Annotated in this window: 109 protein-coding genes (1 of these 109 running past the window's edge); 69 read left to right on the top strand and 40 right to left on the bottom strand. The window is 28.8% G+C overall.

The genetic code is table 11. The features are described from left to right. The 3 genes from CRV02_RS09840 to CRV02_RS09830 all read left to right on the top strand — a co-directional run. On the top strand, positions 1-475 hold the final stretch of the coding sequence (locus tag CRV02_RS09840; protein WP_129090187.1) for a TonB-dependent siderophore receptor. The gene continues 1871 nt to the left of window position 1, outside the view; only the last 475 of its 2346 coding nucleotides appear in the window; the start codon falls outside the window, past its left edge; it ends in the stop codon at positions 473-475. A gap of 81 nt (positions 476-556) precedes the next feature. After that, a complete protein-coding gene (locus CRV02_RS09835; RefSeq protein ID WP_129090186.1) occupies positions 557-1042 on the top strand; it encodes an RNA polymerase sigma factor in 486 nt (161 codons plus the stop codon). Then, positions 1035-2000, top strand: a complete 966-nt coding sequence (locus tag CRV02_RS09830) for a FecR family protein (protein WP_164968989.1) — start codon at positions 1035-1037, stop codon at positions 1998-2000. The genes CRV02_RS09835 and CRV02_RS09830 overlap by 8 nt, the downstream gene beginning before the upstream one ends. A 5-nt stretch (positions 2001-2005) precedes the next feature. Here the strand turns inward: CRV02_RS09830 and CRV02_RS09825 are convergent, their stop codons facing one another. The 3 genes from CRV02_RS09825 to CRV02_RS09815 form a co-directional block, all read right to left on the bottom strand. Then, on the bottom strand, positions 2006-3709 hold the full coding sequence (locus CRV02_RS09825; protein ID WP_129090184.1) for a sensor histidine kinase: 1704 nt from the start codon (positions 3707-3709) through the stop codon (positions 2006-2008). Then, on the bottom strand, positions 3706-4392 hold the full coding sequence (locus CRV02_RS09820; RefSeq protein ID WP_129085325.1) for a response regulator transcription factor: 687 nt from the start codon (positions 4390-4392) through the stop codon (positions 3706-3708). Before CRV02_RS09820 ends, CRV02_RS09825 begins: the two co-directional genes overlap by 4 nt. Before the next feature lie 95 nt (positions 4393-4487). After that, positions 4488-6593: a TonB-dependent siderophore receptor gene (locus CRV02_RS09815; RefSeq protein WP_258239282.1), complete on the bottom strand. Its 2106-nt coding sequence runs from the start codon at positions 6591-6593 to the stop codon at positions 4488-4490. 169 nt (positions 6594-6762) lie between these two features. Here CRV02_RS09815 and CRV02_RS09810 point away from each other — a divergent pair, with 169 nt between their 5' ends. From CRV02_RS09810 to CRV02_RS09780, 7 genes are all read left to right on the top strand, one after another. Further along, positions 6763-7341: a hypothetical protein gene (locus CRV02_RS09810; RefSeq protein ID WP_129090183.1), complete on the top strand. Its 579-nt coding sequence runs from the start codon at positions 6763-6765 to the stop codon at positions 7339-7341. 93 nt (positions 7342-7434) lie between these two features. Further along, complete coding sequence (locus tag CRV02_RS09805; RefSeq protein WP_164968988.1) at positions 7435-8181, top strand: DUF3450 domain-containing protein; 747 nt, start codon at positions 7435-7437, stop codon at positions 8179-8181. Beyond that, complete coding sequence (locus CRV02_RS09800) at positions 8181-9497, top strand: MotA/TolQ/ExbB proton channel family protein (protein WP_129090181.1); 1317 nt, start codon at positions 8181-8183, stop codon at positions 9495-9497. Before CRV02_RS09805 ends, CRV02_RS09800 begins: the two co-directional genes overlap by 1 nt. 1 nt (position 9498) lies before the next feature. Continuing rightward, positions 9499-10017: a MotA/TolQ/ExbB proton channel family protein gene (locus CRV02_RS09795; protein WP_129085321.1), complete on the top strand. Its 519-nt coding sequence runs from the start codon at positions 9499-9501 to the stop codon at positions 10015-10017. A gap of 1 nt (position 10018) precedes the next feature. Next, entirely contained in the window at positions 10019-10423 is a 405-nt protein-coding gene (locus CRV02_RS09790; protein ID WP_129085320.1) for a biopolymer transporter ExbD, read from the top strand. Position 10424: 1 nt separating this feature from the next. Further along, positions 10425-11051, top strand: coding sequence for an energy transducer TonB (locus CRV02_RS09785; RefSeq protein WP_129090180.1), 627 nt, complete (start codon positions 10425-10427; stop codon positions 11049-11051). Between the two features lie 3 nt (positions 11052-11054). Beyond that, the gene (locus CRV02_RS09780; RefSeq protein WP_129090179.1) at positions 11055-12233 is read left to right on the top strand and encodes a hypothetical protein; all 1179 of its coding nucleotides are present in this window, start codon (positions 11055-11057) and stop codon (positions 12231-12233) included. Positions 12234-12256: 23 nt separating this feature from the next. On the opposite strand, the gene CRV02_RS09775 is transcribed toward CRV02_RS09780, so the two are convergent. Continuing rightward, a complete protein-coding gene (locus CRV02_RS09775; RefSeq protein WP_129090178.1) occupies positions 12257-12961 on the bottom strand; it encodes a Crp/Fnr family transcriptional regulator in 705 nt (234 codons plus the stop codon). Positions 12962-12990: 29 nt separating this feature from the next. Between CRV02_RS09775 and CRV02_RS09770 the strand changes: the two genes are divergently transcribed. The 6 genes from CRV02_RS09770 to CRV02_RS09745 are packed head-to-tail and all read left to right on the top strand — an operon-like array spanning position 12991 to position 19214. Then, positions 12991-13773: an ABC transporter permease gene (locus CRV02_RS09770; RefSeq protein ID WP_129090177.1), complete on the top strand. Its 783-nt coding sequence runs from the start codon at positions 12991-12993 to the stop codon at positions 13771-13773. Next, entirely contained in the window at positions 13761-14510 is a 750-nt protein-coding gene (locus CRV02_RS09765; RefSeq protein WP_129090176.1) for an ABC transporter ATP-binding protein, read from the top strand. Before CRV02_RS09770 ends, CRV02_RS09765 begins: the two co-directional genes overlap by 13 nt. After that, positions 14510-15745: an NnrS family protein gene (locus CRV02_RS09760; RefSeq protein ID WP_258239281.1), complete on the top strand. Its 1236-nt coding sequence runs from the start codon at positions 14510-14512 to the stop codon at positions 15743-15745. Before CRV02_RS09765 ends, CRV02_RS09760 begins: the two co-directional genes overlap by 1 nt. 12 nt (positions 15746-15757) lie before the next feature. After that, a complete protein-coding gene (locus CRV02_RS09755; RefSeq protein WP_129090174.1) occupies positions 15758-16744 on the top strand; it encodes an ABC transporter substrate-binding protein in 987 nt (328 codons plus the stop codon). Between the two features lie 5 nt (positions 16745-16749). Next, the gene (locus CRV02_RS09750; protein ID WP_129090173.1) at positions 16750-18804 is read left to right on the top strand and encodes a TonB-dependent siderophore receptor; all 2055 of its coding nucleotides are present in this window, start codon (positions 16750-16752) and stop codon (positions 18802-18804) included. 2 nt (positions 18805-18806) lie between these two features. Further along, positions 18807-19214: a hypothetical protein gene (locus tag CRV02_RS09745; protein ID WP_129090172.1), complete on the top strand. Its 408-nt coding sequence runs from the start codon at positions 18807-18809 to the stop codon at positions 19212-19214. A 15-nt stretch (positions 19215-19229) separates the two neighbouring features. Here the strand turns inward: CRV02_RS09745 and CRV02_RS09740 are convergent, their stop codons facing one another. Then, positions 19230-21077 (bottom strand): histidine kinase dimerization/phosphoacceptor domain -containing protein, encoded by a 1848-nt coding sequence (locus CRV02_RS09740; protein ID WP_129090171.1) that lies wholly within the window; start codon positions 21075-21077, stop codon positions 19230-19232. Next, positions 21070-21792, bottom strand: coding sequence for a response regulator (locus tag CRV02_RS09735; protein ID WP_129090170.1), 723 nt, complete (start codon positions 21790-21792; stop codon positions 21070-21072). The genes CRV02_RS09740 and CRV02_RS09735 overlap by 8 nt, the downstream gene beginning before the upstream one ends. Positions 21793-21928: 136 nt before the next feature. On the opposite strand from CRV02_RS09735, the gene CRV02_RS09730 reads away from it, so the two are divergent. The 5 genes from CRV02_RS09730 to CRV02_RS09710 all read left to right on the top strand — a co-directional run bounded on the left by CRV02_RS09730 (position 21929) and on the right by CRV02_RS09710 (position 28136). Further along, positions 21929-23896 carry a TonB-dependent receptor domain-containing protein gene (locus tag CRV02_RS09730; RefSeq protein WP_129090169.1) on the top strand — a complete coding sequence of 656 codons (1968 nt, stop codon included), beginning with the start codon at positions 21929-21931 and terminating at the stop codon, positions 23894-23896. 8 nt (positions 23897-23904) lie between these two features. After that, on the top strand, positions 23905-24207 hold the full coding sequence (locus CRV02_RS09725) for a hypothetical protein (RefSeq protein WP_129090168.1): 303 nt from the start codon (positions 23905-23907) through the stop codon (positions 24205-24207). Further along, positions 24208-25755: a PepSY domain-containing protein gene (locus CRV02_RS09720; protein WP_129090167.1), complete on the top strand. Its 1548-nt coding sequence runs from the start codon at positions 24208-24210 to the stop codon at positions 25753-25755. It begins immediately after the preceding gene. Further along, entirely contained in the window at positions 25748-26185 is a 438-nt protein-coding gene (locus CRV02_RS09715) for a hypothetical protein (RefSeq protein WP_129090166.1), read from the top strand. Before CRV02_RS09720 ends, CRV02_RS09715 begins: the two co-directional genes overlap by 8 nt. A gap of 151 nt (positions 26186-26336) precedes the next feature. Beyond that, the gene (locus CRV02_RS09710; RefSeq protein ID WP_258239280.1) at positions 26337-28136 is read left to right on the top strand and encodes a PAS domain S-box protein; all 1800 of its coding nucleotides are present in this window, start codon (positions 26337-26339) and stop codon (positions 28134-28136) included. Here CRV02_RS09710 and CRV02_RS09705 read toward each other — a convergent pair. Continuing rightward, positions 28133-29083, bottom strand: coding sequence for a helix-turn-helix transcriptional regulator (locus tag CRV02_RS09705; protein ID WP_129090164.1), 951 nt, complete (start codon positions 29081-29083; stop codon positions 28133-28135). The two genes, CRV02_RS09710 and CRV02_RS09705, sit on opposite strands and share 4 nt — an antisense overlap. Before the next feature lie 121 nt (positions 29084-29204). Between CRV02_RS09705 and CRV02_RS09700 the strand changes: the two genes are divergently transcribed. Further along, on the top strand, positions 29205-31328 hold the full coding sequence (locus CRV02_RS09700; RefSeq protein WP_129090163.1) for a TonB-dependent receptor: 2124 nt from the start codon (positions 29205-29207) through the stop codon (positions 31326-31328). Between the two features lie 19 nt (positions 31329-31347). On the opposite strand, the gene CRV02_RS09695 is transcribed toward CRV02_RS09700, so the two are convergent. Next, entirely contained in the window at positions 31348-32337 is a 990-nt protein-coding gene (locus CRV02_RS09695) for an AraC family transcriptional regulator (RefSeq protein ID WP_129090162.1), read from the bottom strand. Positions 32338-32459: 122 nt separating this feature from the next. Between CRV02_RS09695 and CRV02_RS09690 the strand changes: the two genes are divergently transcribed. The 9 genes from CRV02_RS09690 (at position 32460) to CRV02_RS09650 (ending at position 44876) form a co-directional block, all read left to right on the top strand. Continuing rightward, positions 32460-34559, top strand: a complete 2100-nt coding sequence (locus tag CRV02_RS09690; RefSeq protein WP_129090161.1) for a TonB-dependent receptor — start codon at positions 32460-32462, stop codon at positions 34557-34559. A 94-nt stretch (positions 34560-34653) separates the two neighbouring features. Next, entirely contained in the window at positions 34654-36444 is a 1791-nt protein-coding gene (locus CRV02_RS09685) for an ABC transporter ATP-binding protein (protein ID WP_129090160.1), read from the top strand. Continuing rightward, a complete protein-coding gene (locus CRV02_RS09680; protein WP_129090159.1) occupies positions 36437-38215 on the top strand; it encodes an ABC transporter ATP-binding protein in 1779 nt (592 codons plus the stop codon). Before CRV02_RS09685 ends, CRV02_RS09680 begins: the two co-directional genes overlap by 8 nt. Next, entirely contained in the window at positions 38212-39450 is a 1239-nt protein-coding gene (locus CRV02_RS09675; RefSeq protein WP_129090158.1) for an MFS transporter, read from the top strand. The genes CRV02_RS09680 and CRV02_RS09675 overlap by 4 nt, the downstream gene beginning before the upstream one ends. Further along, positions 39419-40597, top strand: coding sequence for an MFS transporter (locus CRV02_RS09670; RefSeq protein ID WP_129090157.1), 1179 nt, complete (start codon positions 39419-39421; stop codon positions 40595-40597). Before CRV02_RS09675 ends, CRV02_RS09670 begins: the two co-directional genes overlap by 32 nt. After that, positions 40591-41142 (top strand): manganese efflux pump MntP family protein, encoded by a 552-nt coding sequence (locus tag CRV02_RS09665; RefSeq protein ID WP_129090156.1) that lies wholly within the window; start codon positions 40591-40593, stop codon positions 41140-41142. Before CRV02_RS09670 ends, CRV02_RS09665 begins: the two co-directional genes overlap by 7 nt. 75 nt (positions 41143-41217) lie before the next feature. Further along, positions 41218-42492: a TAXI family TRAP transporter solute-binding subunit gene (locus tag CRV02_RS09660; RefSeq protein ID WP_129090155.1), complete on the top strand. Its 1275-nt coding sequence runs from the start codon at positions 41218-41220 to the stop codon at positions 42490-42492. A gap of 68 nt (positions 42493-42560) precedes the next feature. After that, a complete protein-coding gene (gene trpS, locus CRV02_RS09655; RefSeq protein WP_129090154.1) occupies positions 42561-43523 on the top strand; it encodes a tryptophan--tRNA ligase in 963 nt (320 codons plus the stop codon). Positions 43524-43532: 9 nt separating this feature from the next. After that, positions 43533-44876 (top strand): diguanylate cyclase, encoded by a 1344-nt coding sequence (locus tag CRV02_RS09650; protein WP_129090153.1) that lies wholly within the window; start codon positions 43533-43535, stop codon positions 44874-44876. A gap of 3 nt (positions 44877-44879) precedes the next feature. Here the strand turns inward: CRV02_RS09650 and CRV02_RS09645 are convergent, their stop codons facing one another. The 4 genes from CRV02_RS09645 to CRV02_RS09630 are packed head-to-tail and all read right to left on the bottom strand — an operon-like array spanning position 44880 to position 47106. Beyond that, complete coding sequence (locus CRV02_RS09645) at positions 44880-45575, bottom strand: class I SAM-dependent methyltransferase (RefSeq protein WP_129090152.1); 696 nt, start codon at positions 45573-45575, stop codon at positions 44880-44882. Continuing rightward, the gene (gene hisG / locus CRV02_RS09640) at positions 45566-46183 is read right to left on the bottom strand and encodes an ATP phosphoribosyltransferase (protein ID WP_129090151.1); all 618 of its coding nucleotides are present in this window, start codon (positions 46181-46183) and stop codon (positions 45566-45568) included. Before hisG ends, CRV02_RS09645 begins: the two co-directional genes overlap by 10 nt. Beyond that, a complete protein-coding gene (locus CRV02_RS09635) occupies positions 46161-46787 on the bottom strand; it encodes a type III pantothenate kinase (protein WP_129090150.1) in 627 nt (208 codons plus the stop codon). Before CRV02_RS09635 ends, hisG begins: the two co-directional genes overlap by 23 nt. Beyond that, positions 46774-47106, bottom strand: a complete 333-nt coding sequence (locus tag CRV02_RS09630; protein ID WP_129090149.1) for a hypothetical protein — start codon at positions 47104-47106, stop codon at positions 46774-46776. Before CRV02_RS09630 ends, CRV02_RS09635 begins: the two co-directional genes overlap by 14 nt. Before the next feature lie 155 nt (positions 47107-47261). On the opposite strand from CRV02_RS09630, the gene CRV02_RS09625 reads away from it, so the two are divergent. Together CRV02_RS09625 and gshB are read left to right on the top strand one after the other, a co-directional pair. Then, entirely contained in the window at positions 47262-50033 is a 2772-nt protein-coding gene (locus CRV02_RS09625) for a transporter substrate-binding domain-containing protein (protein ID WP_129090148.1), read from the top strand. A gap of 64 nt (positions 50034-50097) precedes the next feature. Further along, positions 50098-51129, top strand: coding sequence for a glutathione synthase (gene gshB, locus CRV02_RS09620; RefSeq protein ID WP_129090147.1), 1032 nt, complete (start codon positions 50098-50100; stop codon positions 51127-51129). Positions 51130-51139: 10 nt separating this feature from the next. Here the strand turns inward: gshB and CRV02_RS14830 are convergent, their stop codons facing one another. Together CRV02_RS14830 and CRV02_RS09615 are read right to left on the bottom strand one after the other, a co-directional pair. Then, on the bottom strand, positions 51140-51316 hold the full coding sequence (locus tag CRV02_RS14830) for a hypothetical protein (RefSeq protein ID WP_164968987.1): 177 nt from the start codon (positions 51314-51316) through the stop codon (positions 51140-51142). A 3-nt stretch (positions 51317-51319) separates the two neighbouring features. Beyond that, the gene (locus CRV02_RS09615) at positions 51320-51553 is read right to left on the bottom strand and encodes a hypothetical protein (protein ID WP_129090146.1); all 234 of its coding nucleotides are present in this window, start codon (positions 51551-51553) and stop codon (positions 51320-51322) included. A 211-nt stretch (positions 51554-51764) separates the two neighbouring features. Here CRV02_RS09615 and CRV02_RS09610 point away from each other — a divergent pair, with 211 nt between their 5' ends. Genes CRV02_RS09610 through CRV02_RS09600 form a run of 3 tightly spaced genes read left to right on the top strand, consistent with a single transcriptional unit; the run spans position 51765 to position 53750 of the window. Continuing rightward, positions 51765-52508 carry an SdiA-regulated domain-containing protein gene (locus CRV02_RS09610; protein WP_164968986.1) on the top strand — a complete coding sequence of 248 codons (744 nt, stop codon included), beginning with the start codon at positions 51765-51767 and terminating at the stop codon, positions 52506-52508. After that, positions 52501-53280: a threonine/serine exporter ThrE family protein gene (locus tag CRV02_RS09605; protein ID WP_129090144.1), complete on the top strand. Its 780-nt coding sequence runs from the start codon at positions 52501-52503 to the stop codon at positions 53278-53280. Before CRV02_RS09610 ends, CRV02_RS09605 begins: the two co-directional genes overlap by 8 nt. Further along, positions 53280-53750 (top strand): threonine/serine exporter family protein, encoded by a 471-nt coding sequence (locus CRV02_RS09600; RefSeq protein WP_129085296.1) that lies wholly within the window; start codon positions 53280-53282, stop codon positions 53748-53750. The genes CRV02_RS09605 and CRV02_RS09600 overlap by 1 nt, the downstream gene beginning before the upstream one ends. A gap of 4 nt (positions 53751-53754) precedes the next feature. On the opposite strand, the gene CRV02_RS09595 is transcribed toward CRV02_RS09600, so the two are convergent. From CRV02_RS09595 to trmD, 6 genes are all read right to left on the bottom strand, one after another. Continuing rightward, entirely contained in the window at positions 53755-54585 is an 831-nt protein-coding gene (locus tag CRV02_RS09595; RefSeq protein ID WP_129090143.1) for a hypothetical protein, read from the bottom strand. A 47-nt stretch (positions 54586-54632) separates the two neighbouring features. Beyond that, positions 54633-55226: a DedA family protein gene (locus tag CRV02_RS09590; RefSeq protein ID WP_129090142.1), complete on the bottom strand. Its 594-nt coding sequence runs from the start codon at positions 55224-55226 to the stop codon at positions 54633-54635. A gap of 54 nt (positions 55227-55280) precedes the next feature. Beyond that, the gene (locus tag CRV02_RS09585; RefSeq protein ID WP_129090141.1) at positions 55281-57887 is read right to left on the bottom strand and encodes a methyl-accepting chemotaxis protein; all 2607 of its coding nucleotides are present in this window, start codon (positions 57885-57887) and stop codon (positions 55281-55283) included. A gap of 172 nt (positions 57888-58059) precedes the next feature. Further along, the gene (locus CRV02_RS09580; protein WP_129090140.1) at positions 58060-58596 is read right to left on the bottom strand and encodes a hypothetical protein; all 537 of its coding nucleotides are present in this window, start codon (positions 58594-58596) and stop codon (positions 58060-58062) included. Positions 58597-58637: 41 nt separating this feature from the next. Beyond that, on the bottom strand, positions 58638-58994 hold the full coding sequence (gene rplS / locus CRV02_RS09575) for a 50S ribosomal protein L19 (RefSeq protein ID WP_129085291.1): 357 nt from the start codon (positions 58992-58994) through the stop codon (positions 58638-58640). A gap of 53 nt (positions 58995-59047) precedes the next feature. Next, complete coding sequence (trmD, locus tag CRV02_RS09570) at positions 59048-59737, bottom strand: tRNA (guanosine(37)-N1)-methyltransferase TrmD (RefSeq protein WP_129085290.1); 690 nt, start codon at positions 59735-59737, stop codon at positions 59048-59050. A gap of 129 nt (positions 59738-59866) precedes the next feature. Between trmD and CRV02_RS09565 the strand changes: the two genes are divergently transcribed. The 5 genes from CRV02_RS09565 to CRV02_RS09545 all read left to right on the top strand — a co-directional run bounded on the left by CRV02_RS09565 (position 59867) and on the right by CRV02_RS09545 (position 65372). Continuing rightward, positions 59867-60220: a hypothetical protein gene (locus CRV02_RS09565; protein WP_129090139.1), complete on the top strand. Its 354-nt coding sequence runs from the start codon at positions 59867-59869 to the stop codon at positions 60218-60220. 138 nt (positions 60221-60358) lie between these two features. Next, complete coding sequence (gene metE / locus CRV02_RS09560) at positions 60359-62635, top strand: 5-methyltetrahydropteroyltriglutamate--homocysteine S-methyltransferase (RefSeq protein WP_129090138.1); 2277 nt, start codon at positions 60359-60361, stop codon at positions 62633-62635. 104 nt (positions 62636-62739) lie between these two features. After that, positions 62740-63948: a threonine ammonia-lyase gene (gene ilvA, locus CRV02_RS09555; protein WP_129090208.1), complete on the top strand. Its 1209-nt coding sequence runs from the start codon at positions 62740-62742 to the stop codon at positions 63946-63948. Positions 63949-64036: 88 nt separating this feature from the next. Continuing rightward, the gene (locus tag CRV02_RS09550) at positions 64037-64723 is read left to right on the top strand and encodes a F0F1 ATP synthase subunit A (RefSeq protein WP_129090137.1); all 687 of its coding nucleotides are present in this window, start codon (positions 64037-64039) and stop codon (positions 64721-64723) included. Between the two features lie 82 nt (positions 64724-64805). Continuing rightward, complete coding sequence (locus CRV02_RS09545; RefSeq protein ID WP_258239279.1) at positions 64806-65372, top strand: thiamine phosphate synthase; 567 nt, start codon at positions 64806-64808, stop codon at positions 65370-65372. Here the strand turns inward: CRV02_RS09545 and CRV02_RS09540 are convergent. Continuing rightward, positions 65369-68110 carry a RecB-like helicase gene (locus CRV02_RS09540; protein ID WP_258239278.1) on the bottom strand — a complete coding sequence of 914 codons (2742 nt, stop codon included), beginning with the start codon at positions 68108-68110 and terminating at the stop codon, positions 65369-65371. The genes CRV02_RS09545 and CRV02_RS09540 overlap by 4 nt on opposite strands. A gap of 95 nt (positions 68111-68205) precedes the next feature. On the opposite strand from CRV02_RS09540, the gene CRV02_RS09535 reads away from it, so the two are divergent. From CRV02_RS09535 to CRV02_RS09505, 7 genes are all read left to right on the top strand, one after another. Next, on the top strand, positions 68206-70029 hold the full coding sequence (locus tag CRV02_RS09535) for a GGDEF domain-containing protein (protein WP_129090135.1): 1824 nt from the start codon (positions 68206-68208) through the stop codon (positions 70027-70029). Positions 70030-70097: 68 nt separating this feature from the next. Further along, the gene (gene argB, locus CRV02_RS09530) at positions 70098-71003 is read left to right on the top strand and encodes an acetylglutamate kinase (protein ID WP_129090134.1); all 906 of its coding nucleotides are present in this window, start codon (positions 70098-70100) and stop codon (positions 71001-71003) included. A 9-nt stretch (positions 71004-71012) separates the two neighbouring features. Beyond that, positions 71013-72491 carry a threonine synthase gene (gene thrC / locus CRV02_RS09525; RefSeq protein ID WP_129090133.1) on the top strand — a complete coding sequence of 493 codons (1479 nt, stop codon included), beginning with the start codon at positions 71013-71015 and terminating at the stop codon, positions 72489-72491. A gap of 148 nt (positions 72492-72639) precedes the next feature. Beyond that, positions 72640-73143 (top strand): Rieske 2Fe-2S domain-containing protein, encoded by a 504-nt coding sequence (locus CRV02_RS09520; RefSeq protein WP_129085282.1) that lies wholly within the window; start codon positions 72640-72642, stop codon positions 73141-73143. A 10-nt stretch (positions 73144-73153) separates the two neighbouring features. Then, positions 73154-74401 carry a cytochrome bc complex cytochrome b subunit gene (locus CRV02_RS09515; RefSeq protein ID WP_129090132.1) on the top strand — a complete coding sequence of 416 codons (1248 nt, stop codon included), beginning with the start codon at positions 73154-73156 and terminating at the stop codon, positions 74399-74401. Continuing rightward, complete coding sequence (locus CRV02_RS09510) at positions 74401-75285, top strand: c-type cytochrome (RefSeq protein ID WP_129085280.1); 885 nt, start codon at positions 74401-74403, stop codon at positions 75283-75285. Before CRV02_RS09515 ends, CRV02_RS09510 begins: the two co-directional genes overlap by 1 nt. A gap of 40 nt (positions 75286-75325) precedes the next feature. Beyond that, the gene (locus CRV02_RS09505) at positions 75326-75721 is read left to right on the top strand and encodes a hypothetical protein (protein WP_129090131.1); all 396 of its coding nucleotides are present in this window, start codon (positions 75326-75328) and stop codon (positions 75719-75721) included. A 45-nt stretch (positions 75722-75766) separates the two neighbouring features. Here the strand turns inward: CRV02_RS09505 and CRV02_RS09500 are convergent, their stop codons facing one another. Both CRV02_RS09500 and CRV02_RS09495 read right to left on the bottom strand, forming a co-directional pair. Next, on the bottom strand, positions 75767-76438 hold the full coding sequence (locus CRV02_RS09500) for a 16S rRNA (uracil(1498)-N(3))-methyltransferase (RefSeq protein ID WP_129090130.1): 672 nt from the start codon (positions 76436-76438) through the stop codon (positions 75767-75769). Then, on the bottom strand, positions 76439-76843 hold the full coding sequence (locus CRV02_RS09495) for a hypothetical protein (RefSeq protein ID WP_129085277.1): 405 nt from the start codon (positions 76841-76843) through the stop codon (positions 76439-76441). 72 nt (positions 76844-76915) lie between these two features. Here CRV02_RS09495 and CRV02_RS09490 point away from each other — a divergent pair, with 72 nt between their 5' ends. The 8 genes from CRV02_RS09490 to accA all read left to right on the top strand — a co-directional run bounded on the left by CRV02_RS09490 (position 76916) and on the right by accA (position 83610). Next, complete coding sequence (locus CRV02_RS09490) at positions 76916-78142, top strand: molybdopterin molybdotransferase MoeA (RefSeq protein WP_129090129.1); 1227 nt, start codon at positions 76916-76918, stop codon at positions 78140-78142. Continuing rightward, on the top strand, positions 78135-78812 hold the full coding sequence (gene queC, locus CRV02_RS09485) for a 7-cyano-7-deazaguanine synthase QueC (protein WP_129090128.1): 678 nt from the start codon (positions 78135-78137) through the stop codon (positions 78810-78812). The genes CRV02_RS09490 and queC overlap by 8 nt, the downstream gene beginning before the upstream one ends. 3 nt (positions 78813-78815) lie before the next feature. Continuing rightward, on the top strand, positions 78816-79349 hold the full coding sequence (locus CRV02_RS09480; RefSeq protein ID WP_129090127.1) for a 6-carboxytetrahydropterin synthase: 534 nt from the start codon (positions 78816-78818) through the stop codon (positions 79347-79349). Beyond that, positions 79336-80091, top strand: coding sequence for a 7-carboxy-7-deazaguanine synthase QueE (locus CRV02_RS09475; RefSeq protein ID WP_258239277.1), 756 nt, complete (start codon positions 79336-79338; stop codon positions 80089-80091). The genes CRV02_RS09480 and CRV02_RS09475 overlap by 14 nt, the downstream gene beginning before the upstream one ends. 111 nt (positions 80092-80202) lie before the next feature. Then, complete coding sequence (gene fabG, locus CRV02_RS09470; RefSeq protein WP_129090126.1) at positions 80203-80946, top strand: 3-oxoacyl-ACP reductase FabG; 744 nt, start codon at positions 80203-80205, stop codon at positions 80944-80946. Positions 80947-81008: 62 nt separating this feature from the next. Next, positions 81009-81239, top strand: coding sequence for an acyl carrier protein (gene acpP, locus CRV02_RS09465; RefSeq protein WP_114839973.1), 231 nt, complete (start codon positions 81009-81011; stop codon positions 81237-81239). A 136-nt stretch (positions 81240-81375) separates the two neighbouring features. Continuing rightward, a complete protein-coding gene (locus tag CRV02_RS09460) occupies positions 81376-82635 on the top strand; it encodes a beta-ketoacyl-ACP synthase II (protein WP_129090125.1) in 1260 nt (419 codons plus the stop codon). Positions 82636-82671: 36 nt separating this feature from the next. Next, complete coding sequence (gene accA / locus CRV02_RS09455; protein ID WP_129085271.1) at positions 82672-83610, top strand: acetyl-CoA carboxylase carboxyl transferase subunit alpha; 939 nt, start codon at positions 82672-82674, stop codon at positions 83608-83610. A gap of 34 nt (positions 83611-83644) precedes the next feature. Here the strand turns inward: accA and CRV02_RS09450 are convergent, their stop codons facing one another. After that, positions 83645-83977 (bottom strand): histidine triad nucleotide-binding protein, encoded by a 333-nt coding sequence (locus CRV02_RS09450; RefSeq protein ID WP_129085270.1) that lies wholly within the window; start codon positions 83975-83977, stop codon positions 83645-83647. 98 nt (positions 83978-84075) lie between these two features. Between CRV02_RS09450 and pheS the strand changes: the two genes are divergently transcribed. From pheS to efp, 7 genes are all read left to right on the top strand, one after another. After that, positions 84076-85068: a phenylalanine--tRNA ligase subunit alpha gene (gene pheS / locus CRV02_RS09445; protein ID WP_129085269.1), complete on the top strand. Its 993-nt coding sequence runs from the start codon at positions 84076-84078 to the stop codon at positions 85066-85068. Beyond that, positions 85065-87380: a phenylalanine--tRNA ligase subunit beta gene (pheT, locus tag CRV02_RS09440; protein ID WP_129090124.1), complete on the top strand. Its 2316-nt coding sequence runs from the start codon at positions 85065-85067 to the stop codon at positions 87378-87380. Before pheS ends, pheT begins: the two co-directional genes overlap by 4 nt. 10 nt (positions 87381-87390) lie before the next feature. Continuing rightward, positions 87391-88668, top strand: a complete 1278-nt coding sequence (gene aroA / locus CRV02_RS09435; protein ID WP_129090123.1) for a 3-phosphoshikimate 1-carboxyvinyltransferase — start codon at positions 87391-87393, stop codon at positions 88666-88668. A 48-nt stretch (positions 88669-88716) separates the two neighbouring features. Continuing rightward, entirely contained in the window at positions 88717-89550 is an 834-nt protein-coding gene (locus tag CRV02_RS09430) for a 4-hydroxy-3-methylbut-2-enyl diphosphate reductase (RefSeq protein ID WP_129090122.1), read from the top strand. Positions 89551-89622: 72 nt separating this feature from the next. Next, positions 89623-91275, top strand: a complete 1653-nt coding sequence (locus tag CRV02_RS09425) for a 30S ribosomal protein S1 (protein ID WP_129090121.1) — start codon at positions 89623-89625, stop codon at positions 91273-91275. A gap of 12 nt (positions 91276-91287) precedes the next feature. Beyond that, positions 91288-92874, top strand: a complete 1587-nt coding sequence (gene serA, locus CRV02_RS09420) for a phosphoglycerate dehydrogenase (RefSeq protein WP_129085264.1) — start codon at positions 91288-91290, stop codon at positions 92872-92874. Positions 92875-92885: 11 nt separating this feature from the next. Continuing rightward, on the top strand, positions 92886-93449 hold the full coding sequence (gene efp / locus CRV02_RS09415; protein ID WP_129085263.1) for an elongation factor P: 564 nt from the start codon (positions 92886-92888) through the stop codon (positions 93447-93449). Between the two features lie 134 nt (positions 93450-93583). Here the strand turns inward: efp and CRV02_RS09410 are convergent, their stop codons facing one another. The 13 genes from CRV02_RS09410 to nadA all read right to left on the bottom strand — a co-directional run bounded on the left by CRV02_RS09410 (position 93584) and on the right by nadA (position 105709). Continuing rightward, entirely contained in the window at positions 93584-94288 is a 705-nt protein-coding gene (locus CRV02_RS09410) for a hypothetical protein (protein WP_129090120.1), read from the bottom strand. Positions 94289-94453: 165 nt separating this feature from the next. After that, positions 94454-95461 carry a bifunctional diaminohydroxyphosphoribosylaminopyrimidine deaminase/5-amino-6-(5-phosphoribosylamino)uracil reductase RibD gene (ribD, locus tag CRV02_RS09405; protein ID WP_129090119.1) on the bottom strand — a complete coding sequence of 336 codons (1008 nt, stop codon included), beginning with the start codon at positions 95459-95461 and terminating at the stop codon, positions 94454-94456. A 74-nt stretch (positions 95462-95535) separates the two neighbouring features. Next, complete coding sequence (gene rimP / locus CRV02_RS09400) at positions 95536-95964, bottom strand: ribosome maturation factor RimP (RefSeq protein ID WP_129090118.1); 429 nt, start codon at positions 95962-95964, stop codon at positions 95536-95538. Next, a complete protein-coding gene (gene rbfA / locus CRV02_RS09395; RefSeq protein WP_129090117.1) occupies positions 95961-96320 on the bottom strand; it encodes a 30S ribosome-binding factor RbfA in 360 nt (119 codons plus the stop codon). Before rbfA ends, rimP begins: the two co-directional genes overlap by 4 nt. Before the next feature lie 12 nt (positions 96321-96332). Further along, positions 96333-98972 carry a translation initiation factor IF-2 gene (gene infB / locus CRV02_RS09390; protein ID WP_129090116.1) on the bottom strand — a complete coding sequence of 880 codons (2640 nt, stop codon included), beginning with the start codon at positions 98970-98972 and terminating at the stop codon, positions 96333-96335. Then, positions 98962-99234, bottom strand: a complete 273-nt coding sequence (locus CRV02_RS09385; protein WP_375137085.1) for a DUF448 domain-containing protein — start codon at positions 99232-99234, stop codon at positions 98962-98964. Before CRV02_RS09385 ends, infB begins: the two co-directional genes overlap by 11 nt. 40 nt (positions 99235-99274) lie before the next feature. Continuing rightward, positions 99275-100156, bottom strand: coding sequence for a homoserine kinase (gene thrB / locus CRV02_RS09380; protein ID WP_129085256.1), 882 nt, complete (start codon positions 100154-100156; stop codon positions 99275-99277). 11 nt (positions 100157-100167) lie between these two features. Further along, positions 100168-100620, bottom strand: a complete 453-nt coding sequence (locus CRV02_RS09375; protein WP_129090114.1) for a hypothetical protein — start codon at positions 100618-100620, stop codon at positions 100168-100170. Next, the gene (gene lpxC, locus CRV02_RS09370; RefSeq protein WP_129090113.1) at positions 100617-101522 is read right to left on the bottom strand and encodes a UDP-3-O-acyl-N-acetylglucosamine deacetylase; all 906 of its coding nucleotides are present in this window, start codon (positions 101520-101522) and stop codon (positions 100617-100619) included. Before lpxC ends, CRV02_RS09375 begins: the two co-directional genes overlap by 4 nt. Beyond that, entirely contained in the window at positions 101519-102892 is a 1374-nt protein-coding gene (locus tag CRV02_RS09365) for a M23 family metallopeptidase (RefSeq protein ID WP_129090112.1), read from the bottom strand. The genes lpxC and CRV02_RS09365 overlap by 4 nt, the downstream gene beginning before the upstream one ends. Further along, positions 102873-103862 carry a bifunctional oligoribonuclease/PAP phosphatase NrnA gene (locus CRV02_RS09360; RefSeq protein ID WP_129085252.1) on the bottom strand — a complete coding sequence of 330 codons (990 nt, stop codon included), beginning with the start codon at positions 103860-103862 and terminating at the stop codon, positions 102873-102875. The genes CRV02_RS09365 and CRV02_RS09360 overlap by 20 nt, the downstream gene beginning before the upstream one ends. A 39-nt stretch (positions 103863-103901) precedes the next feature. Next, complete coding sequence (nadC, locus tag CRV02_RS09355) at positions 103902-104723, bottom strand: carboxylating nicotinate-nucleotide diphosphorylase (RefSeq protein ID WP_129085251.1); 822 nt, start codon at positions 104721-104723, stop codon at positions 103902-103904. Beyond that, a complete protein-coding gene (nadA, locus tag CRV02_RS09350; protein WP_129090205.1) occupies positions 104720-105709 on the bottom strand; it encodes a quinolinate synthase NadA in 990 nt (329 codons plus the stop codon). Before nadA ends, nadC begins: the two co-directional genes overlap by 4 nt. 155 nt (positions 105710-105864) lie before the next feature. Here nadA and plsY point away from each other — a divergent pair, with 155 nt between their 5' ends. From plsY to CRV02_RS09320, 6 genes are all read left to right on the top strand, one after another. After that, positions 105865-106488: a glycerol-3-phosphate 1-O-acyltransferase PlsY gene (gene plsY / locus CRV02_RS09345; RefSeq protein ID WP_129090111.1), complete on the top strand. Its 624-nt coding sequence runs from the start codon at positions 105865-105867 to the stop codon at positions 106486-106488. Between the two features lie 57 nt (positions 106489-106545). After that, entirely contained in the window at positions 106546-106860 is a 315-nt protein-coding gene (locus CRV02_RS09340) for a dihydroneopterin aldolase (protein ID WP_129090110.1), read from the top strand. A 228-nt stretch (positions 106861-107088) separates the two neighbouring features. Next, the gene (locus CRV02_RS09335) at positions 107089-108429 is read left to right on the top strand and encodes a major outer membrane protein (protein ID WP_129090109.1); all 1341 of its coding nucleotides are present in this window, start codon (positions 107089-107091) and stop codon (positions 108427-108429) included. 123 nt (positions 108430-108552) lie between these two features. Continuing rightward, positions 108553-109200, top strand: a complete 648-nt coding sequence (locus CRV02_RS09330) for a cytochrome c (protein WP_129090108.1) — start codon at positions 108553-108555, stop codon at positions 109198-109200. Positions 109201-109204: 4 nt separating this feature from the next. Beyond that, entirely contained in the window at positions 109205-110299 is a 1095-nt protein-coding gene (gene prfB / locus CRV02_RS09325; protein WP_129090107.1) for a peptide chain release factor 2, read from the top strand. Positions 110300-110395: 96 nt separating this feature from the next. Further along, positions 110396-111595, top strand: a complete 1200-nt coding sequence (locus CRV02_RS09320; RefSeq protein WP_129090106.1) for a porin — start codon at positions 110396-110398, stop codon at positions 111593-111595. Between the two features lie 138 nt (positions 111596-111733). Here the strand turns inward: CRV02_RS09320 and CRV02_RS09315 are convergent, their stop codons facing one another. Genes CRV02_RS09315 through CRV02_RS09305 form a run of 3 tightly spaced genes read right to left on the bottom strand, consistent with a single transcriptional unit; the run spans position 111734 to position 115277 of the window. Further along, positions 111734-114085, bottom strand: a complete 2352-nt coding sequence (locus CRV02_RS09315; RefSeq protein ID WP_129090105.1) for a PD-(D/E)XK nuclease family protein — start codon at positions 114083-114085, stop codon at positions 111734-111736. Beyond that, positions 114069-114638 carry a FixH family protein gene (locus CRV02_RS09310; protein WP_129090104.1) on the bottom strand — a complete coding sequence of 190 codons (570 nt, stop codon included), beginning with the start codon at positions 114636-114638 and terminating at the stop codon, positions 114069-114071. Before CRV02_RS09310 ends, CRV02_RS09315 begins: the two co-directional genes overlap by 17 nt. 12 nt (positions 114639-114650) lie before the next feature. After that, a complete protein-coding gene (locus tag CRV02_RS09305) occupies positions 114651-115277 on the bottom strand; it encodes a hypothetical protein (protein WP_129090103.1) in 627 nt (208 codons plus the stop codon). Between the last annotated feature and the right edge of the window lie 66 nt (positions 115278-115343).

Genomic DNA, 115343 nt, shown 5'->3' with positions numbered 1-115343 from the left:
ACAAGATAATATTGGTCAAGTTGATGGAGTAATTCAAGGTACAGGAGAAAGAGCATACAAAGCAGTTGAAGGTTCAACAAGTAAAGGAGTTGAATTTGAAGTTGCAGGAGATTTAACAGATTCAATACAACTACTTTTAGGTTACTCTTATTTTAAACTTGAAGATGCTCAAAATAATAAAATGAATACAAGTAATCCAAATAAACAATTTAAATTAAATGCTAAATATTACAAAGATAAATTTAGTATAGGTGGTGGAGTAAATTGGAAATCTGCTGCTTTTGAAGGTGATGCAAGACAAGAAGCATATTTGCTTGCAAACTTATTCGGAGAGTATAACTTTACAAAAAATTTATCAGGACAATTAAATATAAACAACTTATTTGACAAGAAATATTATTCATCAGTTCATAGTTTTGGAGTAAATTATGGAGAGCCAAGAAGCTTCAATTTTAAATTAAAGTATACATTCTAAGAAAAATAGGGTTTAAATAACACTAAACCCTATTTCATATTGATTATGATAATATATATTAAAATATAAAGGTGGCTATTCTTGCTTGACTACTATAAAGAAGTTTTAAATTATGTTCAAAGACTTACTGGCGATAAAGAAAAAGCAAAAGATATAACACAAGAATCATATACGCGAATTATTGAGATAGAAGAGAAAAATCAGATAAAAAATCCCCGAGCATATCTTTATAAAATGGCAAAAAACCTTTTAATAGATGAATCAAGAAGAAACAAAAATATTTTTAAAGTTGATTATGAAGAAGCAAATTTTACAATTCCAAAAGAACAACAGCCTGAAGAACTTTTTTACAAACAAACTCAATATATTGAACTTTTAGATTTAGTTCAAAATTTACCTAAAAGAAGCAAACAGGCTTTTACACTTCATGTGATTCAAGGTTTTACGAGAAAAGAAGTTGCACATAAAATGAATATAAATATCAGTACTGTAGAAAAACATATAACAAATGCAACACTTAAAATTAAAAATAGACTTGAAAAAGCCAAGGAGAAAGAGTTTGAGTAGTAATAAAAAGATAACGGAAGAAGCTATAAATTGGTTGAGCATTGAGCAAGATGGATTAGATAAAAGTGAACAACAAAAATTTAATTTATGGATAAAAGATTTTGAAAATAAAAAAGAATATGAAAATATTAAATTCATAAGAAACAGTTTTAAACAGATACCCTCTTCTTATACAAAAAATTTAACAAAGGAAGTAAATAAAGAAATAAAAAGAGAAAAACTTTTTAGAAACTTTAAGCCTCTACTTGCTGCAGCTTCTCTTTTAATTATACTTTACTTCAGTGTATATACAAAGTTTATGCCTGTATATACAAAAGATTATAGTACAGAAAATAAGATACTAAAAAATATCATTTTACCAGATAACTCTATTGTAAATTTAGATGTAAATACTAAGTTAAAAGTAGTCTATTTCAAAGACTATAGAAAAATTAAATTATCAAAAGGAAGAGCACTTTTTAGTGTTAAAAAAGATGAAGATAGAGCGTTCTTTGTAGAAAATTTAAATACTCAAATAAAAGTTATAGGAACAATGTTTGAAGTGTCAAATATTAAAAGTGATCTTACTCAAATAAAAGTAAAAGAAGGTATTGTCAAAGTTTCAAATATAGATGATAACAACAAAGAAAAAATTATTGCTGTTTTAGAAAAGGGAGATACTTTAAAAGTAAATCAAAGAGGTAAAATATTTGTTAATAAAAAAATTGAACCTAAATATATATCTTCATGGAAAGAAGGATATTTATACTTCGCAAAAACTCCTCTTATAGAAGCATTTAAAGAGTTTTCAAAGTATAATAACTATAAGACTACTTTTGATAAATATGAAAATACTTTACATGAAATTGATGGTAAATTTTCAATTAAAGAGTTTGATAAATTCTTATATGCACTTGACAAAATTTATCCAATAAATATAAAAAAAGAGAAAAAAAATATAATTATTTCTTCTAAATAGGTTAATTAAACTTCAATAGTAAAGCACGCACCTTCTTTTTTATTTTCGACTCTTAGTTTCCCTTTAAAGTGAGAGTTGATTATTGTTTTAGACATATAAAGCCCTATTCCACTTCCACTGTCTTTTGTAGTAAAATACGGCTCAAAAATCTTATTTAAATCAGCTTTTTTTATTCCACCTGCATTATCACAAACTGTAGTAAAAGATTTATCAAAATAGCTATCTATGGTGATTTTTATTTTCCCATCCTCTATTTGCCTTTGAACTAAAACGTCTTTTGCATTTGTAATTAAGTTTAAAACTACTTGAGAATACTCATTTTCATAGGCATAAATTTTTTTATCTTTTCTAATATCAAGCTCTAATTCTATATTCTCTTTTTCTAATAAAACAGCCATAATATCAACTGCTTGTTTTATAGCCTTTGATAAATAAAAGTTTTCTTTCTCTTTTTGTGGCTTATAAAAATCTCGAAAACTATCTATCGTACTTGACATAAACTCCAACTGTTTATTTGACTCTTCAATTTTCTCATCTAAATACTCTTTTGAAAGTTTCTCATCATATGAAGCCATTTGTAAATTCATATTTATAAAACTAAGATGAGTAAGAGGCTGTCTCCATTGATGAGCGATATTATTTATCATTTCTCCCATTGAGGCTAGTTTTTCTTTATGTATTAGAAGTTTCTCTTTTTCATTTTTCTCTTTTACTATTCTTCTAAGAGCAAAAGCTAAAGCTAAAGTAAAAATTAATGACTCCATTGGAGCTGCAAAGTGAATAGTATAAATACCACTAAAAGGTATTAAATCCTTCTCTGCCATATATACAAAGCTAGCCATAAAACTCCAACCAATAGTATAAATAATGGCATTTTTATTTCCATTTATAATTGAAAGTAAACCTAATAAAGAAGGAATTAAAAAACTTATATAAAAAGGCATATACTCATATAGTAAGGAGTAATTTATTAAAAGAATAATTCCTATATCAATTGTATTTATCCATAAAAAAAAGTTTATTAAACTACTTGAAAAAGATAACTTATTTTTTGCATTTAAAATCTCTTTTGCAAAAAGTAAAGTAAATATAAAACTCATGTTTTCAAGTATATCTATTAGTGTTTGTGCAAATGTTGTTGGATATGGTTTAAAACTTACTATCATAAAACCTATCAAAGATAACAAAACAAAAAGTTGCATAATTGAGTAGTAAAGAAAGTATTTTTCTCTTATGGAAAAGTAGATTATAAAGTAGTATAAAAAAGCACAAAAGATTATCCCATAGGCTACTCCATAGATTATACCTTCATAGGGTAACAAGTTTTCATATTCACTTTGAGAGATAACTTTTACTCTAAAACCTGGTCTTTTAGGAGTATCATATTCATACTCAAAATATAAAACATCAGGAGCAGTTTTATCAAGTTTGATAAGCATCATATGATTATAGTTTTTATAAATTGTGTTTGTATAAGTCATGTTATCATAATCAGAAATAACGGTTAGATAATAGTTTTTGTCAAGATAGTTTTTCTTTTTTAACTTTACTTTTATAGCAAACTGTTTAACTTTTTTATCTTTATATTCAAGATAACTTGCATTTTTAAAACTATTTAAGTCTTCAGAAATCTTTACAGACTCAATAACATCAAACTTATCAGCATACAAAAAAGAGAAGAAAAAGAGAAAAGAAAGAATTATTTTCATCTATAAAGTTCTATCTTATATCCAAGCTTAGATATATTTTTAATACAGTTTGTAGGTAGTTTTTTTCTTAAGTCTCTTATTAAAAGCCTAAGTGCATTTTCACTCATATATTCATCTTGCCAAATATCACTTTGTAACTGTTCATAAGTAGCAGGTTTAGGATGCTGTTTACATAGCAATTCTAAAAGAGATATTTCACTTTTTGTTAATTTTATCTCTTTTTCTTCAATTCTTAAAATACTTTCGAAACTATCATAATAAGCAGTTTCAGTTAAATACTTTTTATTACTTTCATCTTCAAAACTCTCTTTTGCACACTGTAGAAGTAAAGGAAAAATAGTGTCATGCTTGATTGGTTTTGTAAGATATTTTACTAAACCTAAATCAATGGCATCAAGTAAATAGTTTTTATCTGTAAAAGCAGAAAGGACTATAAATTGTGTTTTTTTATCACTTTGTCTAACTTTTCTAACCATATCTAAGCCGCTTAATTTTGGCATTTTTATATCTGTTATTACTAAATGAGGCTTCTGTTTTTCTATAATATCAAGTGCAGTAAAAGCATCATTTGCTTCATAAACATTTTCAAAAAATCTTTTTAAATATGAGACTGCATTTTCTCTAATAAAATCTTCATCTTCTACATATAGAACTTTTAGTTTTTTGTACTCTTCTTTTAACATGGAAAGAATTATACAATATTCTTATTAAATATTAATAGTTATTATCATAATTGGAAGTATAACTAAAAAGGAAAACTCCTTTTTAGCTAATTATTTTAGAAAGTGTATTTATAAGTTAATGTTGCATTTCTTGGCGTACCATAAATCATAAGGTTATTTCCAATTCCTTCATAGTACTCTTTATCAAAGATATTATTTACATTTAACTGAAGACTAGAGTTTTTGTCAATTTTATATGATGCCATAGCATTTGCAAGTGTAAATGCATCTTGCGTAATTTTTTGAGCATCTGAACCAGTATAGTATTTACTTTTATAGTTTAACCCTGCTCCAAGTTGTAACTTATCCATTGTATATTTTGCAAAAAGATTTGCAGTTGTTCTTGAAGCTTTAGTATTAAACTTGTTACCTTCTGCATCTTCAGCTTTGAAGTTTGCAACTCCCATACTTAAACTAAAGTTATCAGTTAGTTGACCATGAATATCAAACTCAAAACCTTTACTTGTAACTCCCTCAACAAATGTATAAGGTTGATAACCATTTATTTGAGCTCCATCAGCTTCAGTACCATCTTGCTCAATTCTAAATATAGATAAAGAAGCATTTAATTTACCATCAAAATACTCACCTTTAATACCCGCTTCATAGTTTTTACCTTCTAATGGGTCTAAATAGTTTCCACTTCTATCTTTTTTATCATCTGGTTTAAAGATACTTGTGTAACTAGTATAAATAGAATGATTTTCATTTAAATCATAAACTAATCCCACATAAGGAGTTAATTCATTATCAAACTCTCTATCATTTACTCCACCATCTTCTGTATATTTCCAGTTTGTAAGTCTTGCTCCAGCTATTAATTTTAAATCTTCCATTAAAGAAAATTTACCAACTAAATAAGCAGCTGTTTGTTTAATCTTATTTGGTGTACCTGAATAAGAAGTAAAATTATCAAAGCTATCTAAGTTAATATTATTAAAATTAATTAAAGGATTTGCTAATGAAGATGCTCCTCCACCAGAACCCTTTTGATTATCATACTTTTTACTATCTGTATTATATGTATATCCTAAGATTACTTCATGGTCTAAGTTTGCAAGATTAAAAGGAACAGATACATAAGCATCAATATTATTCTCTTTTTTATAATCCTCATTTTCATAAGCAGAAATACTTCCAATTCCTACTCCTGTAGCTTTATCAACAGTTCCACCAAAATATAATAAACTTGATTCACTTTTATATCTGTTATGAGATAAAGATAAATTAAACAGTATATTGTTTGCAAAATATTGTTTAAAGTCTACAAAAACACCTTTTGTTTCAGCATTCCAATATGTATCTTTATTTGAAACAATATCAGAAGTATCAAAATTAGTTCTAGAACCATCAGAATAAAAAGCAGGTAACCCACCCCATCTAATACCATTTCTATCTAAATCTTGATAATTTGCACCAAATGATAAAAATGAACTATCTGATAAATCAACGTCAACTACACCATAAAGAATTTTATTCTCTTTTTCATAATAGTCCATATATGAATCATTATCATCATATTTCGCAATCAATCTTCCTCTTACAGAACCACTTTCATTTAGTTTGGAAGATACATCTACCATCCCACTATAAGAATCAAAAGAACCAGCTTTTAAAGTAATATCAGCTGCAAACTCTTTACTCTTAGCTCTTTTTCTAATAAGATTTATACTCATTCCAGGATTTCCAGCTCCTGTTAGTAAACCATTTGCACCCCTTACAATCTCTACTCTGTCAAAGATAGAAAGGTCTAAATCTCTTTCATCATAACTAGTATAAGTTGGCATTCCATCAACTTTATAATAATCAATTGTAAAACCTCTTGCACTTGAGTTTAGTCTCTCATCCCATCTACTCATTGAAACTCCAGTAACAGAAGCTAAGATTTCTTGATAAGAAGTAATTCCTAAATCCTCAAGTTTTTGGTGGGTAAATACACTTACAGACTGAGGTGTATCTTTTAGTGATAAACTTAGTTTTGTAGCAGATTTTGTTGAGTCTAGTGTATAAGAGTTCGTTGATTCTGTATCACTAGAACTTACAACATCTACTGTACCAAGAGATGTTTTAGTTGTGTCATTTTCAGCTGCGAATACTGAACCATGGATTAAGAAAGCCGCACAAAGTGACAGTCCTAATATTTTTTTATTTCCTATTTTCACAATATTTCCTTTATTGATAGTAATTATTAAAATTAAGATAAGCGAATTATTTCTTATTTTTTCTTATAGAAATATTACAAGAGAGATAAACATGATAAGCAAAAAATAACATTAGTTAAAATCAATTTTATACACACACTTTTCACATCTTTTTTTTATAGAATTAGAAATGGAAAATTTTGATATAGATAATAATTATTATATGAGAAACAAAAAAATAGATAACTCAACTATTATAAATATTTGCAAATGCTTTGGAGAAGACCTTACTGCAAGTGAAGCCTCTATGAGAGTAAATATCAGTAGAGTTACTATAAACAAGTACTATAAACAACTTCGTAGGTATATTACAAATACTCAAGAAATTTCAAATAAGCAAAAGCCAAAACATTGTTATATTAAATATTTTACACTCAATAAAAACTTTGTATTTTATATAGAGTATGACAATAAAACTATTTTGCTTAAGGATTGTAACTTCCCAATTGAAGAGGAAGTTAAAAATAGTTTAATCAGAAACAAAAAAATCAACTGCGCAAAACTACTACTAAATAAAAACAATAATAAATATATTGTTCTAGGTTATATGAATACAAAAAATACTCTAAATGAGTTTATTAATACTAGACTAAAAAAGTTTAGAGGGATAAATAAAACAAATATTGAAACTCATATTAAAGAATCAATTTTTAGATTTAATAACTCTAACTCTTCTGTATTCACAAATTTAACAACAGTTTTCTTATAGCATAATTTTATAAATTATTTATGTAATTTTGTATAAGTTTAATTTTATAATAAAATGATTATAATTCTCAAAATTAATACTAAAAGGGTAGAAATGAATAAGTTATTTAATACTATTTTATTTTCATTAGTCTTATCAACTTCTCTATTCTCTAACGAGATAGACAAATCGCTAGATATAATAGAAAAGACAAATAACAAACTAAAAAATTATCAAAATAAAATAGATAATGTAGAGTACCAAAGAGAAGAGCTTCTTAGCAAATATAAATATACAAATGCTGAACTAAAAAGTACTAGAGTATACAATGAGCAACTAAGAAAAATCCTTCAATCACAAAAAGAAGAACTTAGCAATATCAATCAACAAATTGTAGATATTGAAAATACTCAAAAAAATATTTTCCCTCTTATGTTAAACATGGTTGATAGCTTAAAAAAACTAGTTCAAATGGACACTCCTTTCTTACTTGATGAAAGAACAACTAGAATCGAAAACATAGAAAAAAGCCTTGATAAAGCAGATATTAAAACAGCTGAAAAATATAGAATTATTTTAGAAGCCTTTAAAATTGAGTATGACTATGCAAATAGCATTGAAACTTATCAAGACAAAATTGATGCTACTACATACGATTTTCTTAAACTTGGAAGAACAGCTTTATACTACCAAAGTTTAGACCTTAAAACTTATGGATACTGGAATAATGAAACTAGATCTTGGGTTGAAGTAGAAAGTTCAAATGCAAAAGCGAATATCAGAAAAGGTATCAAAATTGCTAAAAAACATCAAAATGTTGATTTCCTAAATCTTCCATTCTTAAAGCAAAAGGATAACTAATGATTAAATATATATTAGCAACACTATTAATTATAAACTCAAGTTTTGCCCTTGATTTAGAAAATTTACTACACAGTGTAAAGCAAACATCAAATAAAGAAATCATTGATGAGAAAAAAAGACTAAAAGAGTTTGTTGAAAATAAAAATCAACAAAAAGCACTTTTACTTCAAGCAAAAAAAGATTTAAAACTAGAAAATATTGAAACAAAAAGACTTAAAAAACTTATTGAAGCAAATGAAGAAGTTCTAACTTCAAAAGAAGCCGAACTAAATGTAAAGATTGGTGATTTAGGTGAGATGTTTGGAAGTGTAAGACAAACTTCAGCAGACTTTTTAACAAATTACCAAAGAAGTTTTACAGCATCAGAGTTTCCACAAAAAGAAGAGATTTTCACAAAATTCTCAAACTCTAAAAAACTTCCTACAATTGAAGAGTTAACTTCTTTTTGGCACACAATGCTAGATGAAATTATTCAAAGTGGACAAGTATCAACTTATCAAGCAAGTGTTATTTTACAAAATGGTGAAAGAAATATTCAAGATGTAACTAGAGTTGGTGTATTTTCAGCATTCTCAAATGGTAACTTCTTAAAGTATTCAAATGATATAAACTCATTAATTGAATTATCAACACAACCATCATCAGCATATACATCAAATGCACAAGATTTTGAGGAAAGCTCAAATGAAATAAAACCTGCACTAGTTGACCCAACAAGAGGAACTCTTTTTGAAATGCTTGGTAACAATCCAACAATCATGGATAGAATCAACCAAGGTGGAATTGTAGGATATATTATTATTACGCTTGGTGTTTTAGGTTTATTATTTGCAGCATATAAAATTGTGTTTTTAAATCTTATTCATACAAAAATCAAAAAACAACAAAAGAATTTAGAAAACTACGATGATTCAAACTCTTTAGGAAAAATTGCAGGAGTATTTTATAAAAATGTAAATGACTCTATCAATGACTTAGAAATCAAAATTGGTGAAGCAATTTTAAAAGAGACAAATCACATCAAAAAAGGTCAAAGCTTTGTAAAACTTCTTGCAGCGGTAACTCCATTACTTGGATTACTAGGAACTGTTACAGGGATGATTGCAACTTTCCAAGCTATTACTTTATTTGGTACAGGTGACCCAAAACTTATGGCAGGTGGAATTTCAACTGCTCTTATTACAACTGTTTTAGGTCTTGTAACAGCTATTCCATTACTTTTTGCATATACATATATCTCTTCAAAAGCTGAAGCTATTGTATCTGTATTAGAAGAGCAAAGTATAGGAATGTTAGCAAAAACACTTAAATAACATGATTGATTTATATATAGATAACTTCTTTAACTTTTTTGACAAAGGTGGTTTTGTTTTATATATCGTATTTGCAATTGCCCTATTTCTTTGGGCATTGCTTATTGAAAGATATATTTACATTAGCTTTGAATATAAAAAATATGCAAAAGCTTTAAAGCAAGATTTATCACAAAAACAATTCAATCAGAAGTTTAAAGAAGAGATAAAAAAGTATTTAATTGAAGATTCAAATATCAAACTAAAATCAGGTCTTAGTTTTATCAAGACTTTGATTATTGTTTGTCCATTAGTTGGTTTATTAGGAACTGTTACAGGAATGATTGAAGTATTTGATGTAATGGCACTAAATGGTACTAGCAATGTAAAATCAATGGCAAATGGAGTATCAATGGCAACAATTCCAACAATGGCAGGAATGGTAGTTGCACTTAGTGGAATACTATTTGAGAAAAAATTAGAGCTATCAATAAAATACCATACAGATAAATTGTATTTAGAAATATCAAAGGTTTTATAAGATGAGAAGATTTTCACAAAAAAACAATAAAGAAGAGACAGAAATAAACTTAACACCAATGCTTGATGTTGTTTTTATTATGTTAATTTTCTTTATTGTTACAACCTCTTTTGTAAAAGAAGCAGGTATAGAAGTAAATAGACCAAGCGCAAAAACAAGTCAACAAAAAGCAGAAGCAAATATTTTAATAGCTATTAAAAATAATGATGAAATTTGGATTGATAAAAGAATGGTTGACATAAGAGCTGTTAGGTCAAATATAGAGAGACTAAAGGCTTCAAATACTCAAAGTAGTGTTGTAGTTCAATCAGACAAAGATGCTAGAACTGGTGTACTTGTAAAAGTTATGGACCAAGTAAGACTAGCTGGTATTACAAATATTTCTATTTCTACACTAAAGAACTAAGATGAGAATATTAATAGCTGTATCCGTATCTCTTGTTATCTCAATTGCGATGTTTGTGTTAATGCAAAAAATGACATCAACTCAAAGTGAGCATATAAAAAAAGAAACAAATCCCGTTCAGTTAACTTATTTAAGAGATAAAAAAGATACGGTTATTGAAAAGAAAAAAAGAGTTAAACCAAAAGAACCTATTAAAAAGGTTGAGCCTAAAAAGCTAGAATTAAAAACAAAATTAAATCAAGAACTAAATAAAAACGTAAAAATCAAGCCTTTAGATATTAGCCAAAATATTGATATCTCATCAATAAACTCTTTATCAGGAGCTAAAATAAATATTGGTTCAAATCTTTTAGATGCAAATATGTTAAATGCCCTAAAAAGAGTAAATCCAAGATATCCAAGACGAGCAAAAATAAGAAGACAAGAAGGTTTTGTACAACTAACATTTAAAATCGATTCTGGTGGTTTTGTATCAGGAGTTCAAGTTGTTGATTCAAACCCAAAAGGTGTATTTGAAGAAGAAGCAGTAAAAGCAATAAAAAGATGGAGGTTTAAACCTTCAAAAGATGATGTTGCAGGAAACTTCAAAAATGCAACAATTACATTTAACTTTAGATTAGCAAGGTAGGAAATGATGTTAAAAAAAATATTGTTAATAATGTTCCTTTGTTTTTATACTAGTGCATTTGCCAAAATGCATATGTCAAAAAGTACATACAATAGCTTAATGAAAGCACAGAAACTAATAGAAAAAGATGATTATAAAACATCTAAGAAGATACTAGAAGAGTTGATAAAAAGTGATTCTAAAAATGATTATGAGAAGTCATATATTTTACAAACACTAAGTAATATTTATATTCATGAAGACAACTATAAAAAAGTTGCAAAAGCTTATAATCAAATCATTAAATATAATGCCTTTGAAAAAGATAGTATTGATAAAATCAAGTTCTCTTTATCAAAGATTTACTTATCACTAGAGAAATACAAACCTAGTATCAAGCTTTCAAATGAGCTTTTAAATAGTAAAGTTTTAAAGAAAAATGATGTTTATGAAACGCTGATTTTGGCTTATTATTATGAAAAGAAATATAAAAAAAGTATTAACTACTCAAAGAAATATTTCTCTTCTAAAAAAGAGATAAAAGAGTCATGGTACAAAATTCTTTACTCTTCTTATGTTGAGATCAAAGACTATAATGGTGCAATAAAAACTATGGAAATCATGGTTAAACTTTTTAGTAAAAATGAAAGTTATTGGGTTCAACTTGCCTCTTTATATCAAGAAAAAAATAGACTAAAAGACTCTTTAGCAACATTAGAGTTAGCCTACAAAAATGGTGTATTAAAAAACAAAAACAATATTTTATATTTTATAAATATCTCTTTACAAAATGGTGTTTATAAAAAAGCAAATGATTTACTTACAAAAGCTGTAGAAACTGGTTTAGTAAAAGAAGATAAAAAGATATTTGAATTACTTGTTTCAACACATGTAAATGCAAAAGATATTGACCTAGCAATCAAGAAAATCAAATCTTCTGAATATGGAGATGAGAATAAATACAAACTTATTCTTGCAAATTTATATTATCAAAAACAAGAATTCAAAGATAGTATTGCTATTTTAGATACTATGAAAACGAAAAGAAATACTAAAACTGCTGGAGAAAAAGAGCTTTTAAAAGCCTTATGTTTTTATGAGTTAGATGACAAAAAAACTTCTATCAAAATCTTAAAACAAGTAGTTAAAAATCCTCATCAAAAGAAAAGAGCAAGAAGTATTTTAAAAAGCCTTGAGAGTTAGTCCTCTCTAGCTTTTTATTACCCTTACTCTAATATTTCATAAAAAGAGTTATCAACTACTATATTCTCTTTATTTATATAACCTTTTTCTTTTATCTTTTTAATTGATCGAGATAGTGTTGCAGGTGCCATATTTAATTTATTTGCAATCTCAGAATGTTTTCGTTCAATTAGAATATTTGGATTATCCCTTAAAAAAGCACATACTTTTTGAGTAGCATCATATACTAAATTTCTATGAATTGTTTGTTCTAGATTTCTCATCTTTTTTATTAAAGAGCCTATAATATGAAAAGATAAGTTAGCATTACTTTGTAAAAGAGAAAGAAAAACCTCTTTTTCTAAAATTGCCACTTTGGTTATACTACTTGTACTAATTGCAGTTGCAGGAAAAGGAGATGCTTGAAAAGTAGCCATTTCTGCCAATATTGTAGGCTTACTAAAATTATGAATTACTATTTCATTTCCCATAGTTCCTGTTTTATATAGCTTTAGTTTACCTTGTAACATAATATAAAAAGAGTTTGCAAAATCTCCTTCATAAAATAAAATATTATCTTTATTTAAAGTAATAATTTTACAAGAGTTATTTACAAGCTCAATTTCTTCTTCACTTAATAGTTTAAAAAACTCTACTTTTTTTAATACATTTTTATACATAAAAAATATTAACTTAAACAGCCTTAAGTTTTGTTGATTTAAGTCATTGATAATCACTATTATTTTCATTAAAATTACAAAAAATTATTAAGGTCATCATGAATTTTGTATTAAAAATATTAAAAGATTTCCCTAAATATATTTGGAGTGGATGGGGTTCTATTGCCTCAATTTTCTTATTTTTTTCTCTGTGGGATTTAGGTAATCAAATATATGGAAACCTTGTATTACCAAGTCCCAAGGAAACAATCTTAACTCTAGTTTCAATAGTTACCAATAATGAAACTATTACAAACATTGTAATTACTATAAAAAGAGCTTTCTTTGGTTTTTTTATCTCACTTATCTTTGGCTCTTTATTAGGCTTACTTGCAGGTCTTTTTGTAACTGCCTCAATGATGAGTCGACCAATAGTTACTATTCTTGTAGGGATGCCTCCAATAGCTTGGATAGTTTTAGCAATGATTTGGTTTGGAATGAGTGATATGACAGTTGTATTTACTGTAGTTGTTGCTTCTTTTCCTATTATTTTTGTAGGAGCATTACAAGGAACTAGAACATTAGAAGGTAATCTAAAAGAGATGGCTGATAGTTTCAATTTATCTTTTAAAATGAAAATGTTTGATTTATATTTCCCACATATTTTCTCTTATGTATTTCCTGCTTGGATTAGTGCATTAGGAATGTCTTGGAAAATTGTAGTTATGGCAGAACTACTTTCATCAAATGAAGGAATTGGAGCAAGCTTAGCAATTGCTAGAAGTCAATTAGATACACCAACTGCCCTAGCTCTTGTCTTAATAATGATTGGAAGTTTACTTCTAATTGAATACTTGATTTTGGAACCAATAAAAAGAGAGGTTGAAGCATGGAGAGATTAGAACAATTATTAGTAAAAGATATTTCTTTTTCTTTTGGTTTTAAAGAGATTCTAAAAAATATAAGCTTTGAATTAAAAAAAGGACAAGTAGTATCAATAGTTGGTCCAAGTGGTGGTGGAAAAACAACACTACTTCATTTATGTGCAAAACTTCTTACCCTTGAGGAAGGAAAAATTAAAAATAGTTTTAAAAGTTCATCCTTTGCCTTTCAAGAAGCGAGACTTCTTCCTTGGAAAAATGTTCTTGATAATATTTGCTTAGGACTTCTTGCTAAGGGTGTAAAAAAAGAAAAAGCTCAAAGTTTAGCAAAACAAATTGCTTTAAAATTTGGACTTGAGCAAGAGGATTTAGAAAAATTTCCAAAAGATTTAAGTGGAGGAATGAAACAAAGAGTATCTTTTGCTAGAGCATTAGTTGTAAGGCCTTCACTTTTATTTTTAGATGAACCATTTTCAGCACTTGATATTGGCTTAAAAAAAGAGCTACAAAGTTTACTTATTGAAACTATAGAAAAAGAAGAACTTAGTATTTTATTTATTACCCATGATTTAATGGAAGCAATTAAATTAAGTGATGAGATTTTAGTTTTAAAGTCCGAACCTGTAGGCCATATAGTAAAAAGGTTTAAGTTTGATAAGCCAAGAAGTTTAAGGGATGATAGTTTTGTTTATGAACAAACAGCAAAACTTTTAAGTGATGAATACATCATAAATACTTTTGAATTGGAGCTAAAATAATGGAAAATAAAAAACAGTATGCAGCAAAACATTATGAGCATTACCCTGAGGGTGATTTTCCTATTTATTTAGCCTATGGTTTTAGACCTATATTTTTACTTCTTCCTCCTTATATTGTAATTTCTATCATTCTTTGGAGTTTTACTTTTAGTGGATTTATCTCTTTAGGCTTTATTAATAATTTATTAACTTGGCATATATATGAGATGTTGTTTGGAGTAGGAACTGCTGGTATTATTGCTTTTTTTCTAACAGGCGTTCCTGAGATGTTTCCAGGTGCAATCCCCATTGTAGGGAAAAAACTTTTTTTTATAGTTTCTCTTTGGTTAGCCTCAAGAATTAGCTTTTGGTTTATGGCATTTTTAGGTGTTCATTTTGTTGCTTTTATCAACTTATTCTTAAGCATATATATTATTTTACTTATTATAAAACCTGTATTTGAAGATGTGAATAAAAAACATATTTCACTAGCCTTTACCCTTGTTGCATTATTTATAATTCAGGGGATGTTTTTTGCAAGTATTTCAGAGTATTTAAATGTTGACTCATCTGCTATTTTAATTTTAGCTTTAGGTTTTTTTATTGTTTTGATTTTATTAGCTCTTAGACGTGTGAATATGGAAGCTATAAATGAACTTTTAGAAAATGAGAATATTGATGAAACTTTTTACTCAAGAGCACCAAGATATAATTTAGCTATTTTTTGTGTACTTTTATATACTCTTGTGGAATTTTTATTTCCTCAAAACTCTACTTTAGGATATTTAGCCCTTGCTTGTTTTGCAGCTATTTTAAATATATCAAATGACTTTATTTTAAAAGATAATAATATCTTAACTAAACCCTTTGTTATTTATATGTTAAGCACTATTTTGTTAACTGCTCTTGCCTATGGCTTCTTAGCTTATGATTATTTAAATGAAGAACTTTACGCACTAAATCATTTTAGACACTTTCTTACAACAGGAAGTTTTGGTCTTGTCTTTTATGTTGTAATGATAATTGTATCAACTATTCACACAGGAAGAAGGCTTTTTACAAATATCTGGCTAACCCTTGGGCTTATTTTTATAATTATTTCTACTTTTATAAGAGCACTCATTCCCTTTTATGAAGAATATTCAATCGAAGCTTATATTTTATCATCTATTTTATGGGCCATTCCATTTATTATTTATATGAAAATCTTTTTCCCATTTCTGCTTTCAAAAAGAGCAGATGGAATAAAAGGTTAAAAAAGGAAAATCATGAAAAAAATCTTACTACTTAGTTTTATGTTTTTATTATCTCTTTTTGCAAAAGATGAAAATAAAATTGTTGTTGCAGGTCCTTTTGCTACAGTATCTCATCCAATCATGCATATGATACAAAATGACGTATTAAAAGACATGAATAAAAAAATAGAGTTTAGATTATGGAAAAATCCCGATGAGCTTAGAGCTCTTGTTTTAAACTCAAATGTTGACTTTATAGCATTACCTACAAATGTAGCTTCAAATCTTCATAATAAAGGAGTTGATTTAAAACTTCTAAATGTTTCTATTTGGGGGATACTTGCAATGATAAGTAGAGATCCAAATTTAAAAACTCTAGAAGATTTTAAAGGTAAAAAGATTGCTCTTCCTTTTAGAGCAGATATGCCTGATATTATATTTCAAGAATTAGCAAAGAAATATGGCTTGAATCCTAAAAAAGATTTTAAAATTCAATATGTAACAAACCCTATAGACGCCATGCAAATGCTTATTTTAAGGCGTGTTGATCACGCACTTTTAGCGGAACCTGCTATCTCAATAGCTCTAAGAAAAACTGGCTCTTTTCCTATAAGTATTGTAGCTCCTGATTTATATAGAAGTGTTGATTTACAAAAAGAGTGGGGAAAACTTTTTAAAACAGAAACTAAAATTCCCCAAGCAGGACTGGCTTTCTTAGGGAATACAAAAGGAAAAGAAAAGCTTATAAATAGATTTTTACAAGAGTATGAAAAATCTCTTCAGTGGTACAAAAAAAACCCAAAAAAAGCTGCTTCTTTAGTTGTAAAAACTTTACCGATGCTTGAAGAAAAAGGTTTAGCTGACTCTATAAAGCATGTGCAACTTCAAAGTATAAATGCCTATGAAGCAAAAGAGGACTTAGAGTTTTTCTTCAAAGTTTTAGAAAATAGTAATGAAAAACTAATAGGTGGCAAACTGCCAAATGAAAACATATATTATAAATCAAATACAAAGGAATAAATAAAATGAAAAAAAGTCTTATCTTATCAAGTGTAGCTACTGCTGTACTTCTAAGCAATTCTTATGCAAATTCTAACTTAGGTGAAGTTTTAGTTACAACAGCTACTAAAACTAAAAAAAACATAGATGGAGTTAGTGCTTCTGTTATTGTTGTAACAAAAGAAGATATTGAAAAAATCTCTGCTTCAACATTAAAAGATGTATTTGAAAAAATTCCATCAATCAATGCTCAATATGCAAGGTTTCCCCACCCTAGTTCTAAATCAAAAGCTGCAATTTCTATAAGAGGAGTTGGAGCAAATGGTACATTGATGCTTTTAGATGGGAAGAGATTATCTGCTGAAACAGAAAACCCTTATGAAATGAATAGAATTCCCGCTTCTATGATAGAAAGAATAGAAATAGTAAAAGGTTCAATGTCAACACTTTATGGTTCTGATGCAATAGGTGGGGTTATAAATATTATTACAAAAAAAATTACTGAAGCTCAAACTGCTATTGATTTAAAATATGGACTAAACAAAAAAGGTGATGCCAAACAAAAAAACTTCAACTTTACAACTATTGGGAAAAATGACTATTTTAACTATAAAGTTTTTGGTTCTATTATTGATGAAGAAACTTTTACAAAGAGAAAAAATTATACCCAAACAGCAGTTAATCCTCAAACAGGTGCTATTATAGGAGCAAACCCACAAAATGGTGTGTCAGGAAAAGAAGATGTAACTTTCATTGATGATGCAACTGTTTTAAGCTTTGGAACAAGGTTAGAAAAAAACTTAACTGATAATCTTCTTGCAGGCATTGATTTTAATTACTTTAAAGAGGAAAGAGAAGGTATTTATTTAGGAAATGCTAAATTTTCAGGTGGTGGTCTTATAAAAAACACTCCTATTTTGTCAAAAGATAATAATAAAAGAATTGATGTTTCTACTGATTTTGAGTATCAAGCAAATAAAGACTTAGCTACTAATTTAAAATTTTATAGGTCATATTACAAGAAAAGAAATGAAACTACTCCTGTAAACTTTACGGGTCCAGTAAATAAAAAATTTAGTGCAAATGTAACAATTGATAATGTAGAATCAACAACTACTTATCTTCTAAATGATAGTAATATTCTTACTTTTGGAGCTGAATACAGAAAAGAAACTAGAGATTCAAGTGCAATTAATCCTAATCCTAGTTCAGATGATTTTATTACAAAAGAGGTTACATATAAATCACTATTCTTACAAGATGAAATTGAAATCACAGACTCTTTAAATGCTACACTAGGAGCAAGATATGACCATATTTCAAATGCAGATAGTAAAGTAACATTCCAAGCAGGTGCTGTTCAAAAACTTAATGATAACACCTCTTTAAGAGTTAATTATTCTCAAGGCTTCAGAGCTCCTGATACAGCTGAACTTTTTGTTGTTGCTCCAGTTTTTAAAGATGGAAAAAGATTTGGTTCAGATGTAATTTTTGGACCCAAAACTACTACTTATGACTTAAAGCCTGAAAAATCACAAAGTTTCGAAATAGCTTTATCAAATAATTTCAATAAGCTTTCTTCTGAAATTGTTGCTTTTCATACAAACATCAAAGATAAGATTGAGTTAGTTTCATATGGTGCAGGAGCAGGGAAATACTATACATCAGAAAATCTAGACAAAGTTGAAATCAATGGGCTTGAATTAAGACTTGATTATGATTTTACTAACTATTTAAATAGCAACTTCAATTTAACATATTTAGATACTGAAGATAAAACATTAAATAAGGAGCTTACATTCACTCCTGATATTTCTGCATCTTTAGGCATAGATTATAAAGTAACAAATAGTTTAAATACAAATCTATCTTTAAGATATATAGGTGAACAATATACAAATAGCCAAAATAGTGAAAAAACTGAAGATTATACACTTGTAGATTTAGGACTTAATTACAAAATAAATAAAACGGCAAGTGTTTATGGAGGAATAGATAATATTTTTGATAAAGAAGTTGATGAAGAGTTAGGGGTAAATGCTGGTACCTATACGTATATTGGGTTTAGGTTTAACTTCTAATCATGTACGAATTAATTAAATTTATTCATATATCAACAATAATACTATTTGTTGGAACTGTTTATTTTAGAACATTTGTTATTTTAAAAATAGTTTCGTCTTTTCCTAAAGATCAAGCTATAAAAATACAACAAGCTATGGGGAATAAAGCTAGAAATATAATCAAAATCAATAATCTGATTTTGATTATATCGGGAATGTTATTGTTGTTTTTATATACAAACAATAGTTCTTTAGTATTACATTTAAAAGTTTTATTAGGATTAATACTAGTAGTAGGCTTTTATTTTGTTCCTATTCTTTTTAATAAATTTGAAGCAGACCAAAAGTTTAAAACTATATTTCATTATCTCTTTTTCTCACTATTAATGTTTGTAGTTCTCTTATCTCAATTTATCTATAGTTTTTAAATAATGCTTTGAGAGTTAACTCTCAAAGCTTATTATATATTTTAACCCACCATCATTTTTATAATCAATTTTTCCTAACAACTGTTTTTGAGCAATTGAAACAATAAGTCTTAAACCTAAGCTTTTACTTCTATAGATATCAAATTTTTCAGGCAAACCTTTTCCATTATCAGCAATCTCAAGAATATATTTTGAAGCTTGCTTTTTAAAAGTTATTTCAAAAAAATTATGAGGTGACTTTTTTTCAAAAGCATATTTTAAACTATTAGTTAAACACTCATTGATTATCAAACCACAAGGCAATGCATGTTCTATATCTAAAGGTATATCATCTATGTTAAGCTTTATATCTAAATGTTCAATATAATATGCATTTTTAATATCTAAAATAAGCTCATGAATATATTTTTTAAAAGGAATTTTATTTAAATCTTTACTTTCATATAGTTTTCTATGAACTAATTCCATGATATAAACTCTTTCTTGAATATCAGTAAGAACTTCTTTTGTCTTTTCATCACTCACTTTTCGTTTTTGCAGTTTTATTAAACTTATAGTGAAAGCTAAATTATTTTTTACCCTATGATGAATCTCTTTTAATAATGTATTTTTTTCATCTAAAGAGTTTTTTAGTTCTTGTGTTCTTTCTTCTACCTTTAAATCAAGTAGTTTGATATTGTTTTCCATAGAATCAAGCATTAAATCAAAAGTTTGTCCTAATTGACCAATTGAATCTTCACCTTTTATATTTGATCTAAATTTTAAATTACCATTTTGTACTTGTTTTGATGTATTAACTAAAGTATCTAAACTTTTTGAAAATTTTCTAAAGAGTAAATATCCAATCAATATTGCAAAAATAAAAGCCATTAAAGCAGCTGGAAAAAGTTTCCAAAAGGCTTTATCCATTGCATTATGTAAATCTTCTTCATAAACTGTAGTTAAAAATATTAATCTTCTTACAGGGTCATTATTAATACTTCGAGCCCATGTTAAAGCTTTTTTGCCATTCAAAATATGAACAATCGGTTCACCATTACTTGCAAGTAAAATATCATTTGCACTTAATGTACCTGTATTTATACTCTTGACATCAGATAATTTGCTAATACAATATTTATTGTTTTTTGGTTTATCTTTTACATTATATAAAGGTTTATCATTTGCTTTCTCTACATTTAACCACATTAAAAAAGTATTTCCTTTATGCAAATGGTTTGTATAAGAGAAACTCTTTTGAACATACTTTTTAATCTTTTTTTCTTCATTATTTTCGTGATCATAAAACAAATCACTATTACAAGAAAGCAATAAATTGCTATTTTTATCAAATTCCATACTATAAACAAGATGACTAGTAATTGAGGGACAAAAATTCTCTTCATGTTTTTTTATGTAGTTTTTCCAACTATTTACTTTTTGATTTGAATTTTTATATTGGAGATATCCATCATTATTCAGTTTTTTATTTAAATGCTTTGATAATTTATTTGAGTTATCTATTAAAGCAACAGGACAAGATAATTCTTTCGAAAACTTTTTAAGGATACTTTCTTGTTCTGAAGATGATAAGTTTTTTAATCTTTGAGATAGTTTTTCAAGCTTTGACTCTATATTTAACCTAATTAATTCGTAATTCTTTTTTCCATCATTTCGTATATATTTAACTGCCAAATGAAGTTGTTGTGTATTTAAAGCAATTGTTTGCTCAACTTGTCTTATCTCATGTTCATACTGCTCTTTTTCCATTTTTGGAATAATAAGTAAAAAAAGAATAGAGAGTAAAACTAAAGCTAAAATAACAAGAGATAAAAAAAGTTTTGAAGAAAAAGATAGTCTAGCTAAAGTATTAAAATTAGCCAAGTTTTAGCCTATATCCAAACTCATAAATATTTTCAAAAACCTCAGCATCAAGCTTTGCTCTTAATCTGTATACCAATGTTCTTAGTTTTCCCATATCAGAGACTGATTCATCTCTATAAATATATGAAATTATTTGTTCAAAACTTACTGACTCTTTGGGCTGTTCACTTAAGATATCAAAAAACTTTAATTCATTTCCTGTTAGTTTTATACTATCTAATCCCTTTGATAAAACTCTTCTTGTCTTATCATATTTATAGCCTTCTGCTAAATTAATAACTATTTGTTCACTCATAAGATTCTTATTTTTAAAAAAATAGTTATGTTTATGAAGTGCAGTTTTAATAGCAATATCAATATCTCTTTCCCTACAAGGCTTTATTAAATATGCATAAGGTTCACTCTCCATAGACTTTTTAACTGTCAAATCATCACTATAAGAAGTTAAAAAGATAATTGGTATTTTATGAGCTTGCCAAATCTCTTTTGCCGCTTCTAATCCACTTTTATAACCTTTTAAATGAATATCCATAATTACAATATCAGGCTTGTTTTCATTTGCATGTTTTATTGCATCTTGTGCTGTTGATTCTATTCCTGATACTTCATAGCCCATATCTTCTAATGAGCTTTCCATATCTATTGCTAATATCATCTCATCTTCTACAATTAATATTTCTACTGTTTTTTGTGAAAATTCCATTAATTTATTCATTAAATCTCCAATTGTGATTTGAATGTGATTTATATTAGTTATGATACTCACTATCAATTTAAAGTTTGTTAAAAGTAAAAGCTGATTACAATTCAATTTTTAATTTTGCGACTTAAAACTACACATAAGGAATATAATGAATAAAAAAATACTTTTAAGTTCAATTGCTTCATTAGCAATTTTATCTTTTAATGCAAATGCTCAAGATGAAACAAAAATAAACTCAGTTGATGTTTGGGAGACTGAAGTTGTTAGTTCTTCTTTAAATCTAGGAAAAGATTCAATTGAAACTAAACAAGCTGACCATTTAAGTGATTTATTAAGAGGTTTACCTGGTGTTGATGTAGGTGGAAGTCACTCAATGAATAATAAAATCATCATAAGAGGGATAAAAGATGAGGATATTAATATCACTGTTGATGGTGCAAAACAACCAAATGTAGATATGTTTCACCACCAAAGTACTCTAAAAATCAACCCTGATATTCTAAAAAAAGTAAATATTGAAGTTGGTGCTAACTCTGTTGTTCATGGAGAGTTAGGAGGTTCAATAGAGTTTGAAACAAAAGATGGAAAAGACTTTTTAGAAAATGGAGAAAAAGTTGGAGCAATTGCTTCTACTAAATACAATAGTAATGATAGTGTTGGAGCATCACTTGCTACATATGGAAAGATAACTGATAACTCTGATTTCTTTATTTATTATGACCATATTGAAAATGAAAACTGGAAAACAGGAGATGGAACAAAAGAGAAAGGAAGAGAAGGTACTATTAAAAACCTTTTATTAAAATATGGTATTGATTTAGATGATACACAAAGAATTTCTTTCTCTTATGATAGATTAGAAGATGAAGGGGATTATCACCCAAGACCAAACCTTAGTACAGCAGTAAATGAAGCTATTAATGTTGCAAGAGGATCACAAGCAAACTTAATCCACCCAACAGAGTATATTAGAAATACATATACTTTAAAACACACAGTTGACAAAGGTGAAAATCTACTTGTAAACTCTTCTTTATATTTTAATGAAATGGATTTAACAAGACATGAATCAAACTCTAATGGAAGAGGAGATGTTTTCAATGCAGTTGTAGAAAATAAAGGTTTTAATACAAAAGCTCAATCAAGTATTGACTACGGAAATACTCTTAATACTTTTACCTATGGATTATCTTATGATGTTCAAACAAGTGAAGTAACTACTGATGGAGATGCATATGGAGATGATGAAGAGGCTAAGACTTTTGCTCTATTTATTGAAGATGCAATTGATTTTAATAATGGACTTGTATTAACTCCAGGAATTAGAGCTACAAAATATAAACTTGATGGAGTTGTTGCTGATGTAAGTGAAAAAGAAATCACTTACTCTCTTGCTGCTGAATATGCAGTAACTGATAGTTTCTCATTACTTGCAAGTCATACAACACTATTTAAAGGTGCTCCTATGCAAGAGGTTTTTGCAAGCTATAGAACAAGAACTTCAACACAAAACTCAAATATTGAATCAGAAACAGGTTATAACAATGAGGTTGGATTTAAATATATCAAAGATAATGTGTTAGGTGCAGATAATATTGGAATATTAACTAAATACTATGTTACAAAAATCAATGATGATATTGGCTTTGATGACACATACCAAATGGTAAATTTAGGAGATACAAAAACAAAAGGTATTGAAGCAAGTTTTGCTTATAACTTAAATGATTTTAATGCTTTATTTACATACTCAAGAATGGATTCAGAAGTACTTTATACAGGTGAGGCACTTGAACAAGAGACAGGAGATACATTTACTCTTGGATTAAACTACCAAGCTACACCAGAAGTTGGACTTTCTTGGCAATCAATTTTTGTAAAAGACGAAAATGATGTAAAAGATATTGAAAAAGAGGGATATCATGTTCATGACTTTGCTGTTAAATATACACCAAAAGCAGTAAAAGGATTAAAAGTAATTGCTGGAATTGATAATATATTTGATAAAGCTTATGCTTCTCACTCTTCTTTCCAAGGAGACTTAAGAACTTATGGTGATGCTACAGATTATGAGCCAGGAAGAAACTTCAAAGTTACTCTTTCTTATAAATTCTAGGAAAAAGTATGTTTAAAAAAACAAAAAGTTTTTTACATGAAACTAAGTCAAAAGTTGGCTTAGTTCATGGTTTTACAGCCTGTATAGGTGCAGTAATATTAAGTTATTTATCAACACTATTGCTATCTATTTTTTTAGAGGGTGATTATGCTGTTAAAATAATTCCTTCAATGATTACTGCACCTATACTAATGTCTATATGGGGTATCTGGATATTGTTTTCTAAAACAAGATATATTGCTTTAAAAAAAACATTTTTCTCTTCAAGTTTTTTATTAATATGTTTATACTTTTCAATAAATGGATTTTAGATGAAAATAGATAAATTAAATAAAAAGTATTTAACACGCGCGCACACAGTTTTAGGCTTAATTGCTATTTTTCTTTTTTATATCTCAACATATTTTGGAACAATTACAATATTCAAACCATATATTCAAGCTTGGGAACTTCCCTCAACTCACTTTTCAAGCGATGCGAAGTTTGAACAAATTATTGATTTAAAACTCTATCAAATAGTAAGAGAAAATAAATTAAATGTAAAAAATATTGAAATAGAACTTCCTAGTTTTAAAGATGAAAGATTAAAAATTTCAAGTCAAAATCAAAATAGTGTTTACCTAAACCCATATACAAAAGAAATACTTAATTTAAATAATGAATATCCTACAATTTCTACTCTTTTTAACAAACTACATACAGGAGCAAATATTCCTTATATTGGTTTAACTCTTATGGGTGTAGCTTCTTCAATTATGTTATTTCTAATGATCAGTGGACTTATTCTATATTTGGTAAAAAGCGAAAAAACAAATGAAAACCATAATAAAAACTTTAGATTTAAATGGCATAAAAACTTTGGAATAATTCTAACACCGTATGTAATTATTTTTGCTCTAACTGGTGCTTTTTTAGGATTAATGCTTTCTACTAGTTCAGTATATGCTTTAAGTAATACAAATTTTGAAAAACAAAGTATAAGAGCTCTCGTTGGTCCAATTATTTTTAAACAAAAAGCCTTATTAGAAGATAAAAATAAAAGAGTTAAACCTCTGCAACTTTCAAAATTAGAAGAAATTGCACAAAAAAATTATCCAGAACTAAAAATTAGAAAAATAAATATCTATAACTACAGATTAGAAAACTCTCAAACAGTATTTAGTGGCTATTTAAAAAATAATAGAGCTTTATCTTCTAGTAGAATAAATCCTTTATCAATAACTTTAGATAGTAAAACAGGAGAGGTTTTAGAAAAAAAAGAGCTAGAAGATACTCACATGATAAAAAAGACTCTTTCAACTTTTTATTGGCTTCATTTTCAAACAGATGAGCCATTGATTATTAGAATTATATTTTTTATTTTAGGAATAGTAATGCTTATTTGCCTACTATTTGGTTATCTTTTATGGGCAGAAAAAAAGTTGTCTAGTGATTATGGATATTATGAAATTTTAAATAGGTTTTCTATTGCTTTATTACTTGGAATAATTCCAGCAAGTGCTATATTAATGATTTTACATTGGCTAATTCCTTTTTCTATGTTTGATAGAATTATTTGGATTGAGGGATTATTTTATGTAAGTTGGAGTTTTTACTTATTTTATAGTTTTAAAGAAACTAGTATAAAAAAGATTTTCAAAATGATATTCCTATCTTCATCAATTTTGTTCATGTTAACTTTTTTATTACATGAAATACATACAGATATTTTGCTTTTTGAACTATTTAGCTCAAATTTAACAAAACAATTTGCGATAGATCTTTTATTGATTATCATAGCTTGTCTTTTCTATTTTTTATACAAGAGAGTTGACTCTTTTTCATATTTAGAAAAATTTGAAAGGAGAAGTAATGTTTAATATTAAAAAGATTTTACTACTTCTGTTTTTTATTTCTACTTCTTTAATTGGACACAAAATTCCAGGAATGACTCTTACATCTAAACTTATAGATGAGAATAAAATAGAAATAAAAGGATTTAATAAGCGTTCACAAAAATTACTTGATGGAAATAAAATAAAACTCTTTTCACAAGTAAACAATAGAGTTCTTTTTGAAGGCTATTTAAATAAAGGTTATTTAGAGACTAAAATTCCCAAAGAGCCTTATATGATTTTTATGTATGTAGGTGAACAAGACGTTGTAATTGAAGGTCTTGCACCAAAATCAGGCTATGGAGGAATATATGCTTCCAAAACAAATAGAGCTTTTAAATATACTTTAGGGCTAAGTTTATTCTTTATCTTTATGAGCTTAATCCAAATTGCTAAAAAAGCTATAAAAGTCTAAACTTTTATAGCTTTTTTTAATTACTTTTTTATTATTTATTTCAAATATTTTACATTTTTATTACTAATTAATTTACAATATAGAGATATTAATAAAAACTTTATTTAAACTTTAATAAAATCCATAAATTATTTTTATAGGTATATACAAAGTGTTCAATAAAAAATTCAATATCTCTTTACTTTATGTTGAAGACGATATTCATACAAGAGAAGAATTATCTTCTATTTTATCTTATCACATAGATAATATATATGTTGCAGAAAATGGAGAAAAAGGTCTTAAGCTTTTTGAAGAGAAAAAACCCGATTTGGTTATAACAGATATCAAAATGCCACTTTTAGATGGTATTGCAATGAGTAAAAAAATTAGAGAACTTGACTCTAATGCCAAAATAATTTTATTAACTGCTTTTAATGAACCTAACTACTTAGTTGAAGCTATAAAAATGCATATTGACTCATATATAACTAAACCTGTAAATATTCAAGAACTACTTGAAAATATTGAAAAACTAACAAAACACATCGAACTAAAAAAAGAAAAAGAGAATATTGGGAACCTTTTAGAAGAGTACAAAAAAACAGTTGACTTAAGTTCTATTGTTTCAAAGACCAATGCAAAAGGAGTTATCACTTTTGTAAATGAACAGTTTGAAACAATCTCAGGATACAAAAAAGAAGAGCTAATAGGAAAATCACACAATATCGTAAGACATGAAGATACTCCAAGTGAAGTTTTCAAAGATATGTGGAATACAATTAGAGTTTTAAAAAAGCCATGGCATGGAAAGATTAAAAACAAGAAAAAAGACGGTAGTCCTTATTATGTAAAAACTGTGATAAATCCTATTTTAGACATAGATGATAATATCATAGAGTTTATTGCTGTTCGTTCTGATATTACAGAATTAGAAGAGACAAAACTAAAATTAGAGCAAGAGTACCAAAAGACTTCAATAAAATATAATGAAGCTTCATCACTATCAAGAATATATGAAGATGCCTTTGATAAAAGTAGCATTATTCTTAGAGTTACAAGTGATATGAAAATCAAATATATCAATGATATGTTTTGTGAACTAACAGGATACTCAAAAAATGAACTTATAGGAAAATCTTACTGGACTATTACGCACCCTCAAACGCAAAAAGAACTTTTAGAAAAAGCTTTTGTTTATGCAAAAGAGAATGGTGTATGGAAGGGTCAGTTAAAAGGTATCACAAAAGACAAAAAAGATATTCACTATATTTCAACAATAGTTGCAATTAAAGATGTAAATAATAACCTACTAGAATATCTTGGAATAAGACTTGATATTACAAAAGTAATTGAACTACATGAAGAACTAGAAGAGACTCAAAGAGAAGTGATTTATACAATGGGCGAAATTGGGGAAACACGGTCAAAAGAGACTGGTTTCCATGTAAAACGTGTTGCAGAATACTCAAAATTACTTGCTCTTAAATTTGGTTTATCAAAAGATGAAGCAGAGATTTTAAGACTTGCAAGTCCTATGCATGATATTGGAAAAGTTGGTATTCCTGATTCTATATTAAATAAACCAGGAAAGCTTACAGCCCAAGAGTATGAGACAATGAAAGAACACGCTCAAATAGGTTATGAACTTCTTAAAAACTCTACAAGAGATATTTTAAAAGCTTCAGCTATTGTTGCTTATGAACACCATGAAAAATGGGATGGAAGTGGTTATCCTAGAGGTTTAAGTGGTGAAGATATTCATATTTATGGAAGAATAACAGCTATCTGTGATGTTTTTGATGCCTTAGCTCACGAAAGACCTTATAAAAAAGCTTGGGAACTAGATAGAATTATTGCTCTATTTAAAGAAGAGAGAGCCAAACATTTTGACCCTACTTTAATTGATTTATTCTTAGAAAACTTGGATGAGTTTTTAGAAATTCAAAATGCTTACGAAGGAAGAGCTTAATAGTAGTAATTTCTTCTTTTTATAACATCTCTAGGAAGAATTTTAAAATACTTGAAAAAGGCACTTGAAAAACTTTGTTGATGTTTATAACCTACCTTTTTAGAGACTTCACTAATATTATAGTCACTACTTTCTAAAAGTTTTTTTGCTTCTTCCATCCTTGTTTGTAAAACTAAAGCTCCAGGGGAAGTATTAAAAAACTTTTTAAATCCATATTTCAATTTAAATTCATTTAAAGCAACTTTTTTTGATAAGTTTGAGATTGTACAATCAAAAGTTAAAGAGTTAATTATATTCTTTGCTTCTTCTAAAGCCTGTATATCTTTTTCATCAAATTTAATACTACTAGGTAAAGGCTCTTTTTGATTAAAAAGAGAGTTTAATTCCAAATAAGCTAATTCTAATATCTTTGATTCTAAATATATTTCACCAAGTTTTCCTTTATATAAGCTTGAAGAGTACAGTTCATTTAATATTTTTCCAACTTGAAGATCAGTTGTCTTACTTGCTAAAAGTTCATGGCAATAATTTTTTTCTAAGGAGTCAAAAACTTTATTTGTTTCTTTATTTTCTGGTAAAACTTTTGATAAGAAATCTCTTTTTAATACTAGTGTTATTTTATTAATATTCCCTTTTTTGGCTTTTGATTCTGTTTCTTCTTCCTTTACTAGTTCAATATCTGTTCTATTATTTGATGTTGAAAATCCATATTTTGATACTTTAGATTTATAATTAACATCTCCTACCAAGTTAAAATCCATCATTATTCCATCAACTTTTGTGTTGGATAAAACTACTATGTCATCTTTTAAAACGATATTAGATTTTACAAAATAGATTGAGTCATTAATTTGTTTATCAATTATTTCTCCTTCTACTTTTTCTGAAGGAAATATCATTTCACTTTGATTATTATTAAATTTAAAATTTATTTTATTTAAAGACATACCTACTCCAAAATACTATTTGATTAAAAAAAAATACCACTAAACTTAAAACCTTATTGAAAATGATATTGAGTATTAATTATAATAAAGAATAAATTAAAATCACGTAATGGAGTAAAAAATGAATAAAAGGCTAGAAAAAATAGCTTTAATTTCGCTAGTAACAAGTAGTCTCCTTTTAGCAAATGATCTAAAAAAAGAAGCTATAAAATTAGATGAAATAACGGTAAGTGCAAATAAAATGGATGAAACAATTAAAGAAGTACCTCAAAGTATTTCTCTTTTAACTGATTTAAATATTGAAGAACGAGAAATCAAAAGTATTCCAGAAATTATTGAATACATTCCTAATCTGTCTTCTACATTTATGTATTCTGATAGAGTAAACTTTAGAGGTATTAATACTTCAATCTTTACTAATAATAATCCTGTCGTTATTTATATTGATGGAATTCCTCATAGTAGTGTTTATGCTTTTGATGCTTCTATTTTAAATATTGAAAGAGTAGAAGTACTAAGGGGGCCGCAAGGTGCCTTATATGGGAAAGATAGCATAGGAGGAGTTATAAATATAGTCACTAAAAAACCTTCTAACGAAGTTGAAGGATTTGTTGGATTAGAATATGGAACAAACAACTTTAAGCAAACTAGTTTCAATGTTAGTGGGGCACTTATAGAAAATGAATTATTCTTTGGTTTAAATGGTCTACTATCAGAAGATGATGGTTGGCAAACAAATCATAATACTAACCAAGAAGATGATGCAAATAGAAGTAAATCACATAAATTAAATGCTAGTTTATATTATGAACCAACTGACAACTTAAGTGTTAACTTAAACATTTTAGATGAGAAAAATTATAGATTTGGTTTTGAAGGAGGTGCTGCCCCTCAAAATGAAAGTATTAATGATTATGAAAGAGAAGATTTTGAAAATCTAAACTATGAAACAGATACATATATGAAAACAAAATCAAAAGCCCAATCTCTAAAAGTTGAATATATGCTAAGTGAAAATATAAATTTCACTTCGGTTTCTGCCAATAAAAAAATAGATATAGATGGAACATGGGATGTTGACTTAGGAATAAATCCAAACTATGATGGAATGTCAATGTTTCAAGATGCAACATCAAAAAACTTTTCACAAGAATTTAGAATAACAGGTGAAAATAAGCATCTAAGATACGTATTCGGTTTATATTTTGAAAAAGATGAATTTAATTTCCATAACTATGGACAAGAATATCCTAGTTATCTTGCGGGGAATCCTTTTGGTGCAGGTGTTGATGTAGAATTTAATGCAAAATCAAAAGCTACTAGCAAAACTTATGCAAGTTTTGGACAAGTTGTTATTCCATTTTTAGAAGATTATGAATTAACTCTTGGAGGTAGATATCAAAAAATAAAAAAGAAAATGGATTTAGATAATTATATGCATCCAATAAATACTGATGCAAACCCTTATTTTGAATTAAATGAGGAGCATACTTGGAATACATTCTTACCTAAAATTGCTCTTTCTAAAAGATTAACTGATGAGTTAACTACTTATTTAACTGCTTCAAAAGGTTATTTACCAGGAGGATATAATAACTTTGCCTCAAATGGAGGAGAAAAGGAAAATAGATTTGATGCACAAACTTCAATAAATTATGAGTTAGGACTTAGAGGTTCTCTTTTAGAAGATAAATTATACTTATCTTCTTCAATCTTTTATATGGATATTGAAGATATTCATGTATATAGTACAGACCCCGCAACTAGTATGATGTATACATCAAATGCAGGTGAAGCTTCATCAAAAGGTTTAGAAATAGAACTTGCTTATAATATCAATAATAATTGGAGTATCGATACTGCAATTGGTATAGTTCAAGCTAAATATAGTGAATATACAGATTCAAGTGGAAATGATAACAAAAATAAAAAGATAGAGAGAACTCCTAGTCACTCTTTAAATCTTGGTCTTTCATATTATGGTGGAAATGGTTTATATGGAAGATTTAATATTAGAAATCAAGGAGATATGTATTTTAATGCCCAAAATAGCTTAAAACAAGACTCTTACACAGTTGCAAATGCAAAAGTTGGATACCTATTTAAAGATTTAGATATTTATGCTTATGTAAAAAATATTACAGATGAAAACTACATTGTAGCTGTTGAAGAGATGGCTGAATTTAGACAATTAACATATGGCAAAGGTAGATTTATTGGTTTAGGATTAAAATATAGTTTTTAATAAATAGGCTAAAGTGAAATTACTTTAGCCTAAAATAATAGTTTCTACTTTTTACTAAGTCTTTAGGTAACACACCAAAATGCTTAAAAAAAGCAGTTGAGAAGCTTTGCTGATATTTGTATCCAATTAATTTTGAAACTTCTGAAATATTGTACTCTCCAGTACTTAGTAAAACTTTTGCTTTTTCCATCCTAGTTTTTAAAACTAAAGCCCCAGGGGTTGTATCAAAAAGCTCTTTAAAACCAAACTTTAATTTAAACTCATTTATTGCTACTTTTTTACAAAGCTGTTCTAAACTATAAAATTCATCTGCTTTTTCTATTAACTCTTTTGCTTTGTATAAAGCAAGCTTATCCTCATAATTTATTTTTGAACATCCACAATCACATAAATTATTATGCTCATTTACTATAGAGTTCAACTCTTCATATATCAACTCAAAAACTTTACTTTGGATATACAGGTTATTTAACTCCCCTTCAAAAGGCGAGTTATATAACTCTTTGGCGAGGGAAACAATCTTATAGTTTTGAAACTGTTTTTCAAAGGTTGTTGAAACATTGTTTCTATAGTTTTTAAATAACTCATCTGTGTTTTCAATTTTATTTAAAAAGTATTTCTCTAAAAACTCGTCCCTTAAAATAAGGCATAGACTATTATTTTTTGAGTTTTTATCAAAATCCAATACAGAATCATATTCATTTATATATTTAGTGATTATTCTATTTTCTTTTATATTCAAAGTTGTATTGTTACTTTTATCTAAATAGTTAAACTTTCCTCCTAAATTAACAACTATAGAAAGACCTGAGACAAAAGACCTAGAGCTCAATGTTAATCTTTCATTGATACTAGTCTCTGTTTTAAACATAAGAATATCTTTACTTACAATCTCTTTTTTACTTACAAAAGACCCAAGATTCTTAGGCAGCTTAAAATTTATTATTTCAGAACTATTTGACTCAAGCATAAACTCATCAAAATTTTCAAGATTTACTTTATATGACATTAAAAAATACCTTTATATTAAAAAAAAATCCTTTTATGTTAACTTTTGATTTGTTTTTAATTATGATTATCATTATAATTCTATCATTTTAAAACATAATCCATAATAAGACAAGGAAAATCATGATAAAAACTAAAAAACTAGTATTTTTATCTTTAGTTTGTAGTACTTTACTATATGCAAACAATACTAAAAATACAAATGCAACAAATCTTGATAGTATTACAGTTACTGCAAATAAAGTAGAAGAAAATATCAAAGACGTTCCCCAAAGTATCACAGTAATTGATGGTACAGTAATTGAAGAAAAAGGGATTAAAAAAATTTCTGAAGTAATCAAGGAAATCCCAAATATGAACTTTCAAAACTCTACAAATGGAGGAATGAGTTCTTTTAGAGGGCTAAATACTTCAATGTTTACAAATAACAATCCCGTAGTAATATATGTTGATGGAGTACCATATTATGATAGAGTTGACTTTAATCCATCACTAGAAAATATTGAAAGAATTGAAGTATTAAGAGGTCCACAAGGTACACTATATGGTAAGGATGCAATTGGTGCTGTTATTAATATCATAACTAAAGCTCCAACAAATGAATGGAGCGGAAGCCTTCTAGCAGAGTATGGAAATGACAACCTTTATAAAACTTCATTCAATACTAGTGGAGCTATTATTGAAAATAAACTTTTTGCAGGAATCAATGGTTCTTTTAAAAAAGAGGATGGTTGGATTACAAATAATTATTCAGGAATGGATGAAGATGCAAATAAAAAAAGTGATAGAAAAACAAGTGCTTTCTTACTTTTTGAACCAAATGAAAAATTCTCTGCAAAAATAACTATGACAAATAATTATGAAAAAGACTATTTTATGGATGGTTTTAGTGCTGACCCGTCTATTGATATAAATAAACTAAAACGAGAAGATGCTGAAAATGTAAGCTTTGATGTTCCAGCTTACGAAAGAACAAAAGTAAAATCAGAGAATCTAAACCTAAGTTATGAGTTTGAGAAAATAAGACTTGAATCAATAACAACACATAAAAGAGTTGATTTTGATGGAGAGTATGATACTGATAATTTTTCAAATACCCCAAGTGATGGTTTAGGTCAGTTTAACTATACAGAACTAAAAACATGGACTCAAGAGTTAAGACTTTCTAGTAAAAACCAGGATATTAAATGGATTACAGGTTTATATTTTGATAAAGAAGATAGATCGCAAGGTCCCTATGGAGTAGAACAACTATATATGGGAGGAGTTTTTACAGGGGATGCTAACTCTAAAGCAAACAGTAAAACACAAGCTATTTTTGGACAAACAATGATTCCTTTAGGTGAAGACTTTGAGTTAACTTTAGGAGGTCGATACCAAAAAATAAAAAAAGATATTGATGTAACAGCTAAATCTAGTTGGTCAGGTATGGCTAATCCTGATGTTAATTACAAGGATGAAAAAACTTGGAATACATTCTTACCAAAGCTTGCATTAATGTATCACATAAACAATGATACTACAAGTTATATCTCTGTTTCAAAAGGATATATGCCAGGAGGATTTAATTACTACCCTTCTAGTGATGATAGTTCTCAAAATAGCTTTGAAGCACAAAAATCAACTAACTATGAAATCGGTTTAAAACACTTAGGTGAAGACTATGCTATCAACCTTGCAATTTTTAAAATGGATATAAAAGATATTCACGTTTACAAACAACTTATGGGAGGAACTGTATTTGCTACTAGTAATGCAGAAAAAGCCCACTCACAAGGAATTGAGCTTGATGGTTCATACTATATTACTGATAACTTACAATTATCAGCAGCCTTTGGTTTAATAAATGCAAAATACGATGAATATGATAATGGAACAAGAAACTATGATGGAGAAAGAATAGAAGGAACACCTAGATATACAGCAAGTCTTGGTCTTGCATATATTCAAGAAAAAGGTCTGTATGGAAGACTTGATATTCATGCTCGAGGAAAAACAGCTTTTATTGATGGAGCAGATAATGACAATTTAGTTGAAGCAGATGGTGGAATCACTTCTAATATAAAAGTTGGTTACAAAACAAAAAGCTTTGATGTATTTAGTTATATCAACAATATAACAGATGAAGATTATGTAAGTTCATATATGTCTAAACCAGGTACATCTTGGGTTGGATTTAATGAACCTAGAAGATTTGGAATCGGTATTAAATATAGTTTCTAATCAATACCTCATATAGAAATCATCCCACATAACTAATAGATATTGATAAATTTATCAATATCTATTAAGCTCAAAATAATCTTAGGAATCAATAATGAATAAACAAACAAATAAAAAACATGGACTATGGGCTATTATGAAACCTGTAATGTTTGAGATACGTTTAGCAATGCTTTTAGCAGCAATTGGAAGCTTATCTTTAATTGCTACACTTATCATTTTATCTTTAACTTTAACAAATATTATGCAAGGCACTCCCCTAGAAATCTTTGATATAAAACTTGACCTTGTAAATACAATTGTATTATTAGCAATAATGACAAGTATAGCTTTTGTATCAAGATTTTATGCTTTTGTAGTTTCTCACTTAGGAGCATTTAGATTAGAGCAAATTTTACGTACTAAACTAGCTCAACATTTAGCAGAAGTTCCTTTGGGATATATTATTTCAAATGGTTCTGGAACACTAAAAAAAGTAATGCAAAATGATGTTAGAAGTTTACATACTTTTGTAGCAGACAGTGTTCCTATGATAGCAAAAAGTGTACTTGCTCCTATTACAACACTAATAGTTCTATTCATAATAGATTTTAGACTAGCCCTTGCTAGTATCTCTATTTTAATTCTTGGTTGGCTTGCTATGGCTTATGCTATGAGAGACTCAAAAGAACTAAGGGAAAAATATGACCAAAGCCAAAGTGATATCAATAAAGCAGTAATTGAGTTCGCACAAGCTATGCCAGTAGTAAGAACTTTTGATGATGGAACAAGTTCTTTCAAACGATATAATAACTCACTTCATGCATATAAAGTGAACTTAAATAATTGGATGAAAATAAGTGCTATTCCTGCCAAACTAGGAATGATAATCTTAAGTCCACTTCCTACCCTTTTAGCAGTTTTATTTACAGGAGTTATTCTTTTAAATGCTGGGTCGTTAGAACTTTTTGCTTTAATTTCTGCACTTTTTTTAAGTACTGGTATGGCAGATGCCATGATGCCTTTAATGTGGCTTCAAAACTTCATTAAAAAATCTCAAGCCTCAGCATTAAAGATTCAAGAAGTATTAGACATCCCTACTTTGCCTGTATCTAAAAATGTACAAACTCCAACAAGTTTTGATTTAGAGTTTAAAGATGTATTCTTTAAATATGAAAATGTAGAAAAAACCTATGCTCTAAAAAATATAAACTTTAAAATAGAAAGTGGAAGTGTCACAGCTTTAGTAGGTCCAAGTGGTGCAGGGAAAAGTACTATTGCAAAACTTATTCCTAGATTTTGGGATGTAAGTAAAGGAGAGATTTGTATAGGTGGAGTAAATATTAAAGATATAGAGCCACAAGTTTTAATGAATACTGTCTCTTTTGTATTTCAAGATACCTTTCTTTTTCAAGACACAATCTACAACAATATTAAAATAGCAAATCAAAATGCAACTAAAGAAGAGGTAATAAAAGCAGCAAAAGCAGCCCAAATACATGATTTTATTGAAACCCTTCCAAAAGCTTATGAAACTAAAGCAGGAGATAGAGGAACAAACCTTTCAGGGGGACAAAAACAACGTATCACAATAGCCCGTGCAATTTTAAGAGACACTCCTATTGTAGTACTTGATGAAGCAACTGCTTTTGCAGACCCAGAAAATGAAGAAGAGATAGTTAAAGCCTTAGCAAACCTAACTGTAAACAAAACAGTTATTATGATAGCTCACCGTCTTTCAACTATAAAAAATGCTGACCAAATAGTAGTTTTTAACCAAGGAGAAATAAGTGAAATTGGTAAACACGAAGAGTTATTAGAAAATAAAGCTATCTACAAAAAGTTATGGGATAACTATGAAAAAGCAAGTCAATGGAACTTAGAAAAAGGAAAAGAAAATGAATAACAAAAAAGTATCTTCACTTAAAGAATCTTATGAGACAACTATAAATATAGCAGGGAAGAACGCTAACTTAGTAAAAAGAAGTTTTTTATATTTTATTCTTGCTTATGTTTTTCAAGGTTTAGCTTTTGCTCTATTTTTCCCTTTATTAAATAATATTTTTACAAGTGAATTTAGTATAAAGAAAAGTCTATTTTGGCTTGGAGCAATTTGTATACTTAGTTTAGTTTCTTTCTTTTTTCGATGGCTAGGTTCAGGTTTTCAATACTCAAAAGATATTGTACAAATAACCCATGACCTAAGAATAAAACTTGGAGAAAAAATAAAAACTATGCCTCTTCAAAATCTATACAAATATAGAACTGGGGAATTAAACTCTATTTTAGCACAAAATGTTGATGAATCAATTCTTCATATGGGAATAGTTTCAGGAATGTTTTTTGAAGTTCTTATTGTACCTATTGTGATAATTTTAGCAACATTTTTTATAGACCCTAGTATGGCATTAGCTCTTCTTATTGCTATTCCTTTTGCTATTCCTGTTTATTATTGGAGTAGAAAAAAAACAAAATGGGATAAAACAGAAGGAATAAAAGCCCATGCAAAACTTGAAGCAGATACTATTGAATATATTCAAGGTTTACCTATTTTAAGAGCTGTAAACCAAGTAGGTGAAAATGCACAAAACCTTCAAAAATCTATAACCAATTTAAGAGAAGTACAAAAAAAAGGTGTTTTTGCTTCTACTCTTCCTATGATTATAATGAATACTCTAATTGAGTTTTTGTTTTTATTTGTTCTTGTTTTAGGAACTATTTATATTACTAATGAAGAGTTTAGTATAGGAGCTTTAATTGCTTTACTTATTATCTTAGGAAGACTATCTGAGCCTTTAGCAAACTTTTTAGCTGTTACTGGCGTTTTAGATATTATGGAAGCCTCTTTTAAACATATTAGAAAACTTTTAGATGTAAAAGAGTTTTTTATAAAAGAACAAAAACAAAAACCTAAAAAATTCAATATTAACTTTGAAAATGTAGATTTTGCTTATGAAGGAAATACAAAAAATAGTTTAGAAAGTTTAAACCTTAAAATCAAAGATAACTCACTTACTGCAATAGTTGGACCATCAGGAAGTGGGAAGACAACAATTACAAAACTAATTATGAGATACGATGATCCACAAAAAGGTTTAATAAAAATTGGTGACGTAGATATTAGAAGCATGAAGCAAACTACTTTAATGAGTTATATCTCTGTAGTATTTCAAGATGTCTATTTATTTGATGATACTATTTTAAATAATATTCGTATGGGAAAACCAAAGGCAAGTGATGAGGAAGTACTAGCTGCTTCTAAAGCTGCATTTTGTCATGAGTTTGTTTCAAGACTTCCCCATGGATATGAAACAAAAGTTGGGGAAATTGGTGGAAGTTTAAGTGGAGGAGAACGTCAACGTATTTCTATTGCAAGAGCTATCTTAAAAGACGCACCTATTGTAATTCTTGATGAACCTACCTCAGCACTAGATACAGAAAGTGAAGTAGCTGTTCAAAATGCTTTAGATGAACTTATCAAAGACAAAACTGTAATTGTCATAGCCCATAGACTTTCTACTATTGCCCATGCTGATAATATCCTAGTAGCAGAAGATGGTCATATTAAAGAACACGGTACCCACCAAGAATTATTTAATAAAAAAGATAAATACTATGCTATGTTCCAAGCTCAACAAAGAGTAAAAGAGTGGGATGTAAAAAGTAGTATCAAATGAAAAAAAAACTAACTTGGAATACTATATTTTTATTGTTTAGTCTTTATACTACTCAATTCCTAGGTTTAGGCTTCTTTATTGAAGCCTTCATTGGGATTTTAAGACAAAATGGAGTTTCTTTAGAAAACCTTGGTTTTATATACATGCTAGGTCTTTTTTGGGTATTTAGGTTTTTATGGGCTCCATTTATTGATAAGATATACTTTAAAAAAATGGGGCATTATCGAGCTTGGATTCTTATTTTCCAGTCACTGATGGTTATTACACTTCTTTTTATTGCTTTATTACATATAGATAAAAATCTACCTCTAATAATAATTCTATCTGTATTTTTCGCTTTTTTTGCAGCATCACAAAATATTGCTTTAGATGCCTTTGCATTTAAAATAACTTTTAAAAGACAACGCTCTTTAATAAATGGAATTAAAGCTGCTGGAGGACTTATTGGAATGATCTTAGGTGGAGGCTTTGGTTTAATTCTTTATTCAAAATTAGGTTGGCACCCTACCATGTTTATTATGGCTATATTAACAGCAATCTCTCTTATTCAAATATTTATTTATTCAGAACCAAAGATGAAACATGCAAACTTTATTGAAAAAGTAGATTATAAACAATATCTTACTTTTTGGAAAACAAAAGAAAAAAAACTATGGTTTATTTTACTTTTCCTTTATCCAATAACGATCTCTTCAGCTTTTGGAATAACCACTCCTTTACTGGTTGATTTAAATTGGAGTTTAGACAAAATAGGTTTTGCTGTTCACATTGTAGGTTATGGAATAGGTTTTTTAGCCTCATTCGCCACTTCATTTTTAATAAATAAATTTGGAAGAAAAATCATCTTGTTAGTAGCAGCAATAGGACAAATAGTTGGTATCTTAATGCTATTTTTAATTTTTAAATACCATGAAAATGAGTTCCTTGTTATGTTTATTGTAGGGTTTATATTTTTATTTTATACTCCTTCACAAGTATTAATGACAACCTTAATGATGGATTTATCTTCAAATAAATCTCCTGCCTCACAATTTGCAATACAACATAGTATCTATATGTTCTCTGGAATTTTCTTTAGCTCTATGTCTGTTTCTTTATCAGGTGTTCTAGGTTATGAAAAGATAATTATAATTTGTGCCTTTATAGGCTTATTCTCTATTTACTTTTCTACAAAAATTGAATTTATTTTAAAAAGGAATAAAAATGAAAGAAATCAAGCCTTTAATGGCAGTTAATATTTTATGTGTATCTTCTATGATGGCTTTTTTAGCTGTCGTAGGACCAATAATTAGAAAATTAAATCTACAAGAGTGGCACGCAGGACTTATGGTTGCTCTTGCAGGAGTTGCTTGGGTTTTACTTTCAAGATTTTGGGGTAAAAAAAGTGATTATTATGGAAGAAAAAATATTCTAGTCTTTACAATATTTGGATTTTTTCTTTCTTACTTATTTTTAGCAGGTTTTGTAAACTATGCCATGATAACTCCACCTGCTGTTATTATTTCACTTAGTGCTTTAGTTCTTGCCAGAGTTATGATTGGAGTATTTTATTCTGCTATTCCTCCTGTTTCAAATGCTTTAATTGCAGATAAAGTTGAACCTAAAAAGAGAACTTCATATATGGCAAGTTTAGGAGCAGCAAATGGAATAGGAATGATAATAGGACCAATGGCTGGTGGAGCACTTGCTATATATGGATTAACCACACCTTTATATTTTGCTGCTATTTTACCTCTAGTTGCTGTTGGAATTATATACTTTAAATTAGAAGCAAGTAAAAAAAGAGAGAAGACCCAAAAAAAACCTATTCATTTTTTAGATAAACGATTAAGACTTCCTATGATAACTTCATTTTTTACTATGTATAGTATCGTAACCTCACAAGTTTGTATTGGCTTTTTTATACTTGATAAATTCTATTTAGGAGAGATTGAAGCGGCAAAAAGTACAGGATATATTTTAGCAGTTATTGGTGTTGTTTTTATAATAACACAAATTGCTGTTTCAAAATTAAAAAGTGTCTCTTCTTATACTTGGTTAACACTAGGCTCAATTCTTTGTGCTACTGGTTATTTTTTAGTTAGCATTATTACAACACAACTTCAACTAACTATTGCATTTAGTATTGGAACTGTTGGCCTAGGAATGTTAATGCCTGCATTTTTAGCAATAACTGCAAATAGTGTACAAGAACATGAGCAAGGAGTTGCAGCAGGAACAGTTTCTGCAGCCCAAGGCTTAGGAATAATTATAGGACCATTATTAAGTACAATACTTTATGAAATAAGACCGGAAATACCCTTTTTATTTTCAGCAGTTACTTTTTTACTTTTGACTATAATTTCACTTTCTTATAAAAAAGAGGACGTTATAAAATGTTAGAAGTTATTATCTTAAGTATTGCACTTAGTATGGATGCATTTGCTGTTTCTATTGGTTTAGGAATAAAAAACAAAGAAAAGATAAAAAGCCTTGCAATTGTTGCAGGTTTATATTTTGGTATCTTTCAAGCTTTAATGCCATTTATTGGTTATGCAGGTGGTGTTGGTTTACAAGATATTATTGGTGGCTATGATTTTTGGATTGCCTTTATTCTTTTACTTATAATTGGTGGAAAAATGATTTATGAAGCCTTTGGAGAACCAGTTGAAGAAGAGATTACAAAAGTTTCACACAAGATATTATTAACCCTTGCTATTGCTACAAGTATTGATGCTATGGCAGCAGGTTTTTCTTTACACTTATTTAATCTAAATGTATATTTATCATTAGCAATTATTGGTATTACTACTTTTATCTTTAGTATTTTAGGTGTTTACTTAGGTGTTAAAGGTGGAGCAAAATATGAAAGTAAAGCGGAAATTCTAGGTGGAGTTATTCTAATCATCATTGGATTTAAAATTCTATTACAAAACTTATTTGTATAAAAGAGCAGCTCATCTGCTCTTTTTATTTTTGTGTTTCTAAGTTATAATAATAAAAAATAATTAAGAGAAATACAAATGAAATATAAATTTTTTACAATCTCAATCCCTATTCTTTTACTTGTTATTGCTTCTTTTTATGTAACATCTAAATTTATTAAACCACCTCCCAAAAAAGAGATTACAATAGCTACTGGCTCTAAAAGTGGGAACTACTATAAAACAGCCTTAATTTATAAAGAGTTATTAGAAAAAGAGAATGTAAAAGTAAACCTTTTAACTTCTGCTGGTTCTATTGAAAACATAAACTTACTAAAAGAGAATAAAGCTGATATAGCTTTTTTACAAAATGGAACTATCAAAAATAATCAAGAAGGAATAAAATCCTTAGCCTCTATATATTATGAGCCTCTGTGGGTTTTTTATAGAAATGAAGGTTTTCCTATAAATTATGTTATTCAACTAATCTCAAAAAAAATATCTATTGGAAGAGAAGGAAGTGGCACTAAAGACTTGGCTTTAAAAGTTTTAAAAGACAATGGCATAAATCAAGACAACTCTCAAATTTTCAATTATGATGCAAATAAAGCAAGAGAAGAGCTTGAAAAAGGAAACATCGATGCAATGTTTGTTGTTTCTTCTCATAAATCAGAGGCTATAAGAGAGCTACTTGCAAATCCAAAGATAAATATTTTAAGCTTTAAAAGAGCAAAAGCCTATAGTAGAAAATATCCATTTTTAGAAGCTCTAAATCTATATGAAGGAACTTTAGATTTATATAAAAACTTACCAGATGAGAATATCGGTCTTCTTTCTACAACTGCAAACCTAGTGGTTAAAGATGGTTTTTCAGAAGAGTTAATTAGACTTGTTCTAAAAAAAGTAAAAGAAGTACATAATAAAAAAGACCTTTTCGCAAAAGCTGAACAATTTCCAAATGCTTTAAATATGCAACTTGAAATGCACGAAGAAGCACAAAGGTATTTTGAGTATGGAGATACTTGGCTTGAAAAGATTTTTCCTTATTGGATAGCTTCAAATATAGATAGGTTAAAACTTCTTATTATCCCTTTACTTACTTTACTTTTCCCACTATTTAAAGGTTTTTTCCCACTATACACATGGACAATGCGTTCAAAAATATATAGATGGTATGAAGAAGTTAAAAATTTAGATAATAGTATAGATAGTTTAGAGTCTAAAGATTTAAAAATTCAGCTAGTAAAGGTACAAAAACTAAGACAAGAAATTCAAAAAGAGACAAAGGTTCCCCTTTCTTTTATGGGTGAATATTACAATTTGCAACTACATCTTGATTTGATAGAGAACAAAATAGAAAAGAAGCTTTCTTAATAGTTTAAAAAGCTATTATATTTACTTTAGTTATAATGCGTGTTTAAAAAATTTTAAGGAAGTATAAATTGAGAATATTATCTGGAATTCAACCAAGTGGAACTTTACATATTGGTAACTACTTCGGAGCGATTAAGAAAATGGTTGAGTCACAAGACCAAGGTGATTTATTTGCATTTGTTGCATCATACCATGCTTTAACAACAGTTAAAGAAAAAGAGCTTTTAGAAAAAAACATTTTCGAAGCAGTAGTTAACTTTTTATCATTAGGAATGGACCCTGAAAAATCAACTTTTTGGGTACAAAGTGATGTAAAAGAGGTACTTGAATTATACTGGATATTATCAAACCATACATCTATGGGACTTCTTGAAAGAGCACACTCATATAAAGATAAAGTAGCAAAAGGTATCAATGCTAATCATGGATTATTTTCATATCCTGTTTTAATGGCTGCTGATATTTTACTTTATGATTCAAATATTGTTCCTGTTGGAAAAGACCAAATCCAACACGTAGAAATGACAAGAGATATTGCTAATAGCTTTAATCACCACTACAACACTGATATTTTTGTAATGCCAGAAGCAAAAGTTGATGAAGTTGTAGCAACAGTTCCAGGAACAGATGGAGCTAAAATGTCTAAATCATATGGAAATACTATTGATATGTTTGGAACAAAAAAAGGTGTTAAAAAACAAGTTATGGGAATCGTAACTGACTCAAAAGAGCTTGATGAACCAAAAGAGTGGGAAAACTGCAATATCTACAAACTTTGTGAACTATTTATGAATGATGATGAATTAAAAGAGTTACAAGGAAGATATGCAACTCCTGGTGAAGGTTATGGACACTTCAAGTTAACACTACTTGATAAAATCAATGAACACTTTGCACCATATCAAGAAAGAAGAGAACACTTATTAAATAATCCAAAAGAAGTTCAAGAGATTTTAGATTTTGGAGCAAGTAAAGCAAGAAAAGTAGCAAGTGCAAAAATGGAGCAAATTAGATCAATAGTTGGTCTGTAAGGATAAGAAATGATACCTGAAGTATTAGATATAGCAATAAAAGATATTGTTACTATAGATTCAAATAAAACACTTGATGAAGCTGTTCAAAAAATGGCAGCTTCAAATCTTAGAACAATAGTTATAACTGATACTTCATCCTACAAAATTCTTACTACAACTCAATTAATTGATTTTAAATTAGAAAGAGTAGACCATAAAACAAAACTTAAAGATTTAGGATTAAGAGAGGTTAAGGTTATAAATAAAAGCCTTAATTTAATCAACCTTCTAAACCAGATTAACTCTACAGAAGAGTATATGGTAATTGTTGATGAAAACAATAAACTAGAAGGAATCCTTTCTTATACTGATATAATCAATAATATTGACCCTCAAATGTTAATGGAGAGACAAACTCTTGGTAATCTTATCTTAAATTATCAAGCTGTTTTTGCCTATGAGGATTCATCTGCACTTCATGCTGTTAAACTTATAAAAAACAGTGGAAATGATGCTGTTATAATTAAGAATAATGATGAAAAAGCAGTAGGGATTTTTACTTCAAAAGACTTTATAAATCTTATACATTTAGATTGTAACTTAACACAAAAAATTTCAAATTTTATGACAAGTCCTATTAAAACTCTAAAAGAGCACTCAACTATTGCAGATGCTTTAGCATTTATTAGAAAACAAAGGTTTAAAAGAATTATTATTGAAAATGATAAAGGTTATGTAACAGGTATCATCTCTCAAAAAGAGCTTTTAAGAATTGTTTACAATAAATGGATAGAACTTATGAAAAAAGAAGGAAGTAAAATTTCTAAAACAAATGAAGCTTTAATTCAAACACAAGCAGAACTAGAAGAGATAGCTTCAACAGATTATCTAACTAAAATCTACAATAGACAAAAGTTTGAGTCATTTTTAGAGTATGAGATTAAAAAACTTGATAGATATGAAAATGGTATCTTTACAATTTTATTAGTTGATATTGACCACTTTAAAAAAGTAAATGATTCATATGGGCACCTAAAAGGTGATTCTGTATTACAAGAATTTTCTAAAATATTAACATTAAGCTCAAGAAAAAGTGATGTTGTAGCTAGATGGGGTGGAGAAGAGTTTATAGTACTTCTTCCTCATACAAATATTGAAGAAGCAATTTTAGTTGCTGAAAAAATACGTTCTACTGTTGAAGTACATGATTTTAAAGATAACCTAGCCTTAACTTGTTCTGTGGGAATCTCTCAATATCATAAAAATGATACAAAAAGAGAGATTTTTAATAGAGCTGATAATGCTTTATATAAAGCAAAAGCTCTAGGAAGAAATAGAATTGAAATAGAAGTTTTAAGCTGTAACGTTTAACTTCTATTTCGTACAGATATAGATTTGTTTATCAGCTCTTTCATCACTATGAAGATTAAAGTCTCGTAAACTTTCAACCTCAAAGCCAATCTTTTTTAGCATCTTTTTTAATCTATCTTTACTATGATAATATTGAGTTATAAAATCATTCTCTTTTTTAAAGTTACCATCTTCTAACTTTGTAAATAAAGTTAAATCAGTAACTAGTTTTTCATCTTCATAAATAGCATCAATAGCAATGAATTTATCATCTAAATCCATTGTAATACAACCTTGTGCTATCTCTTCAAAACCATAAAGAGTATTTACATCAAAGATAAAGTATCCTTTATCATTTAAAGCTTTATAAACGTTCTCAAAGAACTCTTTTAAACTATCTTTTGGAATATAGTTAATCACATCAAAGATAGCCGTTGCACACTCATATTTTTCTTTTACATCTTTTAAATCAATGCATGCTACATTTTCTACACCTCTTTGTTTACAAGCGTCAATTTGCTCACTACTTAAATCAATTCCATAGGCATTTTTTTGATTTAAGTTTAAACTCTCAATAAAAAAACCTTGTCCACAACCTACATCTAAAATATTGTCTAGTTCATTATCAAAAACAATAGACATAAACTCATTATGTAAGTTATAAACCTCATCTTGAAAGTCTAAATAAGGCTCTATCTTAGAGTATAGATTTAATCCCATTGAATAACAGCTTCTAACTTTTCTTTTAAATCAAAAATCTTATCTTTTTTTGCATAATAAGCATTTTTGTTTGCAATTAAGTGTGCGCTACTTTCCATAATTGTAGGCCCTACTTCTAAACCATTTTGTTTCATTGTTGCACCTGTTTCAACAATATCAACAATACAATCAGCAAGGTTTACTAAAGGAGCTAATTCAATAGAACCATATAGTTTGATAATATCAACTGCCATTGCTTTTTCTTCAAAATATCTTTTTGCAATTTTTTCATGTTTTGTAGCAACAGTGATTTTACTCTTTGTCATATCTAGTTCTTGTCCTTTGATAAGACCAAAGGCAACCTTACAATATCCAAGTTGTAAATCAAGTAGTTTAATTAAGTCATACTCTTTTTCTTCTAATACATCAAGTCCAACTACACCTAAATCTGCTGCTCCATGCATAACATAAGTAGGCACATCTTGATTTCTTACATTTAAAAATCTAAATCCAGCTTTTTCTAAAATAAGTTTTCTATCTTCAAATACAAACTCTTCATCAAATGCTTGTTCAAACTTAGAAAGAGTCTCTTTTGCTATTCTTCCCTTAGGTAATGCAATCGTTAGCATTAATTATCCTTCTCATATTTTCAAAAATTATGTCTTTTTTATAGATGCTATTGTCAAAGTATTTATTCAAAAACTTTCCATCTCCACCAGTAAAAGTAATCTGCTTTTTTTTGCTCACTTTTTTAATTGGTTCTATAATTGATTTTAATATAGCATAAGAGATTGCATCTTTAGTACAAAGGGGGATTTTATCTAAATTTACCTTTGTATTTAAATCAACATCTAATTTATGAGAAATTTGAGGGTAAATATCTCTAAAAGCTTTTAGTCCAGGAAGAATAAATCCACCTTTATGTTTACCTTTTTTTATAATATCAACAGTAATTGCACTTCCTGCATCAACTATTATTCCATCTTCAATAAAACAACAAGCAATCTTTCTATCTAGTCCCATACCTACATATTTTGTTTTAAACTTTATATATGGTTCTAAGTCAACTATATCATCATTTGTAAGTTTTAATTTTGCAGTTGCGTTATCATTTACAGAGACATAATAAACTCTTTGTTTAAAATCAGGCACATGGGAGTTTACTAAATATCTTTGTTCTTTTCCATCTATGTTAAAGTGAAAAGTTGTATTCCCAATATCACATAAAATCAACTCTTATTCTCCATTTATTCTCTTCAAGTAACTTTTTAGCTTTTGAACAAAGAGGTGAAGAGATAATTAGCTCTTTTTTCTTAAAATTGTGTTCTTTGTAGTCTGCTAATAAAGCTTCCATTTGCATTAAATCTTCTACATTTTTTCTTATGAATCTACTTTTTGAATCTACTATAAATATTGCATAATAATCTTTATTTGTTGAAGTTGCCACAAATATCTTAATCTTTTTTCTACTTTTTAACTCTTTTGGACTTACTTCTTCAATCTCTTTAAATAAAATCTCTTTATCTAAATAGTATTTTGTAATATCTTTCAAACTTTCCCTTATATTTTCTATTTGGAATTATTATATACAAAGGATATTTAGTATCTATTGAATACAAGATAATACTATTTTATAAACAATCGTTTATTAATAGACTATTTTTTTCTGATATAATACTTTTACAATTTAAGTATAGTGGATTAAAAATGTTGAGATTTAAAACAGTATTTATTTTTTTCTTATTTTCATGCTTTTTATACGCACAACCACTCAAAAAAAGTTTCACTGTATCATATGACCCAAACTATGCACCTTTTTCCTATATTAAAAACAATAAGCCCCAAGGACTTTTAATAGACTTTTGGAAACTTTGGGCAGAAAAAAACAACTACAAATTAAAATTTGTCAATGGCAAACTTTGGCAAAACTCTATAGATTTAGTGAAAAATGAAAAAGTAGACTTTTTTCTAGGAACAGAAGTCTATAAATCTTGGATGAAAGGTTCAAAACCATTCTATAAAAGAAAAACTTCTCTTTTTATTCACAAAGAAAATAGTAAAAATTTTGAAAAAGATGCTTTTTATATAATAGGTATTATAGGTAATGATTATAAAGAGGTTATAAAAAAAAATTTTCCAAACTCTGAAATTATTAACTATGAAGACTATGAAAATGCAGTAAATGATTTAACAAAGAAAAAAATTGATTTACTCTATGATGATAAAACTGCCATTGAATTTTATACCCTACAAAAAGGTTATTTCCATGAGATTAAGCATATTAATCTATTATCAGAAATTTCATATATTCAAGCAATTGCTTTGAAACAGGAGTTAATTGATACATTTAACAAAGGCTTTCAAAAAATATCAAAAGAGGAACTCTCTGATATTGAAAGCAAGTGGATTATTAATGAAAAGTTTAAATTTTATAATCAATTTAAACCTACAAGTCTGACAAAAGAAGAATCAAATTTTATAAAAAATACAAAAATTAATGTCTCTGTTTCTAGAGCATGGAAACCTTTCTCTTTTGAGTCAAAATCACATACTCCCACAGGTATCTCTTCTGAAGTTTGGAAACTACTTGAAGATCATTTACATTTAAATACAAAATATACTTTCTTCCATGACTTTACAAAACAACTTGAAAGTATAAAACAAAAACAGCAAGATGTGATTTTTAGTGCAGGAAAAACAAAAGATAGAGAAAACTATGCTATTTTCACAAAGCCTTACATCTCTTTTCCTATCTCAATAGTTACACTAAAAGATGAAAACTTTATTGAAAATATGGAACAAATAAAAAATAAAAAAATTGCAGTTGGAGAAAACTTTACAGCTCACAAACTTTTAAAAGAGAATTATCCTGACTTAGACTTACTTCTAGTAAAAAGTATAAAAGAAGGTCTTGAAGCAGTTGAATGTAAAGATGCTTTTGCTTATATTGATATAAAGCCAAACCTAGCATATAATATTGGTAAATTAGGATTAGAAACCCTTAAAATATCTGGAAATACAGATTTAAACTTTGCACTTAGAATTATGATAAGAAAGGATTATTCTCTTTTACATAGTGCTTTAGATAAAACTATTGAGTCTTTAGATAAACAAAAAATAAAAGATATAATTAATAAATGGGAAACTATACAATTCGAGGATAATTTTAACTATAGTAGACTTTGGATTGCCTTGTCTGTTATCTTTACAATTGTAATTATTCTTATATATAAAAATCAATCAAATATAAAACAAAACAAGCTTTTAAAAGAGAAAGTTGAAGAAAGAACAAAAGAGTTAAAACAACTAAATGAATCTTTAGAGATAAAAGTTGAAAGTAAAACGAAAGAATTAAAAAGAGCTAACTACCTTTTAGATGAAGCACAAAAAATTGCTCACTTAGGAAGTTTTCAATATGAGATAAAAAAAGATGAATTATATTGGAGTAATGAACACTTTAAAATGTTTGGGTTCTATCCAAATCAAATAAAACCTACTGTTGATTTACTATTGTCTTATGTCCATGAAGATGATAAAAAAATAGTAAAAAGTCACCTTAATAAATTAGTCTCTTCAAAAAATAAATTAGTAAATGAGTTTAGAATTGTTATCAATAAAAAGACTATTAAATACTTGCAAATCACTTCTAAAGTCACTAAATTTGATGAAAAAAACAATCCTTTATTAATAATTGGAACTATTTTAGACATTAGTAAAATCAAAAAACTAGAACAAGAGAAAAGAGAAAAAGACACAATCTTAGCTCAACAATCAAAAATGGCTGCAATGGGAGAAATGTTAGAAAATATAGCCCACCAATGGAGACAACCTTTATCAATAATCTCTACAGTTTCTACAGGAATGCAATTAAACCTTGAGATTGATAATGAAATCCCAAAACAGCACTTATTAGATAATGTTAAAGCTATTAATGAGCATACTCAATATTTATCTAAAACAATTGATGACTTTAGAAACTTTTTTAATCCAAATAAAGAGAATACTACTTTTGACGTAGCTTCTTGTATTGATAAGTCTTTATACTTAATCACATCAAAAATCAAATCTTCAAATATCAATTTAACAAAAAAGATATCAGATATAGAAATTACAACTTTAGAGAGTGAATTAACACAAGTATTATTAAATATTTTTAACAATGCAATAGATGCTTTAAATCAACAAGATATAAAAGACAAGCAGATATATATTTTAGCTACAAAAGAGAACAATAATATTATCATCTCTATTAAAGATAGTGCAGGAGGAGTTCCTGAAAAAATCCAAACAAGAATCTTTGAACCATATTTTACTACAAAACATAAAAGCCAAGGAACAGGAATTGGTCTTTATATGTCTTCTCAAATTATTACAAAACACCTAAACGGAAATATAAAGCTATCAAATGAACAATTTATTTTAAATAATAAATCATATTTTGGAGCTAACTTCAAGATTATCTTCCCTCAAAATAGTTAAACAATAGTAATTTATCTTAAAATTAGAGTATAATTATAGATTAATTTATACTAAGGATAAAAAAATGCATGTTGTGTTTATTATTGAACATTGGGACAATATTGAACCAGTAAAAAGTACTACACTTGCGATTATAAAAGAGTGTATGCAAAGAGGACACAAAGTCTCAATACTTTATACAAATGATTTAACTGTTAGAAACAATATTGTACATGGTTTTGCTAAAACAATTCTATTTGAAGGTAAAATTCCAGACTCAATAACGTCATTTTATAAAAAATGTGAATTTCAGGTTAAGCTAAAAGCTTTACATGCTTTTGACTGTATTATGATAAGAAAAGACCCTCCTATTTCACCTATAGTTTTCAACTTTCTTGATTCAGTAAAAGATGAAACAATAATTATCAATGACGTAGATGGTATTAGAAAAGCAAACAATAAATTATATACAACAACTTTCCATGACCCAACAAATAGTTACTTACCTAAAACTCATGTTTCAGGAAGTAAAAAATATATAAAGAAAATTATTGAAGAGTCACATGAAGAGAAGATGATTTTAAAACCCCTTGATGGTTCAGGTGGTAGAGGTGTAATTGTATTAGAAAAAAATGCAAAATCAAATATTAACTCTTTACTTGATTTTTATATAGATAGCTCAGGTGAAAACTACGTTATCTTACAAGAGTATATTCATGGTGCTGAAGATGGTGATGTAAGAGTTATGATGCTAAATGGTAAAGCAATTGGTGCATACCATAGAAAACCAGCTGATGGAGAAGTAAGAGCCAATATTCAAGCAGGTGGAAGTGCACACAAGTATAATTTAACAGAATCACAAAAAACTATTTGTAATAAAGTAGGTAAAAAACTTTTAGCTGATGGTATCTATTTTGCAGGATTAGATATGATTGGTGATAAAATCTTAGAGGTTAATGTTTTAAACCCAGGTGGAATTACAAATATTAATAAACTATCAAAAGTTAAACTACATAAAAATGTAGTTGATTTCCTAGAAGAGAAAGTTCATGAAAAAGTTGAAAAAAGAGCTGAGTTAGAGTATCTTCTAAAAAGACTAAGTGAGTTAAGAGAATAGTTTCTCTTAGCTACTTTTTTTGTAATATTTTATCAGCTAACCTTGCTAAGTCTAACTGAGACAATTTTAAAGTTTGTTGTGAAAGTTTAGCAATAGATATATTATTTTGAATCATTAAATTTGCTGCTTCTTCAAAGTTAACTTCTTTTTTTATAAGATAAACAATCCTACTAATCACTTCATTCATTACTTATTTACCCTTTTTTAAAATCATTAAATCTGCTAACTTGATAAGGTCAGGAAGAGGTAGTCTTATACTCCTTGAAACTATATCTTCAAGATTTATATTATTCTCTTTAATAAGATTAATTGCAGATTCATAATCATGTTTTGTCTTAATAACAGTAATAATGTTATATACCATTCTATTGATTGCTGATTCGTCTTTAAAACTATTTATTGTATTTGTTACATATTCTTGCATAGTAAAATCCAAAAATAAAATATTTTTTTATTATTATAGTATATATACTAGAGTTTATATCTAAAATATACCTTAAACCAATGTTACATTTAATAAAACCCTTATTTCATGGCATTGTTTATAGGTAACAGTTGAATTTAACTTTTCAAAGTTTAATACATTCGTTATGATAATTAGTATAAAATTTCAGAAAATAAGGCAAATAAAACATATGAGAAACCTTTTTACAATCCTACTTCTTCTTACTTTTTGTCAAAACCTTTTTGCAAAAGAGAAAGTAATAGCAAAAATCCCTGAGGCTTCAGGTATAGTTTATAGTGAAAAATCAAATACTCTTTTTGTAGTAAATGATGAAGGAACTATCTATGAACTGTCTTTAAAAGGGAAAATTAAAAGAGAAAAAAAATTAGGTGATTTTGACTTAGAAGGTATAACTATAGATGAAAAGAAAAATATACTACTTCTAGCAAATGAAGAGAAAGATGAAATTATACTTTTAAATAAAAAAGATTTTTCAATAATAAAAGAGATAAAAATCAAAGGCAAATACAAAGGCAATAAAATTGTTAAAAGGGGTAAAGATGGAATTGAAGGTCTAACTTTACATAATGATAAAATCTATGCCTCTAATCAATCAGATAAGCCCTACCCTAAAGATGACTCTTCTGTTATAGTTATTTTAGATTATAAAAAAAAGAAAAAACTAGAGATAAAAGATGTTATTGACCATGGATACAAAGATATTGCAGGATTAGCTTTTTATAAAGACTTTTTATATTTAGTAAGCGATGATGCCAATTTGTTAATTAAATATGATATAACTTCAAAAAAAGTAGTAAAAGAGTATAAGTTATCAAAAAAATATGCACAAGAAGGAATAACTTTTGACAAAAAAGGAAACCTATACATTGCAGACGACAATGGAAAGATTTTAAAACTAAAAATAAATGAATAATATTACATACGAAGAACAAACAAAAATTACAAGAGCAATAATTAAAGCAGCTGTTTTAATGCTTGAATTTGGTGCAGAAAGTAAACTTATAGAAGATACAGCACAAAGACTAGGAAAAGCTTTAGGAGTTGATTCGGTTGAAGTTTCTCTTATTCCTTCTGCTATTGTTTTAAGTACTTTAAACAATAATCAAACACAATCAGTAACAACTACAAGAAGAGCTCACCACAAACCAATAAATATGTCTATTGTTTGTGATGTTCAAAAGATGTGTATAGATGTTGAGAAAGAGAAAAAAGATGTTGATTATGTTTTTAATACTATAAAAGAGATTCAACCAAATCATTACAATAGATGGCTAGTTGTATTTATGGTTGGTCTATCTTGTGCTTCATTCTCATATCTTTATGGAGCAGATTTAAATGGTTTTTTCATAACCTTTGTTGCTGCTAGTGTTGCTATGTATGTAAGACATGTAATGGCTAAAAAACAGTTTGTCTTAATCATTAGTTTTGGACTTACAGCTTTTGTAGCAACACTTATAGCAAGTACTTCACAAATATTTGAACTAAGCTCTACTCCAAATATAGTTATGACTTCTAGTGTAATACTGCTAGCTCCTGGATTTCCTTTTGTAAACTCAGTTTTAGATGCAGTAAAAGGATACCTTTCAATGGGGTGGGGTCGTTGGATGCAAGCACTACTTTTAAGTGTAGCTACATCAATAGGTATTATTCTAGCTTTTGCACTACTTAGTATGAGAGGTTGGTAATGGATAGTTTATTAGCTACATATATTTTAAATGCAATCTTTGCAGCTATTCCAGCTGTTGGTTTTGCTATGGTTTTTAATGTTCCAAGAAATGCCTTAGTCTATTGTGCAATTGGTGGAGCTATAGGATATACAACAAGATTTGTACTTATGGATTTAAATATTCCTATTGAACTTGCTACTTTTTTAGCTTCTACTTTAGTTGGGGTTATCGCTTTATATTGGTCAAGAAAATATATAGTTCCAAGACCTGTTTATACTATTGCTTCAATTATTCCTTTACTTCCAGGAACATATGCTTTTACAGCAATTATAAACTTACTTCAAATGAATGCCCAAGGGGTTTCTCCTGAGCTTATTACTTTGTTTATTGACAATGGATTAAAAGCAGTTATTATTTTAAGTGGGATTGGCTTTGGATTAGCAATTCCTTCTCTTGTATTTATGAGATATAACAGGCCAATTATCTAAATAATTAGGCCTGTTTCATATTAAAAATAGATTTTATAAACCAATATAAAATAAATAAAAATAGTATAGGCAAAAATATAGTTTGAAAAATAAAAACTATAATCAAATCAATAATATACTCACTTGAATTATCCACAGCATCTGTATACTCTTGAACTTTTTTACTATAGTATTCACTATCAAATTTTTCAACTATCTTATCAAAGATAGAACTCTCTTTTTTTGCTTGTAAAGTCTCTTGATTGACCTTACTAACATCTTCTTTAACTTTTACAATATTTTCATTTAATCTTTCAATATTGTACTCTTCTTTAACAAAGTAGTTATAAGAAATATCATTTACATAACTTATCATAGGAATTGCAAAACGCAAAAACAATAATACAAACACTACTTTAAAAAAGATATCTCTTAGCTTATTATCATTTCTAAATCTTTTATACAACCATATATTTAAAACTATTACTAATACAAGAAGAAGATAGTTATATATTTCATTGGTTACAAAGTTTAAAAATATCTTTTGAATACCAAGAGAAGTCATACTAGCAAGCATTACTAAAGAGAACTGCTCAACCAAATCATTTACTGGATCTAATACTTCCCCAATTGCAACTACAAAAAAAGGTAGTGAAAGTTCTGTTCCTTGAGCTAAAGAGATAACAGCATTTAAAGCTTTTGCACTTCCAAAAACTATAATTGCCTGAGAAAAAGAGTCATCAACCAAAGTTTTAGCAGTAGTATCAATGGCAAAAGTTATTGCTATAAAAACAGCACTAATAGTAAAAATAGAAAGTAGTAGTTTATTCCAGTTTTGTATAATAAAGTTTTTCATTTATTAAGTTTAGCAACTTTCAATGAAAAAAGAGTTAAATAATTAGTCTATTTCTTTTTTCTTCTATAGTACCAGTATCCCATTACTGCTAAGCCTAATAAAATAGCAATAATTATATATCTTAAATACTCTTTGATTAAAGCTTCATTTCCACCAATAAAATAACCAAGCATTGTTAAAATAACAACCCAAATACCTGCTCCTAAACTTGTATAAATAGAAAAAGTTAGCAGATTCATTTTTGCTAAGCCTGCTGGGAAAGAGATATATTGTCTAACAGCTGGAATAAGTCTTCCTGAAAAAGTTGAGATATGACCATGTTCTTTAAAGAAAAGCTCTACTTTTGCAATTGTTTCTTCACTAATGAAGAAGTATCTTCCATATTTAATTAAAAAGGCTCTTCCATATTTTATTGCTAAAAAGTAGTTAAATAGTGCTCCACCTAAACTTCCTGCTATACCTGCAAAAATTGCAGCAAACATATTCATTTCACCTTTATATACTAAATATCCTGCTGGAATCATTACTACTTCACTAGGAAAAGGGAAAAAAGAACTCTCTAAGAACATCATTAAAAATATACCAATATAGCCTAAATCCCCAACTAACTCAACAACAAAATTCACAATATCATGTAACATTAACTATCTTTCCATTTTAAAATTGCGTAATTCTATCGTTTTATATTTTAAATATTAAAAACTCTCCCAATCATCTTGTTTTATTTTATTTTTTTCTGTCATACTTTGTTTTTTATTTTTCTTCTCTAAATTAACAATATTTTCTACCTTGATAGTATCTTTTCCATTAAACTCTTTTTCATTTGCATCACTTACTATTTGCTTAGAAATTTTATCTGTCTCTTGTGCAATTTCATTTGTTTCTTGAGCAATAGAAGCATTTTCTTGTGTTTGTTTATCAAGTTTAGCTATAGTTTCATTTATTTGAGCTATTCCTTGTTGCTGCTCTTTTGATGAAATAGAAACATATTCTATTAATTCAATCGTTTCTGAAATATTTTTACTTAAACTTGAATATCCTCCAATCATAGAATCAGCAATATGTTTACCTTCATTCGCTTTTACATTTGCACTCTCAACTAAATCTTTTATTTCTTTTGCTGCTTCAGCAGATCTTGATGCAAGATTTCTAACTTCTTGGGCAACAACAGCAAAACCTTTTCCTGATTCTCCTGCTGTTGCTGCTTCTACTGCTGCGTTTAAAGATAAAATATTTGTTTGAAATGCAATTTGATCAATTACACTAATCGCTTCATTTATTGCAGTAACTTGTGAATTTATTTCATCCATAGCTAATGTAGTTCTATTTGCTAATTCCTCTCCCTCTTTTACAGAACTAGTAACTTCTTGAGCATAAGAAGACATTTTCTGTACATTTTCATTACTTGAAACTAAGTTACTATTTATTTCTTCAATTGAAGCAGAAGTCTCTTCAATTGAAGCAGCAGCACTATTTGCATTATTTGATAATATTCCAACACTATCTAATAAAACATCAGAACTTCTATCTAATTTTATACCATTTGTTTTATTCTGAATTAACATTTCAGTTATAGAGTCACCTAATGTATTTACACCATTAGCAAGTTTTAATAGATGTTCTTTAAGACCAGTATCATCTACTTTATTTAAATAATTATAATGAGTATACTCCCCTAAAGTATTCAAAATATTATCAATATTATTTTGTAGGTTTTCTCCCATTTTATTTAACACACTTTTTAGTTCATTTAAAGTTGGGTTATCAGTACTAGTTTTGATTCGACCACTTAAACTTCCACTTTCATACTCTGATAAAATTTGCACTGTTTCAGAAATCAAGGTTCTATCTTTTTCTAAAGTCATTCTAATTTTCTTAATATTTTGATTAATTACTTTTGACATATTTCCAATTTCATCATTTTTTATATAAGTTAACTCATTCACAGAAGATGTTTCATTATTTAAATATTTAAAAAACTCTAATAATCCTTCTTCAAAACTTTTAAGAGGCTTTACAATTGATGATTTTAATAACCATAAAGATATAGTAACAATAACTATTAAAAGGATAAATACAACTGATAGAATAAGCATATTTAAATTATAAATTTCATTTAAAGCTTCTTTATCATCTATTTCAGAGATAATTGCCCATTTTTCTCCAAATACTTCTAGTGGAGCATATGCACTAAGAATTTTATTACCATTTTCATTTTTTATCAAATGACTACCAACTTTGCCTAATAAAGCTTTTTTAACAGAATCTGTTTCAATTTTTAATGTTGCAATTGTTGTCCCTGAGTTTTTTACATTCTCATTTTGATTTTTGTCAATATATCTGTGATTATTTCTCATCGTATAATCACTTCCCACTAAATAGGTATTTCCTGTTTCTCCTAATCCAGCCTCATCAAACTTTCTTTCAAAATTCATAATTCCATCAATAATATTAATAGGAAATTGCATAATTAAATTACCTATTCTTTTCTCATTTTTAAATACTGGAGTTGCTATAAAAGAAGCAGGTGCATTATAACTAGGTTCATAAGGTTTAAAATCTGAAAAAGCAATTTCTCCTTCGTTTAGAGTATAAGCTTTTTCATTTGCTTTTGCAATTCCAGTATTAGAGTATGGTCCCTCTTTTAAATTTGTTGCAAAGTCTTTTTCCTTGAAAGTACTATATATAATAGTTCCATTATTATCTACTAGAAAAATATCATACAAAGAAAACTTTTTTAATATTGTATTAAAAGTATTATGGAATTTACTGTGATCAAAAGTATATGAAGTACTTATAGAAGAAGAATCTTGCATATCATTTTTTTCACCAATTTTTGCACTATTCTTTACTATATAAATATATTGTGCCCATATTCCACTTTCATCTTTAGGTAAATAACTTTCTGAATCTTTTTTATCTTCAACAGATTTTATATTGAAATTTATATTATTGATATAAAATTCATCATAATGAGAAATCAATTGTTTTTTTACATCACTAACAGTCAATTTAGTTTTAACTTCTTCTTTAATTTTATAAAAATTTTTTTCCATATAATATAAGGCATCAATAGTAGAAGAAGAGTTAGCAACAGAGACAATTAATCCTTCAATAGAATTAAAATAGTCTAGAATATGTTGTTTTTTTGCAGAAGTAATTGACTTTAACTGAGATAATTTATCTTTTTCTGTATTTTCAACACTTTGAAAAAAGCTTATGCTCACAATAGCAGAAGAAAGAAAAACTAAGCTACCTACAATTAAAATAATTAGTTTTTTATTTATACTAAAAGATTTCATTTTAATACCCTTATTAATAATTTGAAACTATATCAATAGATTATTTCTAAAATAGTAGCATTTAATAACATCAAAAGATATTAAAAATTAACCCTAAACAATAAATTTGTATATTTATTATCCAATTTATTGTTCTAATCATCAAATTTATAAGTTAATTTTCCTTAATAGTTTAAATAAATATTTCGATTTTAGAGTATACATTTTGTATAAGAGATTCTATAAATTCATCTTTTAAGTCTTCTGTTTCTAAATAGTCTGAAACAACTTTAAAGACATATAACTCTTTGCAGTTTTCCGTTGAAGCTTCTAAGAAATATTTAGCCTCTGTATCTACAAGAAGTGTTTCTAGGTTTTCATCTGTTTCTAAAGGAGAATCAACTGTAGTTAATGAGCCAAAGTTTATTCCAAATAAAAGTCTGTTGGTACAAAAAAGTGTTCCTATTTTAACAGAACCATCACTACATCCAGCAATTCCAATATTAAAAGCTTTTGTTATTGTATAGTTTTTATAAATAAAGCCTAAAGCTTCAAGTATATTCTCTTTTCCAGTTTTAGAAACTACTAAAAGATATTTAGCGTTTTCATCTTCAAATATTTTTACCCCGTTTGGTAAATTCTTAATAGTATTATTTTGTTTTAGATTTAAAAAGTTAATAAAAGATTGTGATTGAGAAAGTGATGTACAGTGGATTAAAGTTTTTGACATAAGGTAAAACTAAGACCGTAGTCTTAGTTTTTCTGCTTAAATTATTTTCTAAGCTCTTTAATTTTAGCTTTCTTACCAGTAAGACCTCTAAGGTAGTGTAATTTAGCTCTTCTTACTTTACCTCTTCTTACTACTTCAAAAGACTTTAAAGACTCAGAATATAGTGGGAAAATTCTTTCTACACCAACAGAGTTAGCTCCAAGTTTTCTAACAGTAAATGTTGCATCAACACCGTTACCAGATCTAGCAATTACAACACCTTCGAAAGTTTGAACTCTAGTCTTAGAACCTTCTTTAATCTCAACACCAAGTCTTACGTTGTCTCCAGCTCTAAACTGAGGAATTTCTTTTTCTGCAATTTGCGCTGCTTCAAAGCTTGCAATGTATCTATTTTTCATTTGTTCCCTTTGGTGAAAGTGCCCGCCTTTGCAAGACGCGGGGTATCACGCTTTTAATTTTGTTTTTTATTTGTAACTAAACTTGGTCTAAAGTATTTTGTCTTGCATATAGCCAAGTTATATTTTAAGGTGGCAATTTTACTATGATTTCCCTTTAAGAATTCTTTAATGACGCTTAAATCTTGAAAATTTTCTGGTTTACTAAAGGAAGGTGCTTCTAAAAGGTTATTTTCATAACTCTCTTCTACTAAAGAATCAGCATTTCCTAAAACTCCCTCAACATTTCTAGCAATAGCATCAGCCATAACTAAAGATGGTAGCTCTCCACCAGTTAAAATAAACTCTCCAATTGAAAATACTTCATTTGCATACTTTTCTATAACTCTTTCATCAATACCTTCATATCTTCCAGAAACAAAAACTATATTTTTCTTTTTTGCTAATCTTTTTGCATCATTTTGTTTAAAAGGTTTTGCAGCAGCAAGGGGAAATACAATATAAGCTTCAGGATTTTTTCTTTTAATTTCATCTAAACAATCAAAAAGTGGCTGAGGAGTCATTAGCATTCCTGCGCCTCCACCAATCATTTGTTTATCTACTTTTAAATGCTTATTAGTTGTAAAATCTCTAGGATTGTAAAACTCATAAGATATAAAGTTTGAATCAATAGCCCTTTTTAGTATTGAATCATAAAAATATGGTTCTACTAAATTGGGAAATAAAGTTACAAAAGTAAATTTCAAAACTGACCTTAAATATTTTTTGAAATATTAACCTAATTTCATTTAAACTACTTAACTTTTCAAATGTAATAAACATTAAGCTTAGATTTGATAAATTCCACTTTTAATTTTATGAAAGGAGAAACTGAAGTGAAAGCGCCTAAAGGTTTTGGAAAAAACTATTTTACATTTGCTAGTATCTTAGCTTATACTGTTGAAACAAAATTGCAAAACCTTGTGATAAAGGCTAAACACACATTACAGAAAAAATTATCTTCTGAAAATGATGAGTTTGATGAAAATGACCCTCCACTAGAGGAAGTCACTTTATGTTTACAAATAAATAATAGTAAACCTTGTCACTGTGATTGTTTTTTTAGAAGAAAAACAAAATTAGCAGTCTTACTTTTCAAATTCATACCTCGTTGCCCTTTTTATTGCAAGTTCTTTGCGTTTAGACGAACAGGGGTACATCCACCATTAACAATCTTAAAATACAAATAATTAAGTTATGCAGAAAAAGAATAACTCGTTATTCTCTTTAGTTTTTGCTTCTTTTGTAATTTTTTATAAATTACTTTAAAAAGAAGACAGATAATTATAGGTCCCTTCAAAATTGGGACAATTTTTAAGGTTAAAATAATGTCAAAATCATATGTAATAGGTTTTCCAAGAATTGGAGAACAAAGAGAATTAAAAAAAATATTAGAAAAATATTGGTCAAAGAATTGTTCGTTTAAAGAAGTTGAAGAAGTTGCAAGTGTTTTAAGAAAAAGACACTGGAAATATCAAAAAGATGCAGGAATAAAATATATTTCGTCAAATGACTTTTCATTTTATGACAATGTTTTAGATACTTGCGTTTTATTAAATGCTATTCCAAAAAGATTTAAAGATTTAGAAAATAAAGAACTATATTTCTCTATGGCTAGAGGAAATAAAACTAGTGTAGCAATGGAAATGACTAAATGGTTTAATACAAACTACCATTATATAGTTCCAGAACTTTCATTAGAAGATGAGTATAAATTAAATGCTTCAAAAATATTAAATGAATACAAAGAAGCAAAAGAGTACGGAATAAAAACGAAAATCAATCTTATTGGACCAATTACATTTTTAGGTCTTTCAAAAAGAGTTGATAGAGGTGATACTTATGAACTTCACTCTAAGATTTTACCTATTTATAAAGCACTTCTAAAAGAGATTTCAAAACTTGATGATGAAATCACTGTTCAAATAGATGAACCTATTTTTGTAAAAGACAATGAACAAAAAGTATTAAGCCTAATCAAGCCAACCTATGACAAGTTAGCAAGTGTAAGTGAAAATATCAAAATCATTGTAGCAACATATTTTGAACACTCAAATGAAGCCACTAAAGTATTAGTAAATACTCCTATTTATGCTCTAGCTTTAGATTTTTTATATGGAAAGAAGAATATTGAAAGCTTAAGTGATATTGCAAAAAGTGATAAAAAACTTATTGCAGGAGTAGTTGATGGAAGAAATATTTGGAAAAATGATATTGAAAAAAGTGTTTCGATATTAGAAGAGATTTCTCAAGAAGTTAAAAAAGAGAATATCTTAATCTCTTCATCTTGTTCATTACTTCACACACCATTTACACTAAGATATGAAGAGAAGTTAGACAAAAAGATTAAATCTTGGCTAAGTTACGCAGAAGAAAAGCTTGATGAGATTCATTTGATCTCAAAACTATTTTTCCAAGGTAAATCTAGTCTAAATGAAATAGAAGCGAAAGATTTTGAAAAAAATATAGAAGCAAGCAAAAGTAGAAAAACTTCAACTGTTATTCACGATGAAAAAGTAAAACAAAGAGTTGAAACTTTTACTAAACTTTCAAGAGAAAAAGATTTTGAAGAAAGAATCAAAATACAAAAAGAGCTTTTAAAATATGAAGACTTAGCAACAACAACTATTGGTTCTTTCCCTCAAACGCCTGAGATTAGAAAAGCAAGAAGAGATTTTAAAAGTAATGAAATTTCAAAAGAAGATTATGAAAAGCAAATGAAACAATATATTGATGAGTGTATTGCTTTTCAAGAAGAGTGCGGAATAGAAGTTTTAGTTCATGGAGAACCAGAAAGAAATGATATGGTTGAATACTTTGGAGAGCAACTAAAAGGTTATGGATTTTCACAAAATGGTTGGGTTCAGTCTTATGGAAGTAGATGCGTAAAGCCACCATTTATTTATGGAGATATCTCAAGACCAAAAGCTATGACTGTTGATTGGATTACTTATGCTCAAAGTAAAACAGACAAAATTATGAAAGGTATGTTAACAGGTCCAGTTACCATTTTAAACTGGTCATTTGTTAGAGATGATAAACCTAGAGACGAAGTTTCAAAACAAATTGCTGTTGCTTTAAGTGATGAAATTGATGATTTACAAAAGAGTGGTATTAAAATAATTCAAGTTGATGAAGCAGCATTTAAAGAAGGATACCCTTTAAGAGGTGAGAATATTAAAGCTTATGAATCTTGGGCAACAAGAGACTTCAAAATCTCAGTTAGTAGTGCCTACCCAGAAACTCAAATTCATACACACATGTGCTATAGTGAATTTAATGACATTATTAAAACTATTGAAGATATGGATGCAGATGTTATTTCGATTGAAACGGCAAGAAGTGGAAATGAGTTATTAAAAATATTTAAAGAAGTTGGATATAAACAAGAAGTAGGACCTGGAGTTTATGATATTCATAGCCCTAGAATTCCAAGTGTTGAAGAGCTAAAAAAACAAATCAAGCTTTTACTTGAAGTACTTCCAAAAGAGCAATTATGGATAAACCCAGATTGTGGACTTAAAACAAGAAAATGGGAAGAAGTAATTCCAAGTTTAAAAAACATGGTTCAAGCAGTAAAAGAGATTAGAGAAGAGAATAGATAGAGCATAAGCTCTATCTATTACTCCTATGTAAAAAGAGTTTTATTTATAAAGGTGAAAACTCTTTTTAGATAGTATTTCAAGGAAATTAAATGAAAAGAAAAAATATGATTACGTTAGATAATATAAAAGAAGCAAAAGAAAATTTAAAAGATGTTGCACAAAACACACCTTTAACTTTAGCTCCTATTTTAAGTGAAACTTTTAGAAGTGAAATCTACTTTAAAAAAGAGAATCTACAATTAACAGGAAGCTTTAAATTAAGAGGTGCATATAATAGAATTGCTAACTTATCTCGAGAAAAAAGAGATAAAGGAGTAGTTGCAGCTAGTGCAGGAAATCATGCGCAAGGTTTAGCATATGCAGCTAAACAGTTTGGTTGTAATGCAACTATTTTTATGCCAGAAGCAACTCCTTTAACAAAAGTAAGTGGAGTTAAATCCCATGGAGCAAATGTTGTTCTAACAGGTGAAAACTTTGATGAAGCCTATGCAGCAGCAATGAAATACAAAGAAGAAAATGGAGTTGAATTTATTCACCCATTTGCTGATGATGATGTTATTGCTGGACAAGGAACTATTTCACTTGAACTACTAGAAGAGATACCTGATTTAAAACAAATTGTTGTACCAATTGGTGGTGGTGGTTTAATTGCAGGAATAGCAATTGCTGCAAAAGCTATAAATCCAGATATCAAAATCATTGGTGTAGTTGCAAGTGGTGCAAGGGGTATGAAAGAATCATATAAGTCTCAAACTCCTATTGATAGTGCAAGTGTTAGAACTATTGCAGATGGAATAGCCGTACGTGATGTAAATCCAAAACTTCTTGATATTATTATTGATTATGTAGATCATATTGTTGAAGTAACTGATAATGAAATTGCAAATGCCATTTTATTCTTACTTGAAAAACATAAACTTGTAGTTGAAGGAGCTGGTGCCGTTTCAACTGCTGCTATTATGCACGATAAAATTGATAATATAGAAGACTCAAAAGTTTGTGCAATTATTAGTGGTGGAAATATTGATGTAACTATGCTTTCACAAATTATTGAAAAAGGTCTAGTTAAATCATATAGAAAAATGAACTTAATTGTAAAACTTATGGATAAACCAGGTTCATTAACTCATTTAAGTGATATTTTCAGAGACTGTGGTGCAAATATTGTACAAATAGACTATGATAGAGACTCAGTTAAGTTAGAGTTCGGGGAAGCCCAAATTACAATATCTTTAGAGACTAAAGGTGAAGAACATCAAAAAACAATTGGTGAAAAATTGAAACAAAGTGGTTACAGATTTAAACAAATTTAGTTTTATAAAAGATCTTTAGAAAGATTTTAGTAAACAAAATATATAATGTGCGTTATATTTTAGTCACAAATGAAAAAAAAGGAAGAAAATGGAAGGAAGATTGTTTACATTCTTAGGCTCTATCGGTGGTCACGGTCAAGAATGGATCATTTTATCACACTTTGTACTAGTAGTGGGAGTTATCTTTTTACTAGCAAGATCTGCAACTAGAAAAATGCAACTTGTTCCAACTGGTACACAAAATGTTTTAGAAGCGTACATCCAAGGTGTTATCGCAATTGGAAAAGATTCAATGGGAGAAGAAAATGCTAGAAGATATTTACCATTAATTGGTGCTTTAGGTTTAGTTATTTTCCTAAGTAACATGACTGGTGTTATTCCAGGTTTTGAATCACCAACTGCTAATATTAACTTTACTTTATCTTTAGCACTTATTGTATTTATTTACTATAACTACATAGGTATTAAGAAAAATGGTTTTGTTAACTATTTCAAACACTTTATGGGACCTATGCCAATCTTAGCTCCATTAATGTTCCCTATTGAGATTATTTCTCACTTTTCAAGAATTATCTCATTATCATTCAGACTTTTTGGTTCTGTAAGAGGGGATGACATGTTCTTAATGGTATTATTAATGTTAGTACCATGGTTAGTTCCATTAGCTGGTTTCTTTATGTTAGCTGCTTTTGGTGTTTTACAAGCATTCATTTTCATGATTTTAACTTACGTTTATATCGCAGGTTCAGTTATGATGGAGCATGAGGATCACTAATTAATTTAGTCTTCACAAAACTTAGAAAGGGGAAGAGTTTTTGCTCTTCCCCTTTTTTCGTTCTATAAAAGGAATAAACAAAATGAGAGATGATTTGCTTAGTTATCTAATAACTGATCCTGAATACTATTCAAATGATTTAATATTGTTTGAAAAAAACCTAAGAAAAGTTTTTAATTCTAAAAAAGTTGATATGGCTTGTTTTAGAGATAAACAATCTTCAAACTATAAAGAACTAGCAGAAGTTTTTGTTAAAGTGTGCAAAGAGTTTAATATAAAAAAAATTTTATTAAATGAAAACTATAAACTAGCACATGAACTAAAAGCACATGGCGTTCATCTTACATCAAAACAGTTTGATGATATTCAAAGAGCAAAAGATTTAGACCTTTATACTATTATCTCATGTCATAATTTTACAGATGTAGAAAATGCACAAAAAAAGCATATTAATGCAATTACTTACTCTCCAATATTTGATACACCAAATAAAGGTGAACCAAAAGGAATGTCAAAATTAAGAGAAGTAATTAGGTCATATGAAGATTTAGATGTAATTGCTTTAGGTGGTATAGTAAATGAAGATAATCTAAAACTCATTTCAAAAACTAGAGCCTATGGCTTTGCTTCAATTAGGTATTTTATTTAAACCTTTTTTAGCTTAGCCATATCCTCATTTAAATAGACAATATAAGTATAAACCTCATCAGAGGCTAAAATATCTTTTATTGCCTTTTTATAATAACTTACTTGATAAATATGCTCTTGTAATTCACCCTTTGTAGTTTTATAATCAAAGATGTAATACTTATTATCTTTTTCAACAAGTAAATCTATAATCCTTAACTCATTTTTATAAATAAGTGATTGTTCCTTACTATAATTACCCTCTTTTACTAAGTCTAAAAATTCACTATTTACTAAAAGATTAGAAACTCTATTTTTGATATTTTGAATATCATTTTCATCTAAATAGTTTGAGTATCTATTTCTTACAATATTAATAGCTAGATTTAATGAATTTTCATCAAAACTATTCATCATTTCTAAGCAATAGTGAGTTGCTATACCAAAATATTTTGCATGTAAAGTATACTCTTCATCATCATTTTCTACACTTATTGGTTTATCTTGTTTACCTAAGTTAAGTGCTTGATATACGACTTTAGATGTTTTTTCATAGTTTTTAGTTTTATTATCACTAACAACTATTTCTCCTAAGATATTTGGTTTTAAATCAAGTAGGTCAAAAACTGACTTTTCAGGCTTTTTAAATATTATCATATTCTTTTTTGCCCTTGTCATAGCAACATATAAAATATTTAATTCATCTTCAAACTCTAAAGATTTCTCTTTTTTTAAAGCTTCTTTATATTCAGTACTATAATTATACAAAGCACCAATTTTATAATAGATATTTTTTAAATTCACATCATCATATTCAAACAGTAATGAATCTCTATTAGCTACTTTTTGTTTTATTCTATCAAGTAATAATACAGTATGGAACTCCAAACCTTTTGATTTAAAGATAGTTAAAATCTGTAAACCTATTTGCTCAGAGTTTTCTATTGACGCATCTAATTCATCAATTTCATATACAAAGTCAACCACATTTTTATATGAAGAACAAAGCTCTACAAACTTTATAACATTGTCATCAGTTACATTTAAAGCTTGTGCTATTTTTAATACTGATTCTTGCACACTTTTATATTTTAAATCAATATCTAATTCAAATGGTGTTTCAGGAGCCTTTCCAATAATTGCATTTAAATTCTCTTTATAAATACTCTCTTTAAAATAAAGATATTTGATTGCATTTATAATAGCTTTTACATTCTCTTGATTTATTAACTTTGATGTCATCTCTGTACTAATTTTTAAACTTGGAAACATCTTTTTTAAATAAGAGTATAGATTTAATACATCATCATTTGTATATGTTAAAATTGCAATATCATTACTATTTACACCTTTTTGTATAAGCTCAGATATTTTTTTAGCTATATTTGCATACTTTTCATCTTCTAATAAAGCCTCATCTTCAAGTACTTCTACATATCCATCTTTATGAATTGGTATTTGGTCATGATACTCATATGAAACTAACTTATTAAAAGATTGATTTACATAATTAACTACTTTTTCACATGACCTAAAGTTTGTATTTAAAACCTCAACATTTACCATTGGGTTTGTTTTTAATACATAATCAAATAGTTCTCTTTTTCCACCTCTAAATCTATAAATAGACTGCTTTGTATCTCCAACATAAAAGAAGGTTTTAAACTCAGAACTTGAAAGTATCTCTTCAATCAATGGTTGTAAAATCTTATATTGTAAAAGTGAAGTATCTTGAAACTCATCGATTAAGATATGAGAAAAGTTAGAGTCTAATCTAAAATATAAAAACTCTTTATCAATCTTTGTACTTAATAGTTCATAACAGATATTTGAAATATCATCAAAGTGTAAATAGTTTTTAGAACTATTATATTTTCTTTTATACTCTTTGAAAAGATTGTATAGTTCAAATAATCTACTTAAAGAAAAGGTAGACCTTAACTTATAGTAGTTTCCTACTTGCTCTTTTGTTTTAGCAAAATATTGTTCTAAAGTCTCATTTGCACATTTCTTAAAATATGAATACTCACCTGCACTATTTTTCTCTAACCATTTTTTAGAGATTAGTTCATCAAAATTTTCATAATCTACTGCTTTTATTGCACTTTTTGAAGCATTTGGACAGTTTAAAATAAACTCTTTTATTTTTAAACCTTCAGTTAAAGCCTCTTTTTTTTGTATTTCTATTAGAGAAAGGTCAATATTTACAATATCAACTGTCTCACCCTTTTCAAAAATATTTTTAAATATTTCAAAGATAGAGTTATACTTTTTATTTTCAAATAAAGAGAAATCAATTAACTTATCAAAACTATCTATATCTAAAGATTGTAAAAACTTACTACTTAGTTTCTCTACATCATCTTCTTTAATTTCAAAATCATCATTTATTCCAGCATATCCACTAAACTCTCTTAAAATCTTATTTACAAACTTATCAATAGTAAATATAGATAAAGAAGCATTAGAAAAGATATGGACAAGTTGTTCTTTTCTACTTAGTATTTCTTCTTTAGAAAAACCTGACTGCTCTTGTATTGCACCTAAATATGCCTCATCTTCTCCAAGTGAAAGCAAAGTTTTATAAATTCTTTCACTCATCTCATTTGCAGCTTTATTTGTAAAGGTTAGTGTTAATATCTCTTTAGGACTAGCACCTTTTAATAATAATGTTATATATCTTACTGTCAAGGCAAAAGTTTTTCCACTTCCTGCACTTGCTTTTAATGCTAAATATTTTTTCATAACAGAATAATACAAAAATAATCATTTATATCTATATAACTATAAGTTTTTTTATAATATTACTGTTATAATATATTTTAAGATTATTACCAGCAAAGAAGAGATACTGAATGCAGACAAAAAATAAAATTATTCTACTTGTTATTTCGATTATTTCCTTTACTTTTTTTCTAATCACTATAGACATGGTCTATAACTTTAGAAACTATGGTATTCAATCAATTGATGATAAAGCAAAAGCTGTTGCAAAAACTGTTGAGCACTCATTGACTTCCCAAATGGTGAGTGGAGTTATTGATGATAGAGAACTTTTTTTAAGTCAATTAGAAGATATCCCAAATATTGATAAGATTTGGTTAAGTAGGTCTCAAAAAGTAATTGATATGTATGGAAAAGGTTTCAACAATGAAACTGCAAGAGATGATGTTGATAGAGAAGTTTTACAAACAGGTGAAACAAAAAAAGTCATAAATGATAAAATCTTCTCACAAAGTACATATAGAATTACTATTCCATATAATGCAACAAATAAAGGAAAAATCAATTGTATGTCTTGTCATACAAATGCACAAGAAGGTGATACTTTAGGTGCTATTTCTATTGAAATGTCTATTGATGACTCAAAACAAATAGGTATTAGAACTATTACAGATACACTTCTTATTGCATCTGTTTTAATGATAGTAATTATTTTCTTACTAAACTTTATTATTTCTCCATTCCTTTCACTATTTGATTCTATTAAGAGAGTTATGAATAAAGCCCAACAAGGTGACTATTCATACAGAATTCAAAATCCAAAAGGAAAAGAGGCAAAAGATGTTGCTCTTTGGATTAATGGTTTACTTGAAAAACTAGAGATAACTTTAGAAGCAATTGATTCTAAAATCTCTATTTTCTTATCAGAAAACCATAAAGTAACAGATAAAGACCACTTAATAAATGTAAAAAATACAGTAGATAGACTTTCTGATGTTTATAAATTTAGAAAAACAATTGAGTATGATGAGACAATTCATGATGTATATAATAGACTTGCTGAAGTTTTAAAAATAAAACTAGGAATTAGTAAGTTTAATTTCTTTGAAATAAGTACAATTACAAATGAAATTAATCTAGTTCATAGTGAAGCAAAAGTTATCTGTAATATTTTCGAAGAAGGCTGTAGAGCAGATAGAACAAATACAACTATAGACTCAACACAGTTTAAAGATATCTGTCCTGCCTGTCCATCATGTGATAAGACAAACTATTTTTGTGTACCTTATGCTATTTCAAATGAGCTTGATTTAATTATTTCAATTTATACGGATACAGTAAATCAAACAATTGAAGTAAGAGAAATGATTCCATATATTCAAGACTATGTTGATGCAGCAAAAACAGTAATTGTAAGTAAAAAGCTTATGAATATTTTAGAACACAATGCCCAAACTGATTCTTTAACTAATTTAAAAAATAGAAAATATCTAGAAGATGCTATTCCAAATATCACTTCTCAGACAAAGCGTTCTGGTATAGCATATGGTGTATTAATGCTTGATATTGATTACTTTAAAATGGTAAATGATACTTATGGCCATGATATTGGAGATAATGCAATCAAAATTGTAGCTCAGACTTTAAATGAAAATATTAGAGAATCAGATATTGCTGTTAGATTTGGTGGAGAAGAATTTATTGTATTATTATATAACTGTGATGAAAAAGGCGCTATAGATGTTGCCGAAAAGATAAGAGTAAACTTTGCTAAAAAAGAGATTCCAACAGGTGGAAGTACAACACTACAAAAAACTATGAGTATTGGAGTATCAATGTTCCCTGAAGATACTGAAGACTTAGAGGAAGCAATTAAATATGCTGACCTTGCACTATATAAAGCAAAAAATAGTGGAAGAAACAAAGTTATTAGGTTTGATCAGTCTTTAGTTTAAAAATTAAAACCTTAAGATTATTTTAGGTAAAATATTTGCCTTAAAAATAATAATCTTAGGGAACTTCTATGCAAAAAAAACAACATAAGGTACAAACCCTTCTTGACGCGATACCTCATATTAAAAAATTCTATGGAAAAACTATTGTTATTAAATATGGTGGTTCTGCACAAACAAGTCCTGAACTAAAAGAAAAATTTGCTGAAGATATTGTTCTTCTTTCTCTTGTGGGAATCAAACCAGTAATTGTACATGGTGGGGGAGCAAGAATTTCTGAACTTCTTGATAAATTAGAAATACACTCAGAGTTTGTAGATGGACATAGAGTTACATCTGAAGAGACTATGAGAGTAGTTGAAATGGTACTTAGTGGTGAAATCAACAAAAATATTACTTCTTTATTAAATCATCACGGTGCTAAAGCTATTGGTATTTCAGGAAAAGACTCTGCTATTATCAAAGCTACTCCAAAAGAGAATGGAAAGTTTGGTTATACAGGTGTAATTACAGAAGTAAATGGAACTATGATTAATAATCTTATTAAAGAAGGTTTCATTCCTGTTATTGCTCCTATTGCTGATAGTGCAAAACCAAATCACCCTGGATATAACATCAATGCAGACGTTGCAGCAAGTAAAGTAGCTCAAGCAATTGGAGCTCAAAAAGTTCTATTTTTAACTGATACAGTTGGAGTTTTAAATAAAGATGGTGAACTTTTAAACTCACTTGATAAAGATGATGTTGATGGGTATAAAGCAGATGGAACAATTGCAGGGGGAATGATACCTAAAGTTGATTCTTGCGTAGATGCAATTTATAACGGTGTAAATAAAGCACACATTATTGATGGAAGAGTTGAGCATTCAATTTTATTAGAACTATTTACTAGTGATGGAATTGGTACACAATTTCTTAGGAAAGACAATCCCAATAATGGCATAGATATGGAAAAATTATTAAACGATGAAGAATAAGGAAAAGAAATGAATTTTATAGAAACAAGAGGAAATGACGGTATAAATCCAAAAGAAGTTAGCTTCTCAGATGCAATTTTAAGTCCAAGTGCATCTTTTGGTGGTTTATATGTACCTAAAGAATTACCACAACTAGAAGAAAACTTTTTACAAAACCATATTAATTCTTCATATAAAGAGCTTGCATATGATATTTTAAAAGCTTTTGAAATTGATATTGAAGAAGAGGAAATCAAAAAAGCTCTTGACCTTTATGATAACTTTGATGATGCATCAAACCCTTGTCCAGTAGTAAAAGTAAAAGATGACTTATTTGTACATGAACAATACCATGGACCAACAAGAGCTTTCAAAGATATGGCTTTACAACCTTTTGGTTCTATTCTTTCTTCTATTGCTAAAAAAAGAGATGAGAAATATTTAATTCTGGCTGCAACATCTGGTGATACTGGACCAGCTGCATTAAATACATTTAAAAATAAAGAGAATATTCAAATTGCTTGTATGTATCCAGATGGTGGAACATCCGATGTACAAAGACTTCAAATGGTATGTGAAGATGGTCACAACCAAAAAATTATTGGTATCAAAGGAAATTTTGATGATGCACAAAATGCATTAAAAAATCTTCTTAGTTCTCAATCATTTAAAGATGAGTTAGAAAATGATGGTATTAAACTAAGTGCTGCAAACTCAGTAAACTTTGGAAGAATTATTTTCCAAATTATCTATCACTTCTGGTCATATATTCAACTTCTTAAACAAGATGAAATTAAATTTGGAGAAAAAATCTATTTAGTTGTTCCATCTGGAAACTTCGGAAATGTACTTGGTGGATTCTATGCAAAACATATGGGTGTTCCGATTCAAAAACTTTTAGTAGCTTCAAATGAAAACAATATTTTAACTGAGTGGATTAACACTGGTATTTATGATATCAGAGATAAAGAGCTTATTCTTACAAAATCACCAGCAATGGATATTTTAAAATCTTCAAATATCGAAAGAGTTATGTTCTCACTATTTGGTGCAAAAAGAACAAAAGAGTTATTTGATAATCTAAATAAAGATAACATCTTTACACTAACAGAAGATGAAACAAAACTTTTACAAGAAGAGTTCTCAGCTGTAAATTCAGATGATGCATATGGAGCAAAAATTATCAAATCATATTTAGATGATGGATATTTAATGGACCCACATACTGCAACTTGTATAAAAGCATATGAAAACTTAAGAGAAGAAAAACTAAAAACAGTAATTTATTCAACTGCTGAATGGACAAAATTCTCTCCAACAGTATTAAATGCTTTAAATGAAGATAGCAAAACTTATGCGGATAAAGAAGCATTAGAAGAGATTTCATCTAAATTTAACGCAAACTTACCACAATCAATTTCTTCACTTTTTGGATCAAAAATAAACCATAATATTATCATCGAAAAAGAAAAAATAGAAGAGGAAATCGTAAATTTTATTAGAGACTAAAATGTCTTTAATAAGTTTACCTTATAAATCTACTGTGTAGATTAACTACACATCTCTCAATAAATCGGCTTTTTTTGACCTCAATCATAATTTTTTAAGAAAATTAACTATATAATGTATAGATTTAATTTTAAAATAAGGAAGCTAAATGTCTAACGATACAAATAGACGGGATTTTCTAGGTTATTCATTTGCAGCTGTTGCGGCAGTTGGTGGAGCTGCTGCACTTGTTGGTATGAAACAAGTGTGGGATCCATTACCAAGTGTATTAGCTAGCGGATTTACGAATGTTGAGCTTAATGGACTTAAAGCTGGTGAACCAATCACTGTTATGTGGAGAGGTAAACCAATTTTTGTTCTTAAGAAAACTGCAGATATGGAAAAGTCAGATAGAGATTTAATCATCGGTGAAGATAGATACACTGTTGCTATTGGTCTTTGTACTCACTTAGGTTGTATTCCAGCATGGAAAAAAACACAATGGAAATGTGCATGTCACGGTGGTGAGTTTAATGCAAGTGGTAAACAAACTTTTGGACCTCCTCCAAGACCTCTTGATTTACCTCCATTCGCTGTTCAAGGTTCTCAGATTGTTCTTGGTGAAGAAGGACCTGAATACAAAAAAATCGCTGCTGCGATGGCAACGGCATAAGGAGTAGTTTATGGCAAAATTTGAAAAAGCTAACTCTGTAGGTGAGTGGTTAGACCAAAGACTTAATACTACAGCATTAACTAAAGTTTTAATGACTGAGTATTGGATTCCAAAAGATATTAACTTCTTATGGGCAATGGGTGTTCTTTTAGCAGTAACATTTAAAATCTTAGTTATTTCTGGTCTATTCTTAATGATGTACTACAAGCCAGATGTTGCATTAGCATTTGATTCTGTAAACTATACAATCATGCAAGAAGTTGCTTATGGTTGGTTATTTAGACATATGCATGGTGTTGCAGCTTCGGTTGTATTCTTAATTATCTATATTCACATGTTTACTGGAATCTACTATGGTTCTTATAAACAAGGTAGAGAGATGATTTGGATTTCTGGTATGTTATTATTTATGACATTCTCAGCTGCTGGATTCTCTGGATATATGTTACCATGGGGACAAATGTCTTACTGGGCTGCAATGGTTATTACTAACTTATTTGGTGGTGTTCCAGTTATTGGTGATGCTTTAGTTGTATGGATTAGAGGTGACTTCAACGTTGCTGATGCTACATTAACTAGATTCTTCATGTTACACGTATTCTTATTACCTATCGTAATTATGGGTGTTATTGGATTACACTTCTATACATTAAGAATTCCTCACGTTAATAACCAAGAGGGTGCAGATATTGATTATGATGCAGAAGCAGAAAAATATTTATCTGGTAACAAAAAAGAAGCTAAAGTTATTCCTTTCTGGCCAATCTTTATTTCTAAAGACTTTGCTATTTTAGGTATTTTCTTAATTTTCTATTTCTACTTAGTGTTCTTCCACTATAACTTTGCTATGGACCCAGTTAACTTCGATCCAGCAGATGCAATGGTAACTCCAGCGCACATTTACCCTGAGTGGTATTTCTTATGGTCATATGAAGTGTTAAGAGGTTTCTTCTTTGATGTTGGTCCTATTAAAGCATTTGATATTGGTTTAGCAGCATTTGGATTTGCAAATGTTATTTTCTTAGTATTACCATGGTTAGACAGAGATCCTGCAATTTTACCAGCACACAAAAGACCTGGATTTAGAGTATGGTTCTGGATTTTAATGGTTGACTTAATTGTATTAACTGTTTATGGTAAATTACCTCCAACAGGTATTAATGCTTGGGTTGGATTCGCTTCAGCTTCAGTATTTATTTTATTATTTGTAGCATTACCATTTGTTACGAAATCAGATGCTAAAAAGAGAGGTGCATAATGAGAGAATTAAAAATTTTAGCAGTTGTAGTAGCATTTACTCTTGTTACTTACTGGGGTGTTGAGCCATTCGCTCACTCTCAGATGCATCCACATGTAGATCCAGCTGATTATAAATTCACTGATGTACAAGAAGATGTTAAAGATGTTAAAGCTTTAAGTGGAAACGCTCAAAATGGTGCAGCATTAGTTCAAGCTAACTGTACTGCTTGTCACTCTATTGAGAAAGAAGGTTTCCCTCAATTAATGGATAACGCTAGCGCTGCTGCAGCTTATGGTGTTGTTCCACCAGATTTATCTACTGCAGGTAAAATTTACAATGCTGATTATTTAGCTGCATTTATTAAAGATCCTGTAAAAGCTTCTAAAGTTGGTCACAAATTCCAAGATGGAAGAGTTCATCCAATGCCAGGTTATGGTTGGATGCAACCACAAGAGATTGCTGATATGGTAGCATATTTACAATCTATTGCTCCTGCTGAAATGACTAACAAAGAAGTATTCGTAGATGCTTGTCAAAGATGTCACGGTATTAAATATGGAGATATGAAAGGTGGTTCTATGGCTGCTAAAACTCCAGATGAAAATATCAAAGCATATATGGGTAAACTTCCTCCAGATTTATCACAATACATTAGATCAAGAGGTGAGTCTTACTTACATACTTTTGTTAATGATCCTCAAAAACACTTAGAGGGTACAGCTATGCCTAGAGTTGGTTTAACTGAAGAAGCAGAAACGCAAGCTATTAAATATATGGAAGAAGTTGGTGATTCTAAAAAAGCTGAAAGAGAAGCTTTAGGTCCTAAATTCTTAATCTATTTAGTTATTTTCGCGATTTTCGCTTGGTTATGGAAAGCAAGTAAATGGAGAGAAGTTCACTAAGAACTTCGCTCTTTAATAAACTCATAGGGAGAGGCTTATAATGAAATTATTAAAAATTTTAGCAGCAGTAGCACTTACAGTAAGTATTTCTTCTGCGCAAGACGTTATGCAAAAATCAATGAATATCATGGAACAAGGTATGAGTGAGATTCAAAAAGGTTTTTTAAATAACTCTGTAGAACTAATTAAAAGTGGTACAGCAAAAGTTAGAGAAGGTAACAAACTATTTTCTGATAAAAAAGTAATTGCTCAATATTTACCAGAGAATAAAAAACATATGGTAAACATTGCAGAAAATGCAGCACAAAGAATTAAACTTGATACTAACGTTTTAGAATTAAATCTAGAAAATAATGCATACATCGATGCAGCTAATGCATATTCAGATATGATGAATGCATGTGCTAGATGTCACTCAATTGTTAGATCTTGGTAATTTAAGATAAAAAGATAAACTTTAAAGTTTATCTTTTTATTAAACTTATATAATAATCTTAGAAACTGCGCTTATTGCAGCTGTTTCACTTCTTAAAATCAAATTCGAATTAAACCCAACTATTTTATCAGTATCAAAAGTTTCTCTTTCTGTTTCAGAAAAGCCACCTTCACAACCTAATAGTAAAGTTTCTATTTCATTTTTTTTAGTCTCTATATTCTGCTTTGAAAAATCTAAAAGGTAAACATTTTTATTTACTGATAAAAACTCATCTAAAGATTTACAAATTTCTAATTTTATGATAGAACTTCTTCCACATTGAGAAGAAGAGTTAAGTAGTATTTTTTCTAATTTTTCAAGATTTAACTTGAAATTTTTTTGTGAATACTCACAATATATAAATGTAATTTTTTCTAGTCCTAATTCATTTAATGAAGCAATATTCTTTTCAACTGTCTTAGGATCAATAACACACCAAGCAAGGTGTAGCTTTTTATCATTTTCTACAATTTTTTCTTCAAAAGATACAAGTTGTAGTCTTGCATCTTTTCTACTGATTTCAATAACTTTATAAAGATAGATATTTTTATCATCTAAATTTCTAAAGTATATTTCATCTTCAATTTTATGACGTCTAGCTTTAAATAAATACTTATAAGTTTCATTATCAACAGTTAAAAACTCTTGTGAAGCCTCTTGGTGATAAGTAAACTGCATTTAAAATATCTTTGAAATCATATAAACAGAAACTAAAACTGCTATTTCAATTGTATATATTTTCTTTGCATATACTTTAAACTCTTCTTGTAATTGAATATCAGTTGTCTTAATAACTCTCATCTTTTTATATCTTTTAATTTCAATCACTAATAAAAATATTGCTGCTGCAATCATAATTACAACAGTAAAAGAAAAATGTTGTGCATAAGCAGATACAATTGCACCTGTATACATAACAATAGCATTTGTAAGATGATATAAAGGAGTCATAAACTTTAATCTTTTTGCTAAAGGTAAAAACTCTTTTGTAGTTGTTACTGAATATAAATTAAATAGCATAACCGCTAAAAAGAAATATACTGCAAATACGTGTGTGACTACGGCATCACTCATTAATTCCATGTTAAACTCACTTTTAAAAAATTTGGGTATTATAGCTTAATTGTCATAAGGTATTAGTAAAAAAGGATCTCCATGGCATTAAGCGTAGATAATGCATTAAAAACAATCTCAGAATTAATAGTAAATCCTAAATTTGAAATCATCCCAATAGAAGAATCTATAAATAGAATTTGTGCCCAAGACATAAATGCGAAGTTGGCACTTCCAAGATTTAACAACTCTGCTATGGATGGTTATGGCTTTAGATTTGAAGATATAAATAAAGAACTAAATATAATCGATACAGTTTTTGCAGGTGATAATAAAGATATCACTCTTAAAGAAGCAACTTGCATAAAAATCATGACAGGAGCAGTTGTTCCTGATGATGTAAATGTTATAGCACCAAAAGAAAATTGCACAGTTTTGGATAATGGAAATATTCTAATAAATGATAAAACTTTAAAAGAGTACTCTCATATACGATTTGTAGGTGAAGATGTAAATATTGATGATAAAGTATTAAGTAAAGGTGATGAAATAAATTTTGCCGATATTACACTACTTAGTTCTCAGGGTATTTCATATATAAGTGTTTATAAAAAACCAAAGGTAGTTGTTTTTGCAAGTGGTGAAGAGTTAAAACTTCACTATGAAAAAATAGAAGACCATCAAATTTATAACTCAAATACCCCTACTTTTTTAACAAGATGCAAAGAGTTTAATTGTGATGTAACTTTTATAGGTCAAGCAAGAGACTCGATTGAATCACTGCAAGAGCTAATCAAAAACTCACTTGATGCTGATTTAATTGTTACCTCAGGGGGAGTTTCTGTTGGAGATGCTGACTTTACAAATGAGGCATTTTTGAGTTTAGATTTTAAACAAATTTTTAGAGGTATTGAAATAAAACCAGGTAAGCCAACTATTTTTGGAAAAATAGAGAATACCTTTATTTTAAATTTACCAGGTAATCCTCTTGCTTCAGCTTTAATTTTTGAAGTTTTTGGAAAAGTTCTACTTCAAAAACTTTTAGGTTCTAATTCAATTTTTCATGGAACAATAAATGCAAAGTTAGGAACTGATTTAAAAAATAAAAAAGGAAGAATTACTATAATTCCAGGTTTATTTGATGGAGAGTATTTCTTTCCAGAAGACAAAAGACTTCCAGGAATGGTATCTACCTTAAGTAGAAGTAACTGTATGATAGCACTTAATGAAGATGTCTCATCTTTAAAAAAAGATGCAACAGTTAAACTTTTACCAATAAATTGGAAATTTTTTAGAAAAGATTATAAGGATTTTATAACATATGAGTAGTACATCAAAAAAAGCAGTTTGTATTTTAAGTGGAGGAATGGACTCTACTTTAGCTTCATATATAGCAAAAAATGATGGTTACGAGATTATTGCAGTTCATTTTAACTATGGACAAAGAACAGAGAAAAGAGAGCTTCAAGCCTTTAGAGATATTTGTGAAGATTTACAAATTAAAGAAAAATATGAAATTGATATTCCTTTCTTCACACAAATAGGAGCAAGTGCTCTTACTGATAATACAATTGATGTTCCAACAGATGGAGTTGAAGATGGTGTTCCTGTAACTTATGTACCATTTAGAAATGGAATTTTTCTTTCAATAGCAAGTGCTATTGCAGAAAAAGAAGAAGCTAATGCTTTATATATTGGAGTTGTTGAAGAAGATAGTTCAGGTTACCCAGATTGTACTGATGAATTTATTGACAAAATGACAGCAGCTATTAATCAAGGAACTAAAGAGTCAACAAAACTAGAGATAAAAACTCCTCTTGTTCATCTAATGAAAGATGAAATTGTTAAAAAATCTTTAGAATTAGATGTTCCGTTAAAACATACTTGGTCTTGTTATAAAGAAGAAGAAACTGCTTGTGGAGTATGTGATTCATGTAGGCTAAGACTAAATGGATTTAAAAAAGCAAACTCTACAGATCCAATAAAATATAAGGGATAAATTTTGACTTGGAAAATTTCTAAATCATTTGATTTTTGTTATGGCCATAGAGTTTGGTCTCAAACTTTAAATAGTGAGTACTCATTAGACCCTTGTTTAAAATGTAGACACTTACATGGTCATCAAGGTAAAATTGTAATATTTTTAGAAGCTCAAAAATTAAAAGATGGAATGGTTACAGACTTTAAACACTTAAACTGGTTTAAACAGTTTTTAGATGATGTATTAGACCATAAATTTATTCTTGATATAAATGACCCACTATACCCTACTTTACTTCCTCACATAAAGAAAGAAGATTTAATTCATTTTGAAGAGGGTTATTATATTCCTAATATAGATAAAATTAAAGATGAAGAGAGTCATATAAAAGAGATGTATGAAGGATATGTAATAGTTGACTTTGTACCTACAAGTGAAAATCTATCAGCTTGGTTTTTAGAAATAGCAAGCAAAAAAATGCAAAAACTTGGAGTTAAAGTTTCAAGTGTAGAGTTTGCAGAAACTCCAAAAAGCAAAAGTCATGTCTTTGCTTGAAGTTAATGAAATCTTTGGTCCTACAATTCAAGGAGAAGGAAAACTAGTTGGTACTCCTTCTATCTTTATAAGACTTGGGAAGTGTAACTTTAGATGTGAAGGCTTCAGCGTAGAGTATGAAACTCCAAGTGGTATTAAAAAATGCTCATGCGATTCATATTATGCTGTAGATATGGCATTTAAAGACCAATGGCAAAAGATGACTGCACAAGATGTAATCAAAGATGTTTTACAACTTGAACCTAACTACAAAATTGATATTGTTATTACTGGTGGAGAACCTCTTTTATATTGGAAAAATGAAGAGTTTCAGAACTTATTAAAACATTATGTAGAAAATAATTATAAAGTAACTATTGAAACTAATAGCTCACTAAATATAGATTTAAGTGAAACTTATCAGAAACAAATACTATTTTCTATGAGTGTAAAACTATCAAATTCATTAGAGCCTTTAAAGAAAAGAATCAATATAAATACACTAACAAAAATCATCAATGAAACAGATGGTTCTTACTTAAAATTTGTTATTGATGAAGACTTTAAAGAACAAGCTAGCAAAGAGATAAAAGAGCTAACAGCTCAACTACCAAAAGTAGATGTATACCTAATGCCAATGGGCGATACAGCAAAACAAATAAATGAAAATAGTGAGGCCGTTATTAACCTCTCAATTGAAAATGGATATAAGTATTGCGATAGACTTCATATAAGAGTTTGGGACAATAAAAGAGGTGTTTAAAATATTTTAGATATAATCTGTCTTTAATATAAAGAACAACTTGTTGTTCTCTTTAGAAGTCAAAAATAAAAGGTTTTCTTTTAATTGGAAACTATTTTAAGGATTTAATTTATGAATTTTACAGGTTCTAATGTATTAGTAACAGGTGCTAGTAGAGGAATTGGTGCAGAGATTGCAAAAACTCTTGCTACTTATGGTTTAAAAGTTTGGATCAACTATAGAAGTGGAGCTGAAGCTGCTGAAAAAATCAAAGAAGAGATTGAAGCTGCTGGTGGAAAAGCTGCAATAGTTAAAGCTGACGTAACTAAAGAAGATGAATTCACTGCTGCAATTAAAACAATTGTAGATGCAGATGGAGAACTTTCATACCTAGTTAATAATGCTGGTATTACAAGAGATAAATTAGCATTAAGAATGTCTGTTGAAGATTTCAACGATGTTATCGCTGCAAACTTAACATCTGCATTTATTGGATGTAAAGGTGCTTTAAAAGCTATGGGTAAAAAGAAATTTGGTTCTATTGTAAATATCTCTTCAATTGTTGGAGAAATGGGTAACCCAGGTCAAACAAACTACTCTGCTTCTAAAGGTGGATTAAATGCGATGACTAAATCATTTGCAAAAGAAGCTGCAGCTAGAGGTATTAGATATAATGCAGTAACTCCAGGTTTTATTCAAACAGATATGACTGATGAATTAAAAGATGAAGTTAAAGCTGAATATGAGAGAAATATCCCTCTAAGTAGATTTGGACAACCAAAAGAAATTGCAGATGCAGTAGCATTTTTATTGAGTGATCATTCATCGTATATTACAGGTGAAATACTAAAAGTAAATGGTGGATTATACGTTTAAAAAAGATTTATTAAATCTTTTTATGGTATAATTTGGCGATAATTTTAAAAAAGGAAAAGAATATGGCATTATTTGATGATGTAAAAGAAGTAGTAGTTGAGCAACTAGATTGTGATCCTGCAGAAGTTAAAGAAGAGTCTAAATTTATTGAAGATTTAGGTGCTGACTCATTAGACGTTGTTGAATTAGTTATGGCGTTAGAAGAGAAGTTCGATATCGAAATTCCAGACGAAGATGCAGAGGGTATCTTAACTGTTGCTGATGCTATCAAATACATCGAAGATAACGCGTAATTAATACGCTATTCTTATAATTTAAGCCAGTATTCTATACTGGCTTTTTTTTAACATTTTTTATTTTAATTGTTGAATTTTTAATAAATATTTTAAGAATTGAATTATTTAAATACTTATTTTTGGAGCATATTTAATGAAAAGAGTTGTTATAACAGGTTTAGGAACAATTAATTCAGTAGGTCACAATGTAGAGGATTCTTTCAATGCCGTAGTAGAGGGTAAATGTGGAATCAATGAAATTACACTGTTTGATGCTAGTGAATATTCTGTTCAATTTGCAGGAGAGGTTAAAGATTTTGACCCAACTACTGTAATGGATAAAAAAGAAGTTAAAAAAGCTGATAGATTTATTCAATTAGGAATAAAAGCAGCTTATGAAGCGATGGATGACGCTGGATACATCAGTGCTGAAGATAAAAAAGTTAATGAATCTATTTCTGAAAGATTTGGAGTTATTTCAGCTTCAGGAATCGGTGGATTATCAACAATTGAGAAAAACTCAGTAACTTGTGCTAACAGAGGACCAAAAAGAATTTCACCATTCTTCATTCCTTCTTCATTAGTAAATATGTTAGGTGGATTTATTTCAATTGAGCATGGGCTAAAAGGTCCTTCATTATCTCACGTAACAGCTTGTGCAGCTTCAACACACGCTTTAGCAGATGCAGTTAAAACTATTGCAACAAATGGTGCTGATAGAGTATTAGTTGTTGGTGCAGAAAGTGCTATTTGTGGTGCTGGAATTGGTGGATTTGCTGCAATGAAAGCATTATCTACTAGAAATGATGACCCACAAAGTGCTTCAAGACCATTTGATAAAGATAGAGATGGTTTTGTAATGGGTGAAGGTGCTGGTGCACTTGTACTTGAAACATTAGAATCAGCACAAGAAAGAGGTGCTAAAATCTATTGTGAAGTAATTGGATTTGGTGAATCAGGTGATGCAAATCACATTACAGCTCCTGTTATGGATGGTCCACTAAGATCAATGAGAGCAGCATTAGCTATGGCTAAAGCAAATACTGGTGAAGATATCAAAATTGATTATATCAATGCTCACGGTACATCAACTCCTGTTGGAGATGTAAATGAGTCTAAAGCAATTGTTGAGTTATTTGAAGGACTTGAAAACTGTCCTCCTGTTACTTCTACAAAAGGTCAAGTTGGTCACTGTTTAGGTGCAGCTGGTGCAATTGAAGCAATTTTTACAATCAAAGCACTAAATGAAGGAATTATCCCTCCAACAATTAATATTGAAAACCAAGATGAAGAGTGTAAACTAGATTACGTTCCTAATACTGCAAGAAAAGTAGAGTTAAATACTGTTATGAGTAATAACTTTGGTTTCGGTGGAACTAACGGTTCTGTAATATTCAGAAAACTAGAAAAGTAATATAGAGTTTAAACACTTTTTCAAAAAGGAAATTATTTGGCAACTTACTTAGATTTTGAAGACAAAATAAAAAAAATTGAAGAAGATATCACAGTTGCAAAAACAAAAAATGACGAACATGCAGTAGAAATACTGGATAAAAAGTTAGAAAAAGAGGTTGAAAAGACATTTAAAAACCTTAGTGATTATCAAAAACTTCAATTAGCTAGACACCCTGATAGACCATATGCTATGGATTATATTAAGGGTCTTATGACAGATTACTATGAAATTCATGGTGATAGACACTTCGATGACGACAATGCTATTGTGTGTTTCCTTGGATATATTGGAAATGAAAAAGTAGTAGTTATTGGAGAGCAAAAAGGTAGAGGGACAAAAGATAAGTTAAAAAGAAACTTTGGTATGCCAAGTCCTGAAGGTTATAGAAAAGCTTTAAGAGCAGCTAAATTAGCTGAAAAGTTTAACTTACCGATTCTTATGCTAGTTGACACTCCGGGTGCATATCCTGGAATTGGTGCAGAAGAAAGAAACCAATCTGAAGCAATTGCTAGAAACCTTTATGAGTTTTCTGAACTAAAAACTCCTACTGTTTCAGTTGTAATTGGAGAAGGTGGTTCAGGTGGAGCACTTGCTATTTCAGTTGCTGATAAACTAGCAATGATGAGATACTCTGTTTATGCAGTTATTTCTCCAGAAGGTTGTTCTGCAATTTTATGGAATGACCCTGCAAAAGTTGAAACAGCAGCAAATGCATTAAAAATAACAGCTGAGTCTTTAAAAGAACTTGGTTTAATTGATGATGTAATTAAAGAGCCACTTATTGGTGCTCATAGAAAAAAAGAAGATGCTATTAAAGCATTAGGTGATTATTTTTTAACTTCACTTGCTGAATTAAAACAGTTAACACCAGCTCAAAGATACGAAAAGAAATATGAAAAACTTATGAACTTAGGAAAGTTCGAAGCTAAATAGTATTTTCTTAAAAGTTGTAGTTAAACTACAACTTTTAGTCTCTTACTAACCTACCTACAGGCTCCCCACCAATCATATGAAAATGTAAATGATGAACTTCTTGTCCACCATCATCACCGATATTTGTAATTAATCTATATCCACTTTCTCTAATACCTAGTTTAGATGCAACTTTTTGCATAAACTCAGTCATACCTGCCATAATTTTTGGAGGAATTACATCAAATGAATCATAGTGCTCTTTAGGGATAATAAGAACATGAACTTTTCTAGCTGGATTGATATCATTAAATGCTAAAAAATTCTCGTCTTCTAGGATAGTTTGATTAGGTATTTCACCCTTAACTATTTTGCAAAAAATACACATATATTAACCTTTTTTAGTTTAAAAAATATTATAACCAAACTCTAATAAATTTTAAAGTATAATCCAAACCTTTATAAATAAACAACAGGAGAATAAAAGTGAAAGAATGGCTTGATAAAATTAGTAATGCTGATTCACTTGAAGTTCTAGAGAATTTAAGAATTGAAACTTTAGGTAAAAAAGGTATTATCCCTGCACAATTTGCAAAGATGAAAGATATTCCAGGACCAGAGAAAAAAGCTTTTGCTGAAAATTTAAATACGCAAAAAGCTGAAATCACTGAAGCACTTGAAGCTAAAAAAGAGATTTTAGAACAACAGGCACTAGAAGCAAAATTAAAAGAAGAGAAAATTGATGTAACAAAATTCAACAATGAGTTAACATGTGGTGCAGCTCACCCGGTTTCTTTAACAATGGATAGAATTATTCAATATTTCCAAAACCTTAACTTTGCAGTAGAAGAAGGTCCATTAGTAGAAGATGATTTTCATAACTTTGAAGCATTAAATCTTCCTAAATATCACCCTGCAAGAGATATGCAAGATACATTCTATAATAAAGATTATACTTTATTAAGAACACACACTTCTCCTGTACAAATTAGAACTATGTTAAGTCAACAAACTCCAATCAGAATGATTGCACCAGGTACAGTTTTTAGAAGAGACTTTGACTTAACACATACACCAATGTTCCATCAAATTGAAGCATTAGTTGTTGATGATGCAGATAAGATTTCATTTGCTAACTTAAAACATGTATTAGTAGAGTTCTTACATCATATGTTTGGTGACGTTGATGTTAGATTTAGACCATCATTCTTCCCATTTACAGAACCATCAGCAGAAGTTGATATTTCATGTGTATTCTGTAAAGGTGATGGATGTAGAGTATGTTCTCACACAGGATGGTTAGAAGTACTTGGATGTGGTGTAGTAGACCAAAATGTATTCAAAGCAGTTGGATACGAAAATAAATCAGGATATGCTTTTGGATTAGGTGTTGAAAGATTTGCAATGCTAATTCATAATATTGGTGATTTAAGATCTCTATTTGAGAGTGATTTAAGATTATTAGGACAGTTCAAATGATAATAACAAGATCGTGGATACAAGAATATATTGATATTTCTAAAATATCAACAGAAGATATTTGTAAAACTTTAAACTCTATTGGATTAGAAGTTGATAGTGTTGAAGAACAAAGAATGCCTTCTAATATTGTAGTAGGTAAAGTTTTAGAAAAAGAGAAACACCCAGATGCCGATAAATTAAATATTTGTCAAGTTGATATTGGAAATGAAACTGTTCAAATTGTTTGTGGTGCAAAAAATGTAGATGCGGGACAATTTGTTCCTGTTGCCGTTGTTGGTTGTAACTTAGGTGAAGGTTTCAAAATTAAAAAGGCAAAACTAAGAGGTGTGGAATCAAACGGTATGATTTGTTCTTCAACTGAAATAGGTTTACCTAAATTAAATGATGGAATTTTAGAACTTGATGAATCAATTGGTAAATTAGAAGTTGGAAAAGAGTTAAAAGACTACCCTCTTTTAAATGACGATGTGATTGAAATTGAGTTAACTGCAAATAGAGGTGACTGTCTAAGTATCAATGGTGTAGCTAGAGAATTATCTGCATTTTACTCTATTGCTTTTAAAGAGCAAGAGTTTAAAATAAACTACAATGACTTAGGAATTGGACAAATTTTAGAAGTAGAGAGTTTAAGTACAATTGAATCTAAATATATCTATACAGTTATTAACGCAGAAAACTTCACTTTACCAGTATTACAAAGATTAAGAGTTGGAGCAATTGATAAATTTAAAGAGAATGATTTAGTTGATGCTTTAAGTTATATTACTCATAACACTGGTGTAATTTTAAATGCTTATGCAAAAAAAGATGCTGAAGATATTAAAGGTCTAGCAACAATTCATATCCAAAAAGACAAACAAGGTTTTGATGTAATCATTGGTGAAAAGAAATTAAGTACTGTAGGTGTTGAACACTGTGAAATCAGTGAAGACAAAGAGTATATAATTGAAGCTTCATATATCAACCCTGAGCTTTTAGCAAAAAAAGTATTTGAAACAAAAAAAGAGACAGGTGATGTTTATTACAGAAGTTCAAGAGGTAGTGAACCAGATATTGAAACTGGTATGAAATCTTTTTGTTCTTTAATTTCTCAAAGTGGTGCAGAAGTTTACAATGGGAATGAAGCACTAGTTGACTATGAAGAAAAAATCACTATTGATGTAAGTGTTAAAAAAGTTAATGCAATTATTGGTCAAGATGTAGAAAAAGCACATATTGATAAAATCTTAAGTGGATTAGGATTTGAAGTAAAAGATAACTCTTCTGATGTTTTATCTATTAAAGTTCCTCACTATAGACATGATATTAAAAATATTGCTGATGTTACAGAAGAGATTGTTAGAATTATTGGTATTGATAACATTCAAGCAAAACCTTTAGCAATTGATGAAGTAAATAGAGTAAATAAAACTTCATATGATTTAGTTAAGAAAAACAAATTAAGAGCTAAAGCTATTGAAAATGGTTTCTTTGAAACTGTAACTTATGTTTTTGCAGATAGAGAAAAATTAACAAAATACTCTTTACCAACTGTTCAAGAGAGTTTAGATTTATTAAATCCTATTGTAAAAGAGTTAGATACATTTAGAACAACTATTTCACTAAATCTTATTGAAGCTTGTTCAAACAACTCAAAACTTGGATTTAAGTCAGCAGCTTTCTTTGAAATTGGAAAAATATTCAACTTAAAAAGAGAAGAAAAAACTGTTGTTTCTTTTGTATTCTCAGGACAAAAAGAGCTTGAAGAGATTTCAAACTCTGGTAAGCCAGAAAACATTGACTTCTTCTCTTTCTCTAAAAAAGTATTAAATACGGTTGGAAAATTTGATTTAGAGCCAATGGAAAAAATGCCTAATGACTTAATTCACCCTTACCAAAGTGCAAATGTAATTGTAGATGGTCAAAGTGTAGGATTTATTTCAAAATTACATCCAAGCGTAGCTTCTGAATATGATTTAAGTGATACTTTCATTGCAGAGATTGACTTTGAAGCGATTGCAACTAATTTAATCAAAGTAGAAAGCTACTCTAAATTCCAAGCTTCTAAAAAAGACTTAAGTCTTATTGTTCCAAAAGATATGGAGTTTAAGAAAATCAAAGATGTAATTAACTCTTTAGAAAATAATACAATTAAACAATATAACTTAATTGATATCTATAATGATGAAAATTTAGGTGAGAATGAGAGTTTAACTATTAGATTTGTTCTTCAAAACGATGAAAAAACACTTGAAGAAGAAGATATTACTTCTACAATGAATAGTATTTTAGAAGCATTAAAAGAAAAATTAAATATTGAATTAAGATAAGGAAAATAAAGTGGAAACATTTGACATTAAAAAACTATCTAAGCCTTTTGACATAGAAATTGACTCAATTGCAAGTGATAAATCAATATCACATAGATGTGCAATGTTTTCACTATTTTCTAATGAAACTTCATATATTAAAAACTACCTTACAGCAGAAGATACATTAAATACTTTAAGTATAGTAGAACAATTAGGTGCTAAAATCACACGTGATGGTTCTACTGTAGAAATTACACCAACAGATAAACTAACTGAACCAAATGATATTCTTGATTGTGGTAACTCAGGAACTGCAATGAGACTGTTTTGTGGACTGTTAGCTTCTATTGATGGTGCATTTACATTAACAGGAGATAAGTACCTAAAAGAGCGACCAATGAAAAGAGTGGCAGACCCACTAAGAAGTATTGGTGCAAAAATTGACGGTAGAGAAGAAGGAAATAAAGCTCCTTTATTTATTAGAGGAGTAAAAGAATTAGATCCTTTTACTTATATTTCACCTGTTGATTCTGCGCAAGTAAAATCAGCAATGATACTAGCAGCACTTAGAGCTAATGGTATTTCAAAATATAAAGAAAATGAACTAACACGTGACCATACAGAAAGAATGTTAAAAGGTATGGGAGCTAAGTTAGAGACAGATGATGAAGGGTTTATAAATATTCATCCTTTAGAAGGACATTTAAAGCCATTAAATATTACAGTTCCAACGGATCCAAGTTCTGGGTTCTTTTTTGCAGTTGCAGCTGCAATTACAAAAGACTCAAGGGTTGTAATCAAAAATGTATCTTTAAATCCTACTAGAATTGAAGCATACCAAGTTTTAAAAAGAATGGGTGCAGAAGTTAACTTTATAGAAAAAGAGAATATTTATGAGCCTATTGGAGATATTGAAGTAAAACACAAAGAGCTAAATGGTGTTGTGGTTGAAGATAATATCTCTTGGTTAATTGATGAACTTCCAGCACTTTCAATTGCTATGTCAATTGCAAATGGAAAGTCATTGGTAAAAAATGCAAAAGAGTTAAGGGTTAAAGAGTCAGATAGAATTAAATCTGTTGTTTCAAATCTTGAAAAATGTGGTGTTACTTACACTGAGTTTGAAGATGGTTATGAGATAATAGGTGGAACAATAACTAAAGCCTCTATAGACTCTCATGGAGACCATAGAATTGCAATGAGCTTTGCAATTGCTGGTACTTTATGTGATATGGAAATAAATGATGTTGATTGTATTTTGACTTCATTTCCAAACTTCAAAGAAATCCTTGACTCTTTATATTAAAAAATAAACGTTCCCTTTAAAAATGGGAACATTTAAAGGATAATACTTATGAAAGTAAAACTAGCATCAAGCTATGGTTTTTGTTTTGGAGTAAAAAGAGCAATTGAAATTGCAGAAAAATATGAAGATTCTGCAACAATGGGACCACTAATTCATAATCAAAATGAAATTGATAGACTAAAAACTGACTACAATGTAGGTTTATATAACAATCTAACAGATGTAAAACCTAAAGATACTATTATTATTAGGACTCATGGTATTCCAAAAAATGATTTAAAAGATTTAAGAAAAAAAGATGCAAAAGTTATAAATGCAACTTGTCCTTTTGTTACCACTCCTCAACAAATTGTAAAAAAAATGTCTGCTGAAAACTACTCTATATTAATCTTTGGAGATCAAGACCATCCAGAAGTTAAAGGTGTAAAATCATATGGCGAGGACCAAGATGATGTACATGTGATTTTAACTGCTGATGAACTAGATAATTTAAACTTTAAGTATGACAAAATTGCAACTGTAGCACAGACAACTAGAAAAAAAGAGATTTACTTAGAAATTGTAAATAAACTTATACTAAAAAACAAAGAAGTGAGAGTTTTTAACACTATTTGTGATGCAACTTTTGAAAATCAAGATGCAGCAAGAGAGTTGTCAAAAGAAGTTGATGTAATGGTGATTATTGGGGGGAAAAACTCTTCAAATACTAAACAATTACACTATATATGCTTAGAAAATTGTAAGGATTCATACTTGATTGAAAATGCCAAAGAACTTGACTCTTCTTGGTTTAAAGACAAAAACCTTTGTGGTATTACTGCAGGTGCAAGTACACCTGACTGGATTATTCAACAAGTTGTTGACGAAATAGAAAAATATTAAGCGAGTTGTTTAAGTAAAATTTAGATATAATCATAGCCATTTATAATAAAACGGTTAATACGAAGGAATAAAATGGGTATCGATGATATTGAATTAGGTGAAGACTTTGATTTTGAGAAAATGCTTAATGAGTCTTTTGAGAATGCTGAAAATAACTCTGTAGTTGATGGTGTAATTGTAGAAATTACTAATGATAGTGTACTTGTTGATGTTGGACAAAAGATTGAAGGTAGATTAAACCTTTCAGAAATCACAATTGGTGGTGAAGTTCAATTTAAAGCTGGTGATACAATCTCTGTTATGTTAATGGGAAATAAAGGTGAAAGACCAAATATTTCTTACAAAAAAGTTTTACAAAAAGAAAAATTTGACAACTTTGTAAAAGAACATGGTGAGAATGTTGAAGATGTAACAATTGAAGGTAAAATTATTTCTGTTAAAAACAGAGGTGGATTTATTATTGAAGATGATTCTGGATTAGAATACTTCATGCCAATGGCACAATCTTACTTAAAAACTCACGGAGCAATTGGTAAAAAAGTTAAAGCTAAAGTTTTAAAAGTAAACGAAGCTCAAAACTCAATCATTGTTTCTAGAAAAAAACTTATTGAAGAGTCTAAATTAGAAAAAGATTCTAAAGTAAATGAAATCTTAGAGAAAAACGAGCCAGTAAACGGTATCGTTAAAAAAATCACTTCTTATGGTATGTTTATTGATTTAGGTGGAATTGATGGTTTAGTAAACTACAATGAAATCTCTTACAAAGGGCCTGTTAACCCTGCAAATTACTATGACGAAGGTGATGAAGTATCTGTTATTGTATTATCTTATGATAAAGCTAAACAACACTTATCATTATCTATCAAAGCTGCATTACCAAACCCTTGGGATGAAATCAAAGATGAATTAGAAGTTGGTGATACAATTACTGTTACTGTTTCTAACTTTGAATCATATGGTGCATTTGTTGATTTAGGAAATGATATTGAAGGTTTATTACATATCTCTGAAATTTCTTGGAACAAAAACTTAAAAAATCCAAAAGATTTATTAACTTTAGGTGAAGAAGTTAATGTTGAAGTTATTGAACTAGATGTTGACAAAAAAAGATTAAGAGTATCTCTTAAAAACTTACAAGAAAAACCATTTGCTAAATTTGTAAAAGAGAACAAAGTTGGTGATGTTATTCAAGGTAAAGTTGCTACATTAACTGATTTTGGTGCTTTCGTTACAATTGGTGAAGTAGATGGATTATTACACAATGAAGAAGCTTCTTGGGAATCAAATGCTAAATGTAAATCACTTTACAAAAAAGGTGACGAAGTTGAAGTTAAGATTATCAAAGTTGATAGAGAAAAAGAAAACATCTCTTTATCAGTTAAAGAAATTTCTGAATCTCCAGCTAAAAAATTCCAAAATGAACACAAAATTGGTGACATCGTAAAAGGTGCTGTTAAAGATAAAAAAGATTTCGGAATTTTCATTAAATTAGATGACAACTTAGATGGTCTAATCAGAAATGAAGACTTTGGTCCATTAAATGTTGAAGAAGTTAATGTTGGTGACGAATTAGAAGCAGTAGTAGTAAATATCGACACTAAGAAAAATAGAGTAAGATTATCTGTAAAAAGATTAGAGCAACAACAAGAAAGAGAAGTTCTAAAAGCAGTTAACGATGATACGTCTATGACATTAGGTGATTTACTAAAAGACCAAATTAAATAAGGATTTGTAGTAATGAGTAAACATACAATCGTAGTTTGTGATCACATTCATGAAGATGGTTTAAACATTTTACAAAACACTGAAGATATCAACTATGTATATGCAGCAGACATTGATAAAGTAGCACTTTTAGATGTTATTAAAGATGCTGATGTTGCTATTACTAGATCTTCAACAGATGTTGATGAAAAGTTTTTAAACGCAGCAACTAATCTTAAAGCAATTATTAGAGCTGGTGTAGGATACGATAACGTAGATATGGAAGGTTGTAGCAAAAGAGGAATCATTGCTATGAACGTTCCAACTGCAAATACAATTGCAGCAGTTGAGCTTACTATGGCTCACATGCTGTCTTGTATGAGAAAGTTCCCTTACGCACATAACCAATTAAAACAAGATAGAATCTGGAAAAGAGAAGATTGGTATGGAAATGAGCTTTATGGTAAAAAACTTGGTGTTATCGGATTTGGTAACATTGGACATAGAGTTGCATTAAGAGCTAAATCTTTTGAAATGGATGTTGTTACATACGATCCTTATATTCCTTCAACAAAAGCAACTGATTTAGGTATTAATTATACAACAAACTTCGATGATATCTTAGCTTGTGATATTATTACTATTCACACTCCAAAAAATCAAGAGACTCTTGATATGATTGGTGAAGAAGAAATTGCTAAAATGAAAGATGGAGTTATTTTAATCAACTGTGCTAGAGGTGGTTTATACAACGAAGAAGCACTAGTTAATAACTTAAAATCTGGAAAAATTGCAATGGCTGGTATTGATGTATTCAAAAAAGAGCCTGCAATTGATCACCCTCTTTTAGATTTAGACAATGTAACTGTAACTGCACACTTAGGTGCAAATACAAAAGAATCTCAAAAGAAAATTGCTACTCAAGCAGCTGAAAATGCAATTGAGTCTGCAAGAGGAATTGCATATCCAAATGCTCTTAACTTACCTATTGATGAGAGTAAAATTCCTTCATTTGTAAAACCATATATTGAGTTAACTCAAAAAATGGCATATTTAGCTGCTCAAACAGACAAATCTGCTATTAGATCTATTTCTGTGTGTGCTCACGGAGAGATTAAAGAGTATCTTGACTCTTTATCTACATTTGCTACAGTTGGAGCTTTAACTGCATCTAGTGATGCTGCTGAAATCAACTATGTAAATGCTAAATTTATTGCTGAAGAAAAAGGTATCAAATTTGATACTTGTGAAGTAAATCACTGCACAGGATACAGCAATAAAGTTACTATCAAAATCACTACAGAAAAAGGTGTAAATACTATTTCTGGTACTGTCTTTGATGAAGATGTTCAAAGAATTGTTGAACTAAATGGTTTTGACTTTGATATTGAGCCAAAAGGAAAACTTATCATTATGAGAAATACTGATGTTCCTGGTGTAATTGGAGAAGTTGGTAAACTATTAGGTGATAACAAAATTAATATTTCAGACTTTAGATTAGCAAGAGGAAAAGATTCTGCATTAGCAGTTATCTTAGTAGATGAATCTATTAATCATAAAGTATTAGATCAAATTAAAACTCTTGAAGCTGCAATTGCTGTAGCTTATGCAGAAGTATAAAAGGAATAGCAATGGCAAATATTTCAATGAGTGAACTTAAAAAAGGTCTAAAAATTGAACTTGATGGTGTTCCTTATAAAATCACTGAATACCAACATGTAAAACCTGGTAAAGGTGCTGCATTTGTTAGATGTAAAATTAAATCATTCCTTAATGGAAAAGTTATTGAAAAAACTTTCCATGCAGGAGACAAATGTACTACTCCAGATTTACAACAAAAAACTATGCAATACCTATATGATGATGGTGAAATGCTACAATTCATGGATGCAAACACTTATGAACAAATTGGTTTAACATATGACCAAGTAGGTGATGCTGAAAAATGGATTATTGATGGAATGAATGTTGATATGATGTTCTTTAATGGTAATGCTATTACTGTTGAACCACCAATGACTGTTGAACTTAAAATTGTAGAAACTCCACCTAACTTCAAAGGTGACTCACAAGGTGGTAAAAAACCTGCTACTTTAGAAAGTGGAGCTGTTGTACAGATTCCTTTCCACCTAGTAGAAGGTGATGTTATCAAATGTGATACTAGAACTGGTGAGTACTTAGAGAAGGTAAAATAAAAAGGCAAAGTTTTATCGCTATAAACGGCGATAAAACTCCTTTTTCCTCAGTCACTTACAGTTCACAGTTTGTAAGCTCCCTCGTCAAAAGAAGTCCTATCTTGTTTCTAACAACAAATCTTTACCTTTTAAAATTATTTAAACCAATCAATTATATTTGTTAAAGAATCCTTAAAGCCTATCAACAGTTTTAAATTACTATCAAGGTTCTTAAACTTATTCCATGTTGTTGCATACCATGATTTTTTAGGATATTTTGTTAAATTGTTTTTACTGTCTTCAATAACTAAATGAATTTTTTCACTATCTTCTTTAGAAATTTCATTTTCTAATTTGATTACTTTTTCTTCAAGTCTATCTAGCTTAATAATCATATTTTCTATTTCTTCTAATGTAAATCTTTCATTTTCATCAATAATATTTTTATCAAGTTCAGTTTTTATTAATTCAGATATATTATCAATATTAAAATTATTATTTATTTCTTTTAGTTCTGTATCAATTCTTTGAATCCAATTTCTAATATTAAATGATACAGAATGAAAATCATTAATTTTTAGACAATCTTCTTTTTTATAATCACCAGGAGACACTGTAATAAATAATGCTTCTTTATCTATATAGTTTGCATCTGTTAAAACAAATGAACTTTTCTGCTTAACTTGATAGCTTTTTTCTTCTAGTATAAAATGGCAATCATCATGTGCAACAAATTTAATCTTACATAAAACTCTTCCAGATGAAGGAAATTCAAAAATAAAATCATCAATAGTAAAATACTTAGATTCATTAAATTCATTTAATATTTCATTTATTTTGCTTTTTTTTAGATTAGTCAAGCTTCCTCCAAAATCATTTTTTTTATTATATTCAAAAATATCTAAAAGCCATATTTTAAGTAAGGTCAAGGAAAAGAAGTAAACTTATGAAGGAGTTTACTATAGTAAATAACTGATTAAATTTTCTTATTTGACGAAGAGATTGCTAAAAAGATGGCTTTTAATCTAGCCTTTTCTTTTTAGATAGATGATTTTCTCTTCACCTATATAATTCTCATGCACAATCTCAAAATCCATATCAATATCATTTAAAGCATTTACACCTTTTCTAATCTTAGGACTTACAAGTAAAACAATATAGTCAATCTTCTCTTTTAATTTATCCATTAAGTTATAAGTACCTTCAACCATAATGAATTTATAATCTAATAGTTTAAATAAATCATCACTTATAATTACATCTCGATTAGGTATTTTAAAAAGAGGAATATTATTATCAAATACTTTATTCTTTGTATAAATCATAATATTAGGAGCTTGTCCTGCAATATATCTAGCATCTAATGTTGGTTTGTCAGTTCGCACTGTATTTCCACCAATAAGCATTAAATCAATTTTATCTCTTAACGTATGTACATAAGCCTTAGCTGTATTTGAAGAGATACTTCCATCAATACAACCATTTAATGTTTGAGCCATTTTATAAAATATAAAAGTTCCATTTGTCCACTTAATAAATGGATATAAAAGGTCATAAGCTTCTTTTTTCATACATCCAAGGCTCACATCAATATTAGATGACTTTAACGTTTCTATACCACCTTTTGCTTCTTTATTAATATCTTCATGAGCTACTACAACTCTTTTAGGTTTTATCTCTTTTAATAAATTAGCACAAGCAGGAGTTTTTCCTATATGATTACATGGTTCTAAAGTTACATAAATAGTACAATCTTCAAAAAAACCTTTATGATTTTTTATTAGATAATCATGTATATCATGGCTAGATGTTTTTGCTTTTAAAATATCATTTGGATGTTTTTTAAGATAGGCAGCTTTAAGTGCATTTACTTCTGCATGAGGCATTCCTACTTCTTTATGAGCTTCAATAGAAAGTATCTCTCCATCTTTTACAACAACACAGCCAACAGCTGGATTAGGATAAGTCATTAATTGATATTTCCATGCTTCATCAATAGCAAGTTTCATAAAAAAATTATCATCTATTTTCATTGTTCTCTTTTCTAAAGTAAAAAAAAAGGAAGCTGAAAAATCAACTTCCTTTTTTAACTATTTTTAAATTTATTCTACCATTCAAAATAAGTAGATGCTGAAGATATTTCATCATATGAAATTATCTCTTCACCATGTTCTGTTTTGATTTTAATTTCATTATCGTCTGCTGATAATAATTCACCTTTAATAGTGTTTTTATCAAAATCTTTTAGTTTAACTTTATCACCAATAGAAGCTTTATAGTGTCTTGGATTTTTTAATTTTCTTTCAATTCCAGGAGAACTAACTTCTAAGTTATATTTACCATTCATTGGTTCATCTAAATCTAAAATTGGAGATATCATTCTAGAGATTTCTGCACATTTATCAAGGTTGATTCCCTCTTTAGCTGTAACATAAACTCTAAAGATATTCATATCATTCTCTTTTAAAGATACAATATCATAAACTTCTGCACCACAACCTTGTACTGCAATTTCAATTGATTCTTCTAAATTCATGATTCACTCTTTTTATCTTTTTCAATTTTTCTAAATAAATCTTCAATATTTTTTGACTTCTCCAAAGATTTATCATTTTCAAATTTAAAGTTAGGACACTTATACCAACCAGTTGCACTTAAAACATATGATTTAATTCTACCACTTGCTTTAGTTAATGCAGAAACTACTCCTGGTATTTCCTTATCCTCGAAGTCACTTCCATCAAAATATACAATTGCATCATATTTTCCATTTTTGCAATTTACACCAGTGATAGGAAGAGATCGGATTCTTTCGTCATTCATAATTGATAGAGCTTCAGGTACAAGCTCCATCAGTAATGATTCAGTTCTTTGAAGATTAATACTTTTCATTAAGCTGCCTCTTTACAGTTCAATTTCTCTTTTTTCTTCAATTTGAATAAATGTTTCAATGAAGTCTCCAACTTTAATATCGTTGAATTTGTCAAACATAATACCACATTCGAATCCATTTGATACTTCTTTAACATCATCTTTAAATCTTTTAAGAGATGAAATCTTACCAGTGTAAGTTACAACACCATCTCTAATGATTCTTGCATGTCCACCTCTGATAACTTTACCATCAGTTACGAAACATCCTGCAACTGTTCCAATTTTTGGAACAACAAATGTATCTCTAACTTCTGCTTGACCAGTATTTTCTTCTCTAATAACAGCACTCATCATACCAGAAAGTGTATCTTTAACATCATCAATTAAGTCATAGATGATAGAGTAAGTATTAATTGTAATACCATCCGCTTTTGCTTTATTTTTAACAGAACCAGTAGGTCTTACGTTAAATCCTAAGATAACACACCCTTCTGATGCACCAGCAAGAATTAAGTCAGACTCAGTAATTCCACCAACACCTGCGTGAACTACTTTTACTTTTACTTCTTCATTTTGGATTTTTTCTAATGAACCTTTAATTGCTTCTAATGAACCACCAACATCAGTTTTAATAATTACTGGAAGTTGTTTGATTTTACCTTCTGCAATTAATCCACTCATCTCTTCTAAAGAAACTTTTGTAGATTTAGATAACTCTTTTGCTCTTGCATGTTCTGCTCTAGTTGTAGCAATTTCTCTAGCTTCTTTATCAGACTCTTGTGCTACTAAAATCGAACCAGCTGCAGGAACTTCATTTAATCCAAGAACAGAACCTGTTTCAGAAAGTCCTAAAGATTTAACTTGTTTACCAAGGCAGTTTGTAATTGCTTTAACTCTACCAAATGTAGTGTCACAAACAATGTTGTCACCAACTTTAAGTTCACCATTTTGAACAATAACAGTTGCAACAGGTCCTCTACCTTTTTCTAAAGATGATTCAACAACAGTTGCTTTTGCTTTTGCAGTTGGGTCAGCTTTTAATTCTAAAATTTCTGATTGTAAAAGAATGTTTTCTAATAAATCATCAATTCCTTCTCCAGTTTTAGCAGATACACCAATAAACTCAATATCTCCACCCCAATCAACAGGAGTCATTTCTCTCTCTGCCATTTGAGCTTTAACCATATCCATGTTTGCTGCTTCTTTATCAATTTTATTTACTGCAACAATAATTGGACATCCAGATGCTTTTGCATGAGAAATAACTTCTTCAGTTTGTTGTTTAACACCATCATCAGCTGCAACAACAATAATTACAATATCAGTTACTTCAGCACCTCTTGCTCTCATTGCAGAGAACGCGGCGTGACCTGGAGTATCTACAAAAGTAATCTTTTGATCATTTTGTTTGATTGTATATGCTGAAATATGTTGAGTAATTCCACCAGCTTCTCCTGAAGCAATTTTAGAAGATCTAATTTTATCTAATAATGAAGTTTTACCATGGTCAACGTGTCCCATGATTGTAACAACTGGAGGTCTAGTTTCAAAATTTGTTTCATCAATTTCTTCTTCTTGATAATCTTCAACATAGTTTGCATCTTCTAAAGCATCTTTAACAGTTACTTCAATACCAAACTCTTCACCAAGAATTTCTAACTCATCTTGTTTTAAGAAGTCATTTTTTGTAACCATCATTCCAAGACCGAATAATACTGTGATTACTTCTGATGCTGATTTACCACAAGCTTCTGCAAACTCGTAAACCCTTACATCTTCTGGAATTGTTACTTCAGTGATTTCAATTTCTTCTTCAGTTCTTTTAATTCTTTTCTTTCTTTTCTTTCTTTTTAAACCTTGAGGTCTATTACCAAATGCAGCAGGTCTTGAAGATCTACTTTGTTTTTTATCATTGTTGTTATTTGGTTTATTCTCTTCTAAGAATTTTGAAGGTTCAGATAAGTCCATATCTAATAAAACAACTTCTTCACCAAGTAATGATTCATCACTTGCATTAGAGAAGTCAGATTGAGAACCTCTTTCTAATTCAATAACCTTACCATGGTCATGTGCTTTTGGAGGTTGTTTCTTTTTCTCTTTTTTTCTAGCTACTTTTTGAGCTTGAGTCTCTTTTTTGTCCTCTGCTTTATCATTTCCACCTAAAATCTCACTAAGTGATTTCATTGCTTTTTTAGGTTGACCTTCAATAGCTGAAGAAGAAGTTTGGATTTGCTCTTTTGGCTCTTCTCTTGGCTTCTTCTTCTTAATAATTTTTAGCCCTCTTCTTTTAGGAACAACTCTTTTAGGAGCCACACTTTTAACGCTTTCTTCTTTTGGCTCTTCTTTTTTTGGTTCTTCTTCTTTTTCTACTTTTTGCTCTGAAGTTTCAACTTTTTTTGGTTCTTCTTCTTTCTTTGGTTCTTCTTTAGACTCAGTCTCTTTTTTAACTGGTTCTTTTTTCTTTACTACTTTTTTAGCAGCTGGTTTTGTAGCAAGTTTCGAACTTTTACCAGTCATAATGTAGTTTGCTATCTCTTCTGCATCTTCAAATGAAACTGCTGTTTGAGGTGATTTAAGTTCTATTCCTAAATCTTTAGCTTTAGCAATCACTTCCGTGCTACTAGCTCCTGCTTCTTCAGCAATTTCATATACTCTTACGTTATCTGACATGCGTTAAAATCTCCTTAAGTTGTCCTATGTAGTTATCTTTGTTTTTACACTCTCTAAAAAGTGCTTTTTCAAGTTTTTTTAAATTTTTAGAGTTAATGTCTTCATCTTCTAATAATGAAATACACTCTTTACAGATATAAAAACTTCTTCCCATGTTGTCAAAGGCTTGAAGTTTCTTATCTTTACATTTAAATCTTAGCAACAAGTTTTGTTCAAATTTACCTCTACAAACAATACATGTTCTAATGGGCTTTTTCAAAATAGTCAATATAATACCTAATTTTTACTTAAACTTATTATTTTTAGTCTTCTACTCTAACACCATCATTGTCAAAATTCCTTGAAAGAACTTTGAAATGAGGGAACCTTTTTTTAAGTTCTGACTCAATTCTTTGACAATCTTCTCTTAGACACATTGAGAAAAGTGTTGAACCTGAACCTGATAAAGTACTCATTAAAGCACCGTGTTTAAGTGCAGTTTTTTGTACATCAAATAGTTCTGGCATTTGCTTCATTCTATACTTTTGATGAACTTTATCTAATGATGCAGTTCTTAACATATCCCAATTTTCAGTCATAAAAGCAGCTGTTAATAAAGATGAATGAGAGATATTAAAAATAGTATCTTCTTTAGAATATTTAAAAGGTAATGCTTTTCTAGCAAGCTGTGTTGAAATTGGTCTATTTGGAATTACAACAATAGCTTTTAAAGATTTTGGTAAAGTTTTTCTTATAAACTTTACTTCATTATCTTGAACTGTTGCAACATTAAATCCACCCATTACAGCTGGTGTAATATTATCTGGATGGTTTTCATATGCCAATGCAAGGTTTAAAAGTTTTTGTTTATCAAGTTTAATACCCTCTATTGCATAAGCACTTGCAATTGCTGAAACAATTACAGCTGATGAACTTCCTAAACCTCTTGATAATGGAACTTCATTTGTAAATTCAAATCTAAAATGTCTTTTTTTTCTAGATAAGTTGTGATAAAAATCATTAAAGATAGCAATAAACATATTGTTATCTTTTAATACAGGGTTATTTGACCCTTCACCTCTTAATGACACACTGTGAAATTTTGAAGGTCTAATTGTTACTTGGTTGTGTAACGAAATTGCTAATCCTAGAGTATCAAACCCTGGTCCTAAATTAGCACTTGTTGCTGGAACACTAATTCTCAATCTATTTCCTTTTATACGGCAGGTAAATTATATATTGGCAAAGTCTCTTCACTAAAATCTATTTGTTTTAGTTGCTTTGGCAATTTAAAGTCTGCAATTTTAGTATCTTTATCTAAAAAGTCTACTTTAATGCCTTCATCTGAATTTATGAAGTATTTTTTACCCAATGCTTTGATGGGACTATTATTATTAAACTCAAAGCCACTACAAGCCATCAGTTCTATATTCTTTGTAATTGCTAATGTTTTTAAAAATACATATGCAACTTTTATAGCCATATAAGAACCAGGTGTATTAACATAGCTTATTCTGCTTATTTCATATTCATTGATTATTTTTTCAAAAGTTACAGGTAAAACATCAGAAGTCATACCTTCTATTTCTAGCTCTTTTATTAACTCTTTGTTTTTATAAATTCCTAATAAAAGAGGATTTGAGATACTAATAACTAAAACTTCTATCAAGCTTGAACCTTAGAGTATGCCATTTCAAATACTTGAGCTTCTTCATTTGCTTCTTCTAAATCAATAATCTCATAGTTTTCTTCACTTTCATATACTTTTTTAGTAAGTAAATGATTTAAATAGTGGCTTCCTGCATGGGCATCATATTCACCAACTAAAGTGTATCCAAGTAGAGCCATATCACCAATTGCATCTAAAATTTTATGTCTTACAAACTCATCGTTATATCTTAGACCTTCTGGGTTAAGAACTTTTGATTGGTCAAGTACAATTGCATTTTCCAAACTTCCACCTTGAGCTAAACCTTGACTTCTTAGATATTGAACCTCATGTAAAAATCCAAAAGTTCTTGCTCTACTGATATTCTCTTTATACTCTTCAATTGAATAATCAAATCTAAAATCTTGCTCTCCAATAACTGGATGGTCAAAATCAATTGAGAAATCATAGATAATATGATTAGATGGTTTTAAAGCAACTCTTTTCCCATCTTCTGTTGTAACTTCTACATCTTTTTTTATCTTGATTGCTTTTTTAGAAGCTGATAATTCTTTGATTCCAGCTTCTTCAATAAGCATACAATAACCAGATGAACTTCCATCAAGAACAGGAACCTCATCGTTATCAATAATAACTCTTAGATTATCAATACCATAGGCATATACAGCAGATAAAAGATGTTCAATAGTAGAAATAACAATTCCATCTTTTCCAATAACTGTTGCCATTTTTGTGTCTACTACATTTTCTATTTTAAGAGGAATTGTAATCCCTTCATCTTCTCTATAGAAAATTATTCCCATATCAGAATCTAAAGGCTCTAGTTTCATCTTTACAGGAACTCCCTTATGAAGTCCTATTCCAACAATTTCTACACTATTTGCTATTGTTCGTTGTTTCATTTTTCACTACTTTTAATTGCATAGTCTGCTTCGTGAAGGATATTTGAGATTCTAGTTTTTATCCAATTTCTATCCATCCACTCTAAAGGATTTACTTCAATTCCTTGAACTAAAACACCAAAGTGTAAGTGATCTCCAAATACAGCACCACTACTTCCTGTTGTTGCAATCTTATCTCCTGCTTTTACATTTTCAGTATCTTGCACAAAAGATTTACTTGTGTGAGCATATAAAGATTGTACTCCAAACCCATGGTCAATAACTAAAGTATTTCCATAAATCCCTAAATAATCATTAAATATAACTCTACCATCATTTGATACATTAATTGTAGCATGTTTTATACTTGCCCAATCCATACCTAAGTGCCAAGCTTCATCAATCTTATCACCCTCATAATAATAGTGTCTTCTCTCAGCAAAACCTGCAAAAGTTTTAGAACCACTAAGTCTTTTAAATGGTTTTAAATCAAACGTTGAAACCATTTCTTTTGACATATTTTCTAAACTTGCTTTTCTTATAGTTGCAACATTTGAAACTCTTAAGTCTCTATTTTGTTTAACAAAAATATCAATGTCATTTGTTGGTACTTCAAAATCACTTCTTTGTAATACTGGAATTGATTTTCTTTCTATAAAGTTTTTACTAATTTTTATTTTGTCATTTTTGATTTTTAAATCTTTGATATATAAAGGAACTTTTGAAATAGTTTTATTATTTGCTTTATCAACTGCTACAAGATTTACCCTTGAAAACTCTTCTTCCCAAACAGGCCAAGCAATAATTGCTACATAAAAATTCTCTTTTTTATATGGGATTAATTCAAATCTATATTCATTGTTAAATGTAATATATTTATCACTTAGGTTTTCATCTTTTACTTCAACAACAACAGCAGCACTTCCACCTTGTCTTATATTGTATGAGTTTGTAATTACATTTGCAACTGGTCTTTTTCTATCAACATCTAAAATAAACTCTTTTGAAACAGTATTTCCTTGAAATAAATTCCAATTACTTCTATCTGTTGCTTCTACAATTATCTTTATACTTTTAGCGTTTGGATTTAATCTAATATCTCCCAAATTAAACGTAACATTTGTTTGTTTTGAAGATATCTTTTGACTATTTATTACTACTGGTCCATTATTTCCAACATAATAAGCACTATACTCTTTGATTCCACTCTCATCAGATAAAGAGATTGTTAACTTATCTTTTCCATTCCAAAATAGATTACTCTCTGTTGTAATCTCTGGAGCTTTTTTCTCAAACTGTGGAGATAAAAATACAAATACAGCCCCTGCTGCAACTACTGCTAAAACTAAAAAGATAACAATTTTTCCAAAACTATTTTTTTGTCGTCTCAAAAACTTCCTTTAAAACTTTTTTTCTGGCTTTTTCTATATCTGTTGTATCTAAACTACAACCTGCTGCATTGAAATGGCCGCCACCGCCAAACTTTCCTGCAACTTCTGACACATCTATTTTCCCTTTTGATCTTAAAGAGATTCTTGCTACGCCATTTACTTCTCTTACAAAAAATGCAACTTTTACAATATGCATACTCATAATCATATCAAGGGCATCTTCGCAATCTCTATTATGAGCTCCCGTTTCTTTAAACCACTTTGTCTTTGCATAAATAGAAGCAACACTTCCTTCTTTATAAAGTTCTAAACTTTCTAAAACCTTTGGAATAATTCTATATTTTGCTAAAGAATCACGCCTAAGAAGTTTATTCGCTATCTCAGAAGGACTTGCCCCAAATTTAACAAGGTGATTTACCTTATCAAAGGTTAACTCATCACATCTTCCTAAAGAAAAAGATAATGAGTCATCATAAATACCTACATAAAGTGCTGTTGCACTTGCTTTTGTAATATAAAGACCATTATGCTTGAAAAAATCATAAACAATCTCAGCTGTTGAACTTTTCATTGGGTCAACAATATTTATTTTTCCAAAATTGTTATTTGATTGGTGATGATCAAAATTTATAATTGGAATATCTTTTGGAACATCAAACCCAAGTCTTGCATATGTTCCACAATCACAAGAGATAACCAAATCATAAAACTTTGGAAGTTGGTCTGTAATTTTTTCAAACCTTGGAATAAAATCTAAATTTTGAGGAAGGTCAGAACTAACATTATATACTTTATGTTTAATTCTATTTTCCTGTAAAAAGTTTGACAGCGCTAAAGCTGAACCAATTGAATCTGGGTCTGGATTCACGTGAGTAACTATTAATATATATCTACTCTTTTCAATAAGTTCCAATGCTTTTGCATAATCTGTCATATTGATTTTATTGCTAAGGATAAAGTCTTTTTTCATGTTTTCCACTATACTCTAGAACTGTTAACAAATAGTAAATTAGTCAAATTTCATTGAGAAATCAAGCCAAGTTGCTTGGTGAATAATACTTCCTGAACTTAAAGCATCAACTCCTGTTAAAGCATAATCCCTAACAGTATCAAGATTAATATTTCCACTTGCTTCTAATAAAACATGAGGATGTTCTTCATCTCTAAACTTAACTACTTCTTTTATTTGCTCAGGTTCCATATTATCACACATAATAATATCAGCTCCTGCTTCCATTGCAGTTTTAACTTGCTCAAAAGTTTCACACTCAATCTCAATTTTTGTAACCCAAGAGATTCTTTTTCTTGCTTTTTTAATAAACTCTTCAAGATTTGGAATTGTTTTCATATGGGTATCTTTAATCATAAGACAATCATCAAGTCCAAGTCTATGATTTATAGCTCCACCAATTCTACTTGCATACTTTTCAAAGTCTCTAAGTTGTGGTCTAGTTTTTCTAGTATCTAATAAAGCTACTTCTAAATCCTCAATCTTACTTGCAAACTTATTTGCCATAGTTGCAATTCCTGATGCATGTTGAAGCATATTTAAAAAAGTTCGCTCACTTGATAAAAGAATTGAAGCTTTACCTTCAAGTTTTGCTATTACGTCACCTTTTTTTAGAACATCACCGTCATGCTTTAAAAATTTACAATCAAACTTTTCAGTTTTTGCTAATGCTTTTGCATAAAGCTCACCTGCTAAAATTCCATCATCTTTTGCAATTGCTTTTGCAGTAAACTTACCCTTAGGAGCTACATCAAAGAATAAGTCTCCTCTTCCATTATCTTCTATAATGGCATTTTTAACAAACTTCTTAATATTTATCATACTTCAAGCATCCTCTCTAAAGCAACTCTTGCCCATTTAATTGTTTCATCATTTACTTTAATTAGTGTCTCTTCACTAATATTATTATCTTTTATAGATTTCAGTGTTCTATAAACATCTTCTAATGTTGTTTCATTCATTGTTGGACACTCTGGTTTTGTAGAACTTAAGATATAAGTATTTTTTTCTCTTAACCTATTAACCATATTAAACTCAGTTCCTACAACAACTTTTTGTTCAAGAGGTAAATCTTTTATATACTGAATCAGTTGAGAAGTAGAACCTACAAAATCAGCTGCATCACAAACACTTGGGTCACATTCAGGGTGCACAGCAACTAAAATGTCTTCATACTTTTCTCTATAAAACTCTACATCATCAACAGTAAATAACTGATGCACAGAACAAAAACCGTTATAACAAATAATATCTGCTTGCTTTAAATCACTTCCATCACCAACAACTGCTGATTTTAGATTCATCTGTTTTGCAAAGTTTTGTCCAAGGCATCTATCTGGTACAAAGAATATTTTCTTTCCAGATTCTAAACCTTTTTCAATAATTTTATAAGCATTTGAAGAAGTACAAACCATACCTCCCATTTCACCAACTTTTGCTTTTACTGCGGCACTTGAATTGATATAAGTGATTGGTAGAATATCTTCATTTGGTATTCCTGCTTCATTGATTTGCTTTAGGTTTTGCTCGTAATAACCTTCATCAATCATTCTTGCCATTGCACAACAGGCAATCTTTGGCATTAATACTGTTTTTTCAGGAGATAAAACTTTTACACTCTCTCCCATAAAACCTACACCACAAAATACTACATATTTTGAGTCAGTTTGCTTTGCTTTTCTTGCTAGTTCTAAAGAGTCCCCTGTAATATCAGCTAATTCAAAAACTTCATCTCTTTGATAAAAGTGCGCAACTAAAGTTACATCTAACTCTTCTTTTAGTTTTAAGATTTCTTCTTTTAAATCCATTTTTAAGTTCAACTTTTGCCTTTTATTTTATCTATATATATCACTAAATAATTTAATGGGAATATATCAAAATTTTTGTTATAACTTATTAAAGCAAAAATGATTAAACAAACTTTAGGTATAATTCAGCTTCAAATTTAATTTCAAGGTTTTAAATGGATTTTCTATTTAATTTTAATATTCTATTTTATATAGTAGCTTTTCTAGCTGGTTCTATTCCTTTTGGACTTCTTCTTGCAAAAGTTTTTGCAGATGTAAATATCAAAGAACATGGTAGTAAATCAATTGGTGCAACTAATGTATTAAGAGTAGTAAAAGAAACAAATCCTTCTTTAGCAAAAAAGCTAAGTGTGGCAACTGTTATTTTAGATGCATTAAAAGGAACAATTGTTCTTTTAATAGCAATGATGCTTGATGCAAGTGCTTCTACGCTTTGGGCTATTGCTGTATTAGCAATCTTAGGTCACTGTTATTCTATTTTCTTAGGATTAGAAGGTGGAAAAGGTGTTGCAACAGGACTTGGTGTATTTTTAGTTCTTATTCCAATACCTACACTTATTGGTGCAGCTGTTTGGATTTTTTGTGCAAAAGTTTTAAAAGTATCATCTTTATCTTCATTATTAGGTCTTACAGCTGTTGTAATAGCTGCACTATTTTTAAATAATGGATTAGAAGTTGGAAGTAATGCACCTATGTATTTAATTGCATTTATTATCTACTACAAACATATTCCAAATATAATAAGACTAATCAAGGGAGAAGAAAAAAGAGTAGTTTAATCTACTTCTTCTCTTCTTTATTCTTAAATTCACTTAAGGTTACAAAACGGTTACACCATGAAAATATCAATAGAAAAGCTAACATTTAAATGCATAATTGGAATACTTGATTTTGAAAGAATCAAAAAACAAAGAGTTATTATTGATATCTTTTTTGAATATGATTTTTTAGATAAAGGTAGCTTTATTGATTACTCAAAGGTTGCAGCAAAAGTAGAAAAAACTATGAAAGAAAAAAAGTTCGAACTACTAGAAGATGCTATAGCTACGATAGAAAAGCAACTAAAAAAGAAATACCCTATAAAAAACTTAAAAATAAAAATCTCTAAACCAGATATTTTAAAAAACTGCATTGTCTCACTAGAAAATTAAATACAATTTTACAAGATGTATAAGAAATATTTTTCAAAAAAAATATAATTTTTATATGTATTTGAATATATGCTTAAATTTACCACCAAAAGGTCAATAAAAGATCAATTTAAGAAAACTTTTATTTTTTGTGCAGTAGAATTTGTGCAACGGTCATCCGGAAAGGTCTACTTGTAGATTGTTCGCGCATCCGGTTAACTGCAATTATTTGTAAACTTAGGAGACAAAATGAAAAAATTCGCAAAAATGAGTTTAGTAGCTGCATTAGCTGTAGCTGGAACTGCTGCATCTGCACAACCTTTAGCAGAAGCTATTAAAAATGTAGACGTATCTGGTACAGTTGTATATAGATATGATGATAGAGCTTTTGAAGACAATGCAAGAGACGATGCTAACAATGATTCTTCAGATAGAGATCTTTCAAACAATAAGTATAAAATTGCATTAACTGCTAAATCTAAAGTTAATGATGATGTAACTGCAGTAACTAGATTTATTGTTGGTTCACAAACTAATGGTAATATGGTAGGATTAGACTACACTACAGGTGGAGATGGACAAGCTGATATCTCTTTATCAAATGTTTATTTCTCTTACACTGGTATTGCAAACACTACTGTTAATGTAGGTAAACAAGGTTTAACTACTCCATGGACTGTAGCTGTTGATTCTGATGGTAATGAGCAAACTGGTACTGGTATCTTAGCATTAACTAATGTTGGTCCTGTTACTTTAGCTGGTGCTTACTTCAACCAAACTAACCTAAATACATCTTCTGATGCAAAAGTTTCTGGTAGTGAAACTTTAATTGGTGCAAATGCTGATGCAACTAAAGCAACAGAAGTTGTTGAAGGTGACCAAAATGTTATTACTGTAGGTGCAATGGCTAACATTGGTCCTGTTGCATTAGACGCATGGTACTTAGATATGCAAGATTCTTTTGACACTTATACATTAGGTGCAATGGCTAAGTTTGACTTAGATGCAGTTAAATTATCAATTGGTGCAAGACACACTGAGTTAGATCTTGACAAAAACTTTGCAACTAACTTTGCTCAAGGTGCTGGACTTGCACTTGCTGCAGCAAGAGATACTGCAAAAGAATTTGCTCAAGAAGATCACTCATTAACAAAAATTATGTTAGGTCTTAAAGCTGGAATTTTCTCTGCAAACGTTAACTATGGTTGGACTGATAAAGAAGGTGGTTTAGCAGCTTTAGATAACGATGCTAAAACTGGTATGCAAGGTTACACTGTTCAATTAAACGGTGTTGCAGATGCTGAGTACTTACAAGTTAAAGTTGGAGCTCAAGTATTACCATCTTTAAACCTTTCTGTTAATTACCACCAATTAGATAAAGATAAAATTTCTAGCAATGGGAATACATTAAGAGAAGATGCAACTGATACAGAACTTTACTTACAAGCTTCTTACCAAATGTCTAAAAACTTTGGTGGATACATCAGACTTGGTCAAGCAGACTTTGAAAATGATTACACTGATGAAAATGGAAAAGTTAAAGATAACGATGGAACAATCGGAAGATTACAAGTACAATACTCTTTCTAATAGGAAAGTTTAATTTACTTTTTCCTAAAGCTAGAGAGATTTCTCTCTAGCTTTTTTTTTACTTTAAAATTATTATTTATCTTATCTTTGCTATAATATCCTTAATTTAATAAAAGGATATAAATGAAACTTCTATCTAGCATTGCATTAACTTCTATTTTAACTGCAACTATTGCAACAGCTCAAACAACAATGTGTTTTAAAGAAAACCATAAATCAATGATGACTATTGAAACTACTGCTTTAAGTGGTGGAGAATGTCAAAACCAAAAATCTGTACAAGATATGAAAAATGAGGGTTGGTCTGTTGCAGATATAAATATTGATAAAACTAAAAACGGTGCAAACTACATTTATATATTTAAAAAAGAGGAAGTAAACTTATCATCAATTGATGAAAAAGCTTTAGAAGAGAAAATTTTAAATAGACTTGAAGAGAGAAAAAAACAAGAGATAGCTACAAAGAAAAAACAAGCTTATATTAGAAAAAGTAAATCAGGTGAAAAACTTTATAATAACAAATGTATTTCATGTCATGGTAAAAACGGTGAAATTAAAGCAAAAGGTGTATCAAGAGCTATTAATAGTTTAAATCTTCAAGACTTTAGTCTTTCGATTAGAGGTTATAATTTAGGTGATTATGATAGAGGAATGGCTTTTGTTATGAAACCATATGCTACATTAATGAATGACAATGATGTTAAAAATGTATATGTTTACTTAAGAAGTCTAAAAGAAAAGAAAGAAAAAACTACAGAGGAAAATAAATAATTACATGGATAATTATGAATACTCTGAATTACTAAAGCTTCTTAATACTAAATTAGAAAATATTAAAAATATTCTAAAACCAGAAGAGTTAGAAGAAAGAATTAAAGAGATTGAAAAACTTGAAGCAGACCAAAATTTTTGGTCTGATGTAGAAAAAGCAACAAAAATTGGTATTGAAAAAAATAGAATCCTTAGTAACTTAAGTAAATTCAATAAAGCAAATGATGCTTTAAGTGGAAGTAATGAACTATTTGAATTAGCAAATGAAGAGAGTGATGAAGATACTTTTGAGCTTCTTTTTGAAGAAGCAAAAGAGCTTGAAGAGTTAGTAAAGTCTACTGAAATTGCTGTAATGTTAAGCTCACCTGATGACTCTTCCAATGCAATTGTTTCTATTCACCCTGGTGCAGGGGGTACTGAGTCTCAAGATTGGGCAAGTATGCTTTATAGGATGTATTTAAGATGGGCAGAGAGACAAAACTTTAAAATAGAACTCCTTGATTATCAAGATGGTGAAGAAGCTGGTATAAAAGACGTTTCTTTTATAATCAAAGGTGAAAATGCCTATGGCTATTTAAAAGCTGAAAATGGTATTCATAGACTTGTTAGAATTTCTCCTTTTGACTCTAATGCAAAAAGACATACCTCTTTTGCTTCTGTTATGGTAAGTCCAGAGATTGATGATAATATTGATATTGAAATTGAAGATAAAGATATAAGAATAGACACATATAGAGCAAGTGGAGCTGGTGGACAACATGTTAATAAAACAGAAAGTGCCATTAGAATAACTCATATAGAATCAGGTATTGTAGTTCAATGTCAAAATGATAGATCTCAACACAAAAATAAAGCAAGCGCTATGAAAATGCTTAAATCAAGACTTTATGAACTTGAACTAGAAAAACAACAAGCAGAAAAAAATGGTATTGAAAAAAGTGAAATTGGGTGGGGACATCAAATTAGATCATACGTTTTACAACCATACCAGCAAGTAAAAGACACAAGAAGTAATATAGGCTATTCAAATGTTGATGCAATTCTTGATGGAGACATAACAAAAATTATTGAAGATGTCTTAATATCTCAAAAAAGTTAACAAACTGTTAACTGTATATTATTTTTACAACTTTTTAACACTTATTTAATAACTTTTATGTATAATTAAGGCTAATTTCACACAAAAGGGACAAAAATGAAAAAATTCGCAAAAATGAGTTTAGTAGCTGCAATTGCAGTTGCAGGAACTACTGCATCTGCACAACCTTTAGCAGAAGCTATTAAAAACGTAGACGTATCTGGTACAGTTGCATACAGATATAATGATTATGAGGAAAACTGGAATGCAGATAATAATAAATTTGAGAGTTCAAATTCAAATAATTATAAAATTGCTCTTAACTTAAAATCAAAAGTTAATGAAGATGTTACTGCAAATACTAGATTTATTATTGGTACTGAAGGAGCAAGTCCTGCATCTTTAAATACTCATACTAATGGAGATCAACAAGTTGACGTAAATCTATCAGAAGTTAACTTCACTTATACTGGAATTTCTAATACTGCAATTACAGTTGGTAAGCAAGGTTTAGCTACTCCATTTACTTTACATAGAGATGCAATGGGTAATGAGCAAACAGGTACTGGTATCTTAGCTCAAACTAATTTTGGACCTCTTACATTAGCAGGTGCTTACTTTAATCAAACAAACCTAGGGGTTGAAGTTGGTGAATTAAGTACAGATCTTGACTTAGATAACAATAAAGTATCTGATATTTCAGGTGATGAAAATGTTGTTACTGCTGGGGCTATTTTAAACATTGCTGGTATCACTGCTGATGCATGGTACATTGATGTTCAAGATATTTTAGATGCATACACTATTGGATTAGCTGCATCTTATGATGTTGCTGATGTAAAATTAGCTCCATATGCTAGATATACTGCATTAGAACTTAACGGAACAAGTGAAGACAACAAACTTTGGAAGCTTGGTATGAGAGCGCAAATGGGGATCTTTGGAGCTCACATTGGATATGGTGAAACAGATGAGGAAGGTGGTCTTTCTGCTTTAGATTATAGTGCAGCAACTGGTTATGATGAGCACTGGAGAGTTACTTTAACAGGTATTTCTGACGCTTCTGTATTATACGCTTCTGTAAATGCACAAGTTACACCTAAAATTAACTTATCAGTTAACTACTCTGATTTAGATGCTGATTCAGAATCAAACTCAACTGATCAAAATGAAATTTATGGTCAAGTTAAGTATGATATGAGTAAAAACTTCTATACATTTGTAAGACTTGGTCTATTTGAAAAAGATGATGTAAATGCTGCAAATGATGACATCGATTCAACAATCGGTAGAGTTCACGTACAATACTCTTTCTAAAACTCTAGAAACTTTATAGTACAAATAAAAAAGGCTTTGGATTAAACCAAAGCCTTTTTTTATGTCAAATTTGTAAACTTAAGAGACTTATATTTTATCCACTCTCTACAAATAATATACTATTTAATTGTATAAAAACTACTCTTTATTACAAATTGTCTTATAAATACAATATTGACAAATTTGATTATTATCACACTTCTCAAAGTTTACACTAGTTGTTTTAAACTCTGTAAAAATATTTTTTAGCAATTTTAACTTCTCATTTAATACTACTTCTTCAAGAAGTTTCATATTATGTAAATCATAATAAAAAGTATTAATACTATTACTATTATATAAACTTTCAACACCTAAAAAATAAAACTCTAACTGAAAATCCACTGCTTTTTCATAAGTTCTTTTTGTGCTAACTTTTAAATTTGATGATGTCTTATAGTCTAACACAAAATATTCATCATTTAAAATATCAATTCTATCAATCTTACCTTGAAGCTTTACTCCCTCAAATTCACAAAAAAAAGCTTTTTCTAACTCTAAAACTTTATATCCCTGTTCAAATCTTTTTTCTTCTAAAGATACAAACTCTTTTAACTTTTTCTTCCAAATCTCTAAATCAAGATTTAAAAATGGATTCTCACTTCTATTTTTATTAAATATTTCAAGTAATACATCATAACCTCTCATATCTTGCTTATAATACTTTTCTAAAGTATTATGAATGATATTACCTAATTCATAGCCTTTTGGCTTTATAGATATATCATGCTCTTTTATTTTAAGTATATGATTTAAATAGTATTTTCTTTTACACTCTAAAAACTCTTTTAAAGAGCTTGCACTCCAAACTAACTTTGATAAATCTATATCAAGAACTATATCTTCAGCAAAATGTTTTAAACTATTTTGAGAATAAAGAATATGCTTATATTCATTGTCATAAAGCTTTTCATCTATTTTTATATCAAATAACTTATTTGCAAATCTTGATATTTGGTCAGAGTCATTTTTTACATATGAAATAGCTACATTATTAGAGTTTGATATCAATCTTTTATAATAATATTTCTGTAAATCTTCTCTATCACTTGAAGTTGGAAGATTAACTTTTTGTTTTAAAGCTGTTGATAAAAACTTATCTTTCAAACTTCTTTTAGGAATTAAAGACTCATTGAAATCACAAATAATAACTGCTTCGAAATTAATAAGTCTACTTTCTAATAATCCCATTACTGTGATTTTTCCAGAATTAATATCATCTAAAGTAATTGAAGAAACTTTCTGAAAAAAGATTTTCATAGCATCTTTTAAAATTATCGGTTCTTCTTGAGAGAAAACAAGTTTTTCATATCTAAAACATACTTCATCAAACTTTTCAAGTAATTCGTTTTCATCTTCAATACTTTTTAGATATTCACATATTTTTAAAAATTTCTCTTTTGTTAGATATGATTTTGAAGCATTTGAAAAAACCTCTTTATAAAAGTTTTCATCAATACTTAAATACTCAATATTCTTAAAAACTTTTATCTCATCATCGAAAAGCGAAGTATTAATTGCATCAAGAGCTTTATATAGTTTTGAATTACTAATATCTATTCCCATAGCATAGTTAAAATAGCCTTCATTATCAAAAAGTCTTAAAAGTCTAGCTAAGCCTTCATCAGGTAAAACAAGAGCTATTTTAGATGGATTTAGACCTTTATTAATAAAGTTTACAATAGAAGCTTTTATAAAAGTAATTTGATTTATTCTTGAAGAAAAGCCTTTTATCTCTATACTATCAAGGTACTCATCTAAAATATGCTCTTCAACTACAGTTTTTGAGCTTAAATTTATAAGATATCTTCTACCCTCTTCTAATTCAAACCCATAATTCATAAATTTCTGAACAGACTTCTTATTATATTCATTATAAACAAACTCTATTTCTAAATCTAATAGTTTAGACACTTCTTTTACAATCTCAAACTCAAATTGAGTAAAATAACCTTCAAAATATATTTTAATGCTTTTATATCTATTTATATAGTCTTTATTTAACTTAAAGTGTAAATGCATATTTATTCTATCTATTGCATTATTCTTTTCTAAGATATTTAAATAGTTTTTGTATATTTGAATAAGTATTTCTAAATGTTCTTCATAATAAGAGTATGTATCAGCAGTAATTATAGATTCTATACTAACATTTTCACTTGATATTTCTAAAAAGAATCTATATATATAATCACTTTGTTTTAAAAAAGCATTAAAACTAGATGAGATACCTAAAGCTGAAAGATTTACATTTTTAGCAGCCTCATTAAGATATAAAAATCTTTGTTCTTCATCTATTATTCTTTTATTTTCAAAAAAAAGTGATTTTTTAAAAAACTCATCTATTGTAGTGATTGTAGGTAAAAGAGTATTAGATAAATTATCTTTATCTAAATACTCTCTTATTGATCTAGAAGTTGGAAATACTAATAGTTTATTGCTCTGTAGCATCAGACTTTATATATATGTATCCCACATCATTTGAGGCTTTAAAGTTTCCAGTAACATTCCAGTTACCCTTTAATGGTAAATCTAAATAAGTAACATATTCACCATTTTCAATTTTAAAATCTTCTGTTTTAAAATCCATTGTATATTTGTGATTTGTTGGTCTAGATATTCTAAAGTTGATATCTAAATCATTCACAATATTTCCTGCTTTATCAGTAACTTTTACAGCAACTTTATTTTTACCTTTAATAAAAGTTTTTTTATGAGCTGAAGTTTTTTCAATAACTCTTTGCCCTTTAAACATATCATCAATTACTAGTCCAAACTCTTTATTTTCATTAAATACAATTTGAAAATTATACTTTGATGAAAATACTCTATTTGAATTAACTACATCATTATAATGCTCATCTAAATCCTGATATGACTTTAAAAATGTCTCATCTTCATGAACGGGAGTATTTACTGCTGAGTAAATAGTCCAAACAATCATTGAAAAAGTGAATGAGAAAATACCTATAAATAAAAAAGGCCAAAGGTTTCTTTTTTTCATAAATTAGTTATCCTATTTTTTTCTTCTAAGAACTGCATAAACATAAAGTAAAAGTCCAACTACAATTAATGAGTACATAAAGACTTTCCATACTGTTCCAGCAACTTTACCTGAACTTCCAATACTACTTTCAAGTTTAATATTTTTTGATTCTGCGATTGTATCTGCAATAGCTGCATAACCATTTAAAATAGCTGCACTTGCTTTTGCAAATGTAGAGTTTTTATCTTTTGATGCTAATAATGGTACAACATAACTATTTAAGATTTCATTTTTATCTACAGTCTCTTTTAAACTTGAAGATACAATTAAATTTACGTGAGTATCTTCCACTGCCATTGTAAGTAAAACATAAGGCTTGTGTAATGCTTGTGTAATTTCAGTCTCATGATCTTTGATATATTTAATTTTATCTTTTGTTGAGATATCTGGATTAAGTCCTAAAGTACTTTTTGCATATACGTATATATTTACACCTAATTTAGAAAATGCTTCGTTACCAATTTCTTCTATTTTTACAATAGCTCTTTGGTCAACTAAACCATCATCACTTAAAACGAATTTGCTTGCATAAAGGTTTGAAGATAAGAAAAGTAGCAGTGAGAGTACTGCTACTTTAATAAAGTTAAACTTTTTCATTAACCTACATAAACTCTTGCAGAGTCAAAGAAAGATAAGTATGCAGATAATGCAGCCGAAGCTAAT

The sequence above is a fragment of the Arcobacter sp. CECT 8989 genome (genome assembly GCF_004116715.1).
Taxonomy (GTDB): domain Bacteria; phylum Campylobacterota; class Campylobacteria; order Campylobacterales; family Arcobacteraceae; genus Halarcobacter.
This window is presented reverse-complemented; position numbering and strand designations above follow the sequence as displayed.

Coding starts and splice junctions, on each gene's coding strand:
- CRV02_RS09825 (WP_129090184.1), bottom strand. CDS start 3,709: ATGAAAATAATTCTTTCTTTTCTCTTTTTCTTCTCTTTTTTGTATGCT.
- CRV02_RS09820 (WP_129085325.1), bottom strand. CDS start 4,392: ATGTTAAAAGAAGAGTACAAAAAACTAAAAGTTCTATATGTAGAAGAT.
- CRV02_RS09810 (WP_129090183.1), top strand. CDS start 6,763: ATGGAAAATTTTGATATAGATAATAATTATTATATGAGAAACAAAAAA.
- CRV02_RS09805 (WP_164968988.1), top strand. CDS start 7,435: ATGAATAAGTTATTTAATACTATTTTATTTTCATTAGTCTTATCAACT.
- CRV02_RS09800 (WP_129090181.1), top strand. CDS start 8,181: ATGATTAAATATATATTAGCAACACTATTAATTATAAACTCAAGTTTT.
- CRV02_RS09795 (WP_129085321.1), top strand. CDS start 9,499: ATGATTGATTTATATATAGATAACTTCTTTAACTTTTTTGACAAAGGT.
- CRV02_RS09790 (WP_129085320.1), top strand. CDS start 10,019: ATGAGAAGATTTTCACAAAAAAACAATAAAGAAGAGACAGAAATAAAC.
- CRV02_RS09785 (WP_129090180.1), top strand. CDS start 10,425: ATGAGAATATTAATAGCTGTATCCGTATCTCTTGTTATCTCAATTGCG.
- CRV02_RS09780 (WP_129090179.1), top strand. CDS start 11,055: ATGATGTTAAAAAAAATATTGTTAATAATGTTCCTTTGTTTTTATACT.
- CRV02_RS09775 (WP_129090178.1), bottom strand. CDS start 12,961: ATGAAAATAATAGTGATTATCAATGACTTAAATCAACAAAACTTAAGG.
- CRV02_RS09770 (WP_129090177.1), top strand. CDS start 12,991: ATGAATTTTGTATTAAAAATATTAAAAGATTTCCCTAAATATATTTGG.
- CRV02_RS09765 (WP_129090176.1), top strand. CDS start 13,761: ATGGAGAGATTAGAACAATTATTAGTAAAAGATATTTCTTTTTCTTTT.
- CRV02_RS09760 (WP_258239281.1), top strand. CDS start 14,510: ATGGAAAATAAAAAACAGTATGCAGCAAAACATTATGAGCATTACCCT.
- CRV02_RS09755 (WP_129090174.1), top strand. CDS start 15,758: ATGAAAAAAATCTTACTACTTAGTTTTATGTTTTTATTATCTCTTTTT.
- CRV02_RS09750 (WP_129090173.1), top strand. CDS start 16,750: ATGAAAAAAAGTCTTATCTTATCAAGTGTAGCTACTGCTGTACTTCTA.
- CRV02_RS09745 (WP_129090172.1), top strand. CDS start 18,807: ATGTACGAATTAATTAAATTTATTCATATATCAACAATAATACTATTT.
- CRV02_RS09735 (WP_129090170.1), bottom strand. CDS start 21,792: ATGAATAAATTAATGGAATTTTCACAAAAAACAGTAGAAATATTAATT.
- CRV02_RS09730 (WP_129090169.1), top strand. CDS start 21,929: ATGAATAAAAAAATACTTTTAAGTTCAATTGCTTCATTAGCAATTTTA.
- CRV02_RS09725 (WP_129090168.1), top strand. CDS start 23,905: ATGTTTAAAAAAACAAAAAGTTTTTTACATGAAACTAAGTCAAAAGTT.
- CRV02_RS09720 (WP_129090167.1), top strand. CDS start 24,208: ATGAAAATAGATAAATTAAATAAAAAGTATTTAACACGCGCGCACACA.
- CRV02_RS09715 (WP_129090166.1), top strand. CDS start 25,748: ATGTTTAATATTAAAAAGATTTTACTACTTCTGTTTTTTATTTCTACT.
- CRV02_RS09705 (WP_129090164.1), bottom strand. CDS start 29,083: ATGTCTTTAAATAAAATAAATTTTAAATTTAATAATAATCAAAGTGAA.
- CRV02_RS09700 (WP_129090163.1), top strand. CDS start 29,205: ATGAATAAAAGGCTAGAAAAAATAGCTTTAATTTCGCTAGTAACAAGT.
- CRV02_RS09695 (WP_129090162.1), bottom strand. CDS start 32,337: ATGTCATATAAAGTAAATCTTGAAAATTTTGATGAGTTTATGCTTGAG.
- CRV02_RS09690 (WP_129090161.1), top strand. CDS start 32,460: ATGATAAAAACTAAAAAACTAGTATTTTTATCTTTAGTTTGTAGTACT.
- CRV02_RS09685 (WP_129090160.1), top strand. CDS start 34,654: ATGAATAAACAAACAAATAAAAAACATGGACTATGGGCTATTATGAAA.
- CRV02_RS09680 (WP_129090159.1), top strand. CDS start 36,437: ATGAATAACAAAAAAGTATCTTCACTTAAAGAATCTTATGAGACAACT.
- CRV02_RS09675 (WP_129090158.1), top strand. CDS start 38,212: ATGAAAAAAAAACTAACTTGGAATACTATATTTTTATTGTTTAGTCTT.
- CRV02_RS09670 (WP_129090157.1), top strand. CDS start 39,419: ATGAAAGAAATCAAGCCTTTAATGGCAGTTAATATTTTATGTGTATCT.
- CRV02_RS09665 (WP_129090156.1), top strand. CDS start 40,591: ATGTTAGAAGTTATTATCTTAAGTATTGCACTTAGTATGGATGCATTT.
- CRV02_RS09660 (WP_129090155.1), top strand. CDS start 41,218: ATGAAATATAAATTTTTTACAATCTCAATCCCTATTCTTTTACTTGTT.
- CRV02_RS09650 (WP_129090153.1), top strand. CDS start 43,533: ATGATACCTGAAGTATTAGATATAGCAATAAAAGATATTGTTACTATA.
- CRV02_RS09645 (WP_129090152.1), bottom strand. CDS start 45,575: ATGGGATTAAATCTATACTCTAAGATAGAGCCTTATTTAGACTTTCAA.
- hisG (WP_129090151.1), bottom strand. CDS start 46,183: ATGCTAACGATTGCATTACCTAAGGGAAGAATAGCAAAAGAGACTCTT.
- CRV02_RS09625 (WP_129090148.1), top strand. CDS start 47,262: ATGTTGAGATTTAAAACAGTATTTATTTTTTTCTTATTTTCATGCTTT.
- gshB (WP_129090147.1), top strand. CDS start 50,098: ATGCATGTTGTGTTTATTATTGAACATTGGGACAATATTGAACCAGTA.
- CRV02_RS14830 (WP_164968987.1), bottom strand. CDS start 51,316: ATGAATGAAGTGATTAGTAGGATTGTTTATCTTATAAAAAAAGAAGTT.
- CRV02_RS09615 (WP_129090146.1), bottom strand. CDS start 51,553: ATGCAAGAATATGTAACAAATACAATAAATAGTTTTAAAGACGAATCA.
- CRV02_RS09610 (WP_164968986.1), top strand. CDS start 51,765: ATGAGAAACCTTTTTACAATCCTACTTCTTCTTACTTTTTGTCAAAAC.
- CRV02_RS09605 (WP_129090144.1), top strand. CDS start 52,501: ATGAATAATATTACATACGAAGAACAAACAAAAATTACAAGAGCAATA.
- CRV02_RS09600 (WP_129085296.1), top strand. CDS start 53,280: ATGGATAGTTTATTAGCTACATATATTTTAAATGCAATCTTTGCAGCT.
- CRV02_RS09595 (WP_129090143.1), bottom strand. CDS start 54,585: ATGAAAAACTTTATTATACAAAACTGGAATAAACTACTACTTTCTATT.
- CRV02_RS09590 (WP_129090142.1), bottom strand. CDS start 55,226: ATGTTACATGATATTGTGAATTTTGTTGTTGAGTTAGTTGGGGATTTA.
- CRV02_RS09585 (WP_129090141.1), bottom strand. CDS start 57,887: ATGAAATCTTTTAGTATAAATAAAAAACTAATTATTTTAATTGTAGGT.
- CRV02_RS09580 (WP_129090140.1), bottom strand. CDS start 58,596: ATGTCAAAAACTTTAATCCACTGTACATCACTTTCTCAATCACAATCT.
- rplS (WP_129085291.1), bottom strand. CDS start 58,994: ATGAAAAATAGATACATTGCAAGCTTTGAAGCAGCGCAAATTGCAGAA.
- metE (WP_129090138.1), top strand. CDS start 60,359: ATGTCAAAATCATATGTAATAGGTTTTCCAAGAATTGGAGAACAAAGA.
- ilvA (WP_129090208.1), top strand. CDS start 62,740: ATGATTACGTTAGATAATATAAAAGAAGCAAAAGAAAATTTAAAAGAT.
- CRV02_RS09550 (WP_129090137.1), top strand. CDS start 64,037: ATGGAAGGAAGATTGTTTACATTCTTAGGCTCTATCGGTGGTCACGGT.
- CRV02_RS09545 (WP_258239279.1), top strand. CDS start 64,806: ATGAGAGATGATTTGCTTAGTTATCTAATAACTGATCCTGAATACTAT.
- CRV02_RS09535 (WP_129090135.1), top strand. CDS start 68,206: ATGCAGACAAAAAATAAAATTATTCTACTTGTTATTTCGATTATTTCC.
- argB (WP_129090134.1), top strand. CDS start 70,098: ATGCAAAAAAAACAACATAAGGTACAAACCCTTCTTGACGCGATACCT.
- thrC (WP_129090133.1), top strand. CDS start 71,013: ATGAATTTTATAGAAACAAGAGGAAATGACGGTATAAATCCAAAAGAA.
- CRV02_RS09520 (WP_129085282.1), top strand. CDS start 72,640: ATGTCTAACGATACAAATAGACGGGATTTTCTAGGTTATTCATTTGCA.
- CRV02_RS09515 (WP_129090132.1), top strand. CDS start 73,154: ATGGCAAAATTTGAAAAAGCTAACTCTGTAGGTGAGTGGTTAGACCAA.
- CRV02_RS09510 (WP_129085280.1), top strand. CDS start 74,401: ATGAGAGAATTAAAAATTTTAGCAGTTGTAGTAGCATTTACTCTTGTT.
- CRV02_RS09505 (WP_129090131.1), top strand. CDS start 75,326: ATGAAATTATTAAAAATTTTAGCAGCAGTAGCACTTACAGTAAGTATT.
- CRV02_RS09500 (WP_129090130.1), bottom strand. CDS start 76,438: ATGCAGTTTACTTATCACCAAGAGGCTTCACAAGAGTTTTTAACTGTT.
- CRV02_RS09495 (WP_129085277.1), bottom strand. CDS start 76,843: ATGGAATTAATGAGTGATGCCGTAGTCACACACGTATTTGCAGTATAT.
- CRV02_RS09490 (WP_129090129.1), top strand. CDS start 76,916: ATGGCATTAAGCGTAGATAATGCATTAAAAACAATCTCAGAATTAATA.
- queC (WP_129090128.1), top strand. CDS start 78,135: ATGAGTAGTACATCAAAAAAAGCAGTTTGTATTTTAAGTGGAGGAATG.
- CRV02_RS09475 (WP_258239277.1), top strand. CDS start 79,336: ATGTCTTTGCTTGAAGTTAATGAAATCTTTGGTCCTACAATTCAAGGA.
- fabG (WP_129090126.1), top strand. CDS start 80,203: ATGAATTTTACAGGTTCTAATGTATTAGTAACAGGTGCTAGTAGAGGA.
- acpP (WP_114839973.1), top strand. CDS start 81,009: ATGGCATTATTTGATGATGTAAAAGAAGTAGTAGTTGAGCAACTAGAT.
- CRV02_RS09460 (WP_129090125.1), top strand. CDS start 81,376: ATGAAAAGAGTTGTTATAACAGGTTTAGGAACAATTAATTCAGTAGGT.
- CRV02_RS09450 (WP_129085270.1), bottom strand. CDS start 83,977: ATGTGTATTTTTTGCAAAATAGTTAAGGGTGAAATACCTAATCAAACT.
- pheT (WP_129090124.1), top strand. CDS start 85,065: ATGATAATAACAAGATCGTGGATACAAGAATATATTGATATTTCTAAA.
- CRV02_RS09430 (WP_129090122.1), top strand. CDS start 88,717: ATGAAAGTAAAACTAGCATCAAGCTATGGTTTTTGTTTTGGAGTAAAA.
- CRV02_RS09425 (WP_129090121.1), top strand. CDS start 89,623: ATGGGTATCGATGATATTGAATTAGGTGAAGACTTTGATTTTGAGAAA.
- serA (WP_129085264.1), top strand. CDS start 91,288: ATGAGTAAACATACAATCGTAGTTTGTGATCACATTCATGAAGATGGT.
- efp (WP_129085263.1), top strand. CDS start 92,886: ATGGCAAATATTTCAATGAGTGAACTTAAAAAAGGTCTAAAAATTGAA.
- ribD (WP_129090119.1), bottom strand. CDS start 95,461: ATGAAAATAGATGATAATTTTTTTATGAAACTTGCTATTGATGAAGCA.
- rimP (WP_129090118.1), bottom strand. CDS start 95,964: ATGAATTTAGAAGAATCAATTGAAATTGCAGTACAAGGTTGTGGTGCA.
- rbfA (WP_129090117.1), bottom strand. CDS start 96,320: ATGAAAAGTATTAATCTTCAAAGAACTGAATCATTACTGATGGAGCTT.
- infB (WP_129090116.1), bottom strand. CDS start 98,972: ATGTCAGATAACGTAAGAGTATATGAAATTGCTGAAGAAGCAGGAGCT.
- lpxC (WP_129090113.1), bottom strand. CDS start 101,522: ATGAAACAACGAACAATAGCAAATAGTGTAGAAATTGTTGGAATAGGA.
- CRV02_RS09360 (WP_129085252.1), bottom strand. CDS start 103,862: ATGAAAAAAGACTTTATCCTTAGCAATAAAATCAATATGACAGATTAT.
- nadC (WP_129085251.1), bottom strand. CDS start 104,723: ATGATAAATATTAAGAAGTTTGTTAAAAATGCCATTATAGAAGATAAT.
- nadA (WP_129090205.1), bottom strand. CDS start 105,709: ATGGATTTAAAAGAAGAAATCTTAAAACTAAAAGAAGAGTTAGATGTA.
- plsY (WP_129090111.1), top strand. CDS start 105,865: ATGGATTTTCTATTTAATTTTAATATTCTATTTTATATAGTAGCTTTT.
- CRV02_RS09340 (WP_129090110.1), top strand. CDS start 106,546: ATGAAAATATCAATAGAAAAGCTAACATTTAAATGCATAATTGGAATA.
- CRV02_RS09335 (WP_129090109.1), top strand. CDS start 107,089: ATGAAAAAATTCGCAAAAATGAGTTTAGTAGCTGCATTAGCTGTAGCT.
- CRV02_RS09330 (WP_129090108.1), top strand. CDS start 108,553: ATGAAACTTCTATCTAGCATTGCATTAACTTCTATTTTAACTGCAACT.
- prfB (WP_129090107.1), top strand. CDS start 109,205: ATGGATAATTATGAATACTCTGAATTACTAAAGCTTCTTAATACTAAA.
- CRV02_RS09320 (WP_129090106.1), top strand. CDS start 110,396: ATGAAAAAATTCGCAAAAATGAGTTTAGTAGCTGCAATTGCAGTTGCA.
- CRV02_RS09315 (WP_129090105.1), bottom strand. CDS start 114,085: ATGCTACAGAGCAATAAACTATTAGTATTTCCAACTTCTAGATCAATA.
- CRV02_RS09310 (WP_129090104.1), bottom strand. CDS start 114,638: ATGAAAAAAAGAAACCTTTGGCCTTTTTTATTTATAGGTATTTTCTCA.
- CRV02_RS09305 (WP_129090103.1), bottom strand. CDS start 115,277: ATGAAAAAGTTTAACTTTATTAAAGTAGCAGTACTCTCACTGCTACTT.